Below are 111,861 nucleotides of genomic sequence, written 5' to 3'. Positions count from 1 at the left end.
CTTGATCGCGTATTCAGCAGCGACCGTCCATTCGGACAGAGCGTAGTAAGCGTTGGGGCCAGATGCCCAAACACCAGCAAGTCCAAGGGTGCCAGGTCCGATATCCGCGAATACCATTGCGCGGATAGCGCCTTCTTCCTGATCAACGTCGTAAGAACCGATCAGCTGAAGAGTAGCAGCGCCGAACTTTCCGCCAACGCCGGCCGTGATGCCAACATTGTTGTCAGGCTCCTGCGAAAGCGGGAACAGACCAGCAGCATTTGCCGGACCAGTGATGGTTGCGAACTGGCTACCAGTGCCTTCAAGTTCGTCAACCGAGATACCAGCCCAGAACGAACCGGTGTCGTAGGTATAACGGATGGAGTTGAAGAGCGTATTGGACGAAAGAAGATCGGTCTCGCCAGAGAGATCGTCATCCCACCAGCTGTAGAACTTACCAACGCGCAGGCCACCAAGTTCGATGAATGCCTGACGAGCTTCAAGACCAGAAGAGCTGGACTGACCGTTGCCTGCATCAGCACGGAATTCGATGAAACCACGCAGGGCGCCGAGTTCGGTATCGGTGCGGGTGTCAACGTTGAACTGAGCGCGGGTAAACGAATTCCAGTCCGACGTGCCGGACTGATCGCGGCCGAAGTTGGTCTGGAAACGAACGTAACCGCTGAACTTCAGGCAGGTTTCGGTGCCAGGGATGTAGAAGAAGCCGGTGCCGAAAGCGTCGCAGACGCGAACATATTCCAGGGGCTCGGGCTCGGCAGCGACGATGGCGTCGGCAGCGTGAGCGCCGGATACTGCTGCGAGAGCTGCAGCGGAGCCGATAAGAAGGCTCTTGATGTTCATGGTTGACCTCCAGTCAAACGCTTAATCTTCTAAGCAGCGGGTGGGAAAGCACTCAGAAATGCGTGCCGCTTATGAACCTGATTAGAGCTAAAACTGCGCAGGTCGGCAATCTCAATCATGACAAAAGGAAGACAGTAAGGTGTCCTTAGTTTTTCATTGTTGCGAAATAGCTACAATTCTAACGGCTGAGCACATTCATTAACAAAAGGTTAATTTCTTATTTGTTTCAGTAGCTTAGTAAATCTACCGCATCTCCGCCCGGAGGAAGAGGCGTCTTGGAAACTCGTCCAAAATTTGGCGTGCCTTATTCAAGATTGAGAATATGACCGTTCTTATTGCCTCTTTTCAGCTGATTCCTCTGCGTCCGGCGATCCATACGAATCAGGAATCGGCGGAAACCGTGAATAGCTTTTTTGATGCGAGATTCGAGTTATTGCGCGATTGTCGGAAATAGAAAAACCCCGGCATTTCTGCCGGGGCTTCCATCACTGACGATGTCAGATCAGATTAGAACGAGCGCTGAAGGCGAACGAAGCCCTTCCACTGCTCATCACGATTGTCTTCGTCGTAGTAGTTAACTGCGACCTTCGTGGAGAGACCAGAAGTGATCTTGTAGTCGATCGTTACGCCAGCCTGCCATGCATCACGGTCAGACCAGTCGTTGGTGATGATTGCAGTGCTGGTCTGAACGCCAGCGGAGTTGACGATGCCGATACGGTCAGCAACGTTGCCGAAGTACTGACCACCGGGGGTGATCGTCAGCTTGTCGGTTGCCTTGATTGCGTATTCAGCAGCAACTGCCCACTCGGATTCAGCGTAGTAAGCGTTTGCGCCGGAAGCCCAAACACCAGCAAGACCGAGAGTGCCCGGACCGAGGTCGGCCGTAGCGATCAGGCGGATTGCGCCTTCTTCCTGGTCGGTGTCGTAGCCGCCGATGAGCTGCAGGGAAGCAGCGCCGAGCTTGGCGCCGAGGCCGAGAGCGATACCAACGTTGTTGTCAGGCTCCTGCGAAAGCGGGAACAGGCCAGCAGCGTTAGCCGGACCAACGATCGTTGCGAACTGGCTGCCCGTACCTTCGAGTTCGTCAACCGAAACGCCAGCCCAGAACGAGCCTGCGTCGTAAACGTAACGAGCCGAGTTAAACAGAGCGTTCGTGGAGAGAACGTCAGACTCGCCAGAGAGGCCATCGTCCCACCAGCTGTAGAACTTACCGACCTTCAGGCCGCCGAGTTCGATGAAGGCCTGGTCAACGAATACGCCAGACGAAGCGGCAGAACCGTTGTCAGCATTGCCACGCAGACCGATGAAGCCACGCAGAGCGCCGAGCTCGGTGTCGGTACGGGTGTCAACTTCGAACTGAGCGCGGGTGAACGAATCCCAGTCAGAAACGCCAGACTTGTCACGACCGAAGTCGGTCTGGAAACGAACGTAACCGCCGAACTTCAGGCAGGTTTCGGTGCCGGGGATGTAGAAGAAGCCAGTGCCGAAAGCGTCGCAAACGCGAACGTATTCCAGGGGCTCAGGCTCAGCAGCGACGATAGCGTCGGCAGCGTGAGCGCCGGATACTGCTGCGAGAGCCGCAGCGGAGCCGATGAGAAGGCTCTTGATGTTCATGGTTGACCTCCAGTCAAAGTTTTTAAGTGGGTCTGGGTACTTTCGCTGAAGGACAGCATTCCCTGCCCCATTCCCGTGTTCTTAGAAGCCAAACGATCCACCGCCTCGCTTCTGGTGGTGAAAATACAAAAGGTTTCGCCGCTTGCAATCACCAACATCCGATAAAGCGCATTTACGTATATGCTTCATTTCGGTTTGTTGCGGAAACAACACACACTGAGCATCCAGCCTATGACTGCTTTTACAAAGTGTTAAGATTTTTGTTGAAAATCCGTTAGTTAGCGAAGTTAACAAGGTCTTTCTAAACTATCGGACTTTCCAGCCACTCCTTGCTCTCCAGGAGCGCGACAGCGGGATTTATTACGTGGATTGATTTGGAATCAAAGTTGCACCTGAAATGCACAGAGAGGCAAAAGCGGGAAAGACCGCTTGCCCGGGGCTGATTCACCAAGCAGCGATTCGACGGGAGGATAGATATTCGGCGTAACTGGATGATGTGCCTCGGGCGCATGCCGCATGCCACCGACGACGCCACTTCCTGTTGGGTGCAGCCGCTTCGGTGCCTGCCTGTATACGAACCGCGACCATAACCGGACTTGAGAACAGGTCCGGTGCCGGTTTAGGGCTCAGCTGCGGTCCAGAGCCACATCGAGTGAACGCCGATCGATTCGCTCCCGCAACGCAATCACGACGGCCAGCAGAAATTCCCGGCGTCGGGGCGCGGTGGTTTTCTCCAAAGTCGTCGTCAGCCGTGCGTGAATCTTCTCCATAAACCCCACATGGTCAAAGCGATGGGCGGATATGTTGATTTCAACCTCGTCCATATAGTGTGCGAGGTGTGGACCCAGTTCCAGATTCGCGTCCGTCTGATAGTGAGAAGCCATCTGCTCAGCAAGCGTGGCCATCTGCGCGTAAGGGCCGTATTCGTCGGTCATCAAATCTCCTTCGTGCGGGCGAAGATTTAGATAGGCGATCTTTTTCCGAGAACGAGATGCCTTGAAGGCTCATCCGCATAAAAGATCGACTCGAATCTCTAAAATATCCGTGATCAATCCATAGCCTGTCGATTCGTTCTTCAGCGCGAGTGCTGACGAACGCCGACAATTGCTGAAGGTCGCAAGGGAGGAAATCGGTTGCCAGCTGCCTGGCCTGCCGTCACATTACGTTCGGCCTGCAGCCAGGGAGAAATGTCGAAGCGATTATTAGTTTTGAAAGAAACTGATGGCGGAGAGGATGGGATTCGAACCCACGATACGCTTTTGACGTATACTCCCTTAGCAGGGGAGCGCCTTCGACCACTCGGCCACCTCTCCGGTGCGGCCTGATTATTGCTTAAAAAAAATGAATGCAAGGCTTTTTCGCCAAGAACCCGAAAAACCTGTTGGGCAAATAGGGCTCCGTGAAACTTTGCAGGCAATTCGGGAACTTCTTGCAGGCCGACACGTTCTGGCTTCGGTAACAAAAGAGGTGTTCTAATGGCTCAGACCAAACTGAATGTTGTCGAAGACACGATCGAAAACCAGATTGCCGAGTTGCGCTCGCAAATCTCGTCGCTTTCGAAATCCGTTTCCGCCCGCGCCGAAGGTGTGAGCGAAGATGCGTCCGAATTTCTGGACGAGGCACGCGGCCGGGTTCGCAAGGCCGCCCATAATGTTCGCGCCCAAGGCCAGAACGTTGTGGAAGCCGTGAAGGAAAATCCGGGTACGGCAACCTCGCTGCTGACGATCGTCGGCGCACTTGGTTTTGCGATCGGTTATGCGGTCGGTACGAGCACACAACAAAGCTCGTCCAACAGCAGCCTTTATCGCTGGCGCTGATCGCAGTATAAATTGAAGTTCAGGCAAGGCGGGTCTCTCCTGCCTTGCCTTTGCCTGTTGGTTTAAAGCGCAGTGAAAATGGGGGGCGAATATGCGGTTCAGCGACGATCTTGAGGCAGCCTTGTCGGATTTCGCAAGGGATCACGCCATAGACAGGGATGAAGCCGTGCAGCGCATCGTTCGCGCCGCCCTTATCAATACCGGCTACCTCGCCTCCGGCGAAGAAGGCATCCCGCCGGAAAAGCTGAATGCCAGCAACGACGACTGATCAATAGCCCGATCTGGATGGCTGAGATGCCGTTCCGCGCTTGTAACGGGCGGAGAGCGAGCGAAGCGTGTTGGCGAATTCCGTCACATCGGCACCAACAGCCACGAAGGATGCGCCAAGCTCCAGATAACGGCGATTATAGGCCTCGTTGAAGGTCAGAATGCCGGCAGCTTTGCCCGCCGCGACGATCTTCACGATCGCTGCTTCAATCACGGCCTGCACTTCCGGCTCGTCGATCCGGCCGAGATAACCCATGTCGGCGGCGAGATCGGCCGGGCCGATGAAGACGCCGTCCACACCTTCCACCGCAAGAATATTGTCGAGATCGTTGATCGCCGCCCGCGTTTCTGCCTGCACCAGCAGGCAGACGCCATCCGAGGCGCTGTCGACATAATCGGCTATCGTGTTGAAGGCGGAGGCACGGGCCACCGCTGCGCCCATGCCGCGAATTCCACGCGGCGGATAATGCATGGCGCTGACCAGATCGCTCGCCTGCTCCGCCGAATCAACCATCGGCACGAGGAGCGTGCGTGCGCCGGCATCCAGCAACTGCTTGATCATCCAGCTTTCGCCAACGGGCACGCGCACGACAGGCTCGGCGGGCGATGTGGCAAGCGCCCGCAGCTGATCAATGATGCTGCGCAGATCATTCGGCCCGTGCTCCCCGTCGATCACCAGCCAGTCGAAACCCGCGGTGCCAGCGATTTCCGCCGTGATGGCCTCGCCCATATCGAGCCAGAGGCCAATCTGCGGCTTGCCCGCATGGATGGCGGTTTTGAAACGGTTTTCGGGAGCGGGCATGATATCCTCAGGAAAGCAATAATTTCAGATCGGCGGCAGCGTCCGCCAGGATGGCGCGATCCGGCTCCGCACCGGCATCGAGCAGTTTCTTGCCGGCGACATAGGCCTTGGCATCATTGACGGCATCGACAGCCACGAATCGACCGTCGCGGAAATACCAGACAGACCAGCTGCCTTCGCGCGCACCGGGCCTCAGCATCGTTTCGTCGTAACCGAGATTGAAGCCGGCAATCTGCAGCTTCACCTCATATTGATCCGACCAGAACCAGGGTTTCGCCTCATAGGCGGCTTCGGTGCCGGCCAGCACCTCAGCGGCGGCCTCAGCCTGATCAACGGCGTTCTGTACCGATTCGAGACGCACATGCTGACCGCGCCACGGCAACATGGCGCAATCGCCGACTGCATGAATATCCGCATCCGATGTGCGGGTAAGAGCGTCAACGACAATGCCGTTGCCGACATCAAGGCCCGATTCGCGGGCAAGCCGGTCGTTCGGAGTCACGCCGATGCCGACGATGACAAAATCGACATCGAGCATCGAACCGTCGGAAAGTTCGGCAGCGGCCACCCGGCCATCCATGCCGACAAGGCGCACGAGCCCGGTTTTTTCGTGGATAGAGACGCCATGGGCCTGATGGATGCCGCGCATGATATCGGCGGTTTCCTTCGCTGCCACGCGCTGGAGAATACGGTCGGCCATCTCGATCAGCGTCACTTCAAGGCCGAGCTTGCGGGCAACCGCCGCCGCTTCGAGGCCGATATAACCGCCGCCGATCACCAGCAGCCTGCGCCCCGGCTTCATCTCATCCACCAGACGGTCGGCATCGCGCTTGTCGCGAACCGTCAACACGCCTTCGAGATCGCCGCCAATGCTGGCGGGCAGCAGACGGGGTGCCGCGCCCGTCGCCAGCGCCAGCTTGTCATAGGAAAGTGTGCTGCCGTCCTGCATGCGCACGGTTTTCGCCGCGCGGTCAATCTCCTCCACCCAGGTAGAGAGCCGGATATCGACGTTGTTTTCCGCGTACCATTCCTCGGGGCGGAACATCAGCCGGTCAAAGCTCATCTCGCCGAGAAGGTATTTTTTGGAGAGCGGCGGCCGCTGGTAGGGATAGGCATCCTCGGAGCCGATGATGGTGATGGGGCGCTCGTCCTTCAGCGCCCGAAGCTTCGACGCCAGCGCGAAAGCGGCCTGCCCTGCCCCGACGATTACCAGCCTTTCCGTCACAGTCCACTCCCAGAAGAATCACGAAGCGCCGATGGTGCCGCACCTCGCGAAGTCATATTGCCGGATCAGGCGTAACGCCAAGTACGGCCCCAGTCAACCGCGCAGCGACACCAGCCCTGTGCAAGCGTGACACATTATCAGCATAGCCTGCGGCTTCGCTGCAACCGGATGGGGCATAGCGCATTTTCATGAGTGGAAACATCGGCTTCCCCAGCGAAAGCTGGTCGAGATCGACACAGACTAGAGAGAATTGCGTAGATTTCCTTCACGCCCTGGCAAGGAAGCCGCGTTAAAATAGGCACCTAAAGAGGCAATCCGGGAGGTTGTCATGGCTCTACATATGGATATCAGTCAGAACGTCCCTCAGGACGAGAAGTACGAGAAATTTCCGATCGACCGGCCCGGCAAGATCACCTTCATCGGGCATCACCTCAGCGCCAAGGACACCATGCGCTGCCTGGTGCGCAGCATTTCCCTTTACGGTGCGGAACTGGATGTGAGCCCCGAACTGGAAATGCCGGCCAATTTCTATCTGGAGATTCTCGGCATTCGCGATGAGATCGGCTGCACGCTGATCCGCCGGGAGGAAGAAAAGGTCACCATCGGTTTCAACATGCTGATCGATGCGGAATTCCTGCACCATGTCCGCCGGCTGAGTTTCGAGACCAGCGCCTGAGTCTGTTGCGCCGGGCCTGCCGCATCTGGCCGGCAGGTCTTGCCCGCGTGACGTGGCAGCGGAAAAATCTGTTCCAAAACAGCCGCGCGGTCACCAGGCGCGTCTTGCGTCCGGTGTTTTTGCACCTATTGTGAGCCGGGTTTTCAAACACAGGTACCGGAACTTTCAGCCAATGTCCGCTTTTTCACGCCTTACGCCGCTTGCCGTCTCGCTTCCCTCAACCGTTCCTTTCGTTGGCCCGGAAGCCATCGAGCGCAGCCGGGGCCTCAAGGTGGAAGCGCGCATCGGCGCCAATGAAAGCGGCTTCGGCCCCGCGCCTTCAGTGCTTCTCGCCATGCGCGATGCGGCGGCGGAGACCTGGATGTATAGCGATCCGGAAAATTTCGAGCTGAAGGAAGCGCTTGCCATCCACCACGGCGTTGCACGCGGCAATATTGCCATCGGCAGTGGGGTTGATGGATTGCTGGGGGAGATCGCCAGGCTGATCGTCGAGCCGGGCACGCCTGTGGTCACCTCGTTTGGCGGCTATCCCACTTTCAACTATCATGTGAACGGTTTTGGCGGCAAACTCGTCACCACGCCCTATGTCGATGATCACGAAAATCTTGACGGGCTTCTCGATCTCGTCATCCGGGAAAATGCGCCGCTCGTTTATTTCGCCAACCCAGATAATCCGATGGGAAGCTGGTGGGAGGCGAGCGAAGTCGTTGCCTTCGCCCGTGCGCTGCCGGAAACCTGCCTGCTCATTCTGGACGAGGCCTATTGCGAAACCGGGCCCGCCAGCGCCGTGCCGGCCATCGACGCGCTGATCGGCCAGCCGAATATCCTGCGCATGCGCACCTTCTCGAAAGCCTATGGGTTGGCTGGCGCGCGCGTGGGATATGCCATCGGCACGCTCGGCAATGTCGAAGCCTTCGACAAGATCCGCAACCATTTCGGCATGGCGCGTATTTCCGTCGCCGGCGCCCTGGCGGCGCTGAAGGATCAGGCCTATCTGCATGAGGTGGTTGGCAAGATTTCCGATGCCCGCGATCGTATTTCCGCGATCGCCCGTAATAACGGTCTTTCGCCGCTGCCGTCGGCCACCAATTTCGTCACCATCGATTGCCACCGCGACGGCGCTTATGCCCGGGCTATCGTTGATGGGCTGATGGACCATGGCGTGTTCATCCGCATGCCGGGCGTCGCCCCGCTCAACCGCTGCATTCGTGTGAGCGCCGGCACCGCCGACAAGCTCGATCTTTTCGAGCAGGCGCTGCCGAAGGTTCTCAAGGCGATCGGGTAAATTCCCAACCAACCCTCATTCCTGTGCTCGTCACAGGAATGAGGGTTGGAGAATGCCGCGGGTTGCACGCATCGATTCAATTTCCCCTCACAAACCCCTGTTCGCGAATCATTTTCTGCTCCGCCAGACATAAGAAAACCGCGCCGGCCTTGTTCCTGCCGGTCGCGGTTTGATGTGTCAGCGCAAAAGCTTGTTTTCAAAGCCCTCGCCGCGTTTCCCTTCGGGTTTACTTTCCTTTGCACCGGTCAGCGGGACTGGAGGGAACCGGACCGGAAATCTCAATAATACCAAGGGTAAATCAGTGCATCGTCATCCAGTCGCGAGCGGCGCGCAGCGCTTCGGCCAGTTCCGCCTTCGTCATGTTGCGGGCGAGGTCGGCGCGCAGCGAAGCGGCTCTTTCCGATCCGCGGATCGCGGCGATGTTGAGCCATTTATGGGCCGCGATCAGGTCCACCTTGCAGCCCCGGCCGGTCGCATAGACCAGGCCGAGATTGCAAAGAGTGTCGGCGCGGGTTTCGCCACCGGCAGCCATTTCGATATCGCTGATGTCAAAGCGTGCCATCGTTTTTATCCCTGTCCTTCTGCCTGTTTCATCATTGCCTTCTTGTCGAGGCTATCGTCCGGACCCGCCGTCTTTTGCAGCTTTTTTTGTCCTTCCGTCCGGCAGGTTTTCCCTGCGCTTTTGATGACTTCACTATGCCACGGGGCTTTCAACGCTCGCTTAAAAGGCATGATTAATGCGTCGCAAACAAACTGCAAACGATTGGTAAAATTGGGTTTTTGTTAAATATCACGAGCCGCGGAAATTAAGGACTTTGCGGCGAATTTTACGAAAACTTCAGAATTGGATTTAAACCCTTCCTTCACCATGATCAAAACAGCAATTTTCGAAATTGCTCTCCTTCCCTCTTCCAGCCGATGCAAATGCCGCGCCGCAGCCGCAAATTTCTATTTCCTTTTACGTGAACGTCAAATACTATCCGCCTGCCCGTCATGAGGATGAAGCGGGCACAGAATAGAGCGGCGCGAGGAGCAATCGTTGCACCGCAGGGCGGCTTTGGGCCAGAGACGGCGCATGGCACGCTAAAGAGGTTTGATCTGCGCAAGCCGCATCTTCGGCCCATCCGGCTCAGGAAAGCCTGCGCGAATTTCGGGAGGAAGTTTATGAAGCGTATAATGACGATTGCCGCCGCCCTTATGATGAGCGGCAACCTTGCCTTTGCTGGCGAGGCAATCGAGGGCAACTGGAAGACGGCCAGCGGCGAAACCGCCGTGATCGGCCCCTGCGGCGGCGCCTTCTGCGTGACGCTGAAGACCGGCAAACATGCCGGAAAACAGATCGGCAAGCTTTCCGGCAAGGGAAACAGCTATTCCGGCGAAATCACCGACCCCGCCAACGACAAGACCTATAGCGGCTCCGGCACCGTTTCCGGCAATTCGCTGAGCATGAAGGGCTGCGTGCTGAAGATTTTGTGCAAATCGCAGACCTGGACACGGCTGTAACCGAGAAAGCGGCGGGCAGGCTTTCAGCCGCCCGCCAGCACGGGGTCACGCGACCTGCACAGGCATCGCGCGTGGAACACACAGGCCGGTTGATGTATCGTTGCGCCCAACCGAACGTCAATGAGAGCGACGATGCCCCCTAGCCTTTCGACGATCCTGATTGCCGGCACATCACATGTGGGCAAAAGCACCCTTGCCGGCCTGTTGAGCACCAGGCTTGGCTGGCAGGCGATATCCACCGACAGTCTCGCCCGCCACCCCGGCAGGCCCTGGCCAGGCATTCCGGCACAGGTGGAGGAATATTATACGGCGCTCTCGGCCGAGACGATCCACTGGTTTCTGAAGGTGCATCACCAGAACATCTGGCCGCTGATCCGCCCGATGATCGACAGCAGTTCCCATACCGGCAATCCCGCAATCTTCGAGGGTGCGGCCCTGCGCCCGGAATTCATATCGCCCCTGCTCGGCAGCACGGTTGCCGGCCTCCTGCTTCATGCCGGGAATGATTTCCTTCTCGAAAGAATGCGCTCTCACGCCCGATATGAGGATGCAACGGCTGGCCAGCGGCACATCATGGACGCCTTCATCGACCGTTCGCTGCGGGAAAATACCGAAATGCTGGCATCGGCGCGCGAACACCACCTGCCGATTGTCGATGTGACCAGCCCGGAAGCATTGAAAACCCTCGTGGCCGATCTCGTGGCGCGGGCAACGGCTGCTCCTGCCTGAAGAAAAATCCCGGGATTTGTGATGCGCCCTGCGCCACTGCGGCATCAAGCTGCCATGTCACCACCTGTTAACATCCCTGAACACCATATGAACCGGGGCCTCAGGGTCCGTTCAGTCCGACTATGGCAAAACTCTGTCCATGAACTCCAATAAAGGGGAATGGACATGACAAAGTTGATCAGCCGGCTGGCAATCTTCGCGTTTCTCATGGCGATCTTCGCCATGTCCTTCGCCTCGCTCGTCGTTAATCCCAACCGCAGTTTTCAGCGGGTGAATGCCGGTGCGGCGATTGCCTGCCAGCACAGCCCGGCGCCTGCCGCCAATTGCCCCGTCGTGCTGTGAGGACCTGATGATGACGACAAGCTTTTCCAACGGCCTGTTCTCCGCCCTGCGGCTGGTACTGATGGTTTCGATCTTTCTCGGCCCGGTGGCCGGACTTGCGGTCTACAAGGCCGATCCCCGCCCGGCATCCAAGGGCGCCGGTTTCGTGCTTCTGATGAGCCTGCAACGCGGCGCGCTCGGCTGAGATTTCGCGCACCCTCCCATCGATCCAGCAGCTTTTTCCGTTTCTTTTCAGTTTCTTCGCATTTCTGTCGCTTGCCTGTCGAAATAGGCCTCTTATAATGGGCCATGACAATAGCAAAACCAACGATTCCGCCCTTCACCTTCATCAGCCCCGAGCCTTTCGCGCCGCAGTCCTTCACGGACCCGAAAGAAGCTGTTGAGGCTTTGACCGCGCTTTACGAACGCAATACGGCGTTCCTGATCAATTCCTTCACCGACCTTGCCAAGGGCGCGCCGATTACCGGCCGTTACCGCGCCTGCTATCCGCAGGTCAGCCTTGAGACGGCGACTTTCGGCCATGTCGATTCGCGTCTCTCCTACGGCCATGTCACCTCACCCGGCGTCTACACGACGACGATCACCCGGCCGGATCTGTTCCGCCATTATCTGAAAGAGCAGCTGGGGCTTCTGATCAAGAACCACGGCGTTCCGGTCACGGTGGCGGAATCGGCCACGCCCATTCCGCTGCATTTCGCTTTCGGCGAAGGCGCCTATGTCGAGGCGGCGGCGGCTTCGTCGCTCTCCGACGTGCCGCTGCGCGATCTGTTCGATACGCCCGACCTCAACAATACCGACGACCTCATCGCCAATGGCGAATATGACCAGGTGCCGGGCGAACCCGCGCCGCTCGCGCCGTTTACCGCGCAGCGCATCGATTATTCGCTGGCCCGCCTCAGCCACTATACGGCAACGAGCGCCAGCCATTTCCAGAACTTCGTGCTGTTCACCAACTACCAGTTCTATATCGATGAATTCGCCGCCTGGGCGCGCAAATTGATGGCCGACGGCGGTGAAGGCTATACGGAATTCGTGGAGCCGGGCAACATCGTCACGCTTGCCGGTTCCGACAGGCCGACAACCGATATGACGCTGGCGCGGCTGCCGCAAATGCCTGCCTATCACCTGAAGAAAAAGGGGCATGCCGGCATCACGCTCGTCAATATCGGCGTTGGCCCTTCCAACGCCAAGACGATCACCGACCATATCGCCGTGCTGCGCCCGCATGCCTGGCTGATGGTCGGCCATTGCGCCGGCTTGCGCAACAGCCAACGGCTGGGCGACTATGTTCTGGCCCACGCCTATGTGCGTGAGGATCATGTTCTCGACGACGACCTACCGGTCTGGGTGCCTATCCCGGCGCTTGCCGAGGTGCAGCTGGCGCTGGAAGGTGCTGTCGCCGAAGTGACGGGTTACGAGGGTTTCGAGCTGAAGCGCATCATGCGCACCGGCACCGTCGCCACCATCGACAACCGCAACTGGGAGCTTCGCGATCAGGCCGGCCCGGTCAAGCGCCTATCGCAGTCCCGCGCCATTGCGCTCGACATGGAATCGGCCACCATCGCCGCCAACGGCTTCCGCTTCCGCGTGCCCTACGGCACCCTGCTCTGCGTCTCCGACAAACCGCTGCATGGCGAATTGAAGCTGCCGGGCATGGCGACGGAGTTCTACCGCACTCAGGTCGCCCAGCATCTGCAGATCGGCATCCGCGCCGTGCAGAAACTGGCCGCCATGCAGAAGGAAACCCTGCATTCCCGCAAGCTCAGAAGTTTTTACGAGACGGCGTTCCAGTAAAAACAGATTTCGCGGCACCCTGCCTTGGTGTATGATTTCGAAAATCGATACACCAAGGATTTTTCTATGCGCACGAATATTGAGCTTGATGACGCCTTGATCGCAGAAGCGATGGAAATCACTGGTCTGTCTACCAAGAAGGCAACCGTGGAAAAGGCGTTGCGCGATCTCGTGCGCATTCATCGCCAGATGCGCGCCCTCGATGCATTGGAAGGCATGGGCTGGGAAGGCAATCTGGATGAAATGCGGACGGATTGGGATGCCGACACGGATTGGGACGTGAAGAACGCCAAATGATCGTCGCAGATACCTCTGCCTGGATTTCGTTCATTCGAAAAGACGCCCCTGCCCTTTCCGCCAAATTCCGTGCCCTGATGGCACAGGGCGAAGTTCTGATCGGCGACATCATTCTTCTGGAGGTGCTGAGAGGCGCGCGCGATGGTTATCATGCGCGCCATCTTGAACAGATGCTGAGCGAATTTCCCTGCGTTGCGATGATGTCTCCTCAACTCGCGATCAAGGCTGCTGCAAATTATCGCTTTCTGCGCGGCCGCGGCTATACGATACGGAAAAGCAACGACCTCATCATTGGCACATATTGTATCGAGCACGGACATAAATTGCTGCAAAACGACCGGGATTTTCAGCCGATGGCCGATCATCTCGGTCTGCAATTCGTCTGAACCTCAAACCACCATCACCGTCCCCTCCACGCGGATGGGAAAATTCACCGACCGTGCGATGAAGCACTTGTCGTGCGCATCATGATGCAGCTCATCCGCCCGGGCCGGATCACCCTTCGAAATGGTGATGACCGGTTTCAGCACCACTTCGCTGAACTGCCCCGCGCCATCCTTTTCCATGACAAGCGTGCCTTGGGCATTGTCGACATAATCTTCGACGATGATGCCGTTGACGGAGCAGAAATGCAGGTACCAAAGCTTGTGGCACGCCGAGAGCGAGGCGACGAGCAGGTCTTCCGGGTTCCAGCGGGAGGGATCACCGCGGAAGCCGGGGTCCGAAGAGCCGGTGATATCCGGCTTGCCCGCCGTGGAAATCGTGTACTCGCGCTCATAATCGCGGTAACCCGACGTACCCTTGCCGCGATTGCCGGTCCATTTTACCTGAACGGCGTAGTGATGTTCCTGTCCTGCCATGTGATTATTCCTCCCTCGGAATCCTTTTTCCGCATGTCCTAACGGAAAACCGGTGTCCACTTTTCCTAGAAATGCTCGCGTGTATCGCGCAGGTGGTCGAGCCCCTTGCGCAGCGTCTCCATGATCTGGTCGACTTCAGAATGGCTGATGGTCAGCGCCGGCGAGGCCAGCATGCGGTCGCCGGTGGCGCGCATGACGAGGCCGTTTGCAAGGCAATGGTTGCGCACGGCGGTTCCGATATCGTCCGGCTTGGCGAAACGTCTGCGGGTTGCCTTGTCCGCCGTCAGTTGCAAACCGCCCATCAGGCCAACATTCACGGCCTCGCCCACCAGTTCATGATCGGTAAGGCTTTTCCAGCCCTCGGAGAAATAGGGGCCGATATCGTCACGTACCCGCTCCACCAGCCCCTCATCCTCAATGATACGGAGGTTTTCCAGTGCCGCGGCAGCACAGACGGGATGGCCGGAATAGGTGAAACCGTGGTTGAAATCACCGACCTCCGAAAGCATCACCTCCGCCACCCGGTCTGAAACGATGACGCCACCGATCGGCAGATAGCCCGATGACAGGCCCTTGGCGACGGGAGCGAGATCCGGTTCCACGCCAAAATGCTGGTATCCGAACCACGAACCGAGACGGCCGAAACCGCAGATCACCTCATCGGACACCAGCAGAATGTTGCGCGCCTTGCAGATGCGGGTGATTTCCGGCCAGTAGGTCTCCGGCGGCACGATGACACCACCTGCGCCCTGAATGGGTTCGGCCACGAAAGCAGCGACATTTTCCTCGCCGAGTTCATCGATCTTGGCGTCCAGTTCCCGAGCCACCTTCAGGCCGAATTCGGCCGGTGAGAGATCGCCACCCTCCGCATACCAATAGGGCTGACCGATATGGGCGATGCCTTCGATGGGCAGGTTGCCCTGTTCGTGCATCCATTTCATGCCGCCGAGCGAAGCGCCGGCTACCGTCGAGCCATGATAGCCGTTGCGTCTTGCGATCACCCTGGTCTTCGTGGGATGGCCGAGCGCCTTCCAGTAGACCCGCGCCATGCGGAACCAGGTGTCGGTGGCTTCCGAACCGGAATTGGTGAAGAACACATGGTTCATTTTCGGTCCGGCGCGCGAGGCGATCTTTTGCGCCAGAAGCGTCGCGGGCGGCGTGGTGGTGCCGAAAAAGGCGTTGTAATAGGGCAGTTCATTCATCTGGCGCTGCACGACATCGGCGATCTCGCGGCGTCCATAACCGATATTCACGCACCAGAGGCCGGCAAAGGCATCGAGATATTTCTTGCCGGTGCTGTCGTAGATGAAGACCCCTTCAGCGCGCTCGATGATGCGGGTCCCGGCGGCGTTCAGCTTGCCCATGTCGGAAAAGGGGTGGAGGTGATGGGCGGCATCGATGGCCGCGAGATTGGACATCGGCTTGGAGACTTCATTCATGACAGATCGCACTCCCATAAAGGCAACGGCGCTCACGCCACTGCGCCCGCCGAACATGGCCGGGCAGCTTCGATTTGGCAAGGCTGGTGGTTTTCAGGGGGTATTGGCCAAGCGGGGACCGCCTCTTTTTTCTCCCCGCCAAGAAGAAGAAACAAGCGGCAATCCCTCAATTCACAGGCGGTTGCGTTATGCGAAGAATGCCGGCCCCACCAGTACCTTCAACTCGCCGGCGTGCACCTTCAGTGCCACGTCCCGCTCCATCGGCAACAGTTCACCATCGATGACGCAGCGCACATCGTGACGTTTCTTGGGGAAATGTAGTTCCACATCCGTCACCGTCATCGCCGTCACGGCAGCGTTTTCCTTGAGCTTGCCGCGCAGAATGTCGAAGGCAAGTTTTGCAACGCCCGAGGGGCGCAGCGGATCGGTGAGGTAAAAGCCGAGATGGCCGCCCGAGACATTATCCGCCACCAGCAGGGAATTCTGGCCAAACTCGTTATTGGAGACGGAGATGGCCGAGACCTTGCGGTGCTGCGTCGTGCCATTGACGGTATATTCCACCTCGAAGACCGGCGGATTGAGGATAACGCTGATGGCAGCGCGGATGCTCGCCTTGATCTTGCCGAGACGGGAAGCGAAGGCGAGATTGTTGCGGTAGCGCACCATGCGTGAATGCAAGCCCGCGGAAAACTGATGCACGAAGAGGCGGCCATTGACGCTGGCGATGTCGACGCTGGCGATTTCGCCATGCGCCAGTGTTTCCAAGGCCTGGCGAATGTCGAGCGGCAGTTTCAGCGAGCGGGCGAAGAGGTTCATGGTGCCGGCTGGAACAATGCCAAGCGCGATGCCGTGTTTCCAGGCGATTGCCGCCGCGGCGGAAATCGTGCCGTCACCGCCGCCGGCGATGATGCCTTCAATGCCAGGCTCCTCGGCGGCGCGTTCCATCTCCTTGACGATGTCCTTGCCGGAAACCAGACGGCAGTCGATTTCGTGGCCGGCGCGGGAGAAGACCGCGCGAGCATGATCGCAATAGGCGTCCATATCAGTGGTGCGAAATGTGCCACCGTCGCGATTGAAAATTGCTATGAGCTTCATGTTTCCAACCCGATCCCGCAACGCAGCCGCGCGTAAATGCCTGGCTTCCAATAGAGTTCCGAACACCATCGCGTGAAGATGTTTTTTTACCGCGAATCGCTCTACCGCAATGCGTCATTTCATGTTAGGGGTCACTTAAGGTCATTTTCATGACCGCGCATCTCCAGTCAGGGCAGACCGTTCCCATACGGTCTTGCCCTTTTTTCTGTGGGCCCTCCCCGTTTTTCAGGTCACGATGAGCCAGTCGAATATGTCCGAAGCCCGCTCTGGTGCGGAGAGTGAAACCGTTTACACGGCAGCACCAGCCGTCGCCCTTTCACCGCTTGCCATCGCGCTGATCGAACTGGCGCTGGCCGCCGGCGGTTTCGGCATCGGCACCGGCGAATTCGCCATCATGGGCCTGCTGCCTGACGTCGCCACCACCTATGGCGTCACCGTTCCGCAGGCGGGTTATGTCATCACGGCCTATGCGCTGGGCGTCGTCATCGGCGCGCCGATCATCGCCGTGCTGGCCGCGCGCATAACGCGCCGCACGCTGCTTCTTGGCCTGATGGGGCTATTTGCGGCCGGCAATATCCTGAGTGCGCTTGCGCCTGACTTTCTGAGCTTCACCCTGCTGCGTTTCGTTACCGGCCTGCCACATGGCGCCTATTTCGGCGTTGCAGCACTGGTGGCGGCCTCCATGGCGCCTATCCACAAGCGTGCCCGCGCGGTTGGCCGCGTCATGCTCGGTCTCACCATTGCCACCCTGCTCGGCACGCCGCTTGCCACTTTCTTCGGCCAGCTCCTGTCCTGGCGTGCGGCCTTCATGCTGGTCGGCGGCATCGGGCTCCTGACAGTCGCGCTTCTGTGGCTGTTCCAGCCGCGTGACAAGGTGGAGGAAGGCGCAAGCGTCTGGCGCGAACTCGGCGCATTCAGGCGCGTGCAGGTGTGGCTGACGCTCGCCATCGCCGCCGTTGGTTTCGGCGGCATGTTCTCGGTGTTCAGCTATATCGCCAAGACCACCACCGATGTGGCGATGATGCCTGTCTCCACCGTTTCCATGGTGCTGGCGCTGTTCGGCATCGGCATGAATGTCGGCAATGTCGTCGGCTCACGGCTCGCCGATATCTCGCTCAATGGCACGATTGGCGGCATGCTGGCCTTCAACGTGCTGGTCATGACGGTGTTCGGCATGACGGCGGACAATCCGTTCATGCTGTGCATCTGCGTGTTCCTGATCGGCTGCGGTTTTGCCGCCTGCCCGGCCGTGCAGACCCGGCTGATGGATGTGGCGCAGGATGCGCAGACACTGGCCGCCGCCTCCAACCATTCCGCCTTCAACATTGCCAATGCGCTCGGCGCCTGGCTTGGTGGCCTCGTCATCGCCATGGGTTTCGGTTACGCCTCGACAGGGTATGTCGGCGCGGTCCTCTCCCTTCTCGGGCTTGGCGTTTTCCTTGTTTCGGTCACCGTCGAACGGCGCGCAAAAACCGGCTGACAGCCGGTTTTTCAGCGGTCGAAACGCCCTCTCCGGCACGCTTCAGAAACCTTACGGAAATTTCACAATCGGCTCGCTTGACTCTTTTTCGTTTCAGGCGCAACACGACGTTACGCACCGGCCGTGACCCGGCACAGTGCGGATTTCAACGGAGCATCATTAGATGTCTAGCGACAGTAGTAGTCGATTGCCTTTGCCGAAAGCGGCGAACGGGAACTGATCCGACCTCTGTCGGCTCACCACCGCGTTCGCCGTAATCGGCGAATCGACGGAAAGGTGAGCAATCATGAACTTCCACACTCTCTCCCAGAGAGCCAGCAAGGCCGCACGTCTTCTCCGCAGCGGAAATGCCGGTTCCACCACCATTGCAGAACGTGTCGAGCACCTCAACACGCTTGATACCGACGCAGCCGTCGCCGCCCTGCTTGCCATGCCGCAGGCAAAGGCCGTGGCCATTCTCGACCGGCCGGAACTGCATGACGCAGCCGCCATCATTGCCGGCATCCCCCTTGAACAGGCCGCCCGCTTCGTCAACCTAATGTCCGACGACCGCGTCGCCGACGTCATGGCGGAAATGGAAGAGGAGCCGCGTGCCAAGCTGTTTGCCCGGCTGGACCGCACCACCGCGCTCTCCATCAAACATCTGATGGGATATCCTCCGCGCACGGCTGGTTCCATCATGACCACGGAATTCGTCAGCGTGCCGCTTGACTGGACGGTGGAACAGACCCTTTCGCACATCCGCGTCGTCGAGCGGTCGCGTGAAACGGTCTATGCCATCTATGTGCTGGCTGAGGACGGGACGCTGACGACCGTCGTGACGCTGCGTCGTTTGCTGACCGGCGAGCCCGGCGCTTCCATCCTCTCCGTAGCGTCGAAGGAGGGCATTGCCTATGCAAGCCCACTGATGTCGCAGGAGGATGTGGCCCGGCTCATCCGCAAGCATGACCTTCTGGCGCTTCCCGTCGTCGACGACCACTCGCATATTCTCGGCATCGTCACCGTTGACGACGTGATCGACACCATGATCGCCGACACCACGGAAGATGCTCACAAGTTCGGTGGTATGGAAGCGCTCGGCAAGCCCTATATGGCCATGGGCTTTCCGGACATGATCCGCAAGCGCGCCGGCTGGCTCGCAGCCCTGTTCCTCGGTGAAATGCTGACGGCCAGCGCCATGCAGCATTTCGAGGGCGAGCTGGAAAAAGCCGTTGTGCTGACGCTGTTCATTCCACTCATCATGTCTTCGGGCGGCAACTCCGGTTCGCAGGCCACCTCGCTCATCATCCGGGCCTTGGCGCTCGGCGAGCTGAAGCTTTCGGACTGGTGGCGGGTGCTGTTGCGGGAAATCCCGACAGGCCTGACGCTCGGCTGCATCCTCGGCGCCATCGGCTTCCTGCGGCTGACCATCTGGCAGCAGGCAGGTTTCTACAATTACGGCGAACACTGGCTGCTGGTCGGCGCCACCGTCTTCGCGGCACTGGTCGGCATCGTGACCTTCGGTTCGCTCGCCGGTTCCATGCTGCCCTTCCTGCTGCAACGCCTGCGGCTCGATCCGGCCAGCGCATCGGCACCCTTCGTCGCCACGCTGGTGGATGTCAGCGGCCTCGTCATCTACTTCTCGGTGGCGCTGGTGATCTTGAGCGGCACGTTGCTCTAACGACAAAAGGCCCGCTCGAAAGAGCGGGCCTTTTTAATTGCGACCGAAAAAGCGCGAGGTCCTGCCCTCAGCCACCGGCGCTGATGACACCTGTTCCCAACAGAGCGAGCAGAATGAAGCCGATGACCACGCGGTACCAGACGAAGGGCATGTAGCTCTTGGTCGAGACCAGCTTCAGGAACACGACGATCACGGCATAACCGACGATAAAGGCGATCAGAGTGGCAAGACCGGTCTGGCCCCAGCCGACCGGATTGTCCTCGCCGATGCTCTTGAACAGTTGGTAGAAGCCGGAGCCGAAAACGGCGGGAACGGCGAGCAGGAAGGAATACCGCGCCGCCGCCTCACGGGTATAACCCAGAAGCAGGCCGGCGCTGATGGTGCCGCCTGAACGCGAGACGCCGGGAATGAGCGCCATCGCCTGCGCGAAACCGAAAAGGATGCCATCGCGCCAGATCAGCTGGTTCAGCTTGTAGCGCTTCTCACCGATCCTGTCGGCAAGACCAAGAACGATGCCGAAGACGATCAGCATCACCGCGGTGATATAAAGATTGCGCAGCGAATGTTCGATCGCATCCTTGAAGAACAGTCCCAGAAACACGATCGGCACCGAGCCGACGATGATCAGCCAGCCGAGCCGGGCGTCCGCCTTGTTATATTCGCCAAGGCGCAGGTTCTGCCGTAACCAGGCGGCGGCAATCCGCATGATGTCGGACCAGAAATAGACCAGCACCGCCATTTCCGTGCCGATCTGGGTAATGGCGGTGAAGGCGGCCCCGGGATCTGCGCCTGATGGCAGGAACTCCCCGGCGATCCTGAGATGCGCGCTCGAAGAAACCGGAAGAAATTCCGTAAGTCCTTGCAATAGACCGAGAAATCCGGCCTCCATCCAACCCATGCTCATGTGCTTTGATGTCCCTGCTGCGAATCGAGTTTCGCAGCATTATGCATCAATCGGGGCAAATCCGTGTTGCATCGCACCATGAAAATGGCCTGCGGCGACCTTGCTTTTACCCGTGATTTCTCTCAGGCCGCCTTCTCCGCAACCGTAGGCGTCCGCGTATATTTCGCGCCGTTCTTGCACACGACATGCGCGTCGCCCCAGCTTTTCAACGCCGAAATGACCGGCCGCATCGTCTCGCCAAGCGGCGTCAGCGCGTAATCCACGCGCGGCGGCACCACCGGAAAGACGGTGCGCGAAATCAGGCCCGCCTCTTCCAGCTCACGCAGCTGCTTGGTCAGCATGCGCTGGGTGACACTGGGAATATGGCGGCGCAGCTCGTTGAAGCGCAGGACGCCTTCGTTGATGAGGTGATAGAGGATCACGCCCTTCCATTTGCCATCGAGAAAACTCAAGGTCGATTCCACCGGGCAGCCGGGAAAGTTGCCGGTGAGCTTGGCGCGCGGTCGCGACATCTACAGTATTCTTTTTGTATGTATCACCACAAAATGTGCATTCTTGCGATTGATGTTCATATGTATCAAGTAAGAGGCACGCAAACAAGCAAAGGAGACTGTTCATGCGCGCCATCGGTTACAAAACCAGCCAGCCCATCACCGCGGCGGATGCCCTCATCGACATCGATCTGGCCCAGCCGGAAGCCAAGGGGCACGACATTCTGGTGGAGGTGAAGGCGGTTTCGGTGAACCCTGTGGACACCAAAGTGCGCCGCAACCAGTCGCCGGAAAATGGCGCCACCCGCGTGCTGGGTTTCGACGCTTCGGGTGTGGTGAAGGCCGTCGGCGACAGGGTCTCGCTGTTCAAGCCGGGCGACGAGGTGTTTTACGCCGGTGTCATCAACCGTCCGGGCTCCAACAGCGAATTCCATCTGGTCGATGAGCGCATCGTCGGCGCAAAGCCGAAATCACTCAATTTCGAGGAGGCCGCCGCCCTGCCGCTGACAGCGATCACCGCTTACGAGACTCTGTTCGACCGGCTGCGGGTGAAGGAGCCGGTTCCGGGTGCTGCCAATGCCGTTCTTGTCATCGGCGGTGCTGGCGGCGTCGGTTCTATCGCCATCCAGCTTCTGCGTGCCCTGACGGATCTCACCGTCATCGCCACGGCATCGCGGCCGGAAACCATGGAGTGGGTGAAGGAACTCGGCGCGCATCATGTCGTGGATCACGGCAAGCCGATCGCACCGCAGGTGGAAGCGCTTGGTCTCGGCGCGCCGGGCTTCGTATTCTCGACCACCCATAGTGATATCCATGCCGCCGACAGCGTGGCGACGATTGCGCCGCAGGGCCGTTTTGCGCTAATCGACGATCCGGCCGGCGGTTTCGACGTCATGGCCTTCAAGCGCAAATGCGTGTCGATCCATTGGGAAATGATGTTCGCCCGCGCGGTTTTCGAGACACCTGACATGATCGAGCAGCACAAATTGCTCAATCACGTCGCGGAACTGGTCGATGCCGGCAAGATCAGGACGACGCTGACCGAGGTTTTCGGCACCATCAATGCCGCAAACCTCATCAAGGCGCATGCCCTGATCGAGAGCAACACGGCCAAGGGCAAGATCGTGCTTTCGGGCTTCTGATCGACGGCGAGGCATCCGCATCGCGTACGTCTTTGCCCCTTAAGGAGATATCCGTGCCGCGCGCGAAAACCGCGCGGCCGTTCCATCAATCATCGTCAGGATCTTCCGGGCACGGCCAGGAGGCCGGCGCGGTGAGGCCATTCGGCAATTTGGTCTTGGCGTCGCCACAGGCAATGTCGATCTGTTTCTGGTCGAGGCCGGTGGCCGTGGAGAGATCGACACCTTCGATGCGGGTGAGCAGCAGGAAGGCGCTGGTGAAATCCACCGGACCGCCAAGCGTGGCACCGCCGAAGCGGGCACGCGACAGGTTGGTCAGGGAAAATTTCGAGCCGTTCAGCGAGGCACCCTCGAAATCGGCACGCCCGAGCTCGGCCTTGGTGAAATCCGTACCGTCGAGCTTGGTCTTCTCGAATTTGGTTCGCTGCATTTCTGCATTGACGAATTTGGCGTTGGTGGCGTCGGCAGCGGAAAAATCGCTGCGATAGGCTTCCACCTTGGTCAGATTGGCGCCCTGCAGGTTCGCCTCGCCCAGCGCCGTACGGATGAGCTTGGCCTTTTCGAGATTGGCCCCCTTCAGCGAAGAGCCGCGCAGGTCGGTATAGGTGAAATCCGTGCCGTAAAGCATCGCCGAATCGAGATTGCTGCTGCCGAGCATCAACATGCGCTTGTTGCATTCGCGCCAGTCGATGCCGGCCATCGCATCGGTGCGGCAGCTGGCTGCCATCAAAGGGCCACCACTCAGTGAAACGACTGCCAAAACCATCCCCGCCGCCACAGCAGCGCCAAAACGCGTCTTTCCTACGATATTCAGCCTTTGAAAGCCGGACATTCTTTCACTCCCTGTCGCCGGGCGACGGCGCAAACGCAACAGCTCTTGAGCCGAACCGGGACCATATGCACATTCAAGGCGTTACCGCATTATCGCCCCGCAATCCACGGGCCGGATGACGTTACAACACCCCAACATCCTATATGTAAGAAATCGAAGAGCAATCCACAAATACTGAGGGAAAAGAGGCAATGGTCGCTACTGTTGCGTCATGGCGGACGCGAGCGGCGGCGAGGACTTATTGCGTCTATGTTGTTGGAATGAGTTTTTGCAGGCGGAAACGGCACGCTCCGCAGAGGCCGTCCATTCGGTCACGCGCGCGGTCCGAACAAATTCGACATCATCCTCGGGCCTGTCCCGAGGATTCGTCCAAATATCGTAAAATCATCCGTTGCAGATACTCGGGACAAGCCCGAGCATGACGAAGAGGGATACCCTCACCCCATCACATATTGGCGTAAACCGGCCCCTCGCCGCCCTGCGGCGGCACCCAGTTGATGTTCTGGTTGGGGTCCTTGATATCGCAGGTCTTGCAGTGCACGCAGTTCTGGGCGTTGATGACGTAAACTTCCTCGCCATCCTTCTCCACCCACTCATAAACGCCGGCCGGACAGTAGCGCGTCGAGGGGCCGGCATAGACGTCGTGTTCGGAGCGCTTCTGCAGCTCCATGTCCTTCACCTGAAGATGCACCGGCTGGTCCTCCTCATGGTTGGTGGAGGACAGGAACACGGACGACAGCCGGTCGAAGGTCAGAACGCCATCCGGCTTCGGATAGGCGATCGGCTTGTGCTTTGACGCCGGTTCGAGGCTTTGCGCATCCGTCTTGCCGTGGTTCAGCGTGCCGAAGAAGGAAAAGCCGAACAGCTGGTTGGTCCACATGTCGAGACCGCCGAGGCCAACGCCGACCAGCGTGCCGAATTTCGACCACAGCGGCTTGACGTTGCGCACCCGCTTGAGATCCTTGCCGATATCGCCGTCGCGCCATTCGGCTTCGATCTCGACTACCTCGTCATGGGCGCGGCCTGCTGAGAGGGCTGCGGCGATCTTTTCCGCCGCCAGCATGCCCGAAAGCACCGCATTATGGCTGCCCTTGATGCGCGGAACGTTGACGAAACCGGCGGAACAGCCGATCAGCGCGCCGCCGGGGAAGGTGAGCTTCGGCACCGACTGATAACCGCCCTCGGTAATCGCGCGCGCGCCATAGGAGATGCGCTTGCCGCCCTCGAAGGTATCGCGGATCGCCGGATGGGTCTTGAAGCGCTGGAATTCCTCGAAGGGATAAAGATAGGGGTTCTTGTAATTGAGGTGGACGACGAAGCCGACGGCGACGAGATTATCCTCGAGATGATAGAGGAATGAACCGCCGCCGGTCTTGAAACCGAGCGGCCAGCCGAAGGAATGCTGCACGAGGCCCTGTTTGTGGTGTTCCGGCTTGACCTGCCAGAGTTCCTTGATGCCGATGCCGAATTTCTGCGGCTCCCGATCCTTCGACAGGTCGAATTTGGAAATCAGCTGCTTGGCAAGCGAACCACGCACACCTTCTCCAACAAGCACATACTTGCCGTGCAGCTCCATGCCGCGGGTGAAGGCGGGGCCGGGCTCGCCATTCTTCTCGACGCCCATATCACCGGTGGCGACGCCGATGACGGCACCTTCGTCATTGTAGAGCACTTCGGTGGCGGCAAAGCCCGGATAGATCTCGACGCCGAGCGCTTCCGCCTTTTCCGCCAGCCAGCGACAGACGAGGCCAAGCGAGACGATGTAATTGCCATGATTGTTCATCAGCGGCGGCATCATGAAATTCGGCAGGCGGATGGAGCCGGCCGGGCCTAAGAACATGAACTGGTCGTCCTTGACCTCGGTCTTGAAGGGATGTCCCTCCTCTTTCCGCCAGCCGGGCAGCAGCCGATCGATGCCGATGGGATCGATCACGGCACCCGAGAGAATATGCGCGCCAACTTCCGCGCCTTTTTCCAGAACGACGACCGAAAGCTCCGGCTCGACCTGCTTCAGCCGGATCGCCGCGCTGAGACCCGCAGGACCCGCGCCAACGATCACAACGTCGAATTCCATCGCTTCGCGTTCGGGCAGTTCCATCGCTTCCGTCATCTTGTCCTCTCAGATCGCCGGTCCCATCCGGCTGTTGTTATCGTTTTTCGTACCGCCGAGTCGCACAGCCTGCGCCAGACAAAAAGCCCATCCGCGACACCGCAGCGATCGGCACCTGTCTTCGCAAAGCAAGACGCCTTTGTCGAGCGTCTATAATGCCAAATCAGGTCGTACGCCAGTCAATTGTCAGACAACCTGATGAATACGGATTACTTTTACGTGCACGTAATAAAAAGAATAGGCTCCGCCCCTTCGGCCGTCAAGTATGATTGGTTTAACGTCTCGAAACGAGAGATCGCAAAAGCACGTTTTCGATCCTGGAGTTATGCACCATCTTGAATAATGTCAGCCTAACGGCCGTCTTCAGAAACCACGCGGCCATTGTGATGCATGTTCGCTATCAGCCTTTGTAAGCCTTTGATTCGAAACCGGGTGAACGCGGCTATATCGCCCGTGGCTTTCACGCGAATAAGCGCACCCTCGTAGGCCTCGATGATACAAGCGCAAAGATCCGAAACATCCTCATCGCCGGCAATATCGTCTTCATATTGGGCTTGGGTGAGCAGTTCGCGAATACTCGTCTCCCATCGCCCGAATGAAATAGCAAGCGCGTCCCGAACCAGAGCGCTACGGCCGGCGGAAGTCTGCGCAATGACGCCGTAAAGGCAGCCTGCATAAGGCCCGTCTTGCTTAAGTTCCAGTTCCAGCGTTTCAAAATATACCGATAGGCGCTGCAACGCGCGCAACGATGTATCCGAAAAAAGTCGCTCCCTGATATGCGCATACTTTTGCTCGTAGGCATCGATGACCGCCACCACGAAGTCGTCCTTGCTCGCAAAGAAGTAATAGAACGACCCTTTTGGGACATCCACTTCCTTCAGGATCGGGCCGATCCCCACGCCCTCATACCCGTAAGCGAGCAGCTGGCGCATTCCCTCCGAAATGAGACGCGTGCGCGTCGCAGATTGACCACTCATAACTAGACCGATCGTCTACATTGCTGATTATACATACTTCCCTCCTTGGAGCGATGCCTATATGAGTCTAGCACATGAACGTTCTAGTGGCATATATCTTGTAGCAGCCTCGGCAGTTTTATGGAGCACGGCTGGGCTTTTCGTCCGAATGGCGGATATGGATATGTGGTCGATGGTGGCGTGGCGTTCTGCCTTCACCTTTTTGGCTCTTGGGGCGTTTTTTCTGCTTCGAAATAGATTTGCCAGACAACGGTCGTCGATGTCATTCGGTTTCCCCGGCATTGCTGGATGCTTGGTGTCTGCGATCGCGGCGATTACATATATCGCGTCCCTGCGATGGACGACCGTCGCCAACGTGATGACGATCTATGCGACACTCCCATTTATTGTGGCCGGCATCGCATTTGTGTGCTTGCGGGATCGGGTTACCTACCGTTTCGTCATCGCTGGCTGCGTGGCTTTCGTCGGAGTATTGATTTCGGTTGGCGCGGCAGTATCGCACCAAGACATGCTCGGTATCTTTGCCGCCTTCATCATGACCACGGGATGTGCCACGCAAATCGTTATCGCGAAGCGCTTTCCGGACATGGACACCACCCTGATGACCGCTCTTGCAGCCCTGATCTGCATTTGCGTCGCGCTGCCGCTGATGCAATTTGAGATACCCGCTCCGACGCAGATCATCGCCTGCGCACTTTACGGCGTCCTCACCACGGCACTCGGCTATATATTCCTGCTCCAAGGATCCCGGCGCATAAACGCCGGCGAGGCCGGATTAATTTCCATGCTGGATGTTATTCTCGGACCAGTATGGGTCTGGCTATTTTACAATGAAGTCATATCGCCCATCGTCCTGACGGGAGGCGGCATCGTGATAATGTCTGTAGCCTGGTATTTGGCGGGAGATCGCAGAGCCGCTACAGCACCGTGAAATACAGTTCTACTGAGGCTGACGCACGGAGCATTCAAACTGCCCATTCCTCATCCGTCGTGAACACGATCGTCAGCCAGCGGTCACTCCCCTCGCCGCCGAGCGCATTGCCGATCTCGTCGCGGATCGCGTCCCACTCCTCCAGGCGCCGGGGCGGCCAGTTCTTCGGGACAATGAAGAAGAGCTCGATCTGCCGGCCGCGGCCGACACGGGCGACGTAGGAATAATGTGAGGTAAAGCCGAATTTCGTCACGATCTCAACTGCCACGCCGTCCACATGCTGCTTGAACTCCAGCGGCGTCACCAGAAGAATGTCGGCAAGCGCCTGTTTCACATTGCCGAGCGGCATGGGGATGATGACGAGGCAGACCAGCGCCAGCACGGCCGGGTCGATATAGGGCGCGAGCCAGGCTTGCGACGTGCCCGTGAGGCCGTAGCCGATGGCGAAGGCGACGAACAGCGCCATGCTCAGAAGCGCACTCATCAGCCAGCTTTTGGCATCCAGCGCCACGAAGGCGGATTTCAGCCTGCGGTTTTGCCGTTTGACGAACCATGCCATGGCGAGTGAGACGGTAAAGCTGACGAAAGTGACGATGATGGCGTAATCGAACTCGATCGAGCGTCCGCCATCCATGAGGCTATCGATGGCATTGATGAGCGCATAAATCGCCGCCCCCATCAACAGCGTGCCATTGAGGCCGAGCACCATCGGCTCCAGATGCCAGAACCCCATGGTGAAGCGTTCCACCAGGCGGCCGCCGGGTTTAGGTGTGGCGGAGGCGGCGATCAGCCGCGCGACAAGCAGTGCCAGCACCGTCATGAAAGCATCGGTGAGCGCATAAACACCGTCGAAAACAACCGCGAACGAGCCGGAAAACAGGCCCGCGCCAATGCCGAACAGCGCCAGGACAACCGTGACGGCAATGGAGAATTTCAGCAGGGATTGTTCTGTCATGACGTGTATTTGACCTTCAAAAGCAGAAACCGCCTTATAGAGGTTTTTCGCGTTTCTGCGCGTGGCGAAAAATCTCTAACTCTTTGTTTTGTCGCAATTCCGGACGGAAAACCGGGGTCCACTTTTCCTGGAAATGCTCTATAAACACCACATACGGCACTCACAAGACAGGACAAACTCCATGGATTTCGGCATTTCCGGCAAACGCGCCCTCGTTCTCGCCTCCTCTCGCGGCCTTGGGCTGGGCATTGCCACCGCGCTGGCGAAAGAGGGCGCAAACGTCCTTCTGGTTGGCCGAAGCGGTGAAAAGCTGGCGGAAAATTGCAAGGCGATCAATGCGCTCGGCAAGGGCAAGGCCGACTGGGTGTGGGGTGATCTTGCCGATGACAATTTCGTCGAATCCATGGTTCAGGCCGTCGAGGACAAGCTCGGCGGCATCGATATTCTCGTCAACAATACCGGTGGTCCGACGCCCGGCCTTGCGCAGGAAATGACGGTCGACAAGCTCGACACCTTCTTCCAGTCCATGGTGCTGCGGGTCATCACGCTGACCAACGCGCTGCTGCCGCAGATGAAGGAACAGGGTTTCGGCCGCATCCTCACCGTCGCCTCGTCAGGCGTGTTTGAACCGATCCCCAATCTCGCCCTTTCCAACACGCTGCGCGGTGCGCTTGTCGGCTGGAGCAAGACGCTGTCCTCGGAAGTGGCCTCCTTCGGCATCACCTCCAATCTGCTGCTGCCCGGCCGCATCCATACCGACCGCATCGACGAGCTGGATAGCGCCAATGCCAAGCGTCTCGGCAAGAGCATTGAGGAAGTGCGTGAGGCCTCCGTCAAGGGCATTCCGGCCGGCCGTCTCGGCACGGTGGAAGAATTCGCCGCCGCCGGCGCTTTCCTCTGCTCGGTGCCGGCGAGCTATATTACCGGCACGATGCTGCGGGTGGATGGTGGCGCCGCGAAGTCGAATTAAAGACTTCCGCCTCAAGGCCGATCAAGGAACCGTTGCGTAGATCACGTAACGGTTTCGCCCCGTATTCTTGGCTTCATAAAGCGCGGTATCGGCGTGGCGCAGCACCTCGCTGGCGCTTTCGCCGGGATTGGCATAGGCGATGCCGGCAGAGCAACTGTAACGGAAATCCGGCCTGTCCCCAAGAGGCGAAGCCTGCTCCAGCGATGACAAAAGCTGCCGCATCAGACTATCGGCGCTGTGCATCCGTGACCCGCTGAGGACCAGCAGAAACTCTTCTCCGCCGATCCTGCCAAGAAGATCATCACGGCCGGCGGTGGCGGAGAGCCGGGCCGCAAAATCTTTCAGCACGAGATCGCCATAGGCATGGCCGAAGCGGTCGTTGACACTCTTGAAGTGGTCGATATCCATGATGATGACGGCGAGCGCCTGCGCCTTGTTCGGTCCCAGCAGATGGTTGAGCGTATCCATCGCATAACGGCGGTTTCCAAGTCCGGTCAGTTCGTCACTCAGCGCGGATTTGAGCGCCCGGTCCCGCTCCTGGCGCAGATCGCGCAATTCGATACCGAGTTCAGACACGTCGGTGATGACGCACAACATCCAGCCGCCCGGCAACGTCGTTTCGGTCGTCAGCATCCACCGACCGTCCTTCAGGCTGGTTTCGATGGTGCGAAACGGCAATTTGCCACGCCGCGTCTTTGCCGAGCGCAGCCACAATTCGAAATCCGAAGTCTCTATGCTCGTGCCGGTGGCGGTACGATAGCCGCTGCGCATCATATCCACCCAGCTGGGAAATTCATGGCGTCCTATGCCGAGCGCAGCGCGGAAGGCGCTGTTGGCGAAACGAAGCTCATCATTACCGTCAAATAGCGCGTAGCCTTGTTGCGACGCCTCCATGAGGGTCATGAGCTGGTGGATGAAAACGTCCATATCACCCTGAACGATACCGCTGTCGTCAGGCGTCGCGTCGTCCAATACGTATTGGCTGATCTTATAGGGCATCGAATTTCCACGGCTACGAAAACGACAGGCGACCAAATAAACTGCGCCAGAAAAACATGCCATTATTGAATAAAATATTTATTTCACATAACAAATTAGCATCGTTTCGTGCCTCTTACTTGATGTGACGACCTTAGCAGCGAATCCCTAAAGTTATTTTCCAAAACTACCGTGTTGTTTCATCATGGAATAATCGTTCTGTTTACCATGCGCCGTGACGGTGCCGTCCCTTTTCAAAAGCCAAAGACGCGCGGCACAGGGCGCAAAAACAATAGGCGGCGCTTGCCATTCCATCGGCCTTGTGCAATCAACCGCCCTCCTCTGACATCGGGGTGCCAAGGGCATCCCTTATCTTCACGCCGGGCCGCCCAAGGGCCGGGCGGGTTCTTCTATCGGCACAAGGATATGGCGATGACGCAAAAGCGGGCTCTCGGCCTCGATTTCGGCACGACCAACACGGTCATGGCTCTTTCCGACACTGGCAGCGCAAGCCATTCCATGCGCTTCACCAGCAGCGCGGGCACGGATGACAGCATGCGCACGGCGCTCTCTTTCATGAAGGATGCCGGCCTGGGTGCGGCCGCCCTGCATGTGGAGGCGGGACAAGCCGCCATCCGGCAATTCATCGACAATGCCGGCGACTGTCGTTTCCTGCAGTCGATCAAGACATTTGCGGCCTCGCCGCTGTTTCAGGGCACGCTGATCTTCGCCAAGCGCCAGAGCTTCGAAGACCTGATGGAGGTGTTCCTGCGCAAGCTGAAGACCTATGCGGGGTCCGAATGGCCGGGCGATGTGTCGACCGTCATCGCCGGCCGGCCGGTGCGTTTTGCCGGCAGTAATCCGGACGAAACGCTGGCGCTTGCCCGTTACAACGAAGCGCTCACCCGGGCCGGCTTCCCGGAAATCCATTATGTCTACGAGCCGGTGGCGGCCGCCTATTATTTTGCCCAGAGCCTGAAGAAGGACGCCAATGTGCTGGTGGCGGATTTCGGCGGTGGCACGACGGACTATTCGCTGATCCGGTTCGAAACCCATGCCGGCAAGCTTTCCGCCACCCCCATCGGCCATTCCGGCGTCGGCGTGGCGGGCGATCATTTCGACTTCCGCATGATCGACAATCTGGTCTCGCCTGAGATCGGCAAGGGCAGCAAGTTCAAAAGCTTCGACAAGGTGCTGGACGTGCCTTCGGGTTATTACGTGAACTTCGGCCGCTGGAACCAGCTGTCGATCTTCAAGACCTCCAAGGAATTCACCGACCTCAAATCGCTGGTGCGCTCGGCGCTGGAGCCGGACAAGCTGGAACTCTTCATCGATCTCGTCGAGCATGACGAAGGTTACCCGCTCTATCAGGCGATCTCCGCCACCAAGATGGCGCTGTCGTCTGCCGAAGAGGCGGAATTCAACTTCTCGCCGCTCGGCAAGGCCGGACGCAAGATGGTGAAACGCAGCGATTTCAACAACTGGATCGCCGACGATCTGGCCAAGATAGAGGGTGCGCTGGACGAGGTTCTGGAGAAGACGAAAGTTGCACCAGAGGCGATCGACAAGGTGTTCCTCACCGGCGGCACCTCCTTCGTGCCGGCGGTGCGGGAGCTTTTCACCCGCCGTTTCGATGCAGACCGGATCGAAAGCGGCGGTGAGCTGCTCTCGATCGCACATGGTCTCGCCATGATCGGCGAAAGCGGCGATATTCAGCGCTGGACAGCGTGATTTACGGGTTCCCCGGGCGGGGAACATGGGGTAATTTCCACCCATGATCGCCGCCCACGACCTTTCCCCGGCCGAACTTGCCGCCCTCCTGCATTTCCATGCGGATGCGGGCGTGGACTGGATGCTGGAAGAGGCGCCGGTCGACCGTTTCGCCGAATTTGCCGCCGCCCGTCCTGCCCGCCCGATGCCGGGACGGGAGCCGGGCCAGGACGCCGCCGCACCGGCTAGGCAGGCGCAGAGCCCGGCCGACCGCCGTACTGATGCGCCTCAACGGCAGGCGCCAGGCCGGAGCGGTGCATCGGCAGCCCCCGCCATCCAGCAGAATGTCGCCATACCGGACGAGCAGGCCGTGTCTGCCGCGCGTTTTGCGGCGGAAAGCGCGCGCTCGCTCGGCGAACTGAAAACTGCGCTTGAGGGTTTCAACGGCTGCAACCTCAAGAACAGCGCGCGCAATACGATTTTCAGCGAGGGCGATCCTGCCTCCGCCATCATGGTCATCGGCCCCATGCCTGACGCCGATGACGACCGCGAGGGCACGCCCTTTGCCGGCAAGACGGGGCTGCTGCTCGAGCGCATGCTGGCGGCCATCGGCCTTGAACGCAGCGCCATCATGATCGGCAATGTCGTGCCGTGGCGGCCGCCGGGTAATCGTCCGCCGACTCAGGCCGAGATGGATATCTGCCGCCCGTTCATCGAGCGCCAGATCGCACTGGCAGAGCCGAAACACCTGTTGCTTCTCGGCAACTTCACCGCACGTTTCTTCTTTGGCGGCACCGGCACCATCCATACGCTGCGCGGACAGTGGCGTGATGTCGCAGCCGGACACCTGATTCTGCCGGCGCTCGCGAGCCTGCACCCGCAGGAACTGTTGAACGCGCCAGCCAGCAAGTCCTTGGCCTGGCAGGATTTATTGGCTTTTCAGGCAAAGATCACTGAAGGCTGACTGCCTCATTCCTGATCAATGTAAATGAATTATGAAAAAAGCCATGCGCATTACGCATAACAGCGGCGCATTTGGCCGGCTTGCCGAATCCATGCTGCGCTGCGATATACCGAACGTGTCTTGGGAGGAATTCGGTTAAAGGAACCAAGGCAATGACCACTCGCTTCCGTCCGGTACATTCCGGCTTTGAAACGCTCCGCCTGGCGGGCCTCGGCCCTCGCTCCAGTCAGGGTTACCATCGTTTCGGCGCAGCCGCAAACGAACAGATGACCGCACGCGCTGCCATGCAGCAGGTCCGCGTGACGCGTCCCTCGGCAGTCTTTGCGGATTTCCGCGAGCGCTGAGAAGCACTCAGGCCAGTTTAACGCTGGTCCCTGGATATGATTGCGCGCTGGCGTCTTTCTTCGGGAAGGCGCCTTTTGCTTTTGCGCGTTTTGCTGAGAGAGGCAGCGAGGCTATGAACCTCGCCAAATACTCTGACGTCATCAACTTGAATACAATGCCACCAAGTATACGGCGGTGGAGAACACCCCTCACCCCTGCGGTGTCGATGCCTTGCGCGCCGCGCGTCTCGCCAGACCCAATTGATGCTCGCGGAAAATGATGAAGATGCCGGCGAGGACGACGATCGCGGTGCCGATCAGCATGGTAATGGTGGGAATATCTCCGAAAAGGATATAGGAAACCGCGATCCCGAAGACGATGGAGCTGTATTCGAAGGGCGCGATGACGGAGACTTCGGCGTGGCGATAACTTTCCGTCAGGAGAATCTGTGCAACGCCGCCGCAGATGCCGCTGGTGATCAACAGCATGGCCTGCGTCATCGTCAGCGCGCTCCAGCCGAGGGGCACGCTGATCAGCGATAACAATGTGGCGGTCAGCGAAAAATAGAGCACGATAGTCGGCGTCTTTTCCGTTTCCACCAGCTGCCGCACCTGGATCATCGCCAACCCGCCCAGCGCCGCGCCGCACAGCACGGCAATAGCGCCCAGCCCCTCGCCCGCGGCGAAGCCGCCTTCTCTCAAAAGTGTCATCTTCGGCCACAGAATGACCAGCACGCCCATCATGCCGACGAAGACCGCGCTCCAGCGATAGATGCGCACCTTCTCCCGCAGGATGAAGGCGGCGAAAACGACGGCAAGCAGCGGTGAAGCATAACCGATGGCGATGAATTCCGGCAGTGGCAGCATGGTCAGCCCGTAAAAACCGCAGACCATCGAAAGAATACCGAGAAAACCGCGTTTGAAATGGCCAAGAAGATTGTTGGTGTGCAGCGCGCTTGCCAGCGCATGCAGCCAGGCAAGATAAACGACAATGGGCAAAATGGCGAAAGCGGAGCGGAAGAAGGTGATCTGTCCGGCCGGCACATCGCCCGCGGCCTTGATACAGGTCTGCATGACCAGAAAAAAGCCAACCGAAATCAGCTTCAAGCTGATCCCGCGGAAGGGGCTCATCGGTTCGGCGTTCATTGGCAGTTACTCATATCGGCTGCGCAGACACGCCATCGGGAGGTTTTCATGCGGGGGAGACGACGCGGGGGAATTGGATTGGCGCGAGGCTAAAGCATTCCCCGGCCGCTTTACAACAAAAAATGTTATTTACCCATGAATTCGCTTGATCGGGTGTGCACGTAAACGCATCGACCGGCACCTGATCCAAGCTGGCGTGATGAACAAAAAATCAGCGCACAAGCGACACCGCTAAAATTTGAAGAAAATAAAATATAATTTCAGCAATCGTTCAACATTTGCTGCGATGGTCCTGATGTCCGGCGGCGGGAGGATCGTCTGCGGGGCCGGCAAAGCCTTCCATGGCGGGACAGAACGTCCTCCGATGCGCACATGAACGTGACGAATACTCCACCTATTTTACATCCGGGCCTTATGACGACATGATGCCGGGAGACCACGCCAAGTTATTCAGGGATAGTCATGCGAACAGACACGGGCCAGATCGTTCACCTGGCAGATTACCGCCCAACCGATTTCGTTCTGGAGCGAGTGGATCTCACCTTCGAACTCGACCCCAAGAATACCAAGGTCGAAGCCCGTCTGATCTTTCACCGCCGCGAGGGCGCAGACCAGCAGGCACCGCTGGTTCTCGATGGCGACGAGTTGACGCTTTCCGGCCTGCTGCTCGACCAGGTGGAGCTACCCGCCGGCCAATATGAGGCGACGCCCGATAGCCTGACCATCCGCGACCTGCCGGCCAAATCTCCCTTCGAGATCTGCGTCACCAATTACATCAACCCGCAGGTGAATACGCAGCTGATGGGGCTTTATCGCACCAATGGCGTCTATTGCACCCAATGCGAGGCGGAAGGTTTCCGCCGCATCACCTATTTCCCCGACCGCCCGGATGTTCTGGCGCCCTATACGGTGACGATCATCGCGGCGAAGGAAGGTAATCCGCTGCTGCTCTCGAACGGCAATTTCCTCGGCGGCGGCAACTACGACGAAGGCCGTCACTTCGCGGCCTGGTTCGATCCGCATCCGAAGCCTAGCTATCTCTTCGCACTGGTTGCCGGTGATCTCGGCGTGGTGGAAGACACGTTTACCACCATGTCCGGCCGCGATGTGGCGCTGAAGATTTACGTCGAACACGGCAAGGAGCCGCGCGCGGCCTATGCCATGGATGCGCTGAAACGTTCGATGAAATGGGACGAAGAGCGCTTCGGTCGCGAATACGACCTCGATATCTTCATGATCGTCGCCGTGTCCGATTTCAACATGGGCGCGATGGAGAACAAGGGTCTCAACGTCTTCAACGACAAATTCGTGCTCGCCGACCCGGAAACCGCCTCGGACGCGGATTACGCCAATATCGAGCGCATCATCGCGCATGAATATTTCCACAACTGGACGGGTAACCGCATCACCTGCCGCGACTGGTTCCAGCTCTGCCTGAAAGAAGGCCTGACGGTTTATCGCGATCAGGAATTTTCCGCCGACATGCGCTCGCGCCCGGTCAAGCGCATTGCCGATGTGCGCCATCTGAAATCGGAGCAGTTCCCGGAGGATTCCGGTCCGCTGGCGCATCCGCCGCGCCCGGACACCTATCGTGAAATCAACAATTTCTACACGACGACCGTGTACGAAAAGGGCGCCGAAGTCACCCGCATGATCGCCACCATTCTCGGCGCTGACGATTTCAAGAAGGGCATGGACCTCTATTTCGAGCGTCATGATGGCGAAGCGGCAACCGTCGAGGATTTCGTCAAGAGCTTCGCTGACGCCAGCGGCCGCGATCTGTCGCAGTTTTCGCTGTGGTACACGGAAGCCGGCACGCCGCTCGTCTCCGTCTCATGCGCTTATGATGCCGGCAATGCTGCCTTCAAGCTGACACTGGAACAGACCGTGGCGCCGACGCCCGGCCAGCCGGTGAAGCAGCCGCGCCACATTCCGCTATCGCTGGCGCTGATCCTCGATAATGGCCAGATCGCCGAACCGCAGGCCGTCGAAGGCGGCGAATATCGCGATGGTGTGCTGCATCTGACCGAACGCAACCAGACCTTCTCCTTCTCCGGCATTTCCTCGCGCCCGGTGCTGTCGATCAATCGCAGTTTCTCGGCGCCGATCAATCTGGATTTCGAACAGAATGCTGATGATCTGGTGCAGATCGCCCGGCATGAAACCGACATGTTCGCCCGTTTCCAGGCGCTGACCGATCTCGCCCTGCCGGCATTGATTGCCGCCACCAGGGCGGTGCAGAACGGCGAAGAAATCCGCACGGATGCAGATCTCTCCGCCACGCTTATCGAAATCATCGGCAACGACGCGCTTGAGCCCGCATTCCGGGCGCAGGCGCTGGCCCTGCCGAGCGAAACGGATATCGCCCGCGAACTCGGTGGCAACACCGATCCCGACGCCATCCACAAGGCACGCAATGCCACGATCGCGGCGATTGCCACGGCCGGCATCGAAACGCTACGGCGCCTTGCCGATGGTGCTGCCAATGGCGAGGCCTACAGTCCAGACGCCGACAGCGCCGGACGCCGTTCCTTGCGAAACGGCGCTCTGAGCTTCCTCGCTTTTGCCGAGGGAACACCGGAGCGGGCGGCGAAGGCCTATGCCGACGCCACCAACATGACCGATCTCGCACATGCGCTGAGTGTCCTGACCCAGCGTTTCCCTGACAGCGCCGAGACGAAGGAAGCCCTTGCCGCCTTCGAAACGCGCTTTGCCGACAATGCGCTCGTTCTCGACAAGTGGTTCTCGCTGCAGGCCGCCATTCCCGGCGACGGTGCGCTTGACCGCATCAAGACGCTGATGAAATCGAAACATTTCATCGCCACCAATCCGAACCGGGTGCGCTCGCTGGTCGGCACGCTCGCCTTCGCCAACCCCACCGGTTTCCACCGCGCGGATGGTGCGGCCTATCGCTTCCTGGCGGAGCAGATCATCGCTATCGACAAGCGCAATCCGCAGCTTGCCGCCCGCATTCTCACCTCCATGCGCTCCTGGCGGTCGCTGGAGGCAAGCCGTGCCGAACACGCGAAAGCCGCGCTTTCGACCATTGCCGAGGCAAAGGGCCTGTCGACGGATGTGAGCGATATTGTCGGACGCATCCTGAAGGGCTGAACATCCGCCGAAGCTGCGCTACCATTCTGATCCATGCCATGACGCCGTCTTGATTTCCATCAAGGCGGCGTCATGCATTGCGCGGCATCATGCTGTGCGAAGGGCCGAAGGCGCCCGCGATCAGAAAGGAATTGCAGATGACGGACATGTCGAGGACCAGCGCTTCGTTTCAGCGCTTCATGACCGATGCCCCGGCCCAGAAGGCGGCATGGTTTCAGGCCATTCAGGGTCTCGGTGCGGCCTCCACGCTGGATGTGAAAACGCAGAGCCTGATCTATATCGGCATTCTGGCCGCACTGCGCCTGGAAAGCGGCATCGGTTTTCATGTGATGGAAGCCAAGGCGCGCGGTGCAAGCCGCGAGGATATCATCAGCGCGGTTCTCACCGGCCTCCCCGCCGCCGGCAATGCCGTGATCGGCGCGCTCGGGCCTGCACTGGATGCTTTCGACGGCATTTGAGCGCGTCCCCGCCCCACCGGAATTGAGGTGTCGGCCCACTGTTTTTCTTCATGAATCCCGCTTTGCTCGAAGCCGGCACAGATTGTCCCGAAAAAATACGGAGTCGGTTCAAGGGGTTAAAATTCTTTTAACTTTTGCCTCTGGACACGGCGAATCGCATTTGATTCATTAGGGATATTCGAGCGGCGGCGCTTCGAATCAGTGGGGATATCTAAAAGGCGGGACAATGACGAACGTGCGGCGGGCGACTGCGGGCGATGAGCGGCCGTATGCCAAATTTTCTGATCTTGCGGCCTGGGGCGAAAGGCTTTCCAGCGACCTGATGGGTTTGATGAATGGCTCCGACCGCCCGATGCCGCAGGTCGAGACCCTGCTGAAACGCCTGATCCCCATTCTCATCCTCGCCTTCCTCGTCGTCGTCGCGGCCTCGCGCATGCTGGGCATCACCGCAGAATATGGCCGCATGGAAGAAGCCGCCCGCCACTCCACCGCGCTGACGGCGCTCACCGCCAAAGCGGCACTTCTCAACAATGATACGATCTTCACCGCGCAGGATCGCACCCGCGCCGAGGCGAGCCTTGTCGCCGCCTTGCCGTCGGGCAGTCTTGCCGATGGCACCATGGTGCTGCTCTCCGGCAGCAATGGCCGCATCTTCGCGGGCGCCGGCAAGGAAGCCTCGCTTTATGTCGGCACCTCGCTGCCGGCCCTTCTTCCCGAAATCGCCATCGTGCAGCGTTTCCCCGGTGCGCCCGGCACCATCGAGACCAATATAGACGGCCAGCAGCATTATGCGACGATGATCCCCTTCGGCGATGACGGCGCGATGGTGATCGCGGCGCGTTCGCTGCAGCCTATTCGCTCATTCTGGCGCAGCGAAATCGCCATGAATGTGACGCTGTTTGCCGGCATCTCCTCCATCCTGCTCGTCGTGCTCTATGCCTATTACATGCAGGTGAAGCGCGCCCGCGATGCCGACGACATCTTCGCCGAATCGAACCTGCGAGTCGAGACAGCGCTCTCGCGCGGCCGCTGCGGTCTGTGGGATTTCGATCTTTCCAGCCGGCGCATGTTCTGGTCCGGTTCGCTCTACGAAATTCTTGGGCTGCCGCCGAAGGCCGCACCGCTTTCCTTTTCCGACGCGGCCCGGATGATGCATTCCGAAGACGGCAACCTCTATGAACTGGCACGCGCTGTCGGCTGCGGTAACCTGCGCCAGATCGACCAGATTTTTCGCATGCGTCATTCCAAAGGGCACTATGTCTGGCTGCGGGCCCGCGCCCAGGTCATCCGCACCAATAACGGTCCACGCGTCATCGGCATCGCCATGGATGTCACCGAGCAGCATCGTCTTGCCCAGCGCTACGCAGAGGCCGATCAGCGCCTTGCTGACGCCATCGAATCCACCTCGGAAGCCTTCGTGCTATGGGACAAGAACGACCGCCTCGTAATGTGCAATATCCACTACCAGAAGGCCTATGGCCTACCGGACAGCGTGCTGGTGGCCGGTACGGAAAAGAGCACGGTCTACGCTGCCGCCGCACGCCCGGTCGTGGAACGGCGCGTCGCCGATCCGGATCAGTCCGGCCTGTCGCGCACAACGGAAGTGCAGCTTGCCGATGACCGTTGGCTGCAGATCAACGAACGCCGCACCCGCGATGGCGGCCTCGTCTCCGTCGGCACAGACATCACGCTTCTGAAGCGCCATCAGGAACGGCTGCGCGATTCCGAGCGACGGCTGATGGCTACCATCGGCGACCTCTCCGCCTCACAGCACAAGCTGGAGCGGCAGAAGACCGAGCTTTCGGACGCCAATGCCAATTACCTCGCCGAAAAAGAGCGCGCCCAGGCCGCCAACCGGGCGAAATCGGAATTCCTCGCCAATATGAGCCATGAGCTGCGCACGCCGCTCAACGCCATTCTCGGCTTCTCAGAAATCCTGCAAAACGAGATGTTCGGGCCGGTCGGCTCACCGAAATATTCCGAATATGCCCGCGACATCCATGACAGCGGCAAACACCTCTTGAACGTCATCAACGACATTCTCGACATGTCGAAGATCGAGGCGGGCCATATGCGCATCAACCGCGAGACCATCGATCTCGCACCGCTGATCGAGGAAACCCTGCGTCTGACTGCCATTCAGGCCGAACAGAAGAACATCACCGTGCAGCAGAAGGTGTGCGCCGGGTTGACGATGCAGGGCGACCGCCGGGCCATGAAGCAGATCATGCTCAACATTCTTTCAAACGCCGTGAAATTCACCGGCGATGGCGGCCGCATCGCGCTACGCACCCATGTGCATGAGGCGGCGATGATCCTCACCATCGCCGATACCGGCATCGGCATTCCGGCGCAGGCCTTGCAAAAGATCGGTCAGCCCTTTGAACAGGTGCAGAGCCAATATGCCAAGAGCCAGGGCGGCTCCGGCCTCGGACTTGCGATTTCCCGCTCGCTGGTGAAGCTGCATGGCGGCACGATGAAAATCCGCTCGTGTGAGGGCCGCGGTACGGTGGTGACGATCATTATTCCGCATGCGGCGGGGGTGTGTGGGACGGTGCATTGAAGCTTGGTGGGCGTGGTTTGCGCCCCTTTGCGTTGGCGAATGTGGTTTACCCCCCTCTGCCCTGCCGGGCATCTCCCCCTCAAGGGGGGAGATCAGCTAGAGGCTAGCGCTCACCCATTCGCGACGTAAGAGATGACCGAGAGGCTGCCCCATGTCGATCTCCCCCCTTGAGGGGGAGATGCCCGGCAGGGCAGAGGGGGTGAAGCCGCACCCGCCGAGCTACCCGCCATTCTTCACCACCGCCACAAAAGCCTTCCGCACCGCCTTCGATAACCGCTTAACCTCTCCCTCAAGCGTCGAGATATCAGGGCAATCCCCCGCCCGGCACACAAGATCGATCAATCCGGCCGGCGCTTCCTTCGGATTGAAGGCGCCATCGATACATAGCCGCACGATCTGCGAGATTTCCGTGTAGAGCCCCATCGCCGCCATGCAGTCGTCAAAGGCCTGGCGCTCCATCACGGGTGCGGCGAGCGCCTGTAGCGCTTCCGCCGTGTTGCGGCCCGGTTCGTGAACCGCTAGGCCCTTTACCGGCCCGATCAGCGCAAGATATTGGGCGATGAATTCGAGGTCGATCAGCCCACCATTGATGAGCTTGAAATCCCAGTTGTTTTCCGGCGGCTTTTCCTGCTCGATGAGGCTGCGCATGTCCAGCACGTCTGTGGAGACCTTGGCCACATCGCGCTTTTGCGAAAGGATGGAGGCGATGATGCTGCGGGCATCCTCCATCAGCGAAGCATCGCCGCAAATGAGGCGCGCGCGGGAGAGCGCCATGTGCTCCCAGGTCCAGGCTTCCTCGCGCTGGTATTTCTCGAAAGCGGAAATGCGGGTCGCCACCGGGCCTTTATTGCCGGAAGGGCGCAGCCGCATGTCGACCTCGTAGAGCACGCCTTCCGCCGTTGGGGCCGACAGGGCGGCGATCAGCCGCTGGGTGACGCGGGTGAAATAACGCACCACATCGAGCGGTTTGGCGCCGGTGGATTCCTGGGCGGTGTCGTCATAATCGTAAAGCAGGATGAGATCGACATCCGACCCCGCTGTCAGCTCGAAGGAGCCGAGCTTGCCCATGCCCATGACGGCCACGCGACCGCCGGGATAAGGCCCGTGCGCCGCCTCCATTTCCGAAAGCACCGCATTCAGCGCCGCCTCGATCACCAGATCAGCAAGATGGGTGAAGGCGCGGGCGGCGACCTCGCCGCGGATAGCGCCGGTCAGCAGCCTGACACCGATGAGGAACCGCTGTTCGGCGGCGAAAATGCGCAGCCGGTCGAGAATATCCTCGTAATGGCGGGCATTGGAGAGGAAATTGCCCATGCGGTGGGCGAGGTAGTCGCGGGTCGGCACGTCGCTCATCAGCGCCGGGTCGAGCATGCCATCAAACACATGCGGACGGGCGGCGATGATTTCCGCAAGACGCGGGGCCGAAGACATGATCGTCACCAGCAGCGACAGGAGTGCGGGGTTGTTGCCGAGCAGCGAGAAAAGCTGGATGCCCGCCGGCAGGCCCGAGAGGAAATTATCGAAGCGCAGCAGCGCCTCATCCGCCCGTTTGCTTTCGCCGAAAGCCCTGAGCAGATCAGGCGTCAGTTCCGTCAACCGCTCACGTGCCTCGACCGATTGTGTTGCCCGGTAACGGCCATTGTGCCAGGTGCGGATGACACGGGAAATATCCTCCGGCCGCTGAAAACCAAGCATGGAGAGCGTCTTCAGCGTATCGGGATCATCCTTCTGGCCGGTGAAGACCAGATTGCCGGCCTCTCCGGAAAGCTTCGTTTCCTGCTCGAACAGCGCCGAATAACGGCGCTCCACCAGCCGCAGCACCTCTTCCAGCTTTTCCGAAAAAGCCTTGGTGTCTTCAAAACCGAGCATGAAGGCGATGCGCTTCAATTCGGCCTCGGTGTCTGGCAGCACATGGGTCTGCTCGTCGCGCACCATCTGGATGCGGTGCTCCACCTCGCGCAGGAACCAATAGGCTTCCGTCAGGCTGTCGCGCGTTTCGGCGTCGATCCATTTCGCCTCGGTCAGCGCGGCCAGCGCCTCCTCGGTCGCGCGCACGCGCAGCGGCGGCATGCGGCCGCCGGCGATGAGTTGCTGCGTCTGGGCAAAGAACTCAATCTCGCGGATGCCGCCGCGCCCGAGTTTGACATTGTGGCCCTTCACCGCAATGGCGCCATGGCCCTTATGCGCGTGGATCTGCCGCTTGATGGAGTGGATATCGGCAATCGCCGCATAATCGAGATATTTGCGGAAGATGAAGGGCGTCAGCTCGCGCAGGAAGCTCTCGCCCGCCTTGATATCACCGGCAACCGGCCGCGCCTTGATATAGGCGGCGCGTTCCCAGTTCTGACCCCTGCCCTCGTAATAAAGCAGCGCCGCTTCCACGGGGATGGCGAGCGGCGTCGAGCCGGGATCGGGCCGCAGCCGGAGATCCGTGCGAAAGACATAACCATCGGCCGTGCGCTCCTGCATGATGCGCACGAGGCGGCGCATCATGCGACCGAAATTCTCCGTCGCATCATAGGGATCGTCGATGATGCCCGCTGACGGTTCGAAGAAGACGACGGCATCGATATCGGAGGAGTAGTTGAGCTCGCGCGCGCCGAGCTTGCCCATGCCGAGCACGATCAGGCCGGAACCCTCGCTGGGTGCTGCAAGATTCTTCAGCTTCAGCTTGCCGCTCTCATGGGCTGAGAGCAGCAGGTGGTCGATCGCGGCAGAGAGCGATGCATCCGCCATCTCGCTCAGCCAGCGCGTCGTATCGCGGGCGGTGAAGATGCGGGCGAGATCGGCAAGGGCCGCGACAAAGGAAAGCCGCCGCTTGGCGATTCTCAGCCGTGACATCACTTCGTTTTCGACGGGCACGGCGTCCTCGGCAGGCTTCCAGCAATCGCGCGCGTCACGGACCAGATCAGTCAGCAGCGGCTCCAGCGGTTTCGAAATCGCCAGCGTCAGAAGCCCCTCATCCGCCGCCGCCATGTCGCGCAGATAGGGCGACAGGGTAAAAGCGGCGGCAATGAAATCCTTGAGCGGGCTTTCGCCGGCCAGCAGCGCGGCCACCGCCGGCTCAGCCTTGCCGATATCCTTCAGCGTCGAAAGAACGGATTTCAGTTCCGTCTGCGTATAGGGGCGGATCACGCCCGGCGGAACCTCGCTCAGCCGCCTCTCGACGGTTTCCCGTTTCGTCACTGTCTCTCTCCCTCTTCCGCCCGACCTGCCAAAGCCTGCCGGCGCGCCTCTCTGGCGTTGTAACAAATGCCGCGCGCTTTGCGACCAGAAAACCGCTGACGGCGATGTTTTACCAGGCCCGGCACCGCGTAATGTCTCCGCAATTGTGCCCGCGTAGCGTCATCCTCAACGAAACCCGACTCCCCGGTTTCCGAGGCTTGGTGCTGCAACGGATAGGATGATGAAAAAGATTTTTAAGGTGAAATTTCAGAAAAACCTGCGCGCTGCGGCACTCTGCCTTGCCGCGCTGCCGATGGTCGGGGCGCTCCATGCGCCGGCCTTCGCCGCCGATATCGGCAAATCGGACCGCATGGCCGAACCGGGCGCGGGTTTCGACAATGCCCGCTACAGCAACTCCAGCGAATGGAAAATCACGCTCGGCGTTGGCGCGGCCTATGCCCCGAAATATGAAGGTTCTGACAAGCTGAAAGTCGGCGCCGTGCCGCTGATTTCCGTGGCCTATGGGGATTTTCTCAACGTCGATTTCAGCGGCGCCACCGTCAATCTCCTCAACCAGAACGGTTTCAGGCTTGGCATCAAGGGTGGCTGGGAAGGTGGCCGCAAGGAAAAGGATGACCGGAAGAACCTGCGCGGTCTGGGCGACATCAAGGCAGGCGGCGTGGTCGGCGGCGTCATCGCCTATAGTGTCGAACCCTTCGAAATCTACGCCAAGGTGGACAAGACCATTGGCGGCAGCGAGGGCCTGACCGCAACGATCGGCGCGAGCGTTTCGCACAAGATCGACCAGTTCATCCTCGGCGCCGACCTCTCCGCCACCTGGGCCGACGACAACCACATGAAATCCTATTTTGGCGTCACCTCGGCACAATCCGCCCGCTCCGGCCTGCGCCGCTATGACGCGAAGGCCGGTTTCAAGCGCATCGATGCCACCGCTTCGATCTCCTACATGATGACCGAAAACTGGTCGGTGACGGGGATGGGTGGTGCCGGCTTCCTGATTGGCGACGCGAAGGACAGCCCCCTGTCGAAGAAGGACATCCAGCCCTTCGCCATGATCGGCATGTCCTACACGTTCTGAGCGGCAAAATCGGGCCATGCACCGCCAGTCGTGTCGCTTGATGCCTTGAGGAAGCGTCCCTGTCCCCTACGCACCCCTCAACCCAGTGAAGCGCTGCACGGCGCTTCACTGGGACCGCTACACCCGATGGAAGCGGCAACCGGTTCAAGATTGCCCTTGTAAGCAACGACGAGACCGACGAATGGCAAGGAAATTTCGACGTCGAAGCAGAAACGACCGTTCGTTTCGGCCTCGAAGCTCACGCCCCGGGGCAGAAGAAACCCGGGCAACGGCACACCCAGCAGGCGCCATCGCCGGGGCACGAGGGCCAGCCGGCCGCCATCGATCACCAGCGCCAAGGCAACGGTGACGAACCCGAAGCGCTCCGCCAGCAGATATTGATCCTTGCCCGTTCCTCCCGAAAGCATGGACGAAAAACGTCTGCCGCTGAAATTCCGTATCCAGCGCTCCGTCCCGTTTTCCGGTGTGAAGGCGACGCTCACCGGCACCCGTTTTCCCGCCGGCGGAAAGCGGAGAACCGCGGAAATCATGCGCGCCAGCACGCCCTTTCCGTGTCGTATGTCTGCAACGCCGCGCCACTCTCGCGCTTCATTGCTGTCGTGCAGCTCCCGCACACGCGGCGGCAAATCAGCGAAGGCCGGGCCGAGAAGCCTGCGGAACAACGGCGCACCGGGTTCTTCTGTGCGAAACCCCGTGAAGATGGTTCTGCTTTGAAAGAGCCGGTCATAATCCGTCAGTTCCAGTGCCCCAGTGCCGGCGCGTGCGCCAAGCGGCGGGCGCTCACCATTCAGCATCTTGCGGATAAGGGCCTCGATCGCCATGGAGGGAATGTAGGGGCCATCATCGCCTTCGGCCAGCAGATGCCAGCTCATCTCCAACGGCATGCCCGATGCCCTGCCCTTTGCGCGAACGAACATGCCGCCGCGATGTTCGCCAAACCGCATGCGGTTCAGCACGGCATGAAAGAGCGGTGACAGCGGCGCGAAGGAAGGAAGGCCGAACCGCGCCCGCAGTTTCGCGAGAAGATTCAACATGCGGTGCAGAAATTCCGGAACCGGACCGGCACCCATCCATAGATCCGTCATAGACGGATGTTCGGGCGGGATAACCTGCAGATCCGGCACATCGACCAGCGAAAAATGAATATTGCGGAGCGGCAGCCTGCCGGGCACGGCCACGGTGAAACGCATGCTCTCGGCCAGACCGATGCCGTGCGCCAACCTGCCACGTCGCCAGAGCTTAATCGGCGCACCGGCATAACCCACGACCGCACGCATGACGTTGAGACCGATCCCGGCATAGGGCGACGGCGCAATGCCGCCCTCGACGGTGGCGATCACCATGGTCTTTGCCATCTCGCGCAGGACTGCCGCCGTCAGGACCGGGAAACTGCTGACGCCGGACAGTACAAAAATACCGGCGGCTTTGGCTCGCGTGTCGAACTGGCTCACCCCGAAAACGAAATCGGCGGCATCGGCGAAATCGAGATAATCGGTTCCAGCGTCGATACAGGCCTCTATCACGGCGTAACAGGCGTCGCCGTAATTCTGGAACGGCCCGGAGGCATCGACCACGAGATCGGGTTTATGAATGCGCAAGGCCTCGGCGATATCACGGCGATCAAGCATCAAGGGACGTAATTGCGCCTCTCCGTGCCATCCAGCGCAAAAGGCCTGCGCCCGTGCAAGGTTGCGGCCGCAGACAAGAATTTCAACGCTGGAAATATCGGCAAGCAATTCCGTCAACCGGCCGCCGAACACGCCATAACCACCGAGGATCAATATTTTCATCGTGTCGCCATCACATTTGTGCTGATGCCGGGACTGACTGAACGGGTGGTCCTTACCCCATTCAAAGGATACGGTCCCGGTATTCCGGCGGCGCCACCCAGCATTGTTCACGTTTTCCGAACCAGCGGTAGCGGTTGCGGGCAAAGCAGCGATAGACGGGATCGCGCAAAAATGCGGGAATGATCCGCAAGACGGACACCAGCCGCCAGGGCATGCCAAGCGCCTCGTAAATGCTCAGGACGGCATCGCTGTCCTGCCGCATCCTGTCGCCATCGACAACGAGCATGCTGGCGAGGTTTTTCGGGTCCATGCCGTAACGCCGGTAGATTTCCGCGCCGACAGCCCCCTGCATGGAGGCCAGCCGGAAATGACCGACCCGGTCATGCCGCAGCACGAATTGCGCATTGGCGGAACACAGAACACATTCGGCGTCGAACAGGATGATCGGTTGATGCCGGCGGTTTGCCGAAGGAATTATACCTGCCATCCGTCACACGCCCTTTGTCGATTGCGATGCTACCGACCAATAAAGTCCAGCAATAATACTTACAAATATTCTTCCGTTCGTCTTTCAATTCAATCTCAAAAGACAGTTATCTCCCGAAAGCAGAGGAATTATCGCGGGAATATCGGCGAATTATCGCGGATCGCTCGACTTAAGGCTTCGAAATGGGAAAAACCATCGAAATGGTCAGTCCCGGGCAGGCCGTATTGGTGGCATCCGTGTCCGAGAGCACCAGCGATCCGCCGTGCAATTCCATCACGGCTTCCACCAGCGAGAGGCCAAGCCCGGTGCCCGGCTTGGAGCGGCTTTCGTCCAGCCGCACGAAGCGTTTCAGCACCTCACCGCGCTTGTCGGCGGGAATGCCGGGACCATGATCAGCAACAGAGAGCACGATTGCTTCGGGTTCTTTCACCAGACGGACGACGAGTTTTTTGTCGCCCTCGCCTTCGCAGGCATATTTCATGGCATTGTCGATGAGGTTGGAAAGCGCCTGGCCGATCAGTTCGCGGTTGCCCTGCACCGAAAGGCCCGGCTCTATCTGCGATTCCAGCACAAGGCCGGCATCCTCGGCCACCGGCTCGTAGAGTTCGGCGCTATCGGCGGCAATCGCCGACATGTCCACATCGGTCATTTCAGCGGCGATAGAGCCTGCCTCGACGCGGGAGATCATCAGCAGCGCATTGAAGGTGCGGATGAGCTGATCGGATTCGGCAATGATGCCTTCAAGAGCGGCGCGCCGTTTCGTCTCGTCATTGTCATCGAGGGCGGCGGCCGCCTTGTTGCGCAGCCGTGTGAGCGGCGTCTTCAGGTCATGGGCGATGTTGTCGGAGACCTGGCGCAGGCCCTCGTTCAGCTTTTCGATACGGCCGAGCATGGCGTTGAGCGAGCCGGACAGCCGGTCGAATTCGTCCCCGGAGCGGCCCTGCGGCAGGCGCTGGGAAAGGTCGCCGGCGATGATCCTCTTGGTCGCCGCCGACATGCGGTCGATGCGTTTCAGCGCGTTGCGGCCAATACCGAACCAGATGAGCAAGGCACCGCCGCTCATGATCGCAAGCGCCACCATCAACGCATTGCGCACCAGCGCCCGGAACTTCGTCGGCTCGCCGAGATCACGGCCGATCAGGATGCGCAGACCGTTGTCCAGCATGAAAACATTGGCGGTGGCGAGATGCTGCACGCTGTCGCCGCTTTCAGAATAACGCTCGTAACGGAAGGGGAAACCCGTCCAGCCTTCCTTGTCGAAGACGCCAGGCTGCACGGAGGCGACGTTGCCGGCCAGGATTTCGCCATTCGGACCGGCAATGATGTAAAGGCTCGCGCCCGGCTGGCGGGCGCGGCGCTCCATCATCCGCAGCAGCGGGTTGATGCCGCCGCGATTATAGATGCGCTGCACATCCGAGACTTCCTGCAGGACGGCATCGCGCGTCTGCTGGTTCAGCAGCCGTTCGGAGAGGGCGGTGACGTAAAAGACGAGGAAGGCGGCGCAGAGTGCGAAGAGCAGGATATAGAGCGCCGAAAGGCGCACCGCTGTCGATCTGAACAATATTCTGAGGCGGGCCATTTTCGCCAATCAGCCCTCGTCCTTCATCATGTAACCGGCCCCGCGAATGGTCTTCAAGAGCGGCTTCTCGAAGTCCTTCTCGATCTTAGAGCGCAGGCGGGAAACATGGACGTCGATGACATTGGTCTGCGGGTCGAAATGATAATCCCAGACGTTTTCCAGCAGCATGGTGCGGGTCACCACCTGGCCGGCATTCTTCATCAGATATTCCAGCAGCCGGAATTCGCGCGGCTGCAGCAGGATTTCCTTGCCGCCGCGGCGGACATCGTGCGACAGGCGGTCGAGTTCGAGATCACCCACGCGGTAGATCATGTCCTGCTCGGGCTTGCCCTTGCGGCGGCCGAGCACCTCGATGCGGGCGAGCAGTTCGGAAAAGGCATAGGGTTTCGGCAGGTAATCATCGCCGCCGGCGCGCAGGCCGGTCACGCGGTCATCCACCTGGCCCAATGCGGAAAGGATCAGCACCGGCGTCTCGATACCGCGGCGGCGCAGCTCGCTGATGACCGAAAGACCGTCGCGTCGCGGCAGCATGCGGTCGATCACCAGTACGTCGTAGGCATTCTCGCAGCCCATGAACAAACCGCTCTCGCCATCGCTGGCGTGATCGGCAACAATCCCGGCTTCGCGGAACGCCTTGGTCATATAGGCCGCAGCCTCTAGGTCGTCTTCAATGACAAGAATCTTCATGTGCGGGACAATAGCGCCGTCGCCCTTTTCCGCACAACCGGAAAGAGATGTGACAGACATTTCCTGAACCTTGTTTTCCATGAGGTTTCCTCCGCGGTGCTGCCTTGACCGGGGTTGCCGGTCCTTTCTCCTCCCCGCCGGGGAGAGGGTGGCCCGAAGGGTCGGATGAGGGGGTCCCGTTGCCGAATACCTCTACCGTCGCCCCCTCATCCCGCTGCCGCGACCTTCTCCCCGGCGGGGAGAAGAAACAACCGGCGAGGGCTCGTTCCACATGCTTTGTCCCGCCTTAAAGCCAAGACATAGTCTGGGGCGGCGCCGGCCTCCCAAGGAAGCCGGCATCGCATTTCAGCCTATCAACCCTGGTCGATATCCAGAGCGATGAAGCGGCTGCCGTCATCCGTCTGTATCTGGAACAGCGCCTTGGAACGTCCGTCCTTCTTGGCCTGCTCGAGGATCTTCTCGATATCGGCTGCGGAAGCCACCTGCTGGTTGTTGACCGAGGTGATCTTCTCGCCCGTCTTCAGGCCCCGGGCAGCGGCGTCGCTATCGGGGTCGACATCGGTGATGGCAAGGCCGTTGCCGTCATCGGAAGGCGAAACCGTCAGGCCGAGGCTGGACAGCACCTTCTCGCTGGAGGACTGGCTACCGCCCTTGTCGTCGTTCTGGCTTGGCGTCGCCTTGGAGGCTTCATCGCTGGTGAGATCACCGAGCGTCACCGTCACGGACTGCGACTTGCCACCACGCCACAGCGAGATTTCAACCTTGCTGTTGGGTGCCATGCCGCCGATGCGGCGCGACAGATCGCGGGCATCCTTGACCGGATCGCCGTTGACGGCGGTGATGATGTCACCCTGCTTGATGCCGGCCTTGTCGCCCGGAGAACCGGACTGCGGCGAAACGACCAGCGCGCCCTTGGCTTCGGCAAGGCCGAGCGATTCGGCGATATCCTTGCTGACGGGCTGTATCTGTACGCCGAGCCAGCCGCGTTCGACCTTGCCGTCCTTTTGCAGGTCGGCGATCACATCCTTGGCGACCGAGGACGGGATGGCGAAGGCGATACCGACATTGCCGCCGGAGGGCGAGAAGATGGCGGTGTTGATGCCCACCACTTCGCCGTTAAGGTTGAAGGCGGGACCACCCGAGTTACCACGGTTCACGGCAGCGTCGATCTGCAGATAGTCGTCATAGGGGCCTGAGCCGATATCACGGCCGCGGGCCGAAATGATGCCTGACGTCACCGTACCGCCGAGGCCGAAGGGGTTACCGACGGCGACGACCCAGTCACCGACGCGAATCTTGGTGTCATCGGCGAATTTCACATAGGTGAACTTGCGGTTCACATCGACCTTCAGCAGCGCCAGATCGGTACGCGGATCGCGGCCGACAAGCTTGGCTTCGAGTTCGGTACCGTCATTCATCACGACCGTATAGGCGGAACCGTCGTCAACGACGTGATTGTTGGTGACGACATAACCGTCTTCGGAGATGAAGAAGCCGGAGCCTTGCGCGACCGGGCGCAGCGGACCCTTGCCGTCACGGTGGCGGTTCGGACCACGGTCGGAGCGATCCTGGTTGGGGCCGCCGAATTCCTTGAAGAAACGCTTCAGCGGGTGATCATCCGGCAGCTGGTCGAGGCCGCGGCCGCCGAAATTGAAGGAGAAGTTGCTGGAATCGTCGGAAGCCGGCTGCACGTTCGACTGCACGCGAACGGAAACGACGGCGGGCGAGACGGCATCAACCACATTGGCGAAGCTCGGAACCTGCGGTGCGGTCACTTCGACGGGGGCAGCAAAGGAGTGGAGGATCGGTGCGGCGATACCGGTCGACAGCATCAGCGCCGCGAGGCCGCCAACAGTCGTGGCCTTCAGGGCCGTCTTCAGCGAGGCCGTCTTCAGCGAGGAATGGCCGTTTTGCGAATGAGACATGGTGTACCTTCTTTCTTCATTCAGACTGAAACCCGTGTGACCGGGGAAGCGGTGGATGATGAAGATATAGGAGGCAACACCTTACGGCGAAGTGTCTGAGGAATGAAAAATCCGTAATGTTGAAAAAGAACCGAGGGCGAAAATGAAAACCGGTTATTTTTCAATGAGATTGCGAATGCGCGCTTCTTCATCCGCACTCAGTTTTTGTGGGCGTTCCTGGGTGGCGCGGCGGCGCGAAAACACGAAGACGGCGAAAATCCCGGCAAGGGTGAGGCCGATGGGCGCGCCCCATAAAAGCAAGGTGCGCAGGCTGAGGCGTGGCTTCAGGAGCACGAATTCGCCGTAACGCGACACGACATAATCGATGACGGCCTTGTCGCTGTCGCCCTGAACCAGCCTTTCGCGCACGAGGACGCGCAGGTCACGCGCCAGTTCGGCATTGCTGTCGTCGATCGACTGGTTCTGGCAGACCATGCAGCGGAGCTGAGAGGTAAGGTTGCGGGCGCGCTGTTCCAGCACGGGGTCTTTGAGGACTTCGTCCGGATTGAAGGCGAGAGCGGGAGAAGCTGCAGCGAAGATGAGGGTGAGAAGCAGACAGAGCGCCACCACACACTCCCTCATTCCTGTGCCCGTCACAGGAATCCAGCCAGCCCAAGTCCTTGGGCTTGAAGGACTCTCTCGCCGCGCAGACGCGCGTCGGCTGGATTCCTGTGACAAGCACAGGAATGAGGGTAGCGAGGCAACACTCATTCCGCCGCCTCCGGCATTGCAGCCCGTACAGGCTTCGCCTTGCGGGTCGGCGCACCCACCCGCAACCGCCTGTCGGAAAGCGAGATGAAACCGCCCGCCATCATGAACAGCGTGCCGCCCCAGATGCAGAGGATGAAGGGTTTCCACCAGATGCGCACCACCATGCCGCCATCGGCCATGGGATCGCCCAGCGAGACATAAAGCTGGCTGAGGCCGAAGGTCAGGATGCCGGCTTCCGTCGTCGGCATGCGCCGCGCGGTATAAAGCCGCTTGGACGACCAGACGTCGGCCACCTCAACACCCGCTTTGCGCACGGTGAAATGGCCACGATCCTCGGTGAAATTCGGGCCGACGGCGTGGCGGATGCCGTCGAAGGTCAGGCTGTAACCGCCCGCTTCCGCCACCATGCCCTGTTTCATTTCCAGAACCGTTTCGGTCTCATAGGTGGTGACGATGACGATGCCGAGCACGGTGATGCCGAGGCCCATATGCGCCAGCGCCGTGCCGAAGGCCGAACGCGGCAGGCCTTTCAGGCGGCGAAATGCAATGCCGAAGGCCAGTTTGCCGAAATTGGCGCGATACCAGAGATCGGTGAGCGCCCCGAAGATCAACCAGAAACCGGCGGCAATACCGAGTGCCGCCAGTACCGGACCGCCATTTTCGATATACCAGAGGGCCAGCCCGGCCAGAGCCGCGATAGCCGCGGCCACATAAAGCCGCTGGAAGGCACCCAAGAGATCGCCGCGCTTCCAGGCGAGCATCGGCCCGAAAGGTGTGACGATCAGGACCGGGATCATCAGCAGGCCGAAGGTGAGGTTGAAGAACGGCGCACCGACCGAGATTTTTTCGCCCGTCAGGGTTTCGAGAATGAGCGGATAAAGCGTGCCGATCAGCACGGTGGCCGTCGAAACCGTCAGGATAAGGTTGTTGAGGACGAGCGCGCCTTCACGCGAGATCGGCGCGAACAGGCCGCCGGCCTTCAGCGAGGGTGCGCGCCAGGCAAAGAGCGCAAAGGCGCCACCGATGAAGATCGTCAGAATGCCGAGAATGAAGATGCCGCGGCTCGGATCGGTGGCGAAAGCATGCACGGAGGTCAGCACGCCGGAGCGCACGAGGAAGGTGCCGAGCAGCGACAGCGAAAAGGTCATGATCGCCAGAAGCACGGTCCAGATTTTCAGCGCCTCGCGTTTTTCCATGACGAGCGCCGAATGCAGCAGCGCCGTGCCGGCAAGCCAGGGCATGAAGGAGGCGTTTTCCACCGGATCCCAGAACCACCAGCCGCCCCAGCCGAGTTCATAATAGGCCCAGTAGGAGCCCATGGAGATACCGGCGGTCAGGAACGTCCAGGCGGCGAGCGTCCACGGCCTTACCCAGCGCGCCCAGGCGGCGTCGATACGACCTTCCAGGAGTGCTGCGACGGCAAAGGAGAAGCAGACGGAAAAACCGACATAACCGAGATAGAGCAGCGGCGGATGGATGGCGAGGCCGAAATCCTGAAGGATGGGATTGAGGTCCTGCCCCTCGGCCGGCACCCGCTCCAGCCGCAGGAACGGGTTGGAGGTGAGCAGGATGAACAGCAGGAAGGCGACCGAAATCCATGCCTGTACGGCAAGCACATTGGCTTTGAGCGTTTCCGGCAGGTTGCGGCCGAAGGCGGCGACAAGCGCGCTGAAAAACACCAGAATGAGCAGCCACAGCAGCATGGAGCCTTCGTGATTGCCCCATACGCCGGTCAGCTTGTAGAGCACCGGCATCAGTGAATGGGAGTTTTCCCAGACGTTGCGAACGGAAAAATCCGAGACGGCATAAGCGCGCGTCAGCGCGGCAAAAGAAAAACCCACCAGCAGGAACATCATGACGGAGCCGAGCGAGGCGATATCCATCAGCGCTCGGTCGTTGCGGCGCGCGCCGATAACAGGCAGCGTCGAGACGATCAGCCCCACGCCAAGCGCCAGAACCAGGACATAATGGCCGATCTCGTTGATCATTTCGTCGCTCCGGTCTTGTCGGCCGAAGCCGCGCTGGTCGACGGCGTCGCAGTGGAAGGCTCTTCGCCCTCTCCGCCCTGCTGCCACAGGCCCTTGTCCTTCAGCCGGTCGGCCACTTCCTTGGGCATATAGTTCTCGTCATGTTTGGCGAGCACGCTGTCGGCCACGAAACCATGGGTGGCGGCATCGAACATGCCTTCGGTCACCACGCCCTGCCCTTCGCGGAAGAGATCAGGCAGGATGCCGGTATAGCTGACCGGCACGGTCGCCTCGCCATCCGTCACCGTGAAGCTGACCGTACGGCCCTCGCCGCGCTTGATCGAACCTTCCGCCACCAGCCCGCCAAGGCGGATGCGGGTGCCGGGATTGACCGGCGTCTTTTCCAGATCGGCAGGCATGTAGAAATAAGCGATCGACTGGCCAAAGGCGAACATGACCAGCAGCACGGCCGCGACGATGAAGCTCATGCCGCCGCCGATGATCGCCAGACGTTTCTGTTTGCGGGTCATTGCGTCACTCCCTGCGGCGCAGAATCCTTTTGCCCATCCATGCGGATCGGTCCGGCGGAAACGCCCAATTCCTTCGCCAGCGCCAGGAGCTGCCTGCCCTCTTCACCCTCCGGCGGGAAAGCCTGCAGGCCGGCCCGCAAGGCTTCACCGGCCTTGGCCTCGTTCTTCAGCACGGAATAGGCGCGCAGAAGGCGCATCCACCCTTCGAAATCGGCCGGATTATCCTTCAGCTTGGCATCGAGGCTTGCCACCATGCCCTCGATCATCGCCTGCCGGTCGTTGGCCGTCATGTCATTGGCCGCAGCCATATCCTGCGCGGTCGGGCCGGGTGCTGCAGGCGTCGCTTTGCCACCGGTCCGGGCAATATGTTCACGCACCAGCGGCAGCCAGGTTGCGCCAGCCGGCGCATCGGCCTCCAGCGCCGCAAAGGCCGCTCGCGCTTCTTCCGCCTTGCCGGTCTGCTCCAGCGACAGCGCCAGATAAAAACGGGCGCGCGGATTGCCGGGCTTCAGCTGTTCGGCCTGAGCAAACGCATCCCGCGCCGCCTCGATGACGATGCCGTCATTGCCGGCCACCAGCGTTTCGCCAAGGCCCGTCAGCCGTTCGGCGCTTGGTCCGAGAATACGAAGCGCATTGCGATAGGCAAGTTCGGCATCGCCAAGCCGTAGCGTCTTGAAATAGATCGGCGCCAGAACATCCCAGCCGCCACCGTCCTCCGGGCTCTGCGCCAGATGCCTCTCGGCTCGCGCAACCAGCAGGTTCATATCGTTGCCGGGGTTTTCAAGACGTGCCTCGAGCGGCATGTCCGGCGTGTCCGGACTGCCGTTCCAGATGTAAAGACAGAGGCCAAGTGCAGGCAGCAGAATGGTTATGAGGCTGGCAGCGAGATTGTGCCGGCGCGGCCGGGCCTCTTTCGCCGTCACCTCTTCCGCCTCGGCCGCGGCCAGCAGGCGGCGGCCGATTTCGGCGCGGGCATAGTCCGCTTCGGTCTCGCCGATCAGGCCGGCGGCGCGTTCGCGGTCCAGCTCAGCCAGCTGGTCGCGATAAACGGCAATCTCACCGTCGCGGCGCGTCTGCGGCACCTCGGTCTTCCGCATCAGCGGGTACATCAGGACGATGGCGACAGCCGCCGTCAATATCGCAACGACAATCCAGAACATAAGGCTCAATTACTCGAATGCGCGGCACATGGAAACACGAAGCGCGGGGATGACGTGAATTTGAGACATCACGCCGCACCGCAGATCCCGTTTCGCTGTTCCGCCGTGCCTCTTCTTGTCACCGCGGAAGGCCCGTGACCTTGATTTACGTCAAACTGGTCAGATCAGCGGAGACCAGCTTCCGTCGTCATTGCGGCAGGCCGCGCCGCGCACCCTGGTGTCGCGCCCGTCGACAGTGAGGGTATGGGAATATTGCCGGCAGTTCTGGTTGCCGACCTGATAGGGCGCATTGGCCACCACCTGACCCTTGACGTCATCACCGGTCCAGATAACAGGCGTGCCAACCGGGGCCGTTTCCAGCGCCTTGTATTCCGCCTCCAGCGCCTTGGTCTGGTCGCCCCTGTCGAGCTCCACGCCGCTTTTCCCGACGATGCCGCCTTGCAGATTGGCAAGGAAAGGCGTGGAAGGCTGGGCCGAACGGCCGAACAGGCCGCCGCCAGCCGGGCGGGTGCCCGTGGTGGTGCAGGCGCTCAGCATCGAGACACACAGGATCGAGAGAAGTGCCGGGCGTGACACCAGCGAACGCATCGTCACGGAGCGACAGCCATCATACACGTCAACCAAACCCTGTCCTCTTTCCTACCGCATTGCACCTAGAGCATTTTCGCTGTTCTTCGAACCGTGAAAACACTCTAGCTTTTTGTTCTTCCGCATTTCCTGACGGGAAACCGGGGTCCACTTTCCCTGGAAATGCTCTCATGTACCGGTATTGAATTTCTTGCCTTTTTTCGCGGCTCACGCAAGCTCTTTCGAAAGGCCCGGCAAAATCAGATCGGCTTTCAGGCCGCCGATGGCGCTGCGCGACAGCGAAAAGCGGCCGTGGTATTCAGACACCACTTCAGAAACAATCGAGAGGCCGAGGCCCGTGCCCGGCCGGCTCTCGTCCAGCCGGCGGCCGCGTTTCATCGCTTCGCTGATCTGTCCCGGCTCCAGCCCAGGCCCGTCGTCTTCCACTGTCAGCTCCACCCATGAACGACGGCCGATTTCGGCATCGGAAGAAGGATGCGTGCCGGTGGCAAGCGTGACGACCACTCTGGTTTCGGCAAAACGCGCCGCATTTTCCAGGAGATTGCCGACGACCTCTTCGAGATCCTGCTGTTCCATGCCGAGCACCGCGCCCGGCTGTTCGAAATTCAGCACGAACTGCTTGTCGGGGTTCAGGCGGCGCATCACCCGCACCAGCCGTTCCAGCGCCGGTTCCGCTTCCACGCGGGCAAGGATCGAGCCGCGCTGGGCGGCAATGCGGGCGCGGGAGAGATAGGATTGTACCTGCGCCTGCATGGCATCCGCCTGCGCCCGCACCAGATCGCCATGGTGCGGTTCCAGCGTGCGGGCCTCGTTGAGGAGGACGGCGATCGGCGTTTTCAGCGAATGCGCGAGATTGCCGACCTGCATGCGGGCGCGCTCCACAAGGCGGCGGTTGCTGTCGATCAGCGCATTGACCTCGTTGGCGAGCGGCTGGATTTCGCGCGGGAATTCACCTTCCAGGCTTTCCGCTTCCCCGCCTCTGATCTTGCCGAGTGCCCGGCGGGCCTGATCGAGAGGCCTCAGACTGTAGAGAATAGCAAGACCGTTGACGACCAGACTGCCGACACCGAAGACGGCAAGCGCCAGATAAAGGCTGTTGGAGAAGTCGCGCACATCGTCTTCCACGACGTTCAGATTGCCGGAAACACGAAAACGCGCGGCCCGGCCTTCGCCATCCAGCACGACTTCCGTTTCCGCCACGCGCACCTGATTGCCGGCCTCGTCGGTCACGGCATAAAAGCGCTCATATCTGTTGTCGAAGGGGGCGTCTATAATACTCGGCACCGGCAACGTCGAGACACCAAGCGATGAGGACACCAGCGGCGCGGTCTGAAAATTACCGAGCGGCTCCACCACCCAGTACCAGCCGGTATCCGGCTGCGAGAACCGGAGATCGCCAAGCTGCGGGCTGCCGGCCAGCGTATTTTCGTTGGAAATCGTCACTGAGTTGATGACGTTATAGAGCTGCGCCCGCAGAAGATCGGTGAAGCTGCGCTCCACCCCCTGGCGGTAAAGCGTCGAGATCACGACGGCGATCACGACAAGCGCCAGCGCCGACCAGGCAGAGGCGAGCAGCAGAACGCGGGCGGTGAGAGAGTTACTTCGCATCTGCCGGCGCTTGCATCCGGTAACCGAGACCACGGATCGTCTCGATCAGATCAACTCCGATCTTCTTGCGCAAACGTCCGACAAACACCTCGATCGTGTTGGAATCGCGGTCGAAATCCTGATCGTACATATGTTCGACCAGTTCCGTGCGCGAAACGACCTCGCCCATGTGATGCATGAGATAGGACAGGAGCCGGAACTCATGCGAGGTGAGTTTCAGCGTCGTGCCGTTGACGGTCGCCTTGGATGATTTGGTGTCGAGCCGGACGGGACCGCAGACCAGTTCGGAAGAGGCATGGCCGGCGGCGCGGCGGATGAGCGCGCGCACGCGGGCAAGCACTTCTTCGACATGGAAAGGTTTGGTCACGTAGTCATCGGCACCGGCATCGATGCCCGCCACCTTGTCGCTCCAGCGGTCGCGGGCGGTGAGGATGAGGACCGGCATGGCCTTGCCGGCGGCACGCCATTTTTCAACGACGGTAATGCCATCCAGTTGCGGCAGGCCGATATCGAGGACGATGGCGTCATAGGGCTCGGTATCGCCGAGGTAATGCCCCTCCTCGCCGTCGAATGCCTGATCGACGACATAACCGGCCTCTTTCAGGGCGTCGGTCAGCTGACGATTGAGATTGGCATCGTCCTCAACAACGAGAATACGCATTGTCCGCCCTTTCCTTCCGTCCCGGCCCACGCAGGTGGCCGGTCATGCTACATGTGTCGGGTTGTTTTCCGATATTTCGGCGATGCGGGCAAGCTACATCGGCACGCGCATCGTCACCTTGCGCGGACGTTCGCCATTCCCCTGGACGAGAACGGTGACGACACAGGACTGACCATCGCCGGAAGGATAGACCGAAAGCAGCTGACCACCGGTTTCGCGCACCACGCGGGCGACGGCTGCGCCGCAATCGCTGGCAGCCAGAATGTAGTGGCCCTGCAGATCAGCCTCGGGCGCCGTGAAACCGGAAAGCCCGGCTGCAAGCGTCGCGATGATGAGAGGTGATGCCATTCTACAAACTTCCGCAAAAAACCGGGTGCGTCTCGAACCCTAGTGTGAGCGAATATGTAGCGCAAAGCGTCTGAATGGCAAATGAATGCCGGCCCCGCCGCCGCGGTACGTGGCGGGAACGGCGTTTTCGTGAGCTCCGTCAGCGGATGGAGCGGGTTGCCGAAAGGCGGCCGTAAAGTGCGATCAGACCGCCGATTCCGCCCGCAACGGTCACCAGCCCTTCAGCGAGCTCCCCGTGCAGGCCGGCGGGCAGATCGAAGCCGGCAATGCTGAAAAGCGGCGCGAAAACCGCAATCAGCGCGCCCCAGATCGTGCGGGATTGATACCATGCTTTGGTACTGTCCATAATCTCGTCCTTTGCGTTGTTTTTCAGGCACATGTCAGAGCGGGAGAAGGGCCTGAGACACCACCCCCAGCGGCACCGCGCGGCCCAGCTGGCGGACACGCACGGAAATGTGATCCCGTAGCTGCGGGAAATCTGTGAGTTCGTCCCCTGCGGGGTAGAGCCAGAAGGGTTCCGGCACCTCCACCGCACGGCGCACGGTCCCGCCGTCCATCACCTCGACGCGATAAAGCTCGAAGGGTTCGTCCAGCGGAATGCCGCTCGCATCCCAGCCATCGGCTTCCAAGCGCCCACGACGCTTCCATTGGAGGAGAATGCCGTCCCGCCGGCGCTTACCGGAAAGATGCACCGGCGCAAGCGGGGTCTGCGCCCGCACGCCGCCCTCAAAGGCAAAAGGCCCGGCCGGTGCACCCGCCATGCCCGCCGCTTCCGCAATCCAGTTCAGCCGTCGCCCGCGCTCGTTTGCGGCAAGACCGAGCGGCTGCACCGCCGCATCGAGAACCACCACCGGAGCCCCCTTCGGCGCGCCTGCGGCAAGCGCATCCTCCGTGCCGGCAAGACCCCGCAGGAGCGAAGAGAGCCGCCAGCGCGAGGGTGCGATTTCCTCGGCCTTTGCGAAGGCGACAATTTCCCAAACGCCGTTTGCGGCCTTGATGGCGAGACGGTTCTCGCCATTCAGCACCGAAAGCTCCGTGGCTGACGACACTTCACCGGCGGGCAGATCGATCAGGATGGTGTTCTTTCGGTCAAACCGGCCGGAGGGGCCTGATATTAGCGGCTGTGCCAGCGCACCGATCATTGCTGGCCGTTCCAGCAGCGTGCGTTGACGATATCCTTCCGTGCCTGATGATGAAGACACGACGACGGGCCGCCAGGGTTTTGCGAAGGCGGCAATCCGCGCCGATTGTTCCGCCGCAGCGCCATCGTAATATGGCAGATCGAGAAACAGCACTTCAGGGGCGAAACCTTCGGCGCCGCTTGCACCGGCGCTGCGTCGCTCCTCCGCACCGCCGGCGGCGGCTGAAAAGGCCGGGGAAAAGGCCCGCGCCTCCACCTGCCGCACCGCGCCGTCCTCGATGCGGTTGACCAGAAACCGCCCGGCCGGCGCCTGCGGAAAGACACTCTCCGGCAATCGGATGCAATCGCCGGGTTCAAGCGTGATATCGGATGGCGGCAGGGCGAAACGCAGGCTGCGTCGCGCCTGGCGGTTGTCACGCAACAGCGCCTCCACGGCCGCTTCCGCCGTTTCCGCCGGCAAGGCCGCGTTGAGATCGAGCCGCAGCAACCGGCTGCCGGCATTGTCGATGCGGCGGGAACGGGCGCTCGCCTGCTCGTAATCGAGCGTCGGATTAAACGAGGTCAAGACAGCTTCCGCCGCGAAATCGCTGTCATGGCCGCGATTTTCCGACCAGAGCGGCTCGTCCTCGAGATCCGCCAGCACGGCGATATCGCGGACGGGCATAAACGCCGTGTTGCGGGAGCGGAAGCGCAGGGTTCCGCCATCCTCCGCCACATCCACCTGGAACGCCGCCATCAGCGGCTCCAGCAGGTTGCGGGCCGAGGTTATGTCACCCTGCACATAACCCGTCAGATCACCGCAGACGGCCGAGACGTCGAAGGCGGAAAAGCCGTGATCGGTCAGGATCGCGGCGATGGTGTCGGCGAGTGTGGCCGTGCCCAGCCGGCCGTTCAGCCAGTGGCCGGTGCGCCAGTTCGCGCCATCGCTCCAGACCGCGCCGTTCTGCGGAAAGGCGGGGAAAGGTCGTGCATCCCAGGTCCAGAGATAGACCCGGCCTTTATCGACCATCGCCGCTTCGCCCTCACCCCAGTGGTCGAGATACGCTTCCAGAAACCGCCGCTGCTGGCTGTCGGCACGGCTGCGACGGGAAAAATGGGGAAAGGCGTTTTCCGCCGATTTCGGATCGGGAAAGACATTGGGACGCGTGGCGCTCTTGTCCACCGCGGGGCAGCCGAGTTCGGTGAACCAGATCGGCTTGGTGCCCGGCACCCATGCGGTGGGTACGGATTTCTCCACACCGCGCACCCGTTCATAATGCAGGTTGCCCCACCAGTTGCGAAGGTCCTTGTAACGGAACACCCACGGCTTGCCTTTCAGCCCATCCGTTATGGGTGTGCGGCGCCGCGCCGCGCGGTCGGCATCGCTGGCATAATACCAGTCGAAACCCTCGCCTGCCGTGATGGCACGGCGAAACGCGCTCGCATCATCGGGGCCGGTCATGCCATCGGGATTGCCATTGGCGGCATCCTCGTCACGCCAGTCGGAAAGCGGCATGTAATTGTCGATGCCGATGGCGTCGATGTCAGGGCTCGCCCAGAGCGGATCGAGGTGGAAAAACACGTCGCCCGAACCGTCCGTGGGCTGGTGGCCGAAATATTCGCTCCAGTCCGCCGCATAGGTGAGCTTCGTCGCCGGTCCGACGATGCTGCGCACATCGCGTGCCAGCCGCACCAGTTCCTCGACGAAGGGAAAGACATCGTTCTGGTCCCGGAGGGCGGTGAGCCCGCACAGTTCCGAGCCGATCAGGAAAGCGTCCACCCCGCCCGCCCGCGCCGCAAGCGCCGCATAATGCAGCACCATGCGGCGGTAACCGTCTTCACGGTTGCAGAAGGCGGAAACCTGTGCCCGCGCAGCCGCACTACGGTCCGGGGAACCGGCTTTGCCGGGTGCGGGAAAACAGGTGACGCGGCCACGCCAGCCATAGGCGGCCTGCTCGCGATCGCCATAGGGGTCAGGCAGGCCGTTGCCGGCGGGCACATCCATCATCACGAAAGGATAAAGGCAGACCCGCAGGCCCCGGGCCTTGAGATCGGCGATGGCCTGCAACACGCTGGCATCGTCAGGCGTGCCGCCATAGGCTGGGCCGGCACCGTGATGGCTGACCAGATGCGCGTCACCGCGCGAAAGACCGGCGACGGACCAGGGCGTGGTTTCCCCATCGCGGCCTGCCACCTCCACGCCCGGCAGAATGCGGCACTCCCCCGCCCGCATATCCGTGCCGAACCAGCTCACCACCAGCGCCACGCTTTTGAGATTGGGGCAAAGCGCCTGCAATTCGTCGATCGCCGCCTGCCAGTCGGTCGCGGCGGTGAGATTATTGCGGTTCATGATGCGGCTTTGGCCGATGCCCGTGCGCTCGCTGACCTGCGTGGTGGCATAACCGTGTTCGGTCGCGCCGGGAATGACGGTGATGGCGCGGATCTGGCGTTCGAGCTTTCCGACCGGCCGCACGACTTCGAACTGCATCAGCGGAATACGATTGCCATAGCTCTCAAGCGGCAGACGTTCGAACACCACATAGGCAAGTCCGCGAAAGGCCGGCGCGTTGCCTGTGCCCTGTTTCGCCTCGATCAGCGGATCGGGCAATTGTGTCTCGCTGCCGGGATAAAAGCGCATCTCGACTCCGGTGAGATCAACTTCACGCCCATCGGCCCAGACGCGCCGCACCAGGGCTGCCTCGCCTTCGCAGAGGCCGATGGCGAGATTGGCGAAATAACTGAAGCTCTCCACCTTCGGGCCGCGACTGCCCTTGCCGCCACGCCGCTGCACCTCGACACTTTCCTCGAAACGTGTCGCCCAGATGAGCGTGCCGCCGATCCTTGCGGTGCCATAAAGCCGGTTGATAGCAGCGCCCTCATCCGCACCGGGTATCCGCGCCGTCGAAAGCCGGGCGCCGGACACCGTCCGGCCGTTCGAAAGCAGCGCACGGTCGACGGCATTGCCGGCCAGCGCCCCCGCCGCGCGGCCGATGATGGCGCCCACGGGGCCAAAAATGCCGCCGAGCGCCGCGCCCGCCGCCTGAAAAACGATTGTCGCCATGTTCGCCTCGAAAAATGTCAGGGATCGGGAAAACGAAAAGTCCCGGCAATGCGCCGTTTCCAGCCCGGCACCAGCGCCGACCGCACCACCTCGGCCTGCTCATAGGCATGGATGAAATGCTCCGGCCCGGCGAGGATGCCGAGATGTTTCGCCGCCGCATCGGCGCGCCAGCGAAACAGCAGCAGGTCTCCGGGCTGCGCCTCTCCCATGCCCGGCACCGTCAGAAAATGGCGCTTCGCCGCCGCCACCAGCCGGTCCTCGCCGCCGCGTTCGGCCCAATCAGGCGCATAGGGCGGCGGCAATTCCGGTTCGTGCCCGTAAAGGCCGCGCCAGATGCCGCGGATGAGGCCGAGGCAATCGCAGCCGACACCCAACAACGAGGCCTGGTGCCTGTAGGGCGTGCCGATCCAGCTTTCGGCCAGCGCCAGCACTTTTTGTGCCGTATCGCTCATGGAAACAGCACCCCGCCGTCGTGGGTCTGGCCGCCGCTTGCGTAGGAATAGGCAAAATCCGCCCCCGGCAGATGCGGAAAGCCCCGGAAATTCAGGTGATTGCCGAACTTCGCCTTGCACGTGGCGAAACTCTTGTCGCAGCCGGCAGTCACCGAAAAGCGGTCTCCCGGCGACGGCATCCGCTCCGGCGTCAGCCAGAAGGAAAGAAGCACGCCGCCGTCACGCCGCTCGTGGCCGTCGAGGTCGAAAGCCTTGCCGGCGAGACTGCCGGTCAAAAATCCGAGCTTGCCCCGGCTGAAGAAACCCTCGGCAAAAGCATCGAGCCCGGAGACCCGCAGTTTGCCCGAAACATCCACCGCCGCCACGCTGCCATGGCCGGTGAACCGTGTGAGATCGACACCGCAACGCCCGTCACCCAGCGCGGCATCGCAGCGCCGCCCATAGCTCCTGCCCTGCGGTTGGCCAAGGCGATGAGCAATGCTGCGCAATTCGGCGCGGAAGGCCCCGCCCGCCCGCGTCACCTCGCCGATCTCGCGCAGGCTCAGCAGCACATGCTCATCCGGCGCCTGCCAGTTGACGAGGAAAAGTTCCACCTTGGCGCCGTCGAAGCGACCGGCGGCAAGATCGTCTTCGGCAATCGCCTCGCTCGAAAAACCACCCGCCACCTCGCCGGCGCTCGCGCCAAGGCCGGTTTCGCTGTCACTGTCGCTTGCCGAAAAACCACTGGCAGCGAGATAGGATGTGCCGCCGAAAGATAGCGTCACGTCGTGGTCGGTAAACCCCATCACGACGCCATCCTTCAACGTCACCCGCCAGCAATGGCAGGTGGTCGTCGCATCCGCTTTCAGATGATCGGCAAGGGAAGCTGGCAGGGTCTTCATGGCAGGATTTCCATCAGCGGAATGGAGGGAATGCGGCCGGCTTCAAAGGCGGTTACGTTGATGTCGATGCGGTCGATGGCGAAGCGCACGGGCACGTCGAATTCAAAACCGGCGCGGATCACGGCACCGGTGGGCGGCGCACGCCCCGCCCGGAATGTCACCATGCCGGTCGCATGATCGACGGACACATCGGTCGGCGCTGCCTTCACCCCCTCGACCGAAACGATGACCGACCCTTCGACCGGCTTGTCGATCCGCCGCGAGAATGAGCCGCCGGCATCGGCATAGGTCTTCACCAGCTGAAAGCCCGTCACCACGCCGTCACCTGTGCCGATCCTCTGGTCCGTCGCAGCGGTCGTCTCTCCCGGCGGGCAGGATTTGAAATCCACCGGATCGCGAAAACGGAAACCATAAAGCTCCCCGCGCCGCGCCTCGAAAAAAGCCAGTACCTCGTAGAGATCTGTGACGGAGCGGATGCCGGAGCCGGCATCATAGGCGCGCCTGGCATTTCGCCAGCGCTGATTGCGGTTCTCCCGGCCGTTGGAAAGATTGACGATGTCGGTGCGCCGCACCGGCCCGCCGCTGACGCCGAGCGCCAGCCGCAGCGGAAACCGCACTTCATGAAATGCCGCCATGTGGTTGTTCCTGGATTCATTTTGCTGGTTGGGACGTAGGAGAAGCGGGCAGCGCCCGCGTCACAATCCCCGCTGGCCACGCCCGACGCTGCGCGCCAGCATCGCGGCAATCTGCCCTTCACTTTTGCGGAAACTCGCCGCATCGGTCGCCGTCACGTTAAAAACGATCTGCGCCCCGCCGCCGCCCGAGGGTGCGGCGACACCGAGAGCACCGTCCGAACCACGCTTCAGCGGCAGGATTGCCTCCGCCCCCGCTTCCCCCATCAGTCCAAGCCCGCCGCCCATCGGGAAAAAGGCGGGGCTCGAAACGACCCCACCCTCCGCAAAAGGCGTGATGGCGCGCGCCGGAACACCTCCCTCGGCAAAGGCAAAGAGCGACCCGCCGCCATTCAACAGCCCGCCGACGGCATTGCCGATCATGTTCTCCAGCGGCTTCAGCCCAGCCGAAAGCGCAATGCCGGACAGCCGCTGCCCGAGCCCGCGCAACACATCGTCCAGCCCCTTGCCGCCCGTCGCAGCCGTCTGCAAGGCGGAGGTCAGCGCCGCCCCGAACCGCTGCGAGCGCCGTTCGAGATCACCCATCACCTCGGAAAGCGCTTCCGCCTCCTGCCGGTTCTCCGCAATCGATTCTTCGCCCGCCATCGCGCTTGCCTTTCTGATTCACATTCGAGCCGTAGACTTTTGAAATGCATGGTCTTCCTGATAAAAAAATGCATCGGGAGTCCGCCCTCACCCATCCGGAAACCGCCGCATCATCGCCTTCATTGCCTGACGATCAGGACCCTGCGGAACGGCGTAACCGCCCGTCATCGCGAAGAACTCCTTCGGTGTCAGCCGCCAGAAAGTCTCGGAAGAAAGCCGCAGCAGGCAGAGGCCGGCATGGATGACCGCTGGCCAGGGAAAGGGGCGTGTTGCCGCCTCGCCTGCTGCGGCATTCAAGGGTCCGGTGTTGCGTCACCCTTCAGGCCGCCGAAGGTGGCGGTCAGCAGGTCAGCGACGATCGCGGCGTGGCCAGCAATGCCGCCTTCCACCGTCGCTGTGGCCACATCCTCGTCGGAATAGACGTTGCCGGCACCGCGCAGGCCCGCGCCGATGACCCGGATCATGTCAGCGGCCTTCAAGCGGCCGCTGGCGAAACGCCCGGCGAGCGCGGTGAGGTCGTCGGCTGCAAAGGCGGTTTCGAGTTCGGCGAGCGCGCCCAGCGTCAGGCACAGGATGCGCCTTTCACCGTCGATCAGCGCCTCGATCTCGCCGCGATGACGGTTCGCCCGTCCGTAACGCAAACGCTCAGGCATCACAGCACTCCGAATGTGAGAAGACCGGCGGATTCCAGCGCGATCTCGAATTGCACCTCGCCATCGTGGCGGCCCGAATATTCGAGCGCCACGATCTGGAACGGTCCGGCGATGGTGCCGAAATCGGGAATGACGATCTGCCAGCCCGGAATGGTGCCGGCGAAAAACGCGCCGCGCACCAGTGCATCGCTAGCCGCGTCCTTGAAGATGCCCGACGCCGTCAGCGCGGCCCTCTGCACGCCAGCACCCGCCAGCAACTCGCGCCAGCGCCCGGCGCTTTCGCCGTCGGTAATGTCCACCGCCTGGGCGTTAAAGGCCAGCCGCTGAGTTCTGAGCCCGGCAACAGTGAGATATGTTCCGGTATTGTTGAATTTCAGCAGAAAATCCTTACCCTTCTGCGCCACCATCATGTTTCCTTCCGTTTCGATTGCGGTTGCAGGGTTTTGCGGCCTGCGACCAAAAATGTTCCTTCCTCTCGCATTCAGCGATCTTGCCATGTCCGATGCCGCCTCCCTGACGTCCCGCTCGCGCCTTATCGGCGTGCTTGCGCTTGGGCAGGTCGTCAGTTGGGGTTCGGGTTTCGACATGCTGGCCATTCTTGGCCCGAGGATGGGCAGTGAACTCGGCATTCCCAATGAAGTCGTTTTTGCCGGCCTCACCGTCATGATGACGATCAGCGCGCTTTGCGGGCCCCTGCTTGGGCGCATGCTCGTGCGACACGGCGCGGCCCCCGTCCTGGTAACCGGCACCATCCTCTTTGCGGCTGGCTTTGGCTTGCTTGCCTTTGCGGGTGGCTTAGTGAGCTATCTTCTCGGCTGGGCCGTGATGGGTCTTGCGGGAACATGCGGGTTGACGACGGCGGCCCATACAGCGGTGGTGGAACGCGTCGGGGCGGAAAGCGGTCGCTCGCTGACGTTGCTCATGGTGTTCACCGGCCTTTCGGCAGCTGTTTTTCTGCCCGTCACCGCCTTTGCAGACCAGCATCTTGGCTGGCGCGGCACCCTTATCCTTTATGGCTGTCTGCAGGTTTTCATCCTTCTACCGCTTTATCTTTTCGTCCTTCCGCAAAGAACGGCACCCAATACCGACCACAGCTTGAAAACGGCAGATGCTTCAGAGGCGCCAGCCGATACGCGCCGCGTATTTTTGCTTCTGGCAGCAATGACGACGCTCAGCGCCTTTACCGCCTTTGGTTTCTCACCGCTCCTGCCGTTGCTGCTGGTCCATTCCGGCGCCTCGCAGGCCCTTGCCATCCAGCTGGCATCGGTGCGCAGCGTGCTTGCCATTACGGCACGAGGGCTGGATTTTCTGCTTGGAAAGCGCGGCAATCCCTTTGTCACCTGCATGATCGGCCTCTGTCTGCTGCTCGTCTCCTTCGTGCTGCTGCTCGGCTTTTCGCCGGCCATGCCCGCCTTCATCGGCTTTATCGCTTTTTTCGGCTTTGGTGCGGGTGTGCTGACGGTCAGCCGCGCCGTGCTGCCGCTCGCGGTGTTTTCCCCCAAGCAATATGGCCTTCAGGCTGCCCGCATCTCGCTTCCGCAAAATCTGGCCATCGCCTTCGCACCGGTCATTTTCACGATGGCGCTGGATCGCGGCGGCGTGGAAGCCATGCTGGGTATCGCCTCCATTCTGATCGGCCTTTCGGTACTGCTGTTGATTCTGTTGTGGAGAACAGTCCGGCAGGGAGCCTGAAACAGCGCTATTCCGTCACGGCCCTGAAACGCATCTCCGAAACAAAGTTCCGGGTCTTCGTCTCGCGCCGCGAGCGGCTTGATAGAAGCTGCAGATTGACGAGGGAGACACCTGCGATCGACAGCGCCGCATCGTCGAGCAGGTTTTTCATCCGAGCGGCGATTTCCCCCGCGCGCTTGCGGCCATTGGCGTCGCTCCAGATTTGCAGCGACAGGAAATGCTCTTCGGCCTTTTCCGTCGCCGTCGAATAGTCACGGCTTTCGAGATCGCCGATCACGATGCAGGGCAGAACTGCGCGCGGCAGAAGCCTGTCGACAATGCCGCCGGGGTTAAGCGCCACGAGCGCCGCGTCGCCTGTCAACCGCGCGAAAATGGCCTGCAGCAATGCGTTGGCAGCGCTCATCGGCTTTCCTCCTCGCAACGGCAGACGATAAAGCGGCGCGTCTCGTCGGGATCCATCGTCGCCCGGATCGCCAGAATGCGACGGCCTTTGCGAAAGCGCATGCCGGCAGTGACGTCGCTGCGAAAGGCCAGCCAGACGCGGTGGGTGATTGTCACACCCTCGGCTGAGGCCCGCTCGTGGGAGGCCTCGGAAACCGGTTCGATGGCGGCCCAGAGCGACCGCAGGACGGTCCAGCTTTCCGTCGCGCCGCCCTGCCCGTCCGGCGTTTCGGTCCGCGCTTCCAGGTCCAGCCGCGCCGTCAGCTTGCCGGGGTCGAGAAAAACGAGGTTCATGGCTCAAAGCCCCAGGCGGCAAAAGGGCGCCACCAGCCGCTCATAACCGGCGGGAACCGCCGCAGGCTGGTTTTCAGGTGCGACCGCGCCGCGAAAGGCGAACATCTGCGCAACATGCATCAGCATGGCGCGTTTCAGCGTGCCGGGCACATCCGTGCCGGCCTCGCCGTAACCGGCGATGAAATCGATCTCGATGCCGTTCATCGCCCGGCCGGGGCTCGGCAGATCGCGCAACCACAGCCGCGCCGGGCGCGCCACGCCGTCGAGCAATCTGTCAGCGCCGGTGATATCTGCCGCGCGGCCCTGACCGTCAAAAACCAGAATCGTTTCGATGGCTTGCACCGGTCCCTTGCCAATCAGAATCACGCCGGTCTCAGGCCATCGGTCGAGATAAAACCGCCAGGTCTGGCGGATGAGGCAAAGGCCGGTCACCCGCTCCAGATGCTCACGGGCGGCGCGCAGCAGTGCAGCCAGAAGCGCGTCCTCCTCGCCGCCGTCGAGACGCAGATGCGCCTTCGCCTCGGCAAGCGTCAGCGGCTCCGCCTGCGGCGGATGAATGAGGGCATAGGTCATGGGGTCTCCGAAAGGAAGATAGTCCAATGGGGAGCGAGCGGGTGCCGCTTGTTTCTTCTCCCCGGCCGGGGAGAAGAAAAGCGCAGCACAGCGGCTATCAATTCACACCAAATTTCACCAGCTTGATCGCCTCGAAATTCTGCACGCCGCCACCCACCCGCTTGGTGGTGTAGAACAGCACATAGGGTTTCGCCGAATAGGGATCGCGCAGGATACGCACGCCGGTACGGTCGACGACGAGGTAGCCGGCGCGGAAATCGCCAAAGGCGATGGCGAAGCTGTTGGCGGCCACGTTCGGCATGTCCTCGGCCTCCGTTACCGGAAAGCCCATCAGCGATGCCGGCTGACCGGCTGCGGCCGGCGGGTGCCAGAGATAGGCGCCGCTGGTATCCTTGAAACGGCGCAGCGCTCCTTGCGTCTTGCGGTTCATCAGGAAGGTGCCGTTCTGGCGATGGCCGGCCTTCAGCGCATAGACGGCATCGAGCAGCACGTCCATCGGCCCGGCCGAGGCGAAACCGGCCGAAACGCCGGTCGCGACATAACCGATATTGCCCCAGTTCCAGCCATCATTGGCGATGGCGGTATAGGACAGGAAACCCTTGGGTTTGTTGACGCCATCACCGGCGATAAAGGCGGCGGCCTCCTGTTCGGCGAAGGCGATGTCCACTTCGGAAGCGATCCAGGCTTCGATATCGACCGCCGCGTCATCCAGCAGCCCCTGGGTCGCCGCCGGCATGGCGTAAAGCTCCATGGTCGGGAAAGAAAGCTCGGCAAGCTGCGGTGTTGCCGTCTGCGGACGTGCCGCCGTTTCGGAAACCCAGCCGGTCGTCATCCCACCGAGTGCGAAGGGTTTTTTCAGCACGGCGGCAGAAACTTGCCGCACGGTCGCCAGCGCCCGGATCGGCGAAATCGCGGTCATGCGCCGGCCGATCTCGCCATCCGTCTCGCTCGGCAGCAGAAAACCGCCATCTGTCCCGGTCGAGCCGGCGAAGGCCTTCGCCTCGAGATCGCGCAGTGCGCCCTCCTCGCCACGGCGGATATAGGCCTCGAACGCCGCCTTGTGCTCCCCGGCATCGTGGGAAATGCCGTCCTTGCGGCCAAGCGCGGGTCGCGCTTTTTTGAGCGCGAGGTCGTCCATGATCCTGCGGTTGTCGTCGAGCGCCTTGTCGATGCGGTCGAGCTTGTCGCGGGTCACGACATCCGACCCCATCTTGCGCTCGATATCGGCAAGCCGCTGGTCGTTGGTTTCGCGGAAGGCTTCGAAGGCCTCCATGAAGTCGTCGAAGGCGGCCGTCACCGTATCCGGCACGGCTTTTACCTGCGGTGCGACGGTCATTGGGGCCGGTGTCGTCATCTGGTCCGTCATGTGGTTTTCCTTGTTCGTAGATAACTGGAGGGTCAGCGTTTGAAGGTTGTGTTGAACAGCGAGCGGGCGGCACGGCGCATCGCGCGCACCAGTTCGGTCTCGCGGTCCCGGAAGAAGCGGGCATGTTTGACGTCGGAGACCCGCGCCGAAGGCAGCATCGGGAAGGTCACGACCGAGATTTCCCAGAGATCGGCTTCCAGAATGCGCCGCACGCCACTGCCCGCGCCCTTGCCGGAGCGAACGGTGCGAAAGCCGATCGACAACCCGTCCAGCGCGCCGGTCTTCATCAACGAATGCACCTCGCGGGAACGGGAGACGCCGGGTGCGAGGATGCCTTCGACATAAAGGCCACGCTCGTCCTCGCGGATGGTGCGCCATGCGCCGATCGGCTCGGCCGGATCATGCTGGTAGAGCATGCGGATACCCGCCGCTCCCCGTTCCTCGATCGAGCGGCGGAAAGCGCCGCGTTCGATCACGTCCTTACCGAGATCGACTTCGCCGAAGACGCTGGCATAACCGGAAAACGTGCCGTCGCTGGCGATGCCGCGCAGTTCCAGACTGGCGAATTTGCGCGTGGCGGGACGCGGCCCGCGATAGACGTGCATGAAAAACTCCTGCGATGTGAAGGGAGAAAACGACGCCGGCGAAGGGCTATCAGGCGCGCGGGCGTGTGCCGTATCGGTCGGCGATGCGCACCAGAACGCCGAGCCCCCACCAGGCGCCCATGCTGGCGGCAGCGGAGCCGGCCACCATGATTTCCCGGCCTGAAAGCGCACCGACAATATCGAGCTGCTGCACGATCCACAGGCCGATCGGCCCGCCGAAGATCATGCCGCAGGAAACGCCGGTGACGAAACGGCTCGCCGCCTCGCGTTTGCTTTTCGGCAGCAGATAAACAAGCGATACGCCGGCACCCGCAATGGCGCCGGTAATACGGGCGGCCCAGATACCGGCCTCATTGGCGAATTCAGACATGGGTAATCATTCCCGTTTAGGATGGTGTTATCGGGCCGATGCACCGCGCCGCCCGCCGGCGTTTTCTGCACGCCTGTGATGGGTGATTTTCGAATATTCGGAATCGCTTGGGCGGAAGACCTCACAAAGAGAGTCCGCTTCTTCAGAAAGTGATTCAACTGAACCCGCCCGCTTCCAAGGGCGTGGTTCCGGCCGCTCAGTAACCGACGGCTTCGCGTTTTTCCTCGTCGCTCAAAAAGGATGCCGCGCCGATGCGTGTCCAGAGCGCATCCCGTTCGCCGGCAAGCCCGGCGATCCTGTCAAGATCGGGCTCAAGCCTCAACCCGGCGCCGAAGACCGGTGCCAGCCAGCCGCAAAGCCTTGCCGCCGTGCGATAAACCAGCGGCAGCACGGTGAGGCGATAAAAGGCGCGGTTCGCCTCCTGGTAATTGGCATAGGTATTGTCACCGGGAATACCGATCAGCATCGGCGGCACGCCGAGCGAGAGGGCGATATCGCGGGCGGCACCGTTGCGTGCCTCCAGAAAATCCATGTCGCGCGGCGAAAGACCCATGGCCTTCCAGTCCAGCCCGCCTTCCAGAAGCAGCGGCCGGCCGGCATTCATGGCGCCCTGATAGCCCTCCTCCAGCTCGCGCTTCAGCCGCTCATATTGCTCGGTGGACAGATTGCCGCCCTCCTTGGGCTGATAGACCAGCGCACCGGAAGGCCGGGCGGAATTATCGAGCAGGCGCTTGTTCCAATGGCTTGCGGCATTGTGGAGATCGAGAGCCGCACCGGCGGAGGCGAGCGGCGCAAAACCGACCCGGTCGTCCAGCGGATGGAAAAGCTTCAGATGCAGAAGCCCCAGCCCGTCGCGCTCGGCGTCGATGCGCCGCGCGGCACGGCCCTCGGCGCGGTATTCATAAGCCACCGGCCAGCCGTCCGGCCCCTCGACGATGCTGACCCGATCGGGCCTCAGGAGATGCAGCTCACGCAACCGACCGCCAACCATCAGCGGTTCGATATAGGCGTTTCCGGAGAGCATAAGGTGGCCATAAAGCGCCTCGAAAAAATCCGGCCCCCCCATATGGGCGCTCGGCTGCGACAGCAATGCCAGGAGCGGATGATCGGCCAGCTCTTCGTCGCCATCATAAATCAGCCAGCTGACGGCGGCAGACGTTTCCGCCACCATGCGGGCAGCGCGGTGAGCGACGGGGTTCTTCATGAAACCTTCGCGGGCCAGAGCGGCATAGGAACGGCCGGACCAGAACGCCTGCCCGCCCTGCACGGCCACGGCCATGAAGCCCTCTGCCATTTTCCGGCTTTCAGGCACGGCTTTGCCATCCGCCGGGCGCAGCCACGGCAGGGAGAAAGGAAATCGCATGGGTTATCCTTGTTTTTATTCCGGCTCAGCCTCCCGCCCGGCCCTCATCCCTGTGCTTGTCACAGGGATCCAGCCAGCCCAAGTCCTTGGGCTGAAAAGAGTCCTCTCGCCGCGCAGACGCGCGTGGACTGGATTCCTGTGACAAGCACAGGAATGAGAGCGGAGGGGCCTGAGCCCTATGACGGAGGAAGGTTTGCGCCCGTTGTCAGCAGACTAAATGTGCATGTGCGTTACTTCGCAGACGAAACGAGACGTTACCGGATCGGGGCCTTCACCGCCGTATCACTGTTGAAATCGGCCGCAATGCGGGTCTCGCGCAGAGGCTTCACCGTGCGGGTCGAAAGGTCATAGGCCGGATCGGCCTTATAGGCCGCCAGCGCCGCCTCGTTTTCAAACTCGCCGTAGACGATGAAATCGACCGAGTTGCCCCATTGATCCTTCTTGACGTTCTCGCCTATTTCCAGCTTCAGCGCATGCGGTATGGCGGTGAGTCCGGAAAGCCCCTTGCGCACGGCGTCGCGGTTTTCTTCGGGAACGGTGAAAAAGACGATATGGCGGATCACGGTGTCACCTGTCATGCAAAGTTCAAGAGCGGCCTCAGCGGCACGGTGTAACGGGTTATCATCTGGCCGACGCCGGTTCAATCCGCGCCGTGACAATCCGTGCCGTGACAAGGGCGCGATGAAATGCCCGTCCGTAGCTGCCTATGAGCCGCGCCCGGTCGCTGCCATTGATGATGGCGCGTGCGCCATCCCAATCCTCGTCTTCGCCACTGAAGAAATCGGCAAGACTGCGGCCGGTGAAGCTGCCGGCCACCATGCCGTGAATCAGGATCGCCGTTGCCACTTCCGCCTCCATGGCCCGCTCCGGGCGCTTCACCAGGTCGATGCCCGTCAGCGCCGACATGGCTTCGTAGTTGCGGCGATGGGTCAGCTGCACGAAACCGCGCCCCAGCCAGCTTTTTCCTTCGGCATCGAGCCGCCAATAGGGTTTACGCACCATGGGCAGCCTGCCCGCCGCAAAGGCGCGGTCGAGTCTCACGATCGCCTCGGCGTCGCTTGCCGCCAATGTTTCGCGCACCGGCTGCATGGTCGCCGCCGTCTCGTGGAAGGCCGTCGCCAGCATATAGGCCAACCAGCGCCGATCGCCGCCCGGCAACGCCTTTTCAAAACCGGCAATCACCGTTTTCGTACCGGCAAGCTGGGGGGCACGCAGGCGACCCCCGAAGATGGAAATTCGTACCGACGCAAAGAATCGCGCCTCGTCATAGGCCATGGAAGGCTCCTGAAAGTGACGGGCGACAGGACGCCCGGTTTTCCACATGACGGCCGTCAGGACTAAATCGATTTGAAAAAACCTTAATCGATTTTAATCCGCCGCCCGGGGTTTTGGGGTAAAAAATTCCTTGAATTCCGGAACCTTAGCAGGCTTACTCCATTCACCGCGCACTTCAGCTGCGTTAACCAATCAAGGAGGAATGCCACCATGACAGCGACAATCCCCCAGACCGTTTATGACCGCCTCGAAAACGAGTGGCGCCAGATGCGCGAAACCGGCTCCCAGCCGAAACCGGCGCAATCTCCGAAGAAGTAACGCCCACCGGATGCCCGCTTTTGGGCGGATGCGGTGCCGAAAATTTCTTCTCCCCGCCGGGGAGAAGAAACATGCGGCACCCGCTCGTTTGCGGTTCGATAGCCCTGCTCGCAGGCCCGAAATCGCCAGCTCACATTCCCCGCACCCTCGGCTCATTCACCACCATCGTCGTCAGCGCTGTGATCGCCCAGACGAGCGCGTCCAGCCTGTCTGGCGAACGCCCGGATGACAGGCCATCGGGCCCGAAATCCGTCATCTGGTCCTCCAGCTTTTCAAATCTCCCCGCGTGGCGCACCCGGCCCTGCTCGTAGAGGGCTGCGACCGGCTCGGCGCGGGTGAATTTGCCGCGGCTGGCGCGCACCAGCGTCAGCGGCAGGTTGGCGTCTATGCTTTGCAGCATGGCCCGCACCATTTCGCCACCCTGGTTGACCTCTGCCACCACCCGGTCAGCCTCATGGCGGCGGAAGGCGGCGACCACGGCGCGCGCCCAGCCGGCCGGCGTTTCGCCCTCCACCGAACAATCCGCCAGCACCGTGAGCCGCCCGGACATGCCAAGCCCCGCCGCAACGATGCCGCAGCAGGAATTCTCTCCCACACCGGCAGGCGGATCGACTGCCACCACGATGCGCGACAGCGGCTCATGCGCCGCCTCGATGATCGCTTCCAGATCGGCGCGTTTCCACAGCGCGCCTTCGCGTTCGTCGATCAGCTCGCCTCCGATTTCCTGACGGCCGAGCCGCGTGCCGCCGTAACGCTCCTGCATGGCCTTCAGGAAGCCGGGCGACAGGTTCTGCGCATTCATGGCCGTCGGCATCCGCGCAACCCGGCTTGTCGGATCAGAAAGCAACGCTTTCAGGAGCGGAATTGGCCGCGGCGTGGTGGTCACCAGTTGCCGTGGCATCTCGCCCAGGCGAAGGCCAAATTGCAGCATGTCCCAGGTTTCCTGCGGATATTTCCATTTGCCCAGCTCGTCTGCCCAGGCCAAGTGAAATTGCGGGCCGCGCAGGCTTTCCGGGTCCTCCGAGGAAAACACCTGCGCCATCGCGCCATTCGGCCAGAGAAGTCGGCGGCGCGACACTTCGAAGGCGGGACGATGGCGGCGGGCAATGCGGCAGATGCCGGAAATACCGTCGATCATCACCTCGCGGGCATCGCCCAGTGTTTCAGCCACCAGCGCGATGCGCAGATCCGACTGTTTGCCGGCGGAAGCAACGGCGTGCACCCATTCGGCCCCGGCGCGGGTCTTGCCGGAACCACGTCCGCCGATCAGCAGCCATGTCCGCCACTCACCCTCCGGCGCCTGCTGCGGCAGGTTGCCGATGAAACGCCAGTCGCGCAGGAGGTTGAAGACCTGTCCCTGCAAGCGGGTTTCAGTCAAAAATTCCGCCATGCCTCAGCCAGACCCGACGGAAGTGCCCAACGCAGCGATCGCCTCCAGCCTCTCTCGGCATTTCTGCTCAGCCAAATCGTCGATGCGTCCAAGGAAATGCGCCACCGCCGCCTCGTAGCCCTCGGTCTCGGTTTCATCCTCGGCCATAAGCGCCTGCCGTTCCTGCGCCAACACCCGTTGCAGGGCATCGATCCGTTCCAGAGTGCGGACGATGAGCGACAGCTGATCCGTTGCGATTTTCACATCGGCGCGCGCCTGCTTGGCCTGCGCATCATCGGCATCGGGCAAAAGCCCCGCCTCGCCCGCCTCCCGCATATTGCGGTACATCGAGAATTGCTGGCGCATCTCCTCTGTCAGCTCATTCAGCAATTGTCGCAGACTGCCATTACGCGCCGCATCCTCGGCGGCCAGCCTGTCGGCCCGCGATTTTATTTCGGGGGCGGCTTCCGGCATGTCATCGCCGGCATAAGCGGGCGTCTCCGGCCAGGCTCCGTAGAGCGCCGGGTCGTAAGTGTGGGAACTTGTCATGGGATTGGCCTGGGAGTGATTATATCGAGAGACACAAGGCAGCTTTGCCCGCAAATCTCCGACCGTACCCAAACACTACCAAACCACCGTCACGCTGTAAAGGATTATTTTCCTATAATTGTGATTTTTATCCTGATGACAGCATTTGCACCCTTCCCCGCACCATACTACACTTGCGCCGCAAGCGGTGGACAGAAGGGGCAAGTCAAGTTGGTGAAACAATGGGTTGAGCGGTTGTTTGCGGGTCTTTCGGCAACCGGCATCGTCTTCGGCACGGTACTCTTCTGCGCTTCTCTCACACCCTCGCTTCTGCCGCGTACATGGCTGATGCAAGGCGTTTTGTGCGGTTTTTCCTTCGCCATCGGTTACATGATCGGCGTTGCCCTGCATGCCATCTGGGCCTATCTGGAGCTGCCCGAGCCCTCGCGCCACAATGTCCGCGGCATCCGGTTTCTCATCGCCCTTGCCGCCGCCATCACGGCGATTGCCTTCCTGTGGCAGGCGAAGGACTGGCAGAATTCGATTCGCGTTCTGATGGAGCTTGATCCGCTGCCCAGCGCTCATCCCACCAAGACCGGCGGCCTTGCCGTGCTGGTCGCGGCCCTGCTCATCGGCACTGGTCGACTTTTCCAGCTGATCCGCCGGTTCTTTGCCGCCCGCAGCCGTCACTTCCTGCCGCGCCGACTGGCCAATGTTCTCGGCATCGCCGCCGCCATCGTGCTGTCCTGGATGCTGCTCAACGGGCTGATCTTCGATATCGGCCTGAAGTTTGCCGATTCCTCGCTGAAACAGGTGGATTCGCTGATCGAGCCTGACGTGCCGCGCCCGGCCGATCCGCTGAAAACCGGCAGCAGCGCCTCGTTGATGCCATGGGAATCGCTCGGTCGCCGCGGACGGGAATTCGTCGCGGAAGGCCCGGCCGGCACGCAGATTTCCACCTTCACCCATCGCCCGGCCAAGGAGCCGCTCCGGGTCTATGCGGGCCTGAATTCCGCCGCCACACCCGAAGAGCGGGCGGCGCTGGCGCTTCAGGAGTTGAAGCGCGTCGGCGGTTTCGAGCGCAAGGTGCTGCTCGTCGTCATCCCCACCGGCACCGGCTGGATCGATCCGGAAGCGCTGGATACGGTGGAATATCTGCATGATGGCGATATCGCCAGCGTCGCCGTGCAATATTCCTATCTCTCCAGCTGGATCGCGCTGCTGACCGAACCGGATTACGGCGTCGAGACGGCGCGCGCCCTGTTCGAAGCCGTTTATGGCTATTGGACCACCTTGCCGAAGGAGACACGGCCGAAGCTCTACCTGCATGGCCTCAGCCTCGGTTCGCTCAATTCGCAGAAATCGTCCGATCTCTACGATGTGCTGTCCGATCCGTTCCAGGGCGCCTTGTGGAGCGGCCCGCCCTTTTCCAGCCCCACCTGGCGCATGGCCACCAATGGCCGGGTGGAGGGCACGCCGGAATGGCTGCCGCGTTTCCGCGATTCCTCCGTCATCCGCTTCGCCAACCAATATACATCAGCCCATATGCCCGGTGTGGACTGGGGTCCGATGCGGATCGTCTATCTGCAATATGCCAGCGACCCCATCACCTTCTTTGAAGCCGCTTCGCTTTACCGGCGGCCGCAATGGATGGTGCATCACGGTCCCGACGTTTCCACGTCCTTCCGCTGGTTCCCGGTGGTTACCCTGCTGCAGCTCGGTCTCGATGTTGCCGCCGCGACCACGGCGCCGATGGGTTATGGCCATGTCTATGCGCCGGAACATTATATCGACGCATGGATGGAGGTGACCCAGCCGCAGGGCTGGAATGCGGAGGATATCCAGCGTTTGAAGATGCTCTTCAAGGCCCGCCGAGGCTCCACCGATCCGGCGTAAGCGCGGCGGGCCCGCTTTGAGCCTCAGCCCCTCAAGCGATCCAGATTGTCGGCAATATAGGTTTCCAGCGAACGCGGGGCATGGCCGGTCAGCGTTTCCACGTCGCCGGTCACCACGGCCGTCCAGCCTTCACGCACGGGATAGAAGATCGAGGCGAGGAAGGATGCGTAGTCCCGCGGCACGCCGGCACCGGTGAGGATGCCGATGAAGACGTCGTCCGAAACGGCGCTATAGGACACCGGCTTGCCGATCGCCTGCGAGATCAGCGCAGCCGCCTCGGCGTAACCAAACGCCTGCGGGCCCGTGAGGTTGAAAGCCTTGCCATTAAAGGCGTCGGAGGTAAGCGCCGCGGCGGCACTGTCGGCGATATCACGCACATCGATGAAGCTCGACTTGCCCTCGCCGGCGGGAACGGCGATCTGACCGTGCTCGATGCCGGCCTTCCAGTAGCTGTGGAAATTATCCGCGAACCAGTTGGGGCGCAGGATGACGTAAGGCGTGCCTGACGCAATGATCTTCAGTTCGATCTGGCGATAGGGGATGGAATCGTCGGCGTCGACACCGAGGACGCTGAGGAACACGATCTTCACCTTGCGGCGCGCGGCCTCCTCGACGACAGGGGTCAGTGCATCGATGGCATCCAGACGCCCGCCGGCCAGAATGAGGAACAGGCGATCAACGCCGTCAAATGCATCCGCGAAAGTGGCGTGGTCGGTATAATCGAAGCGCGCACCTTCTGCGCCTTCCGTGGCGTTGCCGCTGCGCGACGCCGCCTTCACGCTTTCACCCTTGGCCACCAGCGCCTTGACCAGCGGCATGCCGATCGTGCCTGTCGAACCGATTACGAGTATCTTGCCTGTCATCTCAAATATTCTTAGTATCTAATGGAAACCATGTTTCGAAAACACAGATACTGTGTTGGAGAAATCATGAAAAGAGAGCACTTTTCGGTTATCTGGTTTCCTCGTGGAAACCCGATTTCTCCCGAAAGATGCCGCTGAAAGCACGGAACAAACCGATGGAACACATCTATGACGTCTATGAGGATCGCTGTCCCACCCGCATGGTGCTGGACAGGATCGCCGACAAATGGGCGCTGCTGATACTCGACAAATTGCGGATGGATGCGGTGCGCTTCAATCTGCTGCGGCGGGAAATCAAGGGCATTTCGCAAAAGGTGCTGTCGCAAACGCTGAAGAAGCTCGAGCGCGACGGCCTGATTTCACGGCAGGCCTTTCCGACCGTGCCGGTGACGGTCGAATATTCGCTGACGCCGCTGGGGCGGACGCTGACCGAAACGGTGGCCGCGCTCGCCCATTGGGCGGAGGGCAATATCGATGCGGTGATGGCGGCGCAGAGGGCTTATGATGAGAGGGCGGTGGCTTAGTCCGCGGCAGTCCCCTACTCCCCACAATCCCTATCGCGAAATCCGCGTCGATAGAATGATCGATGACAGCGTGCGCTCCACGCCATCAAGTGCGCCGATCCTGTCGATCAGCCGGTCGAGATCGAGGATCGAGGGGGCGGCGAGAATGGCGATGAGATCGAAGGTGCCGCTGACCGAATGCAGCGTCGTCACCTCTTTTATGGCGGCGAGCGCCGCCGTCACCGCCGGCAGTGCCTTCGGCCCGATGGTGATCAGCACATGGGCGCGCACGAGCCCGGAAAGGTAACTTTCCGACAGCCGCAAGCCATAACCGGCAATCACACCGTCAGCCTCCAGCCGCTCGATTCGCGCCTGCACGGTGGTACGGGAAAGCCCGAGCCTGCGCGCCAGTTCCGCCACCGGCATGCGGGCATTTTCGGAAAGCAGGGCAAGCAGCGCCCGGTCCCTGTCGGCGATTGCCATAGTGTTCAATCCTATCGTCTTATCGCCTAATAATAGACTTCAATATGCACATAGTGAAGCTTCGAATCGTAGCAGAACCGCAATATGATTGTGCCCTATGAATTTTTCTGCGGGGAACAAAAATATGAAAAACATCGTCGTCATCGGCGCAGGCAACATTGGTTCGGCCATTGCCTGGATGCTGGCCGCAACGGGCGATTATCGCATCACGGTTGCCGATCGCTCGGCCGACCAGCTGGCCAATGTGCCGGCACATGAGCGCGTCGATACCGAGATCGTCGACATCGCCGACCGCCCGGCGCTGGAAGCACTGCTGAAGGGCAAATTCGCCGTGCTCTCCGCCGCCCCCTTCCATCTGACGGCGGGCATCGCCGAAGCGGCCGTCGCCGTCGGCACCCATTATCTCGATCTGACCGAAGACGTGGAATCCACCCGCAAGGTCAAGGCCTTGGCGGAAACGGCCGAAAGCGCGCTCATCCCGCAATGCGGCCTTGCGCCCGGCTTCATTTCCATCGTCGCCGCCGATCTCGCCGCCCGCTTCGACAAGCTGGACAGCGTGAGGATGCGTGTGGGCGCTCTGCCGCAATATCCATCCAACGCGCTCAACTACAATCTCACCTGGAGCACGGACGGGCTGATCAACGAATATATCGAGCCTTGCGAAGCCATCGTCGAAGGCCGCCTCACCGCCGTTCCGGCGCTGGAAGAGCGTGAGGAATTTTCGCTCGACGGCGTTACCTATGAGGCCTTCAACACCTCGGGCGGGCTTGGCACCTTGTGCGCCACGCTGGAGGGCAAGGTGCGGACGATGAATTACCGCACCATCCGTTATCCCGGCCATGTGGCAATCATGAAGGCGCTTTTGAACGACCTCAACCTGCGCAACCGCCGCGATGTGCTGAAGGACCTGTTCGAAAACGCCCTGCCCGGCACCATGCAGGATGTGGTCATCGTCTTCGTCACCGTCTGCGGCACTCGCAACGGCCGTTTCCTGCAGGAAACCTATGCCAACAAGGTCTATGCCGGCCCGGTTTCCGGCCGGATGATGAGCGCCATCCAGATCACCACCGCCGCCGGCATCTGCACGGTTCTCGACCTCCTGGCCGAGGGCGCCCTGCCACAGAAGGGTTTCGTGCGACAGGAGGAAGTGGCGCTGCCGAAATTCCTCGAAAACCGCTTTGGCCGGTATTATGGCGCGCATGAGCCGCTGGCCCGGGTGGGGTGATTGAAGAGTAGCTATTAGGGCAAAACGCTGCCGCGTATTTCTTCTCCCCGCCGGGGAGAAGGTGGCCCGAAGGGTCGGATGAGGGGGGCTACGTTAGCGATGAACCGAGAGCTTGCCCCCTCATCCCGCTGCCGCGGACTTCTGCCCGGCGGGGAGAAGAAACAAGCGGCACAGGCTTGCTCCAACGCTGCCGCTCAACCTTCGCTCACGTCCCGCAAAACGTCCTGAACACCCGCTCATGGCTCATCGGCGGCTGCATGTAGACGAAATTGTCCGGCCGCTCCTCGAAGGGCGTTGCAATGGCCGTCAGCATGGCGTGGAAGGGCTCGAAATCGCCATCCTCCACCGCCGCCTCGATCAGTTCTTCGATGCGGTGGTTGCGCGGGATGACGGCCGGATTGACCGATAACATCGCGGCTGACCTTTCGGAATCGGAAATCCCGTCCCGACCGGCCCGTTCCCGCCAGCGGGTCAGAAACGCATCCGCCCCGGCAATATCGACGAACATGCCGCGGAACGGCTCGGCATCGCCATTGGCCGTATGGGAAAGACGCCGGAAGGTCAGTGTAAAATCCGCTTCCGATGCCTGCATCAGCGAAAGAAGCGACTGGATCAGATCCATGTCGCCCTCCTCCTCGGTCGCCAGGCCGAGCTTTTCGCGCATGCCGGTGAGCCAGCGTTGGGGAAAGGCGGTCGCGAAATCGGCCAGTGTGGCGTTGGCGAGTTCGGCTGCTTTCTCCACCTCAGGATCGAGCAGCGGCAGCAGGCATTCCGCCAACCTCGCTATGTTCCATTGCGCGATGCCGGGCTGGTTGTTGTAGGCGTAACGGCCCTGCGCATCGATGGAGGAAAACACCTTGTTCGGATGGTATTCATCGAGGAAGGCGCAGGGGCCGAAATCGATGGTCTCGCCGGAAACCGCCATATTGTCGGTGTTCATCACGCCGTGGATGAAGCCCACCATCATCCAGCGGGCAATAAGCCCGCATTGCCTTTCAGCAATGCCGCGCAGCAAAGCGAGATAGGGATTGTCGGCGTCTTTCGCTTCGGGATAGTGGCGGTCTATGACATAGTCCGCGAGGCTTCTGATGCCCTCGTCGTCTTCGCGCGCGGCGAAGAACTGGAAGGTGCCGACACGGATATGGCTTGCCGCGACACGGGTGAAAACGCCGCCCGGCAGGCCCACTTCACGCTGCACCCTGTCGCCGCTTAGGACAGCCGCCAGCGCCCTTGTGGCGGGTATACCGAGCGCAAACATGGCTTCCGAAACAATATATTCGCGCAGCACCGGGCCGAGCGCCGCGCGCCCGTCTCCCCGGCGCGAAAACGGCGTGGGGCCGGAACCCTTGAGCTGGATATCCCGCCGCTTGCCATTTACGTCGATCACTTCGCCGAGAAGAATGGCGCGGCCATCGCCAAGCTGCGGCACGAAACCACCAAACTGGTGGCCGGCATAGGCCATGGCCAGCGGCTCGGCCCCCTGAGGCACGACATTACCGGAAAAAATCGCCGCCAGCCTGTCATCGTCGAGGTCCGCAACGTCAAGAAGAAGCTCCTCCGCCAGCGTACGATTAAAGGCGATGAGGCGCGGCGCCTTCACCGGCGTGGGCAGCACGGCGGCGCTGAACCGCTCCGGCAGGCGGGCATAGGAATTGTCGAATTTCATCACGGGTAAACTCCCTGCTTTTGCCTGATATGGCGGTTTTTACGTCCGGTTGCGAGAGGTGTCAGCGGTAAATACGAAACGGCGAAGCGAGAGCATAGCGGCGGTTGAACTTTCTTTCGTCCCATTCGTTGCGTTCTCTGAGCCAGAATTGCCGCAACGAAAGGAACGGGAATGACCGTCGTTGAAGCCGTAACTGCAGAACCGGAAAGCGCCATCCGCACCCTTCACACCGACCTGCCGGTCAACGCCACCTTCCATGTGTGGCTGAAGGCGAAAAAAGACGCCGAAGCCGGCGCTGTCTCCTTCTCCAACCAGAACGGAAAATTCGCCGAAGTTTCAAGCGTCAATACCGAAGAGTTCAGTTTTCGAATCTATCAGGTCTTTGGCGGCGGCCATGTGGAGCTGAGCTACGACACGGTGACCACGGCGGTTTCCGTCATCTACTGGTTTACCGCTTCGGATGTGCTGGAAACCGGCATCACCGTCGTCCATACCAAGCCGGACAATGCCGCACCTGAGCTACCGGGAAGCTATCATTTCCGCCCGCCCTTCGGCTGGATGAACGACCCAAACGGCTTTGGCCGTTTCGAGGGCAGGCCACATCTGTTCTATCAGCATTACTCGCACGGGCTGCGCTGGAACACCATGCATTGGGGCCATGCGGTCTCCTCGGATTATCTGCGCTGGCGGCATCTGCCGATCTTCCTTTTCCCCTCCGAGGACCTGACGACACGGCCGGACAAACGCGGCGGCGCCTATTCCGGCTCGACCATTCCGCTGGTGGAAGGCTCCGGCATCCGCGTCTTTTTCACCGAGCAGGTGCAGGACCGTATTCCCGAGCAGCAGATCCAGCTTACCGCCACCTCGTCCGATCTCATCATGGCCGGGCAGGCAGACGTCATTCTGGCCCACCGCCCGGATGGGCAGGGGCTGACGCCTGACTTCCGCGACCCTTACGTGTTTCGTGGCCCCGATGGCTTGTGGAAAATGCTGCTTGGCAGCCAGAGCGATGGCGGCGGCGTGATCCTGCTTTACGAAACGCTGGACCCCACGGCCGCCTCCGGCTGGACCTATGTGGGCAAGCTGTGGGTGGAGACACGTTACAAGACCACGGCCATCGAATGCCCCTGCCTGCTGCCCCTCGATGGCCCCGCCAATGCCCGCTCAACCCGCTGGGTGCTGATCTACGGGCTGATGCATTCCGAAGACCCGGAGACCGGCCGCAAGAACCTGACCATGGCCGATGTCGGCTGGTTTGACGGCAAGGTCTTCACCAAGGAATTTGGTCAGGAGCTGGATTTCGGCACCGATAATTACGCCTTTCAGGCCTTTCTCGATGGCGACAGCATTATCGGCATCGGCTGGCTGGCAAACTGGGCGGATGCCAATCCGGAAATCGATTTCCCCACCTCCATGACCCTGCCGCGCCGAATTCACTATGCGAACGGCGAACTTCTGACCCCGCCGATCGGCGCGGCGGAAAGCCTGCGCAGCCATATTCTCGACCGCACGCGGCTGGCGGCCGGTGAGCGCGTCACCTTCATCAACGGGGCGGTGGAAATATTGATCGAGCTTGCCTCGTCGGGCGCGGCCTTCGAGCTGGCGCTCGATCATCCGACCGTCACGCTCGGTCTCGTCTCCGACGAGACGGGCCTGTGGATCCGCCACGAGGATGGGCGCGACGGTGCTTCACCGCACTACATCGCCAAGGGAGCGCGGGCATCCCGCATCCGCATTTTCCTGGATTACGGCTCCATCGAAGTCTTTGCCAATCGCGGCCGTTATGTCGGCACCAAGCGCATCGAAGGTTTCGAACCGGTGCGCTCGGCGCTGCTTCGCGCCGACCCCGGAGCGGTGGTGCACGCCACCAGCTGGGCGCTGAAACCGTGAGGAACCTTTTGGCGGATTGGGCGGTTGATAGACCGAAACCGCCAAATCCACTGATAAGGAGAAACGGCATGACCAAAATCCGCGATACCAGCGATCCGATCCTGTTTCCGACCGAAGCCAATGAAAACAAGGTGGAGAAGAAACGCGCCGGCAAGGGTATCATCATCATTATCGGCGCGGTCGCAATCATGGCTTTCGTCGTTTATCTGGCGGCGATCACCATTGCCACCACCCAGTCCTGACGGGGTGGGCGAGCGGCGATTCGTCTGGTTTTGTCGCATTTGTGGACGGAAAGCCGGGTTCACTTTTTCTGGAAATGCTCTACCGGCGCTCGCCCCGCAGGCCCCTCGCCGTCATGATCGCCAGCAGCGACACAACAACACCCAGCCCATAAAGATAAAGCATCGGCGTCGTCACATCAGCACGATCGATCTGCACCACGAGATCGGTCGCGGCGGCGACAGTGCCGCTGGCACCCGCACCGGCCGCCGAACCCAGCGTCGCGACCGTGGGCAGCAATGCGCCAGTCATCTTGCGCTCCTCTTCAGGTGCCGCCTCCATGGCAGCCTGGCTGATGCCGGCCCAGGACATGCCGAAGGCAGAGCCGATCAACGTCTGCCCGAGCAGCATCTCTCCCCAGTTGCCCGTCGCAAGCCCGAGCCCCAACAGGACGCAGCCCGGCACCATCTGGTAGGGGCCGTAATGCAGGCAGATTTCCCGCAGGCGGTTTGAGCGCAGGCTGCCGATCAGCATCGCCACGAAGCTCCAGGCGAGCGGCATGGTGACGACGATGAAACCGGCAAAAGTCGGTTCATGCTGCCAGAGATTGATGGCCACATAAGCGAGGTAGACGCTGCCCAGCGCATGGGCATAGGACATCAGGAACAGCACCCAGAAGCCGCTGCCGAGCACCGTTTTCAGCCGGAAGGAATCCCTGGGGAACAGGCCGGAGGAAGGCTGGATGCCTGCCCTCAGGGAAGCCCACAGCAAGGCAGCGCCCGCCAGCAGCGAAATCGCCCGCAGGCTCGCATCCTCAAAGGCGGAAGGCGCGGAAAAGGCCAATGCGCCGACAAGGCAGAGCACCAGCGGCACCAGCGGCCTGCGCGTGGCCGCCACCGGCCGCTCGGCGGAGACGGCAACCACCGTATAGACCACGAGCACGATAATCAGCGGTGCCGAGAGCAGGAAGGTGGCGCGCCAGGAAATGTGCTGGGTGGCAAAACCACCGGTCAGCGGGCCGATGAAGGATGCCACCGCCCAGATCGCCGCCTCGATGGCAAAGACCTTGGGCAACAGGCCGGAGCGGAACCCGGCGGGAATGAGGCTGTAGCACACAGCGACGATCAGCCCGTCCGCCACTCCCTGCAACGCCCGGCCGACGACGACCCATAAAAAATCACCGGCAATGGCCGAAAGAACCGAGCCGAAGGAAAAGATGAGGCAGCACAGAAGCAGGATAGCGCGAGCGCCGAAGCGTTCGCGAAACAGCACCGCGGTGACGCCGCCCGCCACGGAGCCGACGAAATAGAGACTATAGGCCCAGCTATAAAAACCCGCGCCGCCGATGTCGTTGACGGCGACGGGCAAGGCCGTGACGACAGCAAACTGATTAAAGGCGTGCAGACCTATACCGGAGGAGATGACGGTCAGAAGCGAGAGGTTCGCCCCGCTCAGCAATTCGCCCCAGCCGTTTTTCTCCACCATTTCCATACTCGACAAAGCCGTATCCTTTCCATTTTTGCGATACGGCGGGCAAACTAGAACCTCAAGCGCCATTGAGGTCAAGCGGGCTTTTTTATCCGATGCGAAATCAGGGAATTGACCGGCGGCAGGAACCCACCTGCCCCGCCGGTCGTTTGCCGAGTGAACCGCTAGAAAGGATACCGTCATGGACCGCAATAAGATCATGCCTCACAGTGAAGACGCCATGGACGAGGATTTGCTCGATCTCGACGTCGACGCCCTTCCCGCCAAGGGAGAGATTCCGCAATCGATCGAACAGGAAATTGAGGAAGAAGAGGCCGAAACCGAGGACGACCCCTATCAGGAAAGCGACGAGGCCCTGCCCGACGACGCCGAGGAACGGGTGATAGACCGCAATCCTTCGCGTGAAGGCGGAGCGTTTGACGAGGTTTAAACCTCGCTCAAGCTGGATCGATCATGCTGATGACGCGCCCGGCGATTTCATCGATCGTCGCATCATCGAGGGTTTCGATATATTTCGCTTTCTTCTGGGCAACCCGGGCGACGATATCCATGCTTCTCACCTGATTGCACAAAGCGACGCCCGTTGTCTTGTGGCCGGATATATTTACGGCAAGCCCTGCCTTGCGCGTAAACATGCCGCCGGTGGTCACCGGGACGACGAGACACAGTCCGACCGCGTTAATTTCTCTGGGCGTGATGACGACACAGCGATGTTCGTCCTTGATTTCGCTGCCTACGACAGGGTTTAGATCAACCAGATAAACGTCGCCGCGCTTGGGGATCTGGTTGCGGACCATCACAACGCTTCTTTGCCGACAGGAGGCGCTGTGTCCCACGCCCGCTCCCTGGCGTTTAGAGCTGCCACTTCCTCTGCACCATCCAGTAATTCGGCCAGCGTGAAGCGTTTCTTTTCCAGTCGAACCGGGCTTGCCACCAGAGCGCCATTATCGACCTCGAGCGTCAGTTGCTCACCGATTTCCAGCCCCAGCATCTTCAAAAGAGCGGGCGGGATCGTCATCACCGCCGCGCCGCCCTGGCGTCTTATTTTCGTGGTCACGGTCATCCGTCTGCGCTCCTGCATTGTGCAACATATGTAGCACATTTTCACATTTGCGCAAACAGAAGCCGCATTTCAGCCCGCCCGTTCGGGCGAATAACCGGCTTCGCGGATAGCCTCCTCCGCGGTTGAGGCGTCGCCCGTCACGGTCAGCTTATGGGCATCGAGATCGATGGCCACTGACGCACCAGGAAGTACATCCGCAAGTGCGCCGCGCAGGGTCTTTTCGCAATGGCCGCAGGTCATATCAGGGATGTGGAAGGTGGTTGCACTCATGGTTTTCTCCTTTTGAACGGCACGATATTTGTGCGCCGGCTGATATTGCAGTTCAGTGGGTTCTCGCGGGCTTGCCGTCTGTCTTGTCGGCGCCCGCGAGATCGTCGAGGATGGGGCAGTCGGGTCGGTGGTCGCCACCGCAGCAATGGGCGAGATGGGAGAGCGTCTTCACCATGCTCTTCATCTCGGCGATTTTCTGCTCGAGATCGGCGATGTGGACGAGCGCGATTTCCTTCACCGCCGAACTCTCGCGGCTCTTGTCCTGCCAGAGTTTCAGCAAAGTCTCGGTTTCTTCCAGCGAGAAACCGAGCGTACGCGCCCGCTTGATGAAGCGCAGATTGTGCACATCCTGCTCGCCATAGACCCGGTAATTATTGCCGGTGCGGGCGGCGGGGGTGATGAGGCCGATCTGCTCGTAATAACGGATCATCTTGGCGGAAACGCCCGATGCCTCCGATGCCTGGCCGATATTCACGACGTCACCTCCCTGTGCACAACCTTTGCCCGTTTCAACCGCAGCGCATTGGCAAGGACGAAGACGCTGGACAGCGCCATCGCACCCGCGCCGATCATCGGCGACAGCGTGATGCCGAAGGCGGGATAAAGCACGCCCGCCGCAACCGGTATCAGCGCCACGTTGTAACCGAAAGCCCAGAACAGGTTTTCCTTGATGTTGCGCATGGTCGCCCGGCTCATCTCGATGGCATTGACAGCGCCCAGAAGATCGCCACCGACCAGCACCACATCGGCGCTTTCGATGGCAACATCCGTGCCGGTGCCGACGGCGATGCCGATATCGGCCTCGGCGAGCGCCGGTGCGTCATTGATGCCGTCGCCGACGAAGGCCAGTACCTTGCCGCCGGCGCGCATCTCATGGATCGCCTTCACCTTGCCTTCGGGCAGCACTTCCGCCACCACGCGGGAGATGCCGACCTGCCGGGCTATCGCGTTTGCCGTGCGTTCATTGTCGCCCGTCACCATCGCCACTTCGATGCCCATCGCCTGCAACGCCTTGATGGCGGTGACGCTCGACGGTTTCAGCGGATCGGCGACGGCGATCGCAGCCGCCAGCCTGCCGTCGATGGCGGCATAAAGCGGTGTCTTGCCCTCGTCGCCCAGCCTTGCGGCGGCTTCAGCGAAGATATCGACGGAATGGCCGAGTTTCGCCATGTAGCGATCCGCGCCGACTTCGACCTTGCGACCATTGACGGTTGCTGCGATGCCATAACCCGTGACGCTTTCGAAGTTCTCGACGGTCGCAGGCTTGAGTCCTGCAGGCGTCGCCACATTCTTTTCTTCCGCAGCCCGGACGATGGCTTCGGCAATCGGGTGTTCCGAACGGCCCTCGACGGCGGCGACCAGCGCCAGAACCTCGTTATCGGCAAATCCTTCCGCAACCACCAGATCGGTCAGTTCCGGGCGGCCCTTGGTCACCGTGCCGGTCTTGTCGACCACCACGATCTGCGCCGAGCGCAGTTCCTGCAGAGCCTGTCCCTTGCGGAACAGCACGCCCAGTTCCGCCGCCCTTCCGGTGCCGACCATGATGGATGTCGGCGTGGCGAGGCCCATAGCGCACGGGCAGGCGATGATGAGCACCGCGACAGCATTGACCAGCGCGAATGTATAGGCAGGCTCAGGACCGAAGACGGCCCAGACGATGAAGGTAAGCACCGCAATGGCGATGACGACGGGCACGAACAGCGCGGTGACGCGGTCCACCAGCAGCTGGATCGGCAGCTTGGAGCCCTGAGCTTCCTCCACCATGCGGATGATCTGCGACAGCATGGTATCGGCGCCGACCTTGGTCGCCTTGAACTTGAAGGCGCCGGTCTTGTTGATGGTGCCGCCGACAACCGCTGCGCCGACCGTCTTTTCCACCGGCACTGGTTCACCTGATATCATGGATTCATCGACATAGGACGAGCCTTCAACGACTTCGCCATCCACCGCCAGCCTTTCGCCGGGACGGATGACGACGATATCGCCGGCCACCAGATCGTCAGGGGAAATATCGATGGTGGCACCGTCGCGCTCCACCCGGGCGGTCTTCGCCTGCAGGCTCATCAGCTTGCGGATGGCGTCTCCCGTGCGGCCGCTGGCGCGTGCTTCGAGAAGCCGCCCGGTGAGGATCAGCGTCACGATGACGGTTGCCGCTTCATAATAGACGAACTGCGCCTCTGCCGGCAGCAGATCGGGTGCGAAGGTCGCCACGACGGAGTAGAGATAGGCCGCTGTGACACCCAGCGCCACCAGCGAGTTCATTTCCGGCGCGCCGCGTAGCAAAGCGGGAAAACCGGTCTTGAGGAAGCGGAGTCCCGGTCCGAAAATCACCGCCGTCGCCAGCACGAAATAGATGTAATAGAGGTTCTGTGTCTCGATGATGCCCATCAGCCAGTGATGCATCGGCTCATAAATATGGCCGCCCATTTCCAACACGAAAAGCGGCGCGGTCAGGATCGCGGCAATCGTCAGGTCGCGTTTCAGCGCGCCCTCTTCGCCCGCATGGTGCATATGATCATGGCCGCCACTTTCACCGGCCGTCACCATCTGGCTGTGGCCCTGATGATGCCCATGATGCTGGCTGTGGTCTTGATGGGCGGAATGTCCGTGCGGTTTCGGTGTCTTCAACGCAAAGCCGGCAAGCTTCGCCGTTTCCACCAGCGCATCCCGCTCCCGCCGGCCGCCGATGGTTTCCACCGCGACCTTGCCGGCTGAAGCGTCGACCTTCACGTTGACTGTGGTGGCGACGGCGTCCAGAACGGCCTTCAGTCGCTCGGCCTCTGCCTCGCCGTGCAGGCCTTCGACCGCAAATTCCTGCCGCTCCGGCGCGATATCGTAACCGACCTTCTTGATGGCCGCGCCGAGCGTCCTGGCTGAGAATCCTTCGGCCGGCTCGACGGTAAGCTTCTTCGTGGCGAAGTTCACCGAGCTCGAAGCGACACCCGGCACCTTAGCGGCAGCGGTTTCCACACGCCGGACGCAGGAGGCGCAGGTCATGCCTTCCACGGGCACGGAAACCGGTTGATTTTGATGGGCGTGTCTGACTGTCTCATTCATGGGAAATCCCCTTTCGAGACTTTATGTAGGGCTTCCCATGATGGGAAGGTCAAGGGAAGGAGATTTTTTTGTCGAACACACAATCGTGAGCGCAGCCAACGGCCATAAAGGCAGCAATATCAAGGCGGTCATGTGGCTCATCGGCTAGGGATGGCCGGGCCGTACAAGCCACCGATCACGCCGTAACGCGTCTGGCAAGATAAATCGTCGCCCCACCGCACTGCGGATCTTCGACTATGTGGTCGAGAAGCCTGAATCCGTTGGCGACCAGCAGGCTCTCATAGTCCTCGCGCGCAAGGCTGGCGTGATAAAGCGGCTTGCCCTGAAACGTGCCGATTGCTTCGCCGCGGCCCGGCCCGGCGGTGAACATCAGGGCCGCGCCCTCATTGGCGTGCTGGCAGAAGATGCCGAACATCAGTCGTTGATCCTCGGGACTCAGATGGAAAAAACTGTGCCAGGCGATCACGCCGTCAAAGCGGCGGCCAACAGCCAGTTCGCGCATATCGGCGACCGCCCAGAGATTTTCCGGAAACCGGCTGCGGCAGAGTTCGATCAACGGCCGGGACGCATCAATGCCGGTGACGGCATAACCTTTGGCAATGAAATAACCGGCAATCGGTTCGCCCGAACCGCAGCCGATATCGAGGATGGAGCCGCCGTCGGGCAAAAGCGAGGTGAACCTGTCCAGCCAGGTTTTTTCGGCAAGGGAGCGACCACGCTCCTTGTCGAAATCGGCGCCGTGATCCGTATAGAGTTTGATGACATCGCGGGAGGCGTTCGACATATGCTGATGTCTTTCTCCGAAGCTAGGGGTATCCGTCGCTTACCGATGCACGGCCAGCCGCGGAATATCGCGCAGGAAGGCATCGCGCACGGCGGGTCCGAGCGGCTCGTTCGATGGTTTGTCGGAGACACGCAGCCTTGCGAAGACGATGTGCTGACCCTCGCGCTCCGCCCAGCCGACAAACCAGCCGAAGGGACGGTTACGGTCGGGATTGCCTTTTTCGTCACGCATATAGCCGGTACCGGTCTTGCCGTGCACCGCCCAGCTTTCCGGCGCATCGAAGACCGGCATGATGGCCCGTGTCTTTGCCTGCGCATCGCGGGAGAAAGGCAGATTGCCGCCGAGAAGACGGCGAAGGAAACCCACCTGCTCCACCGGCGAAATGGTGAGTGACGCGCCAAGCCAGGAATGGGTGAGGCCGTTATTCTTGCCCGGTTCGCCGGACACATCGGCATTGCCGTAACCGAGGCGCTTCACATAGGCGGCGAATTTTTCCGGGCCGAGGCGGCGGGTAATTTCGCGCGAATACCACAATACCGAATCCTGCTCCCAGATCGTCGGATCGACCGTCTTTCTGTCGGAAGCGCGGGCTTCAGTGCCGGGTTTCCACTCCCAGGCGGGCGTCTTGCCGTCCTGAAGAATACCGGCATCGAAACCAATCAGCGCCAACGGCACCTTGAAGGTGGAGGCTGGCGCCACGCGCTGATCGCAGGCGCCCTGCTGGTTGATGATGGCGCCCGTCTCGATTGATGTGACCAGCGTGCATTCAAAGGCCTGCGGCTGTTGCTGGGCAAAAGCGGAAAGCGGCAGAAGGCCCGGAAGGGCAAGGCACGAAAGAACGATGGCGGGCAGCCGGTAGTGCATGCGTTTTGATGTCCCTTGTCCGCTTTTGCGGATCATTTGCCGGAATGGTCGGAGCGGTTTAGGTAACGGATGGGGCAGGAATAGGACCAAAACGAAAATGGACCTTTTCCGTCAGGTCCGCTGCTTTTCGCCCGCCTTCTCACCCACTGTCAGGGGCCAGTCCACCACATAATCCTCGAAGTCGTCAACATCCACATGGGCCTCGCTGACGGTGCGCCCACGCGCGGAAATGCCGGCCTCATGCACCGTCTCAGTATCGCCGGAGACGAGATAATGCCACCAGTATAGATCCTTGCCGTCGCGCACCAGCGCATAGGCGCAGGTGGGCGGCAGCCAGCCGATCTCATGCACCTTCTTCAGGTCGAGCTGGATACAGTCCGGCACGGTGGCGCGGCGGTTTTCATAGTCGGAGCATCGACAGCTCTCGCCATCCAGCAGCACGCAGCGAACCGAGGTGAACACCACTTCGCCGGTGTCCCAGTCTTCCAGCTTGTTGAGACAGCACAGGCCGCAGCCGTCGCACAGGCTTTCCCATTCCTCGCCGGTCATCTCGGTGAGTGATTTGGTTTTCCAGAACGGCGCGTCATTCATCGTTAACATTTCCGTTTCATTTTGATCTCTTGGACGGGAGTGTTTAACCGGCCCCTAATCATTTATATCGTATCGCCAAGGGCTGGTTTGTACGATATTTTATGACGATTGGCGGGCGGCAAAGGGTCATTGGCCCGCAAGAAGCCGCCGCGTCAAGCAATTCCGACACAAGCATGCCATGGTTTTGCGTCGGGAATGGGTTGAAACGCAGAAATACCGACGGCCTCGTTGCCTCGAACAGGAAAACATCGCCAGGTGCAGGAAGAAAAAGACGATAATAAAGGCCGCAGGAAGCGGCATATCCTGCTCCGGATCGATAGCTTCATCGATAGCGGCCTGTGGACAGCTGCGGCACGGCTGGTGGATTTCTGGGAAGACGTCACCATCGCCTCGCGCAAGCTGCATGTGCGCGGCTGGAAGAAGCTTGTCGTCAACCTGACCTGTGACGCGCTGACCTTCGGAACGGCCGGCTCGATTGTGCTTCTGGCGCTCGCCATGCCCGCCTTCGAGGAAACCAAGAAGGACTGGCGGTATCGCGGCGACTTCGCCGTCACCTTCCTCGACCGTTACGGCAACACCATCGGCCATCGCGGCATCATCCATGAAGACAGCGTGCCGATCGACCAGATGCCTGATCATTTCATCAAGGCGGTGCTGGCCACCGAGGACCGGCGTTTCTTCGACCATTTCGGCATCGATTTCATCGGCCTTGCCCGCGCCATGAGCGAAAATGCCCGCGCTGGCGGCGTGGTGCAGGGCGGCTCGACGCTGACGCAGCAGCTCGCCAAGAACCTGTTTCTCACCAATGAACGCTCGCTGGAGCGCAAGATCAAGGAAGCCTTCCTCGCGCTCTGGCTTGAGAGCAACATGTCGAAGAAGGAAATCCTCAGCCTTTATCTCGACCGCGCCTATATGGGCGGCGGCACCTTTGGCGCAGCGGCGGCAGCGCAGTTTTATTTCGGCAAGAACCTGACCGACGTGACGCTCTCCGAATCCGCCATTCTGGCCGGCCTGTTCAAGGCGCCCGCCAAATATGCGCCGCATGTCAACCTGCCCGCCGCGCGTGCCCGCGCCAACACCGTGCTTTCCAACCTGGTGCAGAGCGGGCTGATGACCGAGGGTCAGGTGATCGGCGCCAGGCGCAACCCGGCCACCGTCATCGACCGCGCCGACGTGAAGGCGCCGGATTATTTCCTCGACTGGGCCTTCGACGAGGTGCAGCGGCTGGCCGCGGAAGGCAAGTTTAGGGATCATACCGTCGTTGTGCGCACCACCATCGATACCGGCCTGCAGCAGGCCGCCGAACAGGCGATGGAAATGGAGCTGCGCGAATATGGCGAGGGTTACCGCGTCAAACAAGGCGCGATGGTGATGATCGAGAACGGCGGCGGCGTGCGCGCCATGGTCGGCGGGCGTGACTATGGCGAAAGCCAGTTCAACCGCGCCACGGCGGCGCTGCGCCAGCCGGGTTCTTCCTTCAAGGTCTACACCTACTCGGCCGCCATGGAAAAGGGCATGAAGCCGGACACGCTGATATCAGACGCGCCGGTGACCTGGCGCGGCTGGTCGCCGCAGAATTACGGCCGCTCCTATGCCGGCAAGGTGACGCTGCAGGTAGCGCTCGCCAAATCCTACAATACCGTGCCGGTCCGGCTTGCCAAGGACGTGCTCGGCACGCAGGTAATCGTCGACACCGCCAAGGCAATGGGTGTCGCCACACCGCTTCGCAGCGACAAGACCATTCCGCTCGGCACTTCGGAAGTCACGGTTCTCGATCAGGCCACCGCCTATGCCGTGTTCCCGGCCGACGGCATGCAGTCCCGCCGCCACGGCATCGAGCAGGTGATGGATTACGAGGGCAACGTTCTCTACGATTTCAGCCATGACGAGCCACCCGCCAAACGAGTGCTTTCAGAAGAAGCCAATTCGAAGATGAACCAGATGCTGGTGACCATTCCGGTGATGGGCACGGCCCGGCGCGGCGCACTGGATAACGGCATCGTCTCCGGCGGCAAGACCGGCACCTCACAGGCTTATCGCGACGCCTGGTATGTGGGCTTTACCGGCAACTATACGACCGCCGTCTGGTTCGGCAATGACGAGTTCACGCCGATGAACAACATGACCGGCGGCGCGCTTCCCGCCATGACCTACAAGCGGCTGATGGACTATGCCCATCAGGGCATGGAGCTGCGCCCCATTCCCGGCATCCAGAACCCGCTGCCGACAGGCGCGCGTCCGCAGCCTTCGGCACAGGTCGCCGCCGCATCCGCCACCACTGCGCCCGCCATGCCGGCACTCACCCGCCCCCGCTCGCTCTCAGCCGAGGCAACCCGTGTCATCCGGTCCATCGCCAAGACGATGAAGGAAGCCCCGCCTCTGGCGGTCACGACGCAGAAGGTGGCCGAAGCCACTATCCGTGATGCCAGGGATGAAGCAGGGCGTCGTTAGGATACGTCCCATGCCGCCACTGGAAATGGAGTTTCGCGACCCTTGCGGCTGCAGGAACATTCATTCTCTCAAGCAACCAGAGGATGTTGATCGAGCCAATTATAATATGCCCGAGCAGGTATTCGGGAAGCAGGACGACGATAATTCCAGCGCCTCCACGCGCACGGATATATCAATCATGTTGGAAAATGCTCTTATGCGAACTTTTTTACAGTCGGGCGTCCCCCGCTGTAAAACAGCCGAATATTCTTTCCACACTCCAAGATTGAATAGACCAATCCAGCCAATTCATGTCTAAGTGGGCGCAGTTATCACTGTGTGACAACGGCGATCCCGGGGGGGCGGCATGAGCAATGCGAGAGAAGAACGGCAGGCAATTGCGGCCGTTCTTGTCGCCGGCCTGGGGCTTGTACCCGCTACGGCCCACGCGCAGGATCCCATGCTCCTGATCGACGAGCCGGGATTCGAATTGCGCCTGCATTTTCAGGCTGGTGTGAACGCCGTGGCCGAACAGAACCTGTTCTGGAACTTCGCCGATACCTTTGCGCCATCCGCCGGCTTCGACAGCGACACGCGCTGGCTTGAAGGTTATCTGATGCCCGGGATCGGTTTTACCGTCGATGCCGGCGACGTGCTCGAGGTTTATGGAAAACTCTCCGTCGTTGCCTCCGGCACGCTTGGCACCGATGCCTTCGATGCTGGCGGTACGGGCGCCATCACGCTTGAAGACGGCTATCTCGGCCTGCGTTCGAAGGCACAAACCGGCCCCTTCTTCGATATTTCCCTCGGGCCGCGTCCGTTCCAGACAGGCACAGGCATGCTGATCGCCAATGGCGGTTCGAGCGGTTTCGAGCGCGGCGCCCTGAAACTTGGGCCGAGAAAGGCATGGGAACAGGCGGCCATCCTCCGGTTCGGCAAGGATGACCTGACCGCGACGGCCTTTTTCATCGACGCGAATGAATTATCCGACAAGGACAGCGGAACGGAGATCATAGGAACGGATCTGCGTTATGAGCCACAAGAGGGTCGATATGCCGGGGTTACATTCGGCCATGTTCCGGAATCCGGCTCGCCCTACCCCCGGGCCGCGGCTGGCGGCATTGGCGCGCCTGTCATCATGCCGGGTGCGCGCGAGGGATTGAGCTTCATCAACGCCTATACCCGCACCAATCCGTTCGACGCGCCGTTGCCGGGATTTTTCATCGGTGGCGATATCGCCTATCAGTGGAACCCCGATATCAACCTCAGGGCCTGGGGCGGCCGCGCCCAGGTCGGTTATGCGTTCGAAGAGGTTTCGTGGACGCCGACCATCGCCTACAGCTACCAGACCTTCTCCGGCGACGATCCTTCGACTTCGCGTCTGGAACGCTTCGATCCGCTCTATTACGAAGGCAATCCGAGCGCGTGGTCGACAGGCACGAAATCTTCCATGATGTTCCTGAATTCGAACGTCAATGCGCATCAGATCAGCCTGCAGGTGAAACCGACGCAGGCCGACACATGGACGCTGCGCTACGCGCATATCCGCGCCAATGAGCTGAACAGCCCGATCCAGTTCGGCCAGGGCACACGCCTCGACAACATAGACGGCACGCCCACCCCCGTTGCCGGCGTGGGCGACCACCATCTCGCCGATGATATCTATCTGGAATATTCGCGCGTCATCAATCCCAACACCTATCTCACGGCGGGCGTCAGCATTTCCTTCCCCGGCAAGGGCATGAATTCCCTGACCGCAGACAATTCGCCGAACTGGCTTGGAGGCTTCGTTAATGTCATCGTCAATTTCTAAAACCCTGTCGATCGTTCTTGCGGTCATGCTGCCCGTTCTGGCCTACCCTTACGCCGCGTCCAGCCAGAACGCTACGCCGCTTTCGGCGGAGCAGTCGGACCCGCTGAAGCTCGGCTGGATGCAGGGCTTTCCGCCACCGGAAGACAAGATCATCCGCTTTTCCGACAGTGACTATTTCAACTTTCCGAAATCGCGCTGGACGGTCTGCCACTTCCGCCAGTTGATGCCGACCGTCAATGTAAGCCGTGGTCTCGGCGCACCGGCAGCGCTTGAGCGCAAGCTCGATCCCGCCATGGACGCCGTGACCTTCCGGCCGACAGGCGCCGATCAAGACATGACGTGGCTGCAATCGCTATCGGCGAATTATACCGACGGCATCGTCGTGCTGCACAAGGGTGTGCTCGTCTATGAGCGTTATTCCGGCTGCCTGAACGAGGCGGGGCAACATGGCGCCATGTCGGTGACGAAGTCGCTGACCGGCCTTCTCGGTGAAATGCTGGTTGCCGAAGGCACGCTCGACGAAAATGCCAAGGTCGCGACCGTCGTTCCCGAACTTGAAAAGAGCGCATTCGGCGATGCGACGATCCGGCAGGTTCTCGATATGACGACCGGCCTGCGTTACAGCGAAGACTATGCCGACCCCAATGCCGATGTGTGGATCTATTCGGCCGCCGGCAATCCGCTTCCCAAGCCCGATGGTTACGAAGGCCCACGCAGCTATTTCGATTATCTGAAAACGGTGGTGAAACAGGGCGAACACGGGTCTGCCTTCGGTTACAAGACGATCAACAGCGATGCACTCGGCTGGATCATCGCCCGCGTCTCGGGAAAATCGGTGGCGGAGCTGCTCTCGGAGCGGATATGGAGCCGGATGGGTGCCGAACAGGACGCCTATTACACCGTCGACTCCACCGGCACGCCGTTTGCCGGCGGCGGTCTGAATGCCGGCCTGCGCGATATGGCGCGCATCGGCCAGTTGCTGCTCGATGGCGGCGTCGTGGATGGCCAGCGTCTCATTCCGCAGAAGGCGATCGACACGATCCGCCACGGTGGCGACAAGACGGCTTTTGCGAAGGGCGGTTATCCGGCGCTGCAGGGCTGGAGCTATCGCGCCATGTGGTGGGTCACCCACAATGCCAATGGCGCCTTCATGGCGCGGGGCGTGCACGGTCAGGCAATCTATGTTGACCCGGCCGCCGACATGGTCATCGCCCGCTTTTCCTCGCACCCCGTCGCCAGCAATGCCGCCAACGACCCGACATCGCTGCCCGCCTATGAGGCCGTGGCGCGTTATTTGATGGGAGGTGCGGCTAGGCCGTGAGTCTGTGCTTGGCTGGGATAGTGTGCGTGGTCCGGACCATTGCTTGACCGGGACGGCCCGGAAGGTGGCGATGCGGCTCGGCGGTGATATCCGGGCGCATCGCGCTTATTGAGGATAATTACGGAGCGTGGGGTTTACCCCCTCTGCCCTGCCGGGCATCTCCCCCACAAGGAGGGAGATCGACCAGTGGCGACCTGTCAACCACATTGAATGCTGCGGGAAGAGCGAGAAGCATGCGTCTTGCCGATCTCCCCCCTTGTGGGGGAGATGTCCGGCAGGACAGAGGGGGGTGAACCACACGTTCCAGCGCTCACCACATCGCCCACCGCCGCACGACCCGAACCACCTCACCCCACCGGCATCAACACCACCCTCGCCGTCCCCACCATATTTGCCGTCAACCCGGCCAACCGCTCCGCTGCAAGCCGGTTCACCTGCCAGTAAAGCGGAATATCAAGCGGCGTGCCGGGCATCAGCTCAACCAGCCGCCCCGCCTTCAGGTGTTCCCCGACGAGCTGCACCGGATTGAGCCCCCACCCCATGCCGGCAAGGCTCGCTTTCACGAAACCATCGGTCGAGGGCAGCCAGTGGGTGGGATAGGAGACATCCTCGCCCAGCGCCGTCCTGATCCAGCTCGCCTGCAGCCTGTCCTTCTGGTTGAAGGTCAATCCCGGCGCGCGGGCAAGGGCTGCGGGGGTCACGCCTTCGGGAAAATGGCGGGCCATGAAATCCGGGCTGGCGGTCGCATGATAACGCAGCACGCCGAGCGGCGTTACCCGGCAGCCCTGCACCGGTTTGTCATGGGCGGTGACGGCGGCGAGCACCCTGCCGCCGCGCAGCCATTCCACCGTGTGATCCTGATCGTCGACGGCGATATTGACGAGATAATCGCTGCCGCCAGTGAATTTCGATACCGCATCCAGAAACCAGGTGCCGAGGCTGTCGGCATTGGTGGCGATGTTGAGCGTCACCCGCTCCTGCGCATCGCCTGCCTCCGCGAGCGCCGGAAGCTGGCGGAACAATTCACTTTCCAGCATGCCGACATGATCCATGTGCCGGCAGAGCCATTCGCCCTTCTCCGTCGCCACGCAAGGGTTGCCGCGCACGATCAGTACCACGCCCAGCCGCTCCTCCAGCTGCTTGATGCGCTGGGAGACGGCTGATGGCGTGACACACAGCACCTGCGCCGCCTTTTCGAAACTGCCGGCCCGGGCAACGAGCGCCACGGCGCGCATGGAAGGATAGTCGAGCATCATGGCACCGGATATCGAGGTTGGTTTCGAGAGAACGTTCGGAAAAAAAGCGACATTAGGAAAGCTTATCTGGAATGAATTTGTTTAACTGGATTAAACGATTTGAAAGAAATATCCAAGTGGTCAGCCGAGGCAACGCCCTTGGCATGTCACAGGGACAGGGCAGAGGCTTCGACGCGCATGGACATCCAGATCTTCTTTACCGGCCTCACCATGGGCCTCAGCCTCATCGTCGCCATCGGCGCGCAGAATGCCTTCGTGCTGAAACAGGGGCTGGCGCGTTCGCATGTGTTTGCCGTCTGCGCCACCTGCGCGATATCGGATGCACTGCTGATTACCGTCGGTGTGTTCGGTTTTCAGCGGATCAGCGCCATCATGCCCGCACTCGATCCGATCATGCGTTATGCAGGGGCGGCTTTCCTCATCTGGTATGGTGCCAAAAGCCTGCATTCGGCGCTGCGTTCATCCGAGGTGCTGTCTGTGGCCGAGCGGCGGGAGGCGAGCCTGTGGCAGACGCTTGCCATCTGCCTGGCGCTCACCTTCCTCAATCCGCATGTCTATCTCGATACCGTCGTGCTGCTCGGCACGATTTCCACGCAGTTTCCCGGTTTCGAAAAGACCTTTGCGGCAGGCGCGGCAACCGGCTCGCTGCTGTTCTTCTTTTCGCTGGGTTACGGCGCGCACTGGCTGCGGCCGATCTTCGAAAAACCCTATGCCTGGCGCATTCTCGAAGGCGTCATCGCCATCACCATGTGGGCCATCGCGTTCAAGCTGGTCATGGGTGCATAGGGGTGGGTGTATAAGGGCAGGAATTTCGCGCTCGCGTCACTTTCAAGAGGACTAAACAGGCCACGCCATTTTCCAAACGGGGAATCAGTGATAGTCCTCGACCTGTTCAAAAACGGGAAAACAGCGTGTTCCGAGTTCCATTCCTTGTCGGCATCGCCCTTCTGATCGCCTTCGGCGGCGGTATTGCCGCGACGATGGCAGCGCTTGAAGCGACATCCGGTTTCGGCTCGATCCGCATCGGCTCCTGGGATGCCTTTCCCGAGGCGCAGACGATTGAGGCCGACCCTTACGCGAAATCGCACCGCGCCGACGCCGGCAAGCTGCTTTACGGCACGGCCGAGGGACTGTCTTTCACCGCCGCCGTCGATAGCGACGGACAGCGCCTGAGCGGTGAATGCCGCTACCGTCTGGCCGGCGCCGTGCCGCCGGCGCGGTTCTGGACGCTTTATACCGCCGACCAGCAGGGTAATGTGCTCGCCGAAGATGCCGGGCGCCCCTTCGCGCTCAATTCCCGTACGCTGCTACGCAGCGCCGATGGCGGCATCGATATCACCATCGCCCCCGATGCCCAGACCTATAATTGGCTCGCAGTGCCGCAGGGCCAGACCTTCAAACTCGTCCTGACGCTGCTTGATACGCCGGTTGCCGGCAGTTCCGGCCTGATCGACATTTCCATGCCGCAGATCCGCAAGCTGGGGTGTGGCAATGCTTAGGGTGCTGCTCGCCATCGTCACCGGCCTCGTTGCCGCCGCCGTGCTGCATGTCATCGTCATTCTGGCGATACCGCATTTCAGCAATCGCGACGCCTATACGCGGGCGCTGGCGGAAGGAAAACCGCATCTGTTTCATCTGCTCGAGGAGACGGCGGAGAAAAAGACCCTCGGAAGCGGCGATCCCTTCATGCGGGTGGCCGTCTGCACCTTCAATATCGAGGAACAGCCGGTCCGGCTCACCGCCATCGGCGCCGTGCCATTCTGGTCGGTCGCGGTTTACGACAAGGCCTCGAACGAGGTGTTCAGCATGAACGACCGCACCTCCGCCGGCGGCGAGATGGATATTCTGGTGGCCGATGCGGTGCAGATCGCCGCTATCCGCAAGGCGCAGCCTCCCGCGCTCTCTCAGGCCATTCTGGCGGAATCGGATCAGACGGAAGGGTATGTGGTGTTGCGAACCATGGTGCCGCAGCCGAGTTTCGGCGAAGAGGCGGAGCGGTTCCTGAACGAGGCGAAATGCCAGCCGACGCCGTGGAAATAACGTCGGTTCATTGTCGATAATCAGGACTTGAGGGCAGTCTCCGCTGCGGATTTGCCCTTGTGCGCGACTTTTCCGGTCGGTTCGGTATCGCGTTTCTCATAACGAACGCCGGTAAACAGCACGACCTTCGCCGGGCCGATAACGTGTGCAACCACGCCAGCGGGGCGCAGGCTTCGTCGGGCGTCGCCAATTGCAATAATCTCTGCCATGCTCATCTCCTCTTCGGGACATGATTGTCAATGTTGCCCATGGGAACCGCGCAAGCCTCGTCTTGCGTCGGGAATGTCATCACCATCACATTGCGCATAGGCCAGTCCACAGACTGGTTTTCGCACGATCCAAAAATCCAAAGCGATTCTTATAAGGCGATCGTGCGCAGATTCAGGCTTCACATGCCATTTTTGCATTTTTTCCGAAGATCAGAATAACATGGAATCCTAATACTGCCCATGGAATTACAAACAGACAGAGGTTAATGATCCGTTAACCCTAATTACCGGACCCTCATTTCTTTCTCTGTGAGCCGCACCCGTTGAAAACTAAGGCGATGCAGAAAAGTTCCATCGGATTTCCGGCGTCATCAAGGTTTTAAAATTTCCTTGTTGAAAGGGGCAGATTCCCTCTTGCCACCCCCCATAGTTAACAGGACGTCAACGCATTTGCTCTAATTTGAGCCGATATTGTGTTTGCGTTTGTTGGGTAGTGCGTTGACCGACCGGTTTCGAGAACTTGAGAGGCCAAGAGCCATTAGGAAGAAAGATGTGGTGCTTATGGCCACGGTGACGAATTTCGAGTCTGTGTCCCATCCGTCAAAAACGGACCTCCGGCAGTTCGCCGAACTTTTCATGCCGCTTTTCAACGCCTCCACCGAAGAAGCCAAGCGCGAGGCCATCGCCGCGCTCTCGCAGCATCCGAGCGTGCCTTCGGCCGTCGCCTTCTTCATTGCCTGCCAGCCGATTTCGCTTTCGGCACCCTTCCTCATCTCCTCCAAATGCCTTGACGATGACACGCTGATCACCATTGCCCGCACGCAAGGGGCGGCCCATGCGCGCACCATCGTGCGGCGCGAAGACCTCTCCCCCACGGTTATCGATGCGCTTGTCGGGCTTCGCCATGCGGAAGATCTGAAACGGCCGGACGAACAGGCTGACGGCGCAGAACCGCAGGCGGTAGCAAGTCCTGAAGAGCCGAAAGCGGAAGAAAAGACCGACAACATCGCCGCCGCTTCCGCATTCGAAGAAGAAATGCGCCAGCGCATCAAGCAGATGGCGCATCACCTCAACCGCCCGGAAAACGATATCCTCGGCCTTCGCCGCCTGAGTGAGGTGCAGGAAGCACTGCTCGTGCGTTTCGCGCGGGAACGCAACGCCCGGCAATTTGCGGTGGCGCTGGCGGACTCTCTCTCCTCCAGCTACTGGCTGTCAGAGCGCATCATGCTCGATATATCAGGCGTGCAGCTGGCGACGACGCTGACCGGTCTCGGAATGGAATTTTCCGAAGCAGCCTTCGTGCTGCAATGCTTCTATCCGCATCTTTCCGCCGCCGAAGGCGACATGAGCCGTGCGGAAGCCCTACTCGACGACCTCGACGTCGTGCAGTGCGAAGAGCGGCTGGAAAGCTGGCGGCGCGCCGACAGCTATACACATGGCCGCGAACGACCAAGCCACAGCGCACCGGCCACGCAGAGAACCGGGACGCAGGGTTAGGCAGGCAGGTCCACGCCTTCCCCCGTTCAAACGGCAGGTCTTTGGCCGGGCAGTTCTAGACCTGCGGCTGGTCCACCAGCGTCAGCAACGTTCCGATTTCATCGGTCTCGATCTCCACGACCCACAGGTCGCTGTCGAACCGCCTTTCCCGTTCCAGCAGGGCGGCAATCTCCTCGCCCTCCACGCCGGCCAGACGCGTTTCGAAACGACGCTCGCCGCGCATGATGTCCTCATCATCGGCGAAGCTCTGCGGGGCGGGTCCATAGAGGTTCTCGCGGCCGTCACGCAGCCGCTGGCGCACGAAGATCGCCCCCGCCGCCTCCGCGCCTTTCTTTTCCACAGCGGCAAATCCACCGGCGGCAAAAACGCGGCGGATGAGGGCTGAGACGAACATTTCGGATTTGAGGCGCATGGGGTTGCTTTCGGTGGAGACGGTGGCCGGGCCGGTAGGCCTGGATGGACGTGGCTTACCCCCCTCTGCCCTGCCGGGCATCTCCCCCTCAAGGGGGGAGATCGGCAGGAGGCACTACTGCCACTTCATTCGCAAACGTTAAGATGGGCGAGACTTATCCACATATCGATCTCCCTCCTTGAGGGGGAGATGCCCGGCAGGGCAGAGGGGGGTAAAGCCCCGCGCACCCTTGGTCCGCCGTCAACACTCTGGAAGCTTAAATCTAAAGCGCCCCGATCGACTTCAGCTTCTTCAGCACGGCCTCACTCGGCTCGCCGGTTTCCGGCAAGCGATAATGTTTCTCAAACGCCCTGATAGCATTGCGGGTCTGTTGCCCCGCCACACCGTCCACTTTCACATCGGCATAAGCGATATTGATCAGCCCCTGCTGGATCCTGGAGATCAGGTCGCGGCTTGCCGGCTTGGCGGCATTGGCCGAAGTGTTGAGGGAGGCCGGCTCGGCTTTCGGGCGTGGTGCCTCCGCCTTGCGGATGGCAGCTGCCACGGGATCGATCTCGACGCCGCCGCTGGTGTCGGAAGGCCGGTCTTTCGGGATCGCGGCAACGGTCGCGCCATCGATCTTCAGCGCCGCCAGCACCCGGGTCGTTGGCTCGCCGGTCTGTTCCATGCCGAGCGTTTCCTCGAAGAACATGATGGCGGCGGCGGTCTTCGGCCCCATGCGGCCATCCGCATCGCCTTCATAGAGCCCACGCTTCTTCAGCTCAGCCTGAATATCGGCGACGATCTGCTGCGGCTTCTGGGTGTCGGCGGCGGGAAGTGCCGCGGTTTCCGTGGCGGCCGGAGGCTGCACCGTCTCGTTTTCTGCCGGCCGCTCTATACGGAAGGTGGTGACGTTGCCGTGGGTGCCGAGCGGTTCGGTGGGACGATAACCGGCAATGCCGTTCGGGTTTTCCGCATCACGCGTGCGCAGGAAGGGGGTCGGGTGAACGCCCGGCTGATACCAGAGCGCATTGGCGGCGACAAAACCGAAGACGACCGCAAAAGCACCGCAGCCGCCGACCAGTTTCGGATGGCGCAGGATTTCGCGCCCGATGGCCGAAACCACCAAGGAAACAAACCCAGCGCCGATCTGGGCCGTTGTTTTCTTAGGCGATTTTCGCTTTCGCGGGGCCATCGTCACCATCCTTCTTCATTTTCGCAGCCATGTCGCCGAGTTGGCGGATGCGCGGCGGGAATTCCACCATGCATTCGGTTTCAGCGTTTTCACCGCCACCTACCATGCCGGAACCGTCGGCAGGCAAGGTGATCGTTACGACCGTTCCCTCGGCGGGCTTGCTGGTGATGACGAAAGTGCCGCCATGCAGTGCCACAAGCCCCTTGACCAGGGACAGTCCCAGACCCGTGCCCTCATAGCGACGGGTATATTCATTCTGAACCTGCATGAAAGGCTGGCCCAGCAATTCGATCTTGTCGGATGCGATGCCGATGCCCGTATCGCTCACCGTCAGTTTCAGCATCCCACCTTCACGCGCGGCATCGATCGACACCACACCACCCGCATCGGTGAATTTGATGGCATTGCCGGCGAGATTGATGAGGACCTGCCGGATGGCACGCTGATCGGCCGAGATTTCGCCGATACCGCGCTGGATGCGGCTGGTCAATGTCAGGCCTTTTTCCTTCGCCTGCAGGCCGAGCATGGCTTCGCAGGACGCTATGGTCTCCGAAATCGGGAAGCTTTCCATCAGCAATTCGTAACGACCGGCTTCGAGCTTGCTCATATCCAGCATCGTGTTGACGACGGACAGGAGATGCGCGCCGGACTGGCGGATCAGGCCGACATATTCCCGCTGGCGGTCATTCTCCAGCCGACCGAAATATTCGCCGGCCAGAATATCGGAAAAACCGAGGACGGCGTTGAGCGGCGTGCGCAGCTCATGGCTGACGGCGGCAAGGAAACGCGACTTGGCGTCATTGGCCGATTCCGCCTCCGCCGCCTTGCGGGCGACATCGCGGCGCAGGCGTTCCATCTCAGTGACGTCTGAAAGCTGGGCGACGATACGGCGCAGACGGCCGGTCGCGCCGCGGATTGCAGTCATCTCGATACGGACGTGCATGAATTGCGTCTGGCGCGATTTTCCACCCGTTTCGAACCGAAGCTCGGCCGTCGCCTTGTCCTCGCCCTGCCGCAACAGGTCAAAAGCCTGCATCAGTTCGATGCGATCGGACACATAGACATATTCAGCAAAGATCTCGCCCTTGCTGGCCTTGAGATCAGCGGGGAAACTGTCGCGGTCGCGGCCGGAGACGCGCTCGACGAGACCGTTTTCATTGAGGGTGAGAACGAGGCCCGGCACCTGCGCGGCGGCGATCATATCCTCATCGCCGGAAGGCGCCGAAGGCGAAGAGAAGCCGCGTGCGGGACGCGAAAAGGCAATCAGCAGCGCGGCGGCGGCGAGATAAAGCGCCAGCACCACGGCCGCGCCGATGGGCAGCGCGATAGCGGGGCTGAAAACAAGGCTGAACAGGGCTGGTACAATAAAAAGGCCGACGGCGCTGAAGGCGATCAGCCGGCGCAGGCGTGCAATGGTTCCGGCGCGCCGTTCGGCGTCCTCTTCCATGCGCGCAAGCCATCTGCCCGCGGCATGGTCGACCAGTGCGACCGCTTTTTCTCTCATATTACGCAATACCAAACCCGAATCTTAAAGGCGGTTCCAACGGCCTCGACAATAGAAGGCGGCGGCTTAAGGAATGGATAAAAAGAATGGCGCCAAAGGCCTGTCAAATGCGCCGCAGTCCCAATACGGGGCATTTATTCCAAGCTTTGCCAATCATGGTTAATGACGGGTAAGCGACGGATTTCGCTTCATTTTCGCCATCGCGTTAACCTTTGTGGCAAGGCTTGCCGCCGCTTTGCCCGGGAACGCGTGGGCTCTGTCGCAATTATGCTTAACATGGACTGTTAAAATGCGAATGAATTGATGGCGGGCGTGCCGATACGAGGAGAATAGATACAATTTGAATTAAATTGCGCCGCTTTTTGCAATCGGCTGTTCGCCGGTCGCATGTAGCTTCATCACAAGCCCGAAAAACGGGACAAAGGCCGATGATCCGAAACCGGGCGGGGCTTTAGAAAACAAAGATCATCTGGCAGGGTGTCTGACAATGTGGTTTCTGATCAAAGGAACATTCTGGTTTTCGCTGGTGCTCGTGGCGCTGTCCTATATCGGCAGCAGCAACGATCCGGCCAAGGAACCTTCGGCATTTGATCTTCCCAGCGCCGTTTCGGCCGCAGGGGAAGCCTATCGTTATGTCAGCGCCATCTGCATCGAAAAACCCGATGTCTGCGTCAAGGGCGCCGAAACCTTCCACGCGCTCGGCGAGCGGGCAAAGGAAGGCGCAAAGGTTGCCTATGAACTGCTGGACAAGCAGCTTGCCTCCGGTGACAAGCCCGCGGATGTTGCCGACATTGCCGCAGACGCCGAAAAACTGGCGGCAGCCCCCGTTGTCAGCGTCGAATTTCCCGGGAAGCCCGACATGCTGAAGACCGGCACCGTCATTCCCCTGCCGCAGAAGCGCCCAACTCCTTGATCTTATCGGTCCCTGATCCTGCCGACCTCTGATTTTCAGAGGCACACCACAGCATTCATTTGCAGACGGAGATATCCGTCCGCCCACTGCCTGCCTGACTTGCCCACGGAAACCTGTTTTCCGTGGGCTTTTTCTTGGCCCATGGTTCAAAACCGCGCACACTTCCCCTATATGCTGGGAAAGACATTGAATAACGGATGATACGGCGCAACCATGGCCTCTCTCGAAACGATCCTCGACGACTTCGCTTTCCTCGACGACTGGGAGGATCGCTATCGTTATGTCATCGAACTCGGCAAGGCCCTTCCCGAGTTGCCGCAGGACAAGCGCACGCCCGAGAACAAGGTGCAGGGTTGCGCCAGCCAGGTCTGGCTCGTCAGCCACAGCGATGGCGCGGAAGACCCACTCATGACCTTTGAAGGCGATTCGGATGCGCATATCGTGCGCGGCCTCGTCGCCATCGTGCTCACCGTCTATTCAGGCAGAAAAGCATCCGAAATTGCCGATCTGGATGCCATCGAGGTGTTTAGCAAGATTGGGTTGGTGGAGCACCTCTCCGCGCAGCGCGCCAATGGCCTGCGCTCGATGATCAAGCGCATCCGCGACGAAGCTCGGCTGCTGGCGGCCTGAGCCCTCATCCCGTTGCCATCCCTATGTGAGAGAAGGGCGATGATCCGCGTCGCCCCAATGGCGTTCCTTGGGGCGATCCTTGCCCCGCGCAGGGGGAACAGGCGGCGCGTAGTGGCGGGCGAGCGAGAGCAGTGCTGCCCTGAGCAGCAATTTCGCCGAGCGTGCCGGCCATAGTCTTTCCCGCTCCACCGTCTCCAGCCCCTTTTCGAAGCAGCAGATATCGATAGCGACGCCCGAAAGTTCCGGGCCCATCGCATCCGCCGCGCGGGAAAACCGCGTTCTTGCGGCCATTGCAGCTTCGGTCAGCTCAAGGGTGCCTCCCGCCTCGCCCTTGCTGCGGCCGGCAATGCGTGGTTCCCATGTCGCCGTGACCCTGGGATTGAGATGGCCGCGATGAAAATCGGCAGCGAGGCGCTCGCCCGCCGCCAGCGCGTCTCCAGGAAAAAATGCGCTGCCATCCCGCTCCTTCAATCGTGAAAGGCTGGTGAGCGGCGCGGTGTTGAGGTTGCGCCGGGCCGGCTGTTTCGTTTCGTCGATCTCAACCACGACGGTCTGCATATCCCGGTGCTGCTCCTGAAACACCTCGTCCCGGTCCTTTGCCATGGCCCGTTTCAGATAGGAGGCAAGCGGCGGTGCGGCGGAAAGGCTGTTCTGCCGACACTCCAGCAAGCCCGAGGAAACGGCAAGCCGCACCGTCTCAGCCGGAAACCGCTGAACTGCCTGCCCCGGGCGCCTGCGGCGCAGGACGATCTCGTTCCCCTCCTCGGCGATGTCAGCCGCGCCGGACGCGATACAACGCAGAAGCCGCAGCAGGACGCGATGAGCCGAAGCGGTCTGGGCGTTTTTCAGGTCACTCATCCCTTCCTCCTTTCATCACGCTGAAAATGCCGACGACAAGCCGCTCCAGCACGGCGACGAACTCATCGAAGGCCGGCTCGTCACGCCGGTCCTCGACCACCTGGCAGGCATGGCCCACCGTCGTTCTGTCCCGGCCAAAACAGGGGCCGATATCCGACATGGGGATGCCGAGCGCGACATGGCAGACATACATCGCGATCTGACGGATGTGGCATTCGATGCGTCGGCGGTCGCGACGCGCCGCAAAGCGATCACCCGTCAATTGTACCATCTCCCCGGTGAGCTGCCGCACCAGACGGCAAAGACGGGCAATCTCCTCCCGTCCGGCAGCCGGCGGCCAGTGACGGAAAGGGCGATCGACGGCCTGCATGCGAGGCCGCGCGGCGGCAGACAGAAGCAATGTATCCGACGGCATATGCAACTCCTCTACGAATAGGAATTAATTCATACACCTGTGGGCGGATGCGGGGAAGTGCGAATTTGCCCCCACAAATATACCAATTGATTTCACATCGTTTTTTGGATCGCGACAGTGCCGGGTAGGGATTTTTTTCCTCTATTGAAATTCCGCGCGGCAATAAAAAAGCCGGTCGATGGACCGGCTGGACATTTTCATACGGGAAGAAACGGCCTCGAAGACAGCCAATCCGGGTGAGCGGATGAACCCTGCCGCCTTCTCCCCGCCGGGGAGAAGAACAGACCGGAGCGTCGTGACAATCAGCGGCTGGCCTTGCGGCGCTGGCCGAGACCCATTTCCTTGGCGAGCCGCGAGCGGGCTTCGGCATAGGCGGGAGCAACCATCGGATAGTCGACCGGCAGATCCCATTTTTCGCGGTATTCTTCCGGCGTCATGCTGTGATGCGTCGTGAGATGCCGCTTCAGCGACTTGAACGAGCCGCCACATTCCAAACAGACGATGTGATCGTCCTGAACCGACTTGCGGACCGAGACGGCAGGCTTCTGCTTTTCAACATTGACCGCCACCGATGCCGGTGCCGATGTTCCGCTGAGCGCCGTGTGAACATCCGAAATAAGGCCGGGAAGCTCTGTGACCGGAACGACGTGGTTGCTAACATAGGCAGCCACAATATCCGCCGTCAGTTCGACCAGCAGATCCTGGGCGTTACCGTATGCAGTTTCCGTCATTTAAGTATCTCCTGTTTATTGATCCCCTGACGCGGGCGAACGCCGCGTCGAGCGATGTGAAGTTACCCGGTGCCCCACCTTCGCTTTGTTGAAACCAACGTGAAATCTACCCCTAGATTTCAAGCGAAAACCGGAAACGAATTAATCCGAGATTCAACTTACGGCCTGCGACATGGGCAGCAATGGTCCGATGGGCCATAGATTAGACATTAATAAAATGCCCATGCCGACTATGAAGAGGCTAGATGCAAATCGCGATAAGCAACTTTACACTTAATTTGGATAACAGCAAAACAGCAAAAGTCAAATTCCTAGTGTCAATTTTTCAGTTCAAAACAGTCTAATTCGAATACAAAAAATTACGGGTAATAAAATACTATGCCTAGTGGTAATTGAAAATGAATACCCCCCATTATTAGGGGGATTTTCAACTTCACATTTTCTTGAGGTCATCAACTACCGATTTATCGGCCAGCGGATAACCTGCCTTGTGCGCCGCCATCGCAAGAAGATGCGCAGAGACCGGTGCAGTGAGAATGAAGAATAAAAAACCGGCCAGCGCACGCGCCAGCGTCGACAGTTCCATGGAATGGATGCCCACCGCCAGAAGCAACAGGCCGGACCCCACCGTTCCCGCCTTGGAAGCGGCATGCATGCGGGTATAGACGTCAGGCAGCCGATTGAGCCCGATTGCCGCTATCAAAGAGAAGAGGGCACCGGAAACCGTCAGCGCCGCAACGAGTATTGCCACGATCAAGCCCATCATCGCCTGCCCCTCCCCTTTTTGCCGCGCGCATCGTTTTCCATAGTTTTTTCAATTACTTCAGATGCCCTGTCCCCATCGAGAACCGTCGCTCTCCTGCGTCGATCGTCAGGACCACGCGACAGCACGAAACGGGCAAAGGCAACCGTCGCCAGAAAACCGACCAGCCCGAGCGCAATGGCGATATCGACATAAAGGGTAAAGCCGGTGCGGATGGCGATGACAGCGATAAAACCGATGGCGATACCCACCAGCATGTCGAGCGCAACGATGCGATCCGGCAGGGTCGGGCCAACGACGACACGATAGACTGTCAGCAAAAAGGCGGCCGACAATACAACCGTTGCAAGTATAGTTGCGAATGAAACTATGAGTTCCGGCGTCATATCTGAAACGCCTCCATGATCTTTCTTTCGAAGCCGTTTCGGATGTCGTTTTTCGTGGCTTCGATATCGCTGCAGTCGATCGCGTGCACGTAGAGCGTCTTTCTATCCGCCGAAACGTCAACGGAGAGCGTGCCGGGGGTGAGCGTGATGAGATTGGCAAGCAGCGTGATTTCGAAATCCGTCGTCACCGTCAACGGATAGGCGAAAATGCCGGGCTGAACCTCAAGCTTCGGCCGCGTCACCAGCACCGCGACCTTCCAGGCCGAGAGCGCCAATTCCTTGAAGAACAGCAGCACCAGCGACAGCACGCGGAAAAGCCTGAGCCAGTGGCTTCGCCCGCCAGGAAGCTGATGGCGGATCAGCCCGAGCGCCAGTGTC

Annotated in this window: 113 protein-coding genes and 1 tRNA gene (2 of these 114 running past the window's edge); 39 read left to right on the top strand and 75 right to left on the bottom strand. The window is 60.7% G+C overall.

Features of this window, described 5'->3' with window-relative positions:
• From GSF67_RS03710 to GSF67_RS03695, 4 genes are all read right to left on the bottom strand, one after another.
• A protein-coding gene (locus tag GSF67_RS03710) for a porin (protein WP_006311520.1) crosses the window boundary here: on the bottom strand, positions 1-840 show its 5' portion. Its footprint begins 255 nt before the window's first position; the window shows 840 of its 1,095 coding nt (coding positions 1-840); the start codon lies at positions 838-840; its stop codon lies off the left edge, out of view.
• A gap of 507 nt (positions 841-1,347) precedes the next feature.
• Positions 1,348-2,454, bottom strand: a complete 1,107-nt coding sequence (locus GSF67_RS03705) for a porin (RefSeq protein ID WP_006311519.1) — start codon at positions 2,452-2,454, stop codon at positions 1,348-1,350.
• Positions 2,455-3,080: 626 nt separating this feature from the next.
• Entirely contained in the window at positions 3,081-3,389 is a 309-nt protein-coding gene (locus tag GSF67_RS03700) for a hypothetical protein (protein WP_006311518.1), read from the bottom strand.
• 287 nt (positions 3,390-3,676) lie between these two features.
• A tRNA-Ser gene (locus GSF67_RS03695) sits at positions 3,677-3,767 on the bottom strand.
• Between the two features lie 162 nt (positions 3,768-3,929).
• Here GSF67_RS03695 and GSF67_RS03690 point away from each other — a divergent pair.
• Positions 3,930-4,271: a hypothetical protein gene (locus GSF67_RS03690; protein ID WP_006311517.1), complete on the top strand. Its 342-nt coding sequence runs from the start codon at positions 3,930-3,932 to the stop codon at positions 4,269-4,271.
• 91 nt (positions 4,272-4,362) lie between these two features.
• Positions 4,363-4,539, top strand: coding sequence for a hypothetical protein (locus GSF67_RS03685; protein ID WP_006311515.1), 177 nt, complete (start codon positions 4,363-4,365; stop codon positions 4,537-4,539).
• On the opposite strand, the gene GSF67_RS03680 is transcribed toward GSF67_RS03685, so the two are convergent.
• Together GSF67_RS03680 and GSF67_RS03675 are read right to left on the bottom strand one after the other, a co-directional pair.
• On the bottom strand, positions 4,540-5,340 hold the full coding sequence (locus GSF67_RS03680; RefSeq protein WP_006311513.1) for an aldolase/citrate lyase family protein: 801 nt from the start codon (positions 5,338-5,340) through the stop codon (positions 4,540-4,542). It abuts the gene before it with no gap.
• A gap of 7 nt (positions 5,341-5,347) precedes the next feature.
• Entirely contained in the window at positions 5,348-6,565 is a 1,218-nt protein-coding gene (locus GSF67_RS03675) for an NAD(P)/FAD-dependent oxidoreductase (RefSeq protein WP_006311511.1), read from the bottom strand.
• 328 nt (positions 6,566-6,893) lie between these two features.
• Here GSF67_RS03675 and GSF67_RS03670 point away from each other — a divergent pair, with 328 nt between their 5' ends.
• Together GSF67_RS03670 and GSF67_RS03665 are read left to right on the top strand one after the other, a co-directional pair.
• The gene (locus tag GSF67_RS03670; RefSeq protein ID WP_006311510.1) at positions 6,894-7,241 is read left to right on the top strand and encodes a hypothetical protein; all 348 of its coding nucleotides are present in this window, start codon (positions 6,894-6,896) and stop codon (positions 7,239-7,241) included.
• A gap of 172 nt (positions 7,242-7,413) precedes the next feature.
• A complete protein-coding gene (locus tag GSF67_RS03665; protein ID WP_006311509.1) occupies positions 7,414-8,526 on the top strand; it encodes a pyridoxal phosphate-dependent aminotransferase in 1,113 nt (370 codons plus the stop codon).
• A gap of 298 nt (positions 8,527-8,824) precedes the next feature.
• Here GSF67_RS03665 and GSF67_RS03660 read toward each other — a convergent pair whose 3' ends face one another.
• Positions 8,825-9,088, bottom strand: a complete 264-nt coding sequence (locus GSF67_RS03660) for a sel1 repeat family protein (RefSeq protein ID WP_004440874.1) — start codon at positions 9,086-9,088, stop codon at positions 8,825-8,827.
• 602 nt (positions 9,089-9,690) lie between these two features.
• On the opposite strand from GSF67_RS03660, the gene GSF67_RS03655 reads away from it, so the two are divergent.
• From GSF67_RS03655 to GSF67_RS03625, 7 genes are all read left to right on the top strand, one after another.
• Positions 9,691-10,029, top strand: coding sequence for a DUF2147 domain-containing protein (locus GSF67_RS03655; protein WP_006311505.1), 339 nt, complete (start codon positions 9,691-9,693; stop codon positions 10,027-10,029).
• A gap of 132 nt (positions 10,030-10,161) precedes the next feature.
• Complete coding sequence (locus GSF67_RS03650) at positions 10,162-10,758, top strand: hypothetical protein (protein WP_006311504.1); 597 nt, start codon at positions 10,162-10,164, stop codon at positions 10,756-10,758.
• A gap of 159 nt (positions 10,759-10,917) precedes the next feature.
• The gene (locus tag GSF67_RS03645) at positions 10,918-11,100 is read left to right on the top strand and encodes a hypothetical protein (RefSeq protein ID WP_006311503.1); all 183 of its coding nucleotides are present in this window, start codon (positions 10,918-10,920) and stop codon (positions 11,098-11,100) included.
• Between the two features lie 7 nt (positions 11,101-11,107).
• Entirely contained in the window at positions 11,108-11,284 is a 177-nt protein-coding gene (locus GSF67_RS03640; RefSeq protein ID WP_006311502.1) for a hypothetical protein, read from the top strand.
• A gap of 104 nt (positions 11,285-11,388) precedes the next feature.
• Positions 11,389-12,894, top strand: coding sequence for an AMP nucleosidase (gene amn, locus GSF67_RS03635; RefSeq protein WP_006311501.1), 1,506 nt, complete (start codon positions 11,389-11,391; stop codon positions 12,892-12,894).
• 66 nt (positions 12,895-12,960) lie between these two features.
• Entirely contained in the window at positions 12,961-13,191 is a 231-nt protein-coding gene (locus GSF67_RS03630) for a type II toxin-antitoxin system VapB family antitoxin (protein ID WP_035214819.1), read from the top strand.
• Positions 13,188-13,577 (top strand): PIN domain nuclease, encoded by a 390-nt coding sequence (locus tag GSF67_RS03625; RefSeq protein WP_006311499.1) that lies wholly within the window; start codon positions 13,188-13,190, stop codon positions 13,575-13,577. Before GSF67_RS03630 ends, GSF67_RS03625 begins: the two co-directional genes overlap by 4 nt.
• A 3-nt stretch (positions 13,578-13,580) precedes the next feature.
• Here the strand turns inward: GSF67_RS03625 and GSF67_RS03620 are convergent, their stop codons facing one another.
• The 3 genes from GSF67_RS03620 to GSF67_RS03610 all read right to left on the bottom strand — a co-directional run bounded on the left by GSF67_RS03620 (position 13,581) and on the right by GSF67_RS03610 (position 16,585).
• Complete coding sequence (locus tag GSF67_RS03620; RefSeq protein WP_006311498.1) at positions 13,581-14,051, bottom strand: OsmC family protein; 471 nt, start codon at positions 14,049-14,051, stop codon at positions 13,581-13,583.
• Between the two features lie 65 nt (positions 14,052-14,116).
• Positions 14,117-15,490, bottom strand: coding sequence for an aspartate aminotransferase family protein (locus GSF67_RS03615; protein WP_035214825.1), 1,374 nt, complete (start codon positions 15,488-15,490; stop codon positions 14,117-14,119).
• Positions 15,491-15,676: 186 nt separating this feature from the next.
• The gene (locus GSF67_RS03610) at positions 15,677-16,585 is read right to left on the bottom strand and encodes a diacylglycerol kinase family protein (RefSeq protein WP_006311496.1); all 909 of its coding nucleotides are present in this window, start codon (positions 16,583-16,585) and stop codon (positions 15,677-15,679) included.
• A gap of 235 nt (positions 16,586-16,820) precedes the next feature.
• Here GSF67_RS03610 and GSF67_RS03605 point away from each other — a divergent pair, with 235 nt between their 5' ends.
• Positions 16,821-18,065, top strand: a complete 1,245-nt coding sequence (locus tag GSF67_RS03605) for an MFS transporter (RefSeq protein WP_050813472.1) — start codon at positions 16,821-16,823, stop codon at positions 18,063-18,065.
• 286 nt (positions 18,066-18,351) lie between these two features.
• Complete coding sequence (gene mgtE, locus GSF67_RS03600) at positions 18,352-19,725, top strand: magnesium transporter (protein WP_092769462.1); 1,374 nt, start codon at positions 18,352-18,354, stop codon at positions 19,723-19,725.
• A gap of 67 nt (positions 19,726-19,792) precedes the next feature.
• Here the strand turns inward: mgtE and GSF67_RS03595 are convergent, their stop codons facing one another.
• Together GSF67_RS03595 and GSF67_RS03590 are read right to left on the bottom strand one after the other, a co-directional pair.
• Positions 19,793-20,629, bottom strand: a complete 837-nt coding sequence (locus tag GSF67_RS03595) for an undecaprenyl-diphosphate phosphatase (RefSeq protein WP_010971321.1) — start codon at positions 20,627-20,629, stop codon at positions 19,793-19,795.
• Between the two features lie 122 nt (positions 20,630-20,751).
• Entirely contained in the window at positions 20,752-21,141 is a 390-nt protein-coding gene (locus tag GSF67_RS03590) for a helix-turn-helix domain-containing protein (RefSeq protein WP_006311492.1), read from the bottom strand.
• 104 nt (positions 21,142-21,245) lie between these two features.
• Here GSF67_RS03590 and GSF67_RS03585 point away from each other — a divergent pair, with 104 nt between their 5' ends.
• Positions 21,246-22,262: a zinc-binding alcohol dehydrogenase family protein gene (locus GSF67_RS03585; protein WP_006311491.1), complete on the top strand. Its 1,017-nt coding sequence runs from the start codon at positions 21,246-21,248 to the stop codon at positions 22,260-22,262.
• An 85-nt stretch (positions 22,263-22,347) separates the two neighbouring features.
• Here GSF67_RS03585 and GSF67_RS03580 read toward each other — a convergent pair whose 3' ends face one another.
• The 3 genes from GSF67_RS03580 to GSF67_RS03570 all read right to left on the bottom strand — a co-directional run bounded on the left by GSF67_RS03580 (position 22,348) and on the right by GSF67_RS03570 (position 26,133).
• Complete coding sequence (locus GSF67_RS03580; RefSeq protein WP_006311490.1) at positions 22,348-23,091, bottom strand: pentapeptide repeat-containing protein; 744 nt, start codon at positions 23,089-23,091, stop codon at positions 22,348-22,350.
• 445 nt (positions 23,092-23,536) lie between these two features.
• The gene (locus GSF67_RS03575; RefSeq protein WP_006311489.1) at positions 23,537-25,201 is read right to left on the bottom strand and encodes an electron transfer flavoprotein-ubiquinone oxidoreductase; all 1,665 of its coding nucleotides are present in this window, start codon (positions 25,199-25,201) and stop codon (positions 23,537-23,539) included.
• Between the two features lie 350 nt (positions 25,202-25,551).
• Positions 25,552-26,133 carry a TetR/AcrR family transcriptional regulator gene (locus GSF67_RS03570; RefSeq protein WP_006311488.1) on the bottom strand — a complete coding sequence of 194 codons (582 nt, stop codon included), beginning with the start codon at positions 26,131-26,133 and terminating at the stop codon, positions 25,552-25,554.
• A 106-nt stretch (positions 26,134-26,239) separates the two neighbouring features.
• On the opposite strand from GSF67_RS03570, the gene GSF67_RS03565 reads away from it, so the two are divergent.
• On the top strand, positions 26,240-27,109 hold the full coding sequence (locus tag GSF67_RS03565; protein WP_035214817.1) for a DMT family transporter: 870 nt from the start codon (positions 26,240-26,242) through the stop codon (positions 27,107-27,109).
• Positions 27,110-27,143: 34 nt separating this feature from the next.
• On the opposite strand, the gene GSF67_RS03560 is transcribed toward GSF67_RS03565, so the two are convergent.
• The gene (locus tag GSF67_RS03560) at positions 27,144-28,064 is read right to left on the bottom strand and encodes a cation diffusion facilitator family transporter (RefSeq protein ID WP_006311486.1); all 921 of its coding nucleotides are present in this window, start codon (positions 28,062-28,064) and stop codon (positions 27,144-27,146) included.
• Between the two features lie 181 nt (positions 28,065-28,245).
• On the opposite strand from GSF67_RS03560, the gene GSF67_RS03555 reads away from it, so the two are divergent.
• Positions 28,246-29,034 (top strand): SDR family oxidoreductase, encoded by a 789-nt coding sequence (locus GSF67_RS03555; RefSeq protein WP_006311484.1) that lies wholly within the window; start codon positions 28,246-28,248, stop codon positions 29,032-29,034.
• A 21-nt stretch (positions 29,035-29,055) separates the two neighbouring features.
• Here GSF67_RS03555 and GSF67_RS03550 read toward each other — a convergent pair whose 3' ends face one another.
• The gene (locus tag GSF67_RS03550; RefSeq protein ID WP_006311483.1) at positions 29,056-30,033 is read right to left on the bottom strand and encodes a sensor domain-containing diguanylate cyclase; all 978 of its coding nucleotides are present in this window, start codon (positions 30,031-30,033) and stop codon (positions 29,056-29,058) included.
• A 411-nt stretch (positions 30,034-30,444) separates the two neighbouring features.
• On the opposite strand from GSF67_RS03550, the gene GSF67_RS03545 reads away from it, so the two are divergent.
• The 3 genes from GSF67_RS03545 to GSF67_RS03535 all read left to right on the top strand — a co-directional run bounded on the left by GSF67_RS03545 (position 30,445) and on the right by GSF67_RS03535 (position 33,030).
• The gene (locus GSF67_RS03545) at positions 30,445-31,743 is read left to right on the top strand and encodes an Hsp70 family protein (RefSeq protein ID WP_035214822.1); all 1,299 of its coding nucleotides are present in this window, start codon (positions 30,445-30,447) and stop codon (positions 31,741-31,743) included.
• Between the two features lie 43 nt (positions 31,744-31,786).
• Positions 31,787-32,686: a uracil-DNA glycosylase family protein gene (locus GSF67_RS03540; RefSeq protein ID WP_006311480.1), complete on the top strand. Its 900-nt coding sequence runs from the start codon at positions 31,787-31,789 to the stop codon at positions 32,684-32,686.
• A 152-nt stretch (positions 32,687-32,838) separates the two neighbouring features.
• A complete protein-coding gene (locus GSF67_RS03535) occupies positions 32,839-33,030 on the top strand; it encodes a hypothetical protein (protein ID WP_003509784.1) in 192 nt (63 codons plus the stop codon).
• A 189-nt stretch (positions 33,031-33,219) separates the two neighbouring features.
• On the opposite strand, the gene GSF67_RS03530 is transcribed toward GSF67_RS03535, so the two are convergent.
• On the bottom strand, positions 33,220-34,155 hold the full coding sequence (locus tag GSF67_RS03530) for a DMT family transporter (protein WP_006311477.1): 936 nt from the start codon (positions 34,153-34,155) through the stop codon (positions 33,220-33,222).
• Positions 34,156-34,617: 462 nt separating this feature from the next.
• On the opposite strand from GSF67_RS03530, the gene pepN reads away from it, so the two are divergent.
• The 3 genes from pepN (at position 34,618) to GSF67_RS03515 (ending at position 40,287) form a co-directional block, all read left to right on the top strand.
• Positions 34,618-37,266 carry an aminopeptidase N gene (gene pepN / locus GSF67_RS03525; RefSeq protein ID WP_006311476.1) on the top strand — a complete coding sequence of 883 codons (2,649 nt, stop codon included), beginning with the start codon at positions 34,618-34,620 and terminating at the stop codon, positions 37,264-37,266.
• Between the two features lie 137 nt (positions 37,267-37,403).
• Positions 37,404-37,724 carry a carboxymuconolactone decarboxylase family protein gene (locus GSF67_RS03520; RefSeq protein ID WP_035214821.1) on the top strand — a complete coding sequence of 107 codons (321 nt, stop codon included), beginning with the start codon at positions 37,404-37,406 and terminating at the stop codon, positions 37,722-37,724.
• A gap of 226 nt (positions 37,725-37,950) precedes the next feature.
• A complete protein-coding gene (locus GSF67_RS03515) occupies positions 37,951-40,287 on the top strand; it encodes a PAS domain-containing sensor histidine kinase (RefSeq protein ID WP_006311474.1) in 2,337 nt (778 codons plus the stop codon).
• 219 nt (positions 40,288-40,506) lie between these two features.
• Here the strand turns inward: GSF67_RS03515 and GSF67_RS03510 are convergent, their stop codons facing one another.
• Complete coding sequence (locus GSF67_RS03510) at positions 40,507-43,473, bottom strand: bifunctional [glutamine synthetase] adenylyltransferase/[glutamine synthetase]-adenylyl-L-tyrosine phosphorylase (RefSeq protein ID WP_006311314.1); 2,967 nt, start codon at positions 43,471-43,473, stop codon at positions 40,507-40,509.
• Between the two features lie 217 nt (positions 43,474-43,690).
• Between GSF67_RS03510 and GSF67_RS03505 the strand changes: the two genes are divergently transcribed.
• On the top strand, positions 43,691-44,551 hold the full coding sequence (locus tag GSF67_RS03505) for a MipA/OmpV family protein (RefSeq protein WP_006311313.1): 861 nt from the start codon (positions 43,691-43,693) through the stop codon (positions 44,549-44,551).
• Positions 44,552-44,628: 77 nt separating this feature from the next.
• Here GSF67_RS03505 and GSF67_RS03500 read toward each other — a convergent pair whose 3' ends face one another.
• The 22 genes from GSF67_RS03500 to GSF67_RS03395 form a co-directional block, all read right to left on the bottom strand.
• Positions 44,629-46,341 (bottom strand): SDR family oxidoreductase, encoded by a 1,713-nt coding sequence (locus GSF67_RS03500; protein WP_006311309.1) that lies wholly within the window; start codon positions 46,339-46,341, stop codon positions 44,629-44,631.
• Positions 46,342-46,402: 61 nt separating this feature from the next.
• Positions 46,403-46,828, bottom strand: a complete 426-nt coding sequence (locus GSF67_RS03495) for a thiol-disulfide oxidoreductase DCC family protein (RefSeq protein WP_006311308.1) — start codon at positions 46,826-46,828, stop codon at positions 46,403-46,405.
• 169 nt (positions 46,829-46,997) lie between these two features.
• Entirely contained in the window at positions 46,998-48,407 is a 1,410-nt protein-coding gene (locus GSF67_RS03490) for a HAMP domain-containing sensor histidine kinase (protein ID WP_035214782.1), read from the bottom strand.
• 9 nt (positions 48,408-48,416) lie between these two features.
• A complete protein-coding gene (locus tag GSF67_RS03485; RefSeq protein WP_006311306.1) occupies positions 48,417-49,175 on the bottom strand; it encodes a response regulator transcription factor in 759 nt (252 codons plus the stop codon).
• 272 nt (positions 49,176-49,447) lie between these two features.
• On the bottom strand, positions 49,448-51,019 hold the full coding sequence (locus GSF67_RS03480) for a Do family serine endopeptidase (RefSeq protein ID WP_006311305.1): 1,572 nt from the start codon (positions 51,017-51,019) through the stop codon (positions 49,448-49,450).
• A 153-nt stretch (positions 51,020-51,172) separates the two neighbouring features.
• Positions 51,173-51,640 (bottom strand): cytochrome c-type biogenesis protein CcmH, encoded by a 468-nt coding sequence (locus GSF67_RS03475; protein ID WP_035214770.1) that lies wholly within the window; start codon positions 51,638-51,640, stop codon positions 51,173-51,175.
• Positions 51,641-51,765: 125 nt separating this feature from the next.
• Complete coding sequence (locus tag GSF67_RS03470) at positions 51,766-53,757, bottom strand: heme lyase CcmF/NrfE family subunit (protein ID WP_006311303.1); 1,992 nt, start codon at positions 53,755-53,757, stop codon at positions 51,766-51,768.
• Positions 53,754-54,266, bottom strand: a complete 513-nt coding sequence (gene ccmE / locus GSF67_RS03465; RefSeq protein ID WP_006311302.1) for a cytochrome c maturation protein CcmE — start codon at positions 54,264-54,266, stop codon at positions 53,754-53,756. Before ccmE ends, GSF67_RS03470 begins: the two co-directional genes overlap by 4 nt.
• Positions 54,263-55,426: a c-type cytochrome biogenesis protein CcmI gene (gene ccmI, locus GSF67_RS03460; protein ID WP_006311301.1), complete on the bottom strand. Its 1,164-nt coding sequence runs from the start codon at positions 55,424-55,426 to the stop codon at positions 54,263-54,265. The genes ccmE and ccmI overlap by 4 nt, the downstream gene beginning before the upstream one ends.
• A 159-nt stretch (positions 55,427-55,585) precedes the next feature.
• Positions 55,586-56,014: a membrane protein gene (locus tag GSF67_RS03455; RefSeq protein WP_035214780.1), complete on the bottom strand. Its 429-nt coding sequence runs from the start codon at positions 56,012-56,014 to the stop codon at positions 55,586-55,588.
• Positions 56,015-56,221: 207 nt separating this feature from the next.
• Positions 56,222-57,622, bottom strand: a complete 1,401-nt coding sequence (locus GSF67_RS03450) for a HAMP domain-containing sensor histidine kinase (RefSeq protein WP_006311299.1) — start codon at positions 57,620-57,622, stop codon at positions 56,222-56,224.
• Positions 57,612-58,283: a response regulator transcription factor gene (locus GSF67_RS03445; RefSeq protein WP_006311298.1), complete on the bottom strand. Its 672-nt coding sequence runs from the start codon at positions 58,281-58,283 to the stop codon at positions 57,612-57,614. Before GSF67_RS03445 ends, GSF67_RS03450 begins: the two co-directional genes overlap by 11 nt.
• Before the next feature lie 93 nt (positions 58,284-58,376).
• Entirely contained in the window at positions 58,377-58,631 is a 255-nt protein-coding gene (locus GSF67_RS03440; protein ID WP_003497070.1) for a hypothetical protein, read from the bottom strand.
• A 139-nt stretch (positions 58,632-58,770) separates the two neighbouring features.
• On the bottom strand, positions 58,771-58,977 hold the full coding sequence (locus GSF67_RS03435) for a hypothetical protein (protein WP_035214779.1): 207 nt from the start codon (positions 58,975-58,977) through the stop codon (positions 58,771-58,773).
• A 34-nt stretch (positions 58,978-59,011) separates the two neighbouring features.
• Positions 59,012-62,812: a glycoside hydrolase/phage tail family protein gene (locus GSF67_RS03430; RefSeq protein ID WP_006311296.1), complete on the bottom strand. Its 3,801-nt coding sequence runs from the start codon at positions 62,810-62,812 to the stop codon at positions 59,012-59,014.
• Between the two features lie 17 nt (positions 62,813-62,829).
• Positions 62,830-63,264 carry an NlpC/P60 family protein gene (locus GSF67_RS03425; protein WP_006311295.1) on the bottom strand — a complete coding sequence of 145 codons (435 nt, stop codon included), beginning with the start codon at positions 63,262-63,264 and terminating at the stop codon, positions 62,830-62,832.
• Positions 63,261-64,145 (bottom strand): DUF2163 domain-containing protein, encoded by an 885-nt coding sequence (locus tag GSF67_RS03420; RefSeq protein WP_006311294.1) that lies wholly within the window; start codon positions 64,143-64,145, stop codon positions 63,261-63,263. Before GSF67_RS03420 ends, GSF67_RS03425 begins: the two co-directional genes overlap by 4 nt.
• Positions 64,142-64,780 (bottom strand): TIGR02217 family protein, encoded by a 639-nt coding sequence (locus GSF67_RS03415; RefSeq protein WP_006311293.1) that lies wholly within the window; start codon positions 64,778-64,780, stop codon positions 64,142-64,144. Before GSF67_RS03415 ends, GSF67_RS03420 begins: the two co-directional genes overlap by 4 nt.
• Before the next feature lie 60 nt (positions 64,781-64,840).
• Positions 64,841-65,422: a phage tail tape measure protein gene (locus GSF67_RS03410; RefSeq protein ID WP_006311292.1), complete on the bottom strand. Its 582-nt coding sequence runs from the start codon at positions 65,420-65,422 to the stop codon at positions 64,841-64,843.
• Between the two features lie 87 nt (positions 65,423-65,509).
• Positions 65,510-65,719: a rcc01693 family protein gene (locus tag GSF67_RS03405; protein WP_006311289.1), complete on the bottom strand. Its 210-nt coding sequence runs from the start codon at positions 65,717-65,719 to the stop codon at positions 65,510-65,512.
• Positions 65,716-66,075 (bottom strand): gene transfer agent family protein, encoded by a 360-nt coding sequence (locus tag GSF67_RS03400; protein WP_006311288.1) that lies wholly within the window; start codon positions 66,073-66,075, stop codon positions 65,716-65,718. Before GSF67_RS03400 ends, GSF67_RS03405 begins: the two co-directional genes overlap by 4 nt.
• On the bottom strand, positions 66,075-66,482 hold the full coding sequence (locus GSF67_RS03395) for a phage major tail protein, TP901-1 family (RefSeq protein ID WP_035214777.1): 408 nt from the start codon (positions 66,480-66,482) through the stop codon (positions 66,075-66,077). The genes GSF67_RS03400 and GSF67_RS03395 overlap by 1 nt, the downstream gene beginning before the upstream one ends.
• A gap of 88 nt (positions 66,483-66,570) precedes the next feature.
• Between GSF67_RS03395 and GSF67_RS03390 the strand changes: the two genes are divergently transcribed.
• Positions 66,571-67,767, top strand: coding sequence for an MFS transporter (locus tag GSF67_RS03390; protein ID WP_035214776.1), 1,197 nt, complete (start codon positions 66,571-66,573; stop codon positions 67,765-67,767).
• A 7-nt stretch (positions 67,768-67,774) separates the two neighbouring features.
• Here the strand turns inward: GSF67_RS03390 and GSF67_RS03385 are convergent, their stop codons facing one another.
• From GSF67_RS03385 to GSF67_RS03335, 11 genes are all read right to left on the bottom strand, one after another.
• Positions 67,775-68,170, bottom strand: a complete 396-nt coding sequence (locus GSF67_RS03385) for a DUF3168 domain-containing protein (protein ID WP_006311285.1) — start codon at positions 68,168-68,170, stop codon at positions 67,775-67,777.
• Positions 68,167-68,502, bottom strand: coding sequence for a phage head closure protein (locus tag GSF67_RS03380; protein ID WP_006311284.1), 336 nt, complete (start codon positions 68,500-68,502; stop codon positions 68,167-68,169). Before GSF67_RS03380 ends, GSF67_RS03385 begins: the two co-directional genes overlap by 4 nt.
• Positions 68,503-68,505: 3 nt before the next feature.
• Complete coding sequence (locus GSF67_RS03375; RefSeq protein ID WP_006311283.1) at positions 68,506-69,075, bottom strand: head-tail connector protein; 570 nt, start codon at positions 69,073-69,075, stop codon at positions 68,506-68,508.
• A gap of 97 nt (positions 69,076-69,172) precedes the next feature.
• On the bottom strand, positions 69,173-70,441 hold the full coding sequence (locus GSF67_RS03370; RefSeq protein WP_006311281.1) for a phage major capsid protein: 1,269 nt from the start codon (positions 70,439-70,441) through the stop codon (positions 69,173-69,175).
• 32 nt (positions 70,442-70,473) lie between these two features.
• Positions 70,474-71,046 (bottom strand): HK97 family phage prohead protease, encoded by a 573-nt coding sequence (locus GSF67_RS03365; protein ID WP_006311279.1) that lies wholly within the window; start codon positions 71,044-71,046, stop codon positions 70,474-70,476.
• 49 nt (positions 71,047-71,095) lie between these two features.
• Positions 71,096-71,416, bottom strand: coding sequence for a DUF6107 family protein (locus GSF67_RS03360; RefSeq protein WP_006311277.1), 321 nt, complete (start codon positions 71,414-71,416; stop codon positions 71,096-71,098).
• Positions 71,417-71,612: 196 nt separating this feature from the next.
• Positions 71,613-72,779, bottom strand: a complete 1,167-nt coding sequence (locus GSF67_RS03355) for a phage portal protein (protein WP_006311276.1) — start codon at positions 72,777-72,779, stop codon at positions 71,613-71,615.
• A gap of 254 nt (positions 72,780-73,033) precedes the next feature.
• Entirely contained in the window at positions 73,034-73,342 is a 309-nt protein-coding gene (locus tag GSF67_RS03350) for a Dabb family protein (protein WP_035214775.1), read from the bottom strand.
• A 58-nt stretch (positions 73,343-73,400) separates the two neighbouring features.
• Positions 73,401-74,054, bottom strand: a complete 654-nt coding sequence (locus GSF67_RS03345) for a hypothetical protein (RefSeq protein WP_006311272.1) — start codon at positions 74,052-74,054, stop codon at positions 73,401-73,403.
• Between the two features lie 448 nt (positions 74,055-74,502).
• Positions 74,503-75,762 (bottom strand): DNA-packaging protein, encoded by a 1,260-nt coding sequence (locus GSF67_RS03340; RefSeq protein ID WP_006311266.1) that lies wholly within the window; start codon positions 75,760-75,762, stop codon positions 74,503-74,505.
• A 3-nt stretch (positions 75,763-75,765) separates the two neighbouring features.
• A complete protein-coding gene (locus GSF67_RS03335; protein ID WP_006311264.1) occupies positions 75,766-76,290 on the bottom strand; it encodes a hypothetical protein in 525 nt (174 codons plus the stop codon).
• Between the two features lie 234 nt (positions 76,291-76,524).
• Between GSF67_RS03335 and GSF67_RS03330 the strand changes: the two genes are divergently transcribed.
• Positions 76,525-78,165: an alpha/beta-hydrolase family protein gene (locus GSF67_RS03330; protein ID WP_035214769.1), complete on the top strand. Its 1,641-nt coding sequence runs from the start codon at positions 76,525-76,527 to the stop codon at positions 78,163-78,165.
• A gap of 23 nt (positions 78,166-78,188) precedes the next feature.
• On the opposite strand, the gene GSF67_RS03325 is transcribed toward GSF67_RS03330, so the two are convergent.
• Positions 78,189-79,028: an SDR family oxidoreductase gene (locus tag GSF67_RS03325; RefSeq protein ID WP_006311259.1), complete on the bottom strand. Its 840-nt coding sequence runs from the start codon at positions 79,026-79,028 to the stop codon at positions 78,189-78,191.
• Between the two features lie 155 nt (positions 79,029-79,183).
• On the opposite strand from GSF67_RS03325, the gene GSF67_RS03320 reads away from it, so the two are divergent.
• Complete coding sequence (locus GSF67_RS03320; protein ID WP_035214774.1) at positions 79,184-79,552, top strand: helix-turn-helix domain-containing protein; 369 nt, start codon at positions 79,184-79,186, stop codon at positions 79,550-79,552.
• Positions 79,553-79,582: 30 nt separating this feature from the next.
• Here GSF67_RS03320 and GSF67_RS03315 read toward each other — a convergent pair whose 3' ends face one another.
• Positions 79,583-80,014, bottom strand: coding sequence for an Lrp/AsnC family transcriptional regulator (locus GSF67_RS03315; RefSeq protein ID WP_006311257.1), 432 nt, complete (start codon positions 80,012-80,014; stop codon positions 79,583-79,585).
• Positions 80,015-80,138: 124 nt separating this feature from the next.
• Here GSF67_RS03315 and GSF67_RS03310 point away from each other — a divergent pair, with 124 nt between their 5' ends.
• On the top strand, positions 80,139-81,239 hold the full coding sequence (locus GSF67_RS03310; protein ID WP_035214773.1) for a saccharopine dehydrogenase family protein: 1,101 nt from the start codon (positions 80,139-80,141) through the stop codon (positions 81,237-81,239).
• Positions 81,240-81,444: 205 nt separating this feature from the next.
• Here GSF67_RS03310 and GSF67_RS03305 read toward each other — a convergent pair whose 3' ends face one another.
• On the bottom strand, positions 81,445-82,905 hold the full coding sequence (locus GSF67_RS03305) for a YdiU family protein (protein ID WP_006311255.1): 1,461 nt from the start codon (positions 82,903-82,905) through the stop codon (positions 81,445-81,447).
• Positions 82,906-83,076: 171 nt separating this feature from the next.
• Here GSF67_RS03305 and GSF67_RS03300 point away from each other — a divergent pair, with 171 nt between their 5' ends.
• A complete protein-coding gene (locus tag GSF67_RS03300; RefSeq protein ID WP_006311254.1) occupies positions 83,077-84,795 on the top strand; it encodes a glycoside hydrolase family 32 protein in 1,719 nt (572 codons plus the stop codon).
• 68 nt (positions 84,796-84,863) lie between these two features.
• Positions 84,864-85,037 carry a hypothetical protein gene (locus tag GSF67_RS03295; protein ID WP_006311253.1) on the top strand — a complete coding sequence of 58 codons (174 nt, stop codon included), beginning with the start codon at positions 84,864-84,866 and terminating at the stop codon, positions 85,035-85,037.
• 79 nt (positions 85,038-85,116) lie between these two features.
• Here GSF67_RS03295 and GSF67_RS03290 read toward each other — a convergent pair whose 3' ends face one another.
• The gene (locus GSF67_RS03290; protein WP_006311246.1) at positions 85,117-86,505 is read right to left on the bottom strand and encodes an MFS transporter; all 1,389 of its coding nucleotides are present in this window, start codon (positions 86,503-86,505) and stop codon (positions 85,117-85,119) included.
• A 178-nt stretch (positions 86,506-86,683) separates the two neighbouring features.
• Between GSF67_RS03290 and GSF67_RS03285 the strand changes: the two genes are divergently transcribed.
• Positions 86,684-86,932: a hypothetical protein gene (locus GSF67_RS03285; RefSeq protein WP_006311245.1), complete on the top strand. Its 249-nt coding sequence runs from the start codon at positions 86,684-86,686 to the stop codon at positions 86,930-86,932.
• Between the two features lie 7 nt (positions 86,933-86,939).
• On the opposite strand, the gene GSF67_RS03280 is transcribed toward GSF67_RS03285, so the two are convergent.
• From GSF67_RS03280 to GSF67_RS03245, 8 genes are all read right to left on the bottom strand, one after another.
• Positions 86,940-87,299: a type II toxin-antitoxin system PemK/MazF family toxin gene (locus GSF67_RS03280; protein WP_006311244.1), complete on the bottom strand. Its 360-nt coding sequence runs from the start codon at positions 87,297-87,299 to the stop codon at positions 86,940-86,942.
• Positions 87,299-87,565, bottom strand: coding sequence for an AbrB/MazE/SpoVT family DNA-binding domain-containing protein (locus tag GSF67_RS03275; protein WP_010971270.1), 267 nt, complete (start codon positions 87,563-87,565; stop codon positions 87,299-87,301). Before GSF67_RS03275 ends, GSF67_RS03280 begins: the two co-directional genes overlap by 1 nt.
• 69 nt (positions 87,566-87,634) lie before the next feature.
• Positions 87,635-87,835: a heavy-metal-associated domain-containing protein gene (locus GSF67_RS03270; protein ID WP_006311242.1), complete on the bottom strand. Its 201-nt coding sequence runs from the start codon at positions 87,833-87,835 to the stop codon at positions 87,635-87,637.
• 52 nt (positions 87,836-87,887) lie between these two features.
• A complete protein-coding gene (gene cueR / locus GSF67_RS03265; protein WP_006311241.1) occupies positions 87,888-88,310 on the bottom strand; it encodes a Cu(I)-responsive transcriptional regulator in 423 nt (140 codons plus the stop codon).
• Positions 88,307-90,892, bottom strand: coding sequence for a heavy metal translocating P-type ATPase (locus GSF67_RS03260; RefSeq protein WP_006311240.1), 2,586 nt, complete (start codon positions 90,890-90,892; stop codon positions 88,307-88,309). The genes cueR and GSF67_RS03260 overlap by 4 nt, the downstream gene beginning before the upstream one ends.
• A gap of 175 nt (positions 90,893-91,067) precedes the next feature.
• Entirely contained in the window at positions 91,068-91,676 is a 609-nt protein-coding gene (locus GSF67_RS03255) for a class I SAM-dependent methyltransferase (protein ID WP_006311234.1), read from the bottom strand.
• 39 nt (positions 91,677-91,715) lie between these two features.
• The gene (blaOXA, locus tag GSF67_RS03250; protein ID WP_035214768.1) at positions 91,716-92,540 is read right to left on the bottom strand and encodes a class D beta-lactamase; all 825 of its coding nucleotides are present in this window, start codon (positions 92,538-92,540) and stop codon (positions 91,716-91,718) included.
• A 111-nt stretch (positions 92,541-92,651) separates the two neighbouring features.
• Positions 92,652-93,131 carry a YcgN family cysteine cluster protein gene (locus tag GSF67_RS03245; RefSeq protein WP_006311232.1) on the bottom strand — a complete coding sequence of 160 codons (480 nt, stop codon included), beginning with the start codon at positions 93,129-93,131 and terminating at the stop codon, positions 92,652-92,654.
• A gap of 255 nt (positions 93,132-93,386) precedes the next feature.
• Between GSF67_RS03245 and GSF67_RS03240 the strand changes: the two genes are divergently transcribed.
• The 3 genes from GSF67_RS03240 (at position 93,387) to GSF67_RS03230 (ending at position 98,695) form a co-directional block, all read left to right on the top strand.
• A complete protein-coding gene (locus tag GSF67_RS03240) occupies positions 93,387-95,582 on the top strand; it encodes a transglycosylase domain-containing protein (RefSeq protein ID WP_006311231.1) in 2,196 nt (731 codons plus the stop codon).
• 346 nt (positions 95,583-95,928) lie between these two features.
• A complete protein-coding gene (locus tag GSF67_RS03235) occupies positions 95,929-97,374 on the top strand; it encodes an alginate export family protein (protein ID WP_006311229.1) in 1,446 nt (481 codons plus the stop codon).
• A 25-nt stretch (positions 97,375-97,399) separates the two neighbouring features.
• A complete protein-coding gene (locus GSF67_RS03230) occupies positions 97,400-98,695 on the top strand; it encodes a serine hydrolase (RefSeq protein WP_050813469.1) in 1,296 nt (431 codons plus the stop codon).
• Positions 98,696-99,042: 347 nt separating this feature from the next.
• Here the strand turns inward: GSF67_RS03230 and GSF67_RS03225 are convergent, their stop codons facing one another.
• Entirely contained in the window at positions 99,043-99,948 is a 906-nt protein-coding gene (locus GSF67_RS03225) for a LysR family transcriptional regulator ArgP (protein ID WP_035214771.1), read from the bottom strand.
• Positions 99,949-100,128: 180 nt separating this feature from the next.
• On the opposite strand from GSF67_RS03225, the gene GSF67_RS03220 reads away from it, so the two are divergent.
• The 3 genes from GSF67_RS03220 (at position 100,129) to GSF67_RS03210 (ending at position 101,991) form a co-directional block, all read left to right on the top strand.
• Positions 100,129-100,737, top strand: a complete 609-nt coding sequence (locus tag GSF67_RS03220; protein WP_006311225.1) for a LysE/ArgO family amino acid transporter — start codon at positions 100,129-100,131, stop codon at positions 100,735-100,737.
• A gap of 125 nt (positions 100,738-100,862) precedes the next feature.
• Positions 100,863-101,450 carry a DUF1214 domain-containing protein gene (locus GSF67_RS03215; protein WP_006311224.1) on the top strand — a complete coding sequence of 196 codons (588 nt, stop codon included), beginning with the start codon at positions 100,863-100,865 and terminating at the stop codon, positions 101,448-101,450.
• The gene (locus GSF67_RS03210; RefSeq protein ID WP_006311223.1) at positions 101,443-101,991 is read left to right on the top strand and encodes a membrane protein; all 549 of its coding nucleotides are present in this window, start codon (positions 101,443-101,445) and stop codon (positions 101,989-101,991) included. The genes GSF67_RS03215 and GSF67_RS03210 overlap by 8 nt, the downstream gene beginning before the upstream one ends.
• A 20-nt stretch (positions 101,992-102,011) precedes the next feature.
• Here GSF67_RS03210 and GSF67_RS03205 read toward each other — a convergent pair whose 3' ends face one another.
• Positions 102,012-102,200: a hypothetical protein gene (locus GSF67_RS03205; protein ID WP_035214766.1), complete on the bottom strand. Its 189-nt coding sequence runs from the start codon at positions 102,198-102,200 to the stop codon at positions 102,012-102,014.
• 561 nt (positions 102,201-102,761) lie between these two features.
• On the opposite strand from GSF67_RS03205, the gene GSF67_RS03200 reads away from it, so the two are divergent.
• Positions 102,762-103,697, top strand: a complete 936-nt coding sequence (locus tag GSF67_RS03200; RefSeq protein WP_244399772.1) for a DUF2336 domain-containing protein — start codon at positions 102,762-102,764, stop codon at positions 103,695-103,697.
• 55 nt (positions 103,698-103,752) lie between these two features.
• On the opposite strand, the gene GSF67_RS03195 is transcribed toward GSF67_RS03200, so the two are convergent.
• From GSF67_RS03195 to GSF67_RS03185, 3 genes are all read right to left on the bottom strand, one after another.
• Entirely contained in the window at positions 103,753-104,109 is a 357-nt protein-coding gene (locus tag GSF67_RS03195) for a DUF1491 family protein (protein ID WP_006311220.1), read from the bottom strand.
• Between the two features lie 262 nt (positions 104,110-104,371).
• Complete coding sequence (locus GSF67_RS03190; RefSeq protein ID WP_006316642.1) at positions 104,372-105,283, bottom strand: peptidoglycan-binding domain-containing protein; 912 nt, start codon at positions 105,281-105,283, stop codon at positions 104,372-104,374.
• Positions 105,255-106,787 (bottom strand): HAMP domain-containing sensor histidine kinase, encoded by a 1,533-nt coding sequence (locus GSF67_RS03185; protein ID WP_006316641.1) that lies wholly within the window; start codon positions 106,785-106,787, stop codon positions 105,255-105,257. Before GSF67_RS03185 ends, GSF67_RS03190 begins: the two co-directional genes overlap by 29 nt.
• Positions 106,788-107,274: 487 nt before the next feature.
• Here GSF67_RS03185 and GSF67_RS03180 point away from each other — a divergent pair, with 487 nt between their 5' ends.
• Both GSF67_RS03180 and GSF67_RS03175 read left to right on the top strand, forming a co-directional pair.
• Complete coding sequence (locus GSF67_RS03180; protein WP_006316637.1) at positions 107,275-107,700, top strand: DUF5330 domain-containing protein; 426 nt, start codon at positions 107,275-107,277, stop codon at positions 107,698-107,700.
• 213 nt (positions 107,701-107,913) lie between these two features.
• Positions 107,914-108,330, top strand: a complete 417-nt coding sequence (locus GSF67_RS03175) for a SufE family protein (protein WP_006316635.1) — start codon at positions 107,914-107,916, stop codon at positions 108,328-108,330.
• Positions 108,331-108,351: 21 nt separating this feature from the next.
• Here the strand turns inward: GSF67_RS03175 and GSF67_RS03170 are convergent, their stop codons facing one another.
• From GSF67_RS03170 to GSF67_RS03145, 6 genes are all read right to left on the bottom strand, one after another.
• Positions 108,352-109,188 carry a DUF6456 domain-containing protein gene (locus tag GSF67_RS03170; RefSeq protein ID WP_006316633.1) on the bottom strand — a complete coding sequence of 279 codons (837 nt, stop codon included), beginning with the start codon at positions 109,186-109,188 and terminating at the stop codon, positions 108,352-108,354.
• Complete coding sequence (locus GSF67_RS03165) at positions 109,181-109,603, bottom strand: helix-turn-helix domain-containing protein (RefSeq protein ID WP_006316631.1); 423 nt, start codon at positions 109,601-109,603, stop codon at positions 109,181-109,183. The genes GSF67_RS03170 and GSF67_RS03165 overlap by 8 nt, the downstream gene beginning before the upstream one ends.
• 302 nt (positions 109,604-109,905) lie before the next feature.
• Positions 109,906-110,334, bottom strand: coding sequence for a MucR family transcriptional regulator Ros (gene ros / locus GSF67_RS03160; protein ID WP_003509257.1), 429 nt, complete (start codon positions 110,332-110,334; stop codon positions 109,906-109,908).
• A gap of 433 nt (positions 110,335-110,767) precedes the next feature.
• The gene (gene mnhG, locus GSF67_RS03155; RefSeq protein WP_006316629.1) at positions 110,768-111,100 is read right to left on the bottom strand and encodes a monovalent cation/H(+) antiporter subunit G; all 333 of its coding nucleotides are present in this window, start codon (positions 111,098-111,100) and stop codon (positions 110,768-110,770) included.
• Entirely contained in the window at positions 111,097-111,483 is a 387-nt protein-coding gene (locus GSF67_RS03150; RefSeq protein ID WP_006316627.1) for a cation:proton antiporter, read from the bottom strand. The genes mnhG and GSF67_RS03150 overlap by 4 nt, the downstream gene beginning before the upstream one ends.
• Positions 111,480-111,861, bottom strand: partial view of a Na+/H+ antiporter subunit E gene (locus GSF67_RS03145; protein WP_006316625.1) — the 3' portion only. It continues 98 nt past the right edge of the window; only the last 382 of its 480 coding nucleotides appear in the window; its start codon lies off the right edge, out of view; it ends in the stop codon at positions 111,480-111,482. Before GSF67_RS03145 ends, GSF67_RS03150 begins: the two co-directional genes overlap by 4 nt.

It is taken from the genome of Agrobacterium sp. CGMCC 11546 (genome assembly GCF_013365515.1).
Classification (GTDB): domain Bacteria; phylum Pseudomonadota; class Alphaproteobacteria; order Rhizobiales; family Rhizobiaceae; genus Agrobacterium; species Agrobacterium fabrum.
Note: the sequence above shows the minus strand (reverse complement) of the source record. Positions and strands in the feature narration are given on the sequence as shown.

Bases quoted from the DNA above. Each gene is read 5' to 3' on its own strand.
- GSF67_RS03550 (WP_006311483.1), bottom strand. From the start codon at position 30,033: ATGCCCTATAAGATCAGCCAATACGTATTGGACGACGCGACGCCTGAC.
- GSF67_RS03170 (WP_006316633.1), bottom strand. From the start codon at position 109,188: ATGAGTGACCTGAAAAACGCCCAGACCGCTTCGGCTCATCGCGTCCTG.
- GSF67_RS03255 (WP_006311234.1), bottom strand. From the start codon at position 91,676: ATGTCGAACGCCTCCCGCGATGTCATCAAACTCTATACGGATCACGGC.
- GSF67_RS03705 (WP_006311519.1), bottom strand. From the start codon at position 2,454: ATGAACATCAAGAGCCTTCTCATCGGCTCCGCTGCGGCTCTCGCAGCA.
- GSF67_RS03595 (WP_010971321.1), bottom strand. From the start codon at position 20,629: ATGAGCATGGGTTGGATGGAGGCCGGATTTCTCGGTCTATTGCAAGGA.
- GSF67_RS03205 (WP_035214766.1), bottom strand. From the start codon at position 102,200: ATGGCAGAGATTATTGCAATTGGCGACGCCCGACGAAGCCTGCGCCCC.
- GSF67_RS03490 (WP_035214782.1), bottom strand. From the start codon at position 48,407: ATGGCCCGCCTCAGAATATTGTTCAGATCGACAGCGGTGCGCCTTTCG.
- GSF67_RS03440 (WP_003497070.1), bottom strand. From the start codon at position 58,631: ATGGCATCACCTCTCATCATCGCGACGCTTGCAGCCGGGCTTTCCGGT.
- GSF67_RS03545 (WP_035214822.1), top strand. From the start codon at position 30,445: ATGACGCAAAAGCGGGCTCTCGGCCTCGATTTCGGCACGACCAACACG.
- GSF67_RS03305 (WP_006311255.1), bottom strand. From the start codon at position 82,905: ATGAAATTCGACAATTCCTATGCCCGCCTGCCGGAGCGGTTCAGCGCC.
- GSF67_RS03410 (WP_006311292.1), bottom strand. From the start codon at position 65,422: ATGGCGGGCGAAGAATCGATTGCGGAGAACCGGCAGGAGGCGGAAGCG.
- GSF67_RS03530 (WP_006311477.1), bottom strand. From the start codon at position 34,155: ATGAACGCCGAACCGATGAGCCCCTTCCGCGGGATCAGCTTGAAGCTG.
- GSF67_RS03515 (WP_006311474.1), top strand. From the start codon at position 37,951: ATGACGAACGTGCGGCGGGCGACTGCGGGCGATGAGCGGCCGTATGCC.
- GSF67_RS03220 (WP_006311225.1), top strand. From the start codon at position 100,129: ATGGACATCCAGATCTTCTTTACCGGCCTCACCATGGGCCTCAGCCTC.
- GSF67_RS03495 (WP_006311308.1), bottom strand. From the start codon at position 46,828: ATGGCAGGTATAATTCCTTCGGCAAACCGCCGGCATCAACCGATCATC.
- ros (WP_003509257.1), bottom strand. From the start codon at position 110,334: ATGACGGAAACTGCATACGGTAACGCCCAGGATCTGCTGGTCGAACTG.
- GSF67_RS03340 (WP_006311266.1), bottom strand. From the start codon at position 75,762: ATGGCGGAATTTTTGACTGAAACCCGCTTGCAGGGACAGGTCTTCAAC.
- GSF67_RS03570 (WP_006311488.1), bottom strand. From the start codon at position 26,133: ATGCGCCAGCTGCTCGCTTACGGGTATGAGGGCGTGGGGATCGGCCCG.
- GSF67_RS03195 (WP_006311220.1), bottom strand. From the start codon at position 104,109: ATGCGCCTCAAATCCGAAATGTTCGTCTCAGCCCTCATCCGCCGCGTT.
- GSF67_RS03485 (WP_006311306.1), bottom strand. From the start codon at position 49,175: ATGGAAAACAAGGTTCAGGAAATGTCTGTCACATCTCTTTCCGGTTGT.
- GSF67_RS03150 (WP_006316627.1), bottom strand. From the start codon at position 111,483: ATGACGCCGGAACTCATAGTTTCATTCGCAACTATACTTGCAACGGTT.
- GSF67_RS03585 (WP_006311491.1), top strand. From the start codon at position 21,246: ATGCGCGCCATCGGTTACAAAACCAGCCAGCCCATCACCGCGGCGGAT.
- GSF67_RS03670 (WP_006311510.1), top strand. From the start codon at position 6,894: ATGGCTCTACATATGGATATCAGTCAGAACGTCCCTCAGGACGAGAAG.
- GSF67_RS03505 (WP_006311313.1), top strand. From the start codon at position 43,691: ATGATGAAAAAGATTTTTAAGGTGAAATTTCAGAAAAACCTGCGCGCT.
- GSF67_RS03690 (WP_006311517.1), top strand. From the start codon at position 3,930: ATGGCTCAGACCAAACTGAATGTTGTCGAAGACACGATCGAAAACCAG.
- GSF67_RS03535 (WP_003509784.1), top strand. From the start codon at position 32,839: ATGACCACTCGCTTCCGTCCGGTACATTCCGGCTTTGAAACGCTCCGC.
- GSF67_RS03415 (WP_006311293.1), bottom strand. From the start codon at position 64,780: ATGGCGGCATTTCATGAAGTGCGGTTTCCGCTGCGGCTGGCGCTCGGC.
- GSF67_RS03640 (WP_006311502.1), top strand. From the start codon at position 11,108: ATGATGACGACAAGCTTTTCCAACGGCCTGTTCTCCGCCCTGCGGCTG.
- GSF67_RS03210 (WP_006311223.1), top strand. From the start codon at position 101,443: ATGCTTAGGGTGCTGCTCGCCATCGTCACCGGCCTCGTTGCCGCCGCC.
- GSF67_RS03645 (WP_006311503.1), top strand. From the start codon at position 10,918: ATGGACATGACAAAGTTGATCAGCCGGCTGGCAATCTTCGCGTTTCTC.
- ccmE (WP_006311302.1), bottom strand. From the start codon at position 54,266: ATGACCCGCAAACAGAAACGTCTGGCGATCATCGGCGGCGGCATGAGC.
- GSF67_RS03620 (WP_006311498.1), bottom strand. From the start codon at position 14,051: ATGGCAGGACAGGAACATCACTACGCCGTTCAGGTAAAATGGACCGGC.
- GSF67_RS03380 (WP_006311284.1), bottom strand. From the start codon at position 68,502: ATGAACCTCGTTTTTCTCGACCCCGGCAAGCTGACGGCGCGGCTGGAC.
- GSF67_RS03320 (WP_035214774.1), top strand. From the start codon at position 79,184: ATGGAACACATCTATGACGTCTATGAGGATCGCTGTCCCACCCGCATG.
- GSF67_RS03260 (WP_006311240.1), bottom strand. From the start codon at position 90,892: ATGAATGAGACAGTCAGACACGCCCATCAAAATCAACCGGTTTCCGTG.
- GSF67_RS03615 (WP_035214825.1), bottom strand. From the start codon at position 15,490: ATGAATGAAGTCTCCAAGCCGATGTCCAATCTCGCGGCCATCGATGCC.
- GSF67_RS03430 (WP_006311296.1), bottom strand. From the start codon at position 62,812: ATGGCGACAATCGTTTTTCAGGCGGCGGGCGCGGCGCTCGGCGGCATT.
- GSF67_RS03290 (WP_006311246.1), bottom strand. From the start codon at position 86,505: ATGGAAATGGTGGAGAAAAACGGCTGGGGCGAATTGCTGAGCGGGGCG.
- GSF67_RS03325 (WP_006311259.1), bottom strand. From the start codon at position 79,028: ATGACAGGCAAGATACTCGTAATCGGTTCGACAGGCACGATCGGCATG.
- GSF67_RS03565 (WP_035214817.1), top strand. From the start codon at position 26,240: ATGAGTCTAGCACATGAACGTTCTAGTGGCATATATCTTGTAGCAGCC.
- ccmI (WP_006311301.1), bottom strand. From the start codon at position 55,426: ATGTTCTGGATTGTCGTTGCGATATTGACGGCGGCTGTCGCCATCGTC.
- GSF67_RS03175 (WP_006316635.1), top strand. From the start codon at position 107,914: ATGGCCTCTCTCGAAACGATCCTCGACGACTTCGCTTTCCTCGACGAC.
- GSF67_RS03435 (WP_035214779.1), bottom strand. From the start codon at position 58,977: ATGGACAGTACCAAAGCATGGTATCAATCCCGCACGATCTGGGGCGCG.
- GSF67_RS03650 (WP_006311504.1), top strand. From the start codon at position 10,162: ATGCCCCCTAGCCTTTCGACGATCCTGATTGCCGGCACATCACATGTG.
- GSF67_RS03375 (WP_006311283.1), bottom strand. From the start codon at position 69,075: ATGACCTATGCCCTCATTCATCCGCCGCAGGCGGAGCCGCTGACGCTT.
- GSF67_RS03450 (WP_006311299.1), bottom strand. From the start codon at position 57,622: ATGCGAAGTAACTCTCTCACCGCCCGCGTTCTGCTGCTCGCCTCTGCC.
- GSF67_RS03395 (WP_035214777.1), bottom strand. From the start codon at position 66,482: ATGGTGGCGCAGAAGGGTAAGGATTTTCTGCTGAAATTCAACAATACC.
- GSF67_RS03180 (WP_006316637.1), top strand. From the start codon at position 107,275: ATGTGGTTTCTGATCAAAGGAACATTCTGGTTTTCGCTGGTGCTCGTG.
- GSF67_RS03400 (WP_006311288.1), bottom strand. From the start codon at position 66,075: ATGCCTGAGCGTTTGCGTTACGGACGGGCGAACCGTCATCGCGGCGAG.
- GSF67_RS03470 (WP_006311303.1), bottom strand. From the start codon at position 53,757: ATGATCAACGAGATCGGCCATTATGTCCTGGTTCTGGCGCTTGGCGTG.
- GSF67_RS03555 (WP_006311484.1), top strand. From the start codon at position 28,246: ATGGATTTCGGCATTTCCGGCAAACGCGCCCTCGTTCTCGCCTCCTCT.
- GSF67_RS03285 (WP_006311245.1), top strand. From the start codon at position 86,684: ATGGACCGCAATAAGATCATGCCTCACAGTGAAGACGCCATGGACGAG.
- mgtE (WP_092769462.1), top strand. From the start codon at position 18,352: ATGAACTTCCACACTCTCTCCCAGAGAGCCAGCAAGGCCGCACGTCTT.
- GSF67_RS03225 (WP_035214771.1), bottom strand. From the start codon at position 99,948: ATGCTCGACTATCCTTCCATGCGCGCCGTGGCGCTCGTTGCCCGGGCC.
- GSF67_RS03680 (WP_006311513.1), bottom strand. From the start codon at position 5,340: ATGCCCGCTCCCGAAAACCGTTTCAAAACCGCCATCCATGCGGGCAAG.
- GSF67_RS03295 (WP_006311253.1), top strand. From the start codon at position 84,864: ATGACCAAAATCCGCGATACCAGCGATCCGATCCTGTTTCCGACCGAA.
- GSF67_RS03665 (WP_006311509.1), top strand. From the start codon at position 7,414: ATGTCCGCTTTTTCACGCCTTACGCCGCTTGCCGTCTCGCTTCCCTCA.
- GSF67_RS03660 (WP_004440874.1), bottom strand. From the start codon at position 9,088: ATGGCACGCTTTGACATCAGCGATATCGAAATGGCTGCCGGTGGCGAA.
- blaOXA (WP_035214768.1), bottom strand. From the start codon at position 92,540: ATGCACTACCGGCTGCCCGCCATCGTTCTTTCGTGCCTTGCCCTTCCG.
- mnhG (WP_006316629.1), bottom strand. From the start codon at position 111,100: ATGATGGGCTTGATCGTGGCAATACTCGTTGCGGCGCTGACGGTTTCC.
- GSF67_RS03560 (WP_006311486.1), bottom strand. From the start codon at position 28,064: ATGACAGAACAATCCCTGCTGAAATTCTCCATTGCCGTCACGGTTGTC.
- GSF67_RS03575 (WP_006311489.1), bottom strand. From the start codon at position 25,201: ATGACGGAAGCGATGGAACTGCCCGAACGCGAAGCGATGGAATTCGAC.
- GSF67_RS03280 (WP_006311244.1), bottom strand. From the start codon at position 87,299: ATGGTCCGCAACCAGATCCCCAAGCGCGGCGACGTTTATCTGGTTGAT.
- GSF67_RS03355 (WP_006311276.1), bottom strand. From the start codon at position 72,779: ATGCGATTTCCTTTCTCCCTGCCGTGGCTGCGCCCGGCGGATGGCAAA.
- GSF67_RS03480 (WP_006311305.1), bottom strand. From the start codon at position 51,019: ATGTCTCATTCGCAAAACGGCCATTCCTCGCTGAAGACGGCCTCGCTG.
- GSF67_RS03590 (WP_006311492.1), bottom strand. From the start codon at position 21,141: ATGTCGCGACCGCGCGCCAAGCTCACCGGCAACTTTCCCGGCTGCCCG.
- GSF67_RS03345 (WP_006311272.1), bottom strand. From the start codon at position 74,054: ATGGCCTATGACGAGGCGCGATTCTTTGCGTCGGTACGAATTTCCATC.
- GSF67_RS03540 (WP_006311480.1), top strand. From the start codon at position 31,787: ATGATCGCCGCCCACGACCTTTCCCCGGCCGAACTTGCCGCCCTCCTG.
- GSF67_RS03655 (WP_006311505.1), top strand. From the start codon at position 9,691: ATGAAGCGTATAATGACGATTGCCGCCGCCCTTATGATGAGCGGCAAC.
- GSF67_RS03300 (WP_006311254.1), top strand. From the start codon at position 83,077: ATGACCGTCGTTGAAGCCGTAACTGCAGAACCGGAAAGCGCCATCCGC.
- pepN (WP_006311476.1), top strand. From the start codon at position 34,618: ATGCGAACAGACACGGGCCAGATCGTTCACCTGGCAGATTACCGCCCA.
- GSF67_RS03445 (WP_006311298.1), bottom strand. From the start codon at position 58,283: ATGCGTATTCTCGTTGTTGAGGACGATGCCAATCTCAATCGTCAGCTG.
- GSF67_RS03245 (WP_006311232.1), bottom strand. From the start codon at position 93,131: ATGAATGACGCGCCGTTCTGGAAAACCAAATCACTCACCGAGATGACC.
- GSF67_RS03455 (WP_035214780.1), bottom strand. From the start codon at position 56,014: ATGCGTTCGCTGGTGTCACGCCCGGCACTTCTCTCGATCCTGTGTGTC.
- GSF67_RS03310 (WP_035214773.1), top strand. From the start codon at position 80,139: ATGAAAAACATCGTCGTCATCGGCGCAGGCAACATTGGTTCGGCCATT.
- GSF67_RS03230 (WP_050813469.1), top strand. From the start codon at position 97,400: ATGCTGCCCGTTCTGGCCTACCCTTACGCCGCGTCCAGCCAGAACGCT.
- GSF67_RS03685 (WP_006311515.1), top strand. From the start codon at position 4,363: ATGCGGTTCAGCGACGATCTTGAGGCAGCCTTGTCGGATTTCGCAAGG.
- GSF67_RS03185 (WP_006316641.1), bottom strand. From the start codon at position 106,787: ATGAGAGAAAAAGCGGTCGCACTGGTCGACCATGCCGCGGGCAGATGG.
- amn (WP_006311501.1), top strand. From the start codon at position 11,389: ATGACAATAGCAAAACCAACGATTCCGCCCTTCACCTTCATCAGCCCC.
- GSF67_RS03270 (WP_006311242.1), bottom strand. From the start codon at position 87,835: ATGAGTGCAACCACCTTCCACATCCCTGATATGACCTGCGGCCATTGC.
- GSF67_RS03605 (WP_050813472.1), top strand. From the start codon at position 16,821: ATGAGCCAGTCGAATATGTCCGAAGCCCGCTCTGGTGCGGAGAGTGAA.
- GSF67_RS03425 (WP_006311295.1), bottom strand. From the start codon at position 63,264: ATGAGCGATACGGCACAAAAAGTGCTGGCGCTGGCCGAAAGCTGGATC.
- GSF67_RS03420 (WP_006311294.1), bottom strand. From the start codon at position 64,145: ATGAAGACCCTGCCAGCTTCCCTTGCCGATCATCTGAAAGCGGATGCG.
- GSF67_RS03700 (WP_006311518.1), bottom strand. From the start codon at position 3,389: ATGACCGACGAATACGGCCCTTACGCGCAGATGGCCACGCTTGCTGAG.
- GSF67_RS03360 (WP_006311277.1), bottom strand. From the start codon at position 71,416: ATGTCTGAATTCGCCAATGAGGCCGGTATCTGGGCCGCCCGTATTACC.
- GSF67_RS03190 (WP_006316642.1), bottom strand. From the start codon at position 105,283: ATGGCCCCGCGAAAGCGAAAATCGCCTAAGAAAACAACGGCCCAGATC.
- GSF67_RS03365 (WP_006311279.1), bottom strand. From the start codon at position 71,046: ATGCACGTCTATCGCGGGCCGCGTCCCGCCACGCGCAAATTCGCCAGT.
- GSF67_RS03315 (WP_006311257.1), bottom strand. From the start codon at position 80,014: ATGGCAATCGCCGACAGGGACCGGGCGCTGCTTGCCCTGCTTTCCGAA.
- GSF67_RS03610 (WP_006311496.1), bottom strand. From the start codon at position 16,585: ATGAAGCTCATAGCAATTTTCAATCGCGACGGTGGCACATTTCGCACC.
- GSF67_RS03385 (WP_006311285.1), bottom strand. From the start codon at position 68,170: ATGAGCGCTGCCAACGCATTGCTGCAGGCCATTTTCGCGCGGTTGACA.
- GSF67_RS03520 (WP_035214821.1), top strand. From the start codon at position 37,404: ATGACGGACATGTCGAGGACCAGCGCTTCGTTTCAGCGCTTCATGACC.
- GSF67_RS03335 (WP_006311264.1), bottom strand. From the start codon at position 76,290: ATGACAAGTTCCCACACTTACGACCCGGCGCTCTACGGAGCCTGGCCG.
- GSF67_RS03500 (WP_006311309.1), bottom strand. From the start codon at position 46,341: ATGAAAATATTGATCCTCGGTGGTTATGGCGTGTTCGGCGGCCGGTTG.
- GSF67_RS03235 (WP_006311229.1), top strand. From the start codon at position 95,929: ATGAGCAATGCGAGAGAAGAACGGCAGGCAATTGCGGCCGTTCTTGTC.
- GSF67_RS03200 (WP_244399772.1), top strand. From the start codon at position 102,762: ATGGCCACGGTGACGAATTTCGAGTCTGTGTCCCATCCGTCAAAAACG.
- GSF67_RS03475 (WP_035214770.1), bottom strand. From the start codon at position 51,640: ATGAGGGAGTGTGTGGTGGCGCTCTGTCTGCTTCTCACCCTCATCTTC.
- GSF67_RS03630 (WP_035214819.1), top strand. From the start codon at position 12,961: ATGCGCACGAATATTGAGCTTGATGACGCCTTGATCGCAGAAGCGATG.
- GSF67_RS03165 (WP_006316631.1), bottom strand. From the start codon at position 109,603: ATGCCGTCGGATACATTGCTTCTGTCTGCCGCCGCGCGGCCTCGCATG.
- GSF67_RS03580 (WP_006311490.1), bottom strand. From the start codon at position 23,091: ATGTCCGGCTTTCAAAGGCTGAATATCGTAGGAAAGACGCGTTTTGGC.
- GSF67_RS03370 (WP_006311281.1), bottom strand. From the start codon at position 70,441: ATGACGGACCAGATGACGACACCGGCCCCAATGACCGTCGCACCGCAG.
- GSF67_RS03625 (WP_006311499.1), top strand. From the start codon at position 13,188: ATGATCGTCGCAGATACCTCTGCCTGGATTTCGTTCATTCGAAAAGAC.
- GSF67_RS03390 (WP_035214776.1), top strand. From the start codon at position 66,571: ATGTCCGATGCCGCCTCCCTGACGTCCCGCTCGCGCCTTATCGGCGTG.
- GSF67_RS03275 (WP_010971270.1), bottom strand. From the start codon at position 87,565: ATGACCGTGACCACGAAAATAAGACGCCAGGGCGGCGCGGCGGTGATG.